Annotated in this window: 79 protein-coding genes and 1 pseudogene (1 of these 80 running past the window's edge); 38 read left to right on the top strand and 42 right to left on the bottom strand. The window is 33.7% G+C overall.

Going from position 1 to position 115343, the window contains the following annotated elements; genetic code table 11:
• From RB619_RS20755 to RB619_RS20730, 6 genes are all read left to right on the top strand, one after another.
• A protein-coding gene (locus RB619_RS20755) for a response regulator transcription factor (protein WP_308101017.1) crosses the window boundary here: on the top strand, nt 1-93 show its end. 588 nt of this gene lie to the left of the window's left edge; the window shows 93 of its 681 coding nt (coding positions 589-681); its start codon lies off the left edge, out of view; it ends in the stop codon at nt 91-93.
• Nucleotides 90-1448 carry a HAMP domain-containing sensor histidine kinase gene (locus tag RB619_RS20750; protein WP_308101016.1) on the top strand — a complete coding sequence of 453 codons (1359 nt, stop codon included), beginning with the start codon at nt 90-92 and terminating at the stop codon, nt 1446-1448. Before RB619_RS20755 ends, RB619_RS20750 begins: the two co-directional genes overlap by 4 nt.
• 87 nt (nt 1449-1535) lie before the next feature.
• Entirely contained in the window at nt 1536-2783 is a 1248-nt protein-coding gene (locus RB619_RS20745) for a TolC family protein (protein WP_308101015.1), read from the top strand.
• A gap of 12 nt (nt 2784-2795) precedes the next feature.
• A complete protein-coding gene (locus RB619_RS20740; protein ID WP_308101014.1) occupies nt 2796-3881 on the top strand; it encodes an efflux RND transporter periplasmic adaptor subunit in 1086 nt (361 codons plus the stop codon).
• 4 nt (nt 3882-3885) lie between these two features.
• On the top strand, nt 3886-6984 hold the full coding sequence (locus RB619_RS20735; RefSeq protein WP_308101013.1) for a CusA/CzcA family heavy metal efflux RND transporter: 3099 nt from the start codon (nt 3886-3888) through the stop codon (nt 6982-6984).
• A gap of 107 nt (nt 6985-7091) precedes the next feature.
• On the top strand, nt 7092-7694 hold the full coding sequence (locus RB619_RS20730; protein WP_308101012.1) for a DUF2238 domain-containing protein: 603 nt from the start codon (nt 7092-7094) through the stop codon (nt 7692-7694).
• A 90-nt stretch (nt 7695-7784) separates the two neighbouring features.
• Here RB619_RS20730 and RB619_RS20725 read toward each other — a convergent pair whose 3' ends face one another.
• Nucleotides 7785-8168 carry an ankyrin repeat domain-containing protein gene (locus tag RB619_RS20725; RefSeq protein WP_308101011.1) on the bottom strand — a complete coding sequence of 128 codons (384 nt, stop codon included), beginning with the start codon at nt 8166-8168 and terminating at the stop codon, nt 7785-7787.
• A 371-nt stretch (nt 8169-8539) separates the two neighbouring features.
• Between RB619_RS20725 and RB619_RS20720 the strand changes: the two genes are divergently transcribed.
• Nucleotides 8540-9076 (top strand): SRPBCC family protein, encoded by a 537-nt coding sequence (locus RB619_RS20720; protein WP_308101010.1) that lies wholly within the window; start codon nt 8540-8542, stop codon nt 9074-9076.
• A gap of 73 nt (nt 9077-9149) precedes the next feature.
• On the opposite strand, the gene RB619_RS20715 is transcribed toward RB619_RS20720, so the two are convergent.
• From RB619_RS20715 to RB619_RS20675, 9 genes are all read right to left on the bottom strand, one after another.
• Nucleotides 9150-9527 (bottom strand): ankyrin repeat domain-containing protein, encoded by a 378-nt coding sequence (locus RB619_RS20715; protein WP_308101009.1) that lies wholly within the window; start codon nt 9525-9527, stop codon nt 9150-9152.
• Between the two features lie 139 nt (nt 9528-9666).
• Entirely contained in the window at nt 9667-10800 is a 1134-nt protein-coding gene (locus tag RB619_RS20710) for a glycosyl hydrolase (RefSeq protein ID WP_308101008.1), read from the bottom strand.
• A gap of 32 nt (nt 10801-10832) precedes the next feature.
• The gene (locus RB619_RS20705) at nt 10833-11786 is read right to left on the bottom strand and encodes a phosphoribosylaminoimidazolesuccinocarboxamide synthase (protein ID WP_308101007.1); all 954 of its coding nucleotides are present in this window, start codon (nt 11784-11786) and stop codon (nt 10833-10835) included.
• A gap of 146 nt (nt 11787-11932) precedes the next feature.
• Entirely contained in the window at nt 11933-14278 is a 2346-nt protein-coding gene (locus RB619_RS20700) for a prolyl oligopeptidase family serine peptidase (protein WP_308101006.1), read from the bottom strand.
• A gap of 155 nt (nt 14279-14433) precedes the next feature.
• Nucleotides 14434-15021 (bottom strand): hypothetical protein, encoded by a 588-nt coding sequence (locus RB619_RS20695; protein ID WP_308101005.1) that lies wholly within the window; start codon nt 15019-15021, stop codon nt 14434-14436.
• A 113-nt stretch (nt 15022-15134) separates the two neighbouring features.
• Nucleotides 15135-15965, bottom strand: coding sequence for a Cof-type HAD-IIB family hydrolase (locus tag RB619_RS20690; protein WP_308101004.1), 831 nt, complete (start codon nt 15963-15965; stop codon nt 15135-15137).
• Between the two features lie 125 nt (nt 15966-16090).
• Nucleotides 16091-16453, bottom strand: a complete 363-nt coding sequence (locus tag RB619_RS20685) for a DUF1801 domain-containing protein (protein ID WP_308101003.1) — start codon at nt 16451-16453, stop codon at nt 16091-16093.
• Entirely contained in the window at nt 16450-16929 is a 480-nt protein-coding gene (locus tag RB619_RS20680; RefSeq protein ID WP_308101001.1) for a hypothetical protein, read from the bottom strand. The genes RB619_RS20685 and RB619_RS20680 overlap by 4 nt, the downstream gene beginning before the upstream one ends.
• 129 nt (nt 16930-17058) lie before the next feature.
• Entirely contained in the window at nt 17059-18009 is a 951-nt protein-coding gene (locus RB619_RS20675; protein ID WP_155104453.1) for a PhoH family protein, read from the bottom strand.
• A 183-nt stretch (nt 18010-18192) separates the two neighbouring features.
• Between RB619_RS20675 and RB619_RS20670 the strand changes: the two genes are divergently transcribed.
• From RB619_RS20670 to RB619_RS20635, 8 genes are all read left to right on the top strand, one after another.
• Nucleotides 18193-19020: an SAM-dependent chlorinase/fluorinase gene (locus RB619_RS20670; protein ID WP_308101021.1), complete on the top strand. Its 828-nt coding sequence runs from the start codon at nt 18193-18195 to the stop codon at nt 19018-19020.
• A gap of 316 nt (nt 19021-19336) precedes the next feature.
• Nucleotides 19337-19633, top strand: a complete 297-nt coding sequence (locus RB619_RS20665) for an antibiotic biosynthesis monooxygenase family protein (protein WP_308100999.1) — start codon at nt 19337-19339, stop codon at nt 19631-19633.
• 75 nt (nt 19634-19708) lie between these two features.
• A complete protein-coding gene (gene gldF, locus RB619_RS20660; RefSeq protein ID WP_308100998.1) occupies nt 19709-20434 on the top strand; it encodes a gliding motility-associated ABC transporter permease subunit GldF in 726 nt (241 codons plus the stop codon).
• Nucleotides 20434-22119: a gliding motility-associated ABC transporter substrate-binding protein GldG gene (gene gldG / locus RB619_RS20655; protein ID WP_308100997.1), complete on the top strand. Its 1686-nt coding sequence runs from the start codon at nt 20434-20436 to the stop codon at nt 22117-22119. Before gldF ends, gldG begins: the two co-directional genes overlap by 1 nt.
• A 106-nt stretch (nt 22120-22225) precedes the next feature.
• On the top strand, nt 22226-23344 hold the full coding sequence (dnaN, locus tag RB619_RS20650) for a DNA polymerase III subunit beta (protein ID WP_133526596.1): 1119 nt from the start codon (nt 22226-22228) through the stop codon (nt 23342-23344).
• 369 nt (nt 23345-23713) lie between these two features.
• The gene (locus RB619_RS20645) at nt 23714-24343 is read left to right on the top strand and encodes a DsbA family oxidoreductase (RefSeq protein ID WP_308100996.1); all 630 of its coding nucleotides are present in this window, start codon (nt 23714-23716) and stop codon (nt 24341-24343) included.
• 13 nt (nt 24344-24356) lie between these two features.
• On the top strand, nt 24357-25217 hold the full coding sequence (locus tag RB619_RS20640; protein ID WP_308100995.1) for a helix-turn-helix transcriptional regulator: 861 nt from the start codon (nt 24357-24359) through the stop codon (nt 25215-25217).
• 77 nt (nt 25218-25294) lie between these two features.
• The gene (locus RB619_RS20635) at nt 25295-26635 is read left to right on the top strand and encodes an amidohydrolase (RefSeq protein ID WP_308100994.1); all 1341 of its coding nucleotides are present in this window, start codon (nt 25295-25297) and stop codon (nt 26633-26635) included.
• 46 nt (nt 26636-26681) lie between these two features.
• On the opposite strand, the gene RB619_RS20630 is transcribed toward RB619_RS20635, so the two are convergent.
• Nucleotides 26682-28454, bottom strand: coding sequence for a DNA mismatch repair protein (locus RB619_RS20630; protein ID WP_308100993.1), 1773 nt, complete (start codon nt 28452-28454; stop codon nt 26682-26684).
• 70 nt (nt 28455-28524) lie between these two features.
• Complete coding sequence (locus RB619_RS20625) at nt 28525-29361, bottom strand: universal stress protein (protein WP_308100992.1); 837 nt, start codon at nt 29359-29361, stop codon at nt 28525-28527.
• A 183-nt stretch (nt 29362-29544) separates the two neighbouring features.
• On the opposite strand from RB619_RS20625, the gene mnmE reads away from it, so the two are divergent.
• From mnmE to ilvN, 10 genes are all read left to right on the top strand, one after another.
• Nucleotides 29545-30945, top strand: a complete 1401-nt coding sequence (gene mnmE / locus RB619_RS20620; RefSeq protein ID WP_308100990.1) for a tRNA uridine-5-carboxymethylaminomethyl(34) synthesis GTPase MnmE — start codon at nt 29545-29547, stop codon at nt 30943-30945.
• 258 nt (nt 30946-31203) lie between these two features.
• Nucleotides 31204-32325 carry an OmpA family protein gene (locus tag RB619_RS20615; protein WP_308100989.1) on the top strand — a complete coding sequence of 374 codons (1122 nt, stop codon included), beginning with the start codon at nt 31204-31206 and terminating at the stop codon, nt 32323-32325.
• A 1046-nt stretch (nt 32326-33371) separates the two neighbouring features.
• A complete protein-coding gene (locus tag RB619_RS20610; RefSeq protein WP_308100987.1) occupies nt 33372-36170 on the top strand; it encodes an outer membrane beta-barrel family protein in 2799 nt (932 codons plus the stop codon).
• A 4-nt stretch (nt 36171-36174) separates the two neighbouring features.
• Complete coding sequence (locus RB619_RS20605; protein ID WP_308100986.1) at nt 36175-36978, top strand: GLPGLI family protein; 804 nt, start codon at nt 36175-36177, stop codon at nt 36976-36978.
• An 871-nt stretch (nt 36979-37849) separates the two neighbouring features.
• Nucleotides 37850-38665 carry an alpha/beta hydrolase gene (locus tag RB619_RS20600; RefSeq protein ID WP_308100985.1) on the top strand — a complete coding sequence of 272 codons (816 nt, stop codon included), beginning with the start codon at nt 37850-37852 and terminating at the stop codon, nt 38663-38665.
• A gap of 259 nt (nt 38666-38924) precedes the next feature.
• Nucleotides 38925-39215, top strand: coding sequence for a GNAT family N-acetyltransferase (locus RB619_RS20595; RefSeq protein WP_308100984.1), 291 nt, complete (start codon nt 38925-38927; stop codon nt 39213-39215).
• Between the two features lie 28 nt (nt 39216-39243).
• Nucleotides 39244-39864, top strand: coding sequence for a dienelactone hydrolase family protein (locus RB619_RS20590; RefSeq protein ID WP_308100982.1), 621 nt, complete (start codon nt 39244-39246; stop codon nt 39862-39864).
• Nucleotides 39864-40214, top strand: a complete 351-nt coding sequence (locus RB619_RS20585; RefSeq protein ID WP_308100981.1) for a hypothetical protein — start codon at nt 39864-39866, stop codon at nt 40212-40214. Before RB619_RS20590 ends, RB619_RS20585 begins: the two co-directional genes overlap by 1 nt.
• 478 nt (nt 40215-40692) lie before the next feature.
• The gene (locus RB619_RS20580) at nt 40693-41631 is read left to right on the top strand and encodes a ring-cleaving dioxygenase (protein WP_308100980.1); all 939 of its coding nucleotides are present in this window, start codon (nt 40693-40695) and stop codon (nt 41629-41631) included.
• A gap of 408 nt (nt 41632-42039) precedes the next feature.
• On the top strand, nt 42040-42543 hold the full coding sequence (ilvN, locus tag RB619_RS20575; RefSeq protein WP_308100979.1) for an acetolactate synthase small subunit: 504 nt from the start codon (nt 42040-42042) through the stop codon (nt 42541-42543).
• A 158-nt stretch (nt 42544-42701) separates the two neighbouring features.
• On the opposite strand, the gene RB619_RS20570 is transcribed toward ilvN, so the two are convergent.
• The 3 genes from RB619_RS20570 to RB619_RS20560 all read right to left on the bottom strand — a co-directional run bounded on the left by RB619_RS20570 (nt 42702) and on the right by RB619_RS20560 (nt 44950).
• Nucleotides 42702-43658 carry an aldo/keto reductase gene (locus tag RB619_RS20570; protein ID WP_308100978.1) on the bottom strand — a complete coding sequence of 319 codons (957 nt, stop codon included), beginning with the start codon at nt 43656-43658 and terminating at the stop codon, nt 42702-42704.
• Between the two features lie 138 nt (nt 43659-43796).
• On the bottom strand, nt 43797-44255 hold the full coding sequence (locus RB619_RS20565; RefSeq protein ID WP_308101020.1) for an RNA methyltransferase: 459 nt from the start codon (nt 44253-44255) through the stop codon (nt 43797-43799).
• A 77-nt stretch (nt 44256-44332) separates the two neighbouring features.
• Nucleotides 44333-44950, bottom strand: coding sequence for a hypothetical protein (locus tag RB619_RS20560; RefSeq protein ID WP_308100977.1), 618 nt, complete (start codon nt 44948-44950; stop codon nt 44333-44335).
• Nucleotides 44951-45212: 262 nt separating this feature from the next.
• Between RB619_RS20560 and hmpA the strand changes: the two genes are divergently transcribed.
• Nucleotides 45213-46424, top strand: coding sequence for an NO-inducible flavohemoprotein (gene hmpA / locus RB619_RS20555; protein ID WP_308100976.1), 1212 nt, complete (start codon nt 45213-45215; stop codon nt 46422-46424).
• A gap of 311 nt (nt 46425-46735) precedes the next feature.
• On the opposite strand, the gene RB619_RS20550 is transcribed toward hmpA, so the two are convergent.
• Nucleotides 46736-50242, bottom strand: coding sequence for an N-acetylmuramoyl-L-alanine amidase (locus tag RB619_RS20550; RefSeq protein ID WP_308100975.1), 3507 nt, complete (start codon nt 50240-50242; stop codon nt 46736-46738).
• A gap of 131 nt (nt 50243-50373) precedes the next feature.
• Nucleotides 50374-54087: a family 10 glycosylhydrolase gene (locus RB619_RS20545; protein WP_308100974.1), complete on the bottom strand. Its 3714-nt coding sequence runs from the start codon at nt 54085-54087 to the stop codon at nt 50374-50376.
• 650 nt (nt 54088-54737) lie between these two features.
• On the opposite strand from RB619_RS20545, the gene RB619_RS20540 reads away from it, so the two are divergent.
• The 3 genes from RB619_RS20540 to RB619_RS20530 all read left to right on the top strand — a co-directional run bounded on the left by RB619_RS20540 (nt 54738) and on the right by RB619_RS20530 (nt 58049).
• Nucleotides 54738-55532: a polysaccharide lyase gene (locus RB619_RS20540; RefSeq protein ID WP_308100973.1), complete on the top strand. Its 795-nt coding sequence runs from the start codon at nt 54738-54740 to the stop codon at nt 55530-55532.
• A gap of 782 nt (nt 55533-56314) precedes the next feature.
• A complete protein-coding gene (locus RB619_RS20535) occupies nt 56315-56692 on the top strand; it encodes a hypothetical protein (RefSeq protein ID WP_308100972.1) in 378 nt (125 codons plus the stop codon).
• A gap of 76 nt (nt 56693-56768) precedes the next feature.
• On the top strand, nt 56769-58049 hold the full coding sequence (locus tag RB619_RS20530) for a hypothetical protein (RefSeq protein ID WP_308100971.1): 1281 nt from the start codon (nt 56769-56771) through the stop codon (nt 58047-58049).
• A gap of 170 nt (nt 58050-58219) precedes the next feature.
• Here the strand turns inward: RB619_RS20530 and RB619_RS20525 are convergent, their stop codons facing one another.
• The 3 genes and pseudogenes from RB619_RS20525 to RB619_RS20515 form a co-directional block, all read right to left on the bottom strand.
• Complete coding sequence (locus RB619_RS20525; protein ID WP_308100970.1) at nt 58220-59296, bottom strand: exopolyphosphatase; 1077 nt, start codon at nt 59294-59296, stop codon at nt 58220-58222.
• An 88-nt stretch (nt 59297-59384) separates the two neighbouring features.
• Entirely contained in the window at nt 59385-60656 is a 1272-nt protein-coding gene (locus tag RB619_RS20520; RefSeq protein ID WP_308100969.1) for an MFS transporter, read from the bottom strand.
• A 177-nt stretch (nt 60657-60833) separates the two neighbouring features.
• Nucleotides 60834-61814 (bottom strand): annotated as a pseudogene (locus tag RB619_RS20515) (BstXI family restriction endonuclease).
• A gap of 762 nt (nt 61815-62576) precedes the next feature.
• On the opposite strand from RB619_RS20515, the gene RB619_RS20510 reads away from it, so the two are divergent.
• Nucleotides 62577-63479 carry an AraC family transcriptional regulator gene (locus RB619_RS20510; RefSeq protein WP_308100968.1) on the top strand — a complete coding sequence of 301 codons (903 nt, stop codon included), beginning with the start codon at nt 62577-62579 and terminating at the stop codon, nt 63477-63479.
• A 774-nt stretch (nt 63480-64253) separates the two neighbouring features.
• Entirely contained in the window at nt 64254-65465 is a 1212-nt protein-coding gene (locus RB619_RS20505; RefSeq protein ID WP_308100967.1) for a porin, read from the top strand.
• 109 nt (nt 65466-65574) lie between these two features.
• On the opposite strand, the gene RB619_RS20500 is transcribed toward RB619_RS20505, so the two are convergent.
• The 14 genes from RB619_RS20500 to RB619_RS20435 form a co-directional block, all read right to left on the bottom strand.
• Complete coding sequence (locus RB619_RS20500) at nt 65575-65826, bottom strand: hypothetical protein (RefSeq protein WP_308100966.1); 252 nt, start codon at nt 65824-65826, stop codon at nt 65575-65577.
• Between the two features lie 264 nt (nt 65827-66090).
• The gene (locus RB619_RS20495; protein ID WP_308100965.1) at nt 66091-67122 is read right to left on the bottom strand and encodes an LLM class flavin-dependent oxidoreductase; all 1032 of its coding nucleotides are present in this window, start codon (nt 67120-67122) and stop codon (nt 66091-66093) included.
• A gap of 252 nt (nt 67123-67374) precedes the next feature.
• On the bottom strand, nt 67375-68529 hold the full coding sequence (locus RB619_RS20490; RefSeq protein WP_308100964.1) for a TlpA disulfide reductase family protein: 1155 nt from the start codon (nt 68527-68529) through the stop codon (nt 67375-67377).
• A gap of 189 nt (nt 68530-68718) precedes the next feature.
• Complete coding sequence (locus tag RB619_RS20485) at nt 68719-70731, bottom strand: RagB/SusD family nutrient uptake outer membrane protein (protein ID WP_308100963.1); 2013 nt, start codon at nt 70729-70731, stop codon at nt 68719-68721.
• 13 nt (nt 70732-70744) lie between these two features.
• Nucleotides 70745-74131 (bottom strand): SusC/RagA family TonB-linked outer membrane protein, encoded by a 3387-nt coding sequence (locus RB619_RS20480; RefSeq protein ID WP_308100962.1) that lies wholly within the window; start codon nt 74129-74131, stop codon nt 70745-70747.
• 476 nt (nt 74132-74607) lie between these two features.
• Nucleotides 74608-76038, bottom strand: a complete 1431-nt coding sequence (locus RB619_RS20475; protein ID WP_308100961.1) for a SusD/RagB family nutrient-binding outer membrane lipoprotein — start codon at nt 76036-76038, stop codon at nt 74608-74610.
• A 12-nt stretch (nt 76039-76050) separates the two neighbouring features.
• Complete coding sequence (locus RB619_RS20470) at nt 76051-79230, bottom strand: SusC/RagA family TonB-linked outer membrane protein (RefSeq protein ID WP_308100960.1); 3180 nt, start codon at nt 79228-79230, stop codon at nt 76051-76053.
• A 696-nt stretch (nt 79231-79926) separates the two neighbouring features.
• Nucleotides 79927-81048: a glycosyl hydrolase gene (locus RB619_RS20465; RefSeq protein WP_308100959.1), complete on the bottom strand. Its 1122-nt coding sequence runs from the start codon at nt 81046-81048 to the stop codon at nt 79927-79929.
• A gap of 17 nt (nt 81049-81065) precedes the next feature.
• Complete coding sequence (locus RB619_RS20460; protein WP_308100958.1) at nt 81066-82649, bottom strand: glycoside hydrolase family 43 protein; 1584 nt, start codon at nt 82647-82649, stop codon at nt 81066-81068.
• A 6-nt stretch (nt 82650-82655) separates the two neighbouring features.
• Nucleotides 82656-84194, bottom strand: coding sequence for a sugar porter family MFS transporter (locus RB619_RS20455; RefSeq protein ID WP_308100957.1), 1539 nt, complete (start codon nt 84192-84194; stop codon nt 82656-82658).
• A gap of 70 nt (nt 84195-84264) precedes the next feature.
• Nucleotides 84265-85248, bottom strand: coding sequence for a Gfo/Idh/MocA family oxidoreductase (locus tag RB619_RS20450; protein WP_308100956.1), 984 nt, complete (start codon nt 85246-85248; stop codon nt 84265-84267).
• 4 nt (nt 85249-85252) lie between these two features.
• Nucleotides 85253-85966 carry a phytanoyl-CoA dioxygenase family protein gene (locus RB619_RS20445; protein ID WP_308100954.1) on the bottom strand — a complete coding sequence of 238 codons (714 nt, stop codon included), beginning with the start codon at nt 85964-85966 and terminating at the stop codon, nt 85253-85255.
• Nucleotides 85967-86073: 107 nt separating this feature from the next.
• On the bottom strand, nt 86074-87687 hold the full coding sequence (locus RB619_RS20440) for a RagB/SusD family nutrient uptake outer membrane protein (protein ID WP_308100953.1): 1614 nt from the start codon (nt 87685-87687) through the stop codon (nt 86074-86076).
• A gap of 20 nt (nt 87688-87707) precedes the next feature.
• On the bottom strand, nt 87708-90728 hold the full coding sequence (locus RB619_RS20435) for a TonB-dependent receptor (RefSeq protein ID WP_308100952.1): 3021 nt from the start codon (nt 90726-90728) through the stop codon (nt 87708-87710).
• 393 nt (nt 90729-91121) lie between these two features.
• Here RB619_RS20435 and RB619_RS20430 point away from each other — a divergent pair, with 393 nt between their 5' ends.
• The gene (locus tag RB619_RS20430) at nt 91122-92153 is read left to right on the top strand and encodes a LacI family DNA-binding transcriptional regulator (RefSeq protein WP_308100951.1); all 1032 of its coding nucleotides are present in this window, start codon (nt 91122-91124) and stop codon (nt 92151-92153) included.
• A 122-nt stretch (nt 92154-92275) separates the two neighbouring features.
• Here the strand turns inward: RB619_RS20430 and RB619_RS20425 are convergent, their stop codons facing one another.
• From RB619_RS20425 to RB619_RS20390, 8 genes are all read right to left on the bottom strand, one after another.
• Nucleotides 92276-94300 carry an amylo-alpha-1,6-glucosidase gene (locus RB619_RS20425; RefSeq protein WP_308100950.1) on the bottom strand — a complete coding sequence of 675 codons (2025 nt, stop codon included), beginning with the start codon at nt 94298-94300 and terminating at the stop codon, nt 92276-92278.
• A gap of 520 nt (nt 94301-94820) precedes the next feature.
• Nucleotides 94821-96428, bottom strand: a complete 1608-nt coding sequence (locus RB619_RS20420) for a glycoside hydrolase family 43 protein (RefSeq protein WP_308100949.1) — start codon at nt 96426-96428, stop codon at nt 94821-94823.
• Between the two features lie 240 nt (nt 96429-96668).
• Nucleotides 96669-97631, bottom strand: coding sequence for a family 43 glycosylhydrolase (locus RB619_RS20415; protein ID WP_308100948.1), 963 nt, complete (start codon nt 97629-97631; stop codon nt 96669-96671).
• Nucleotides 97632-97644: 13 nt separating this feature from the next.
• The gene (locus tag RB619_RS20410) at nt 97645-100335 is read right to left on the bottom strand and encodes a glycoside hydrolase family 2 TIM barrel-domain containing protein (RefSeq protein ID WP_308100947.1); all 2691 of its coding nucleotides are present in this window, start codon (nt 100333-100335) and stop codon (nt 97645-97647) included.
• Nucleotides 100336-102663, bottom strand: coding sequence for a beta-L-arabinofuranosidase domain-containing protein (locus RB619_RS20405; RefSeq protein WP_308100946.1), 2328 nt, complete (start codon nt 102661-102663; stop codon nt 100336-100338).
• Between the two features lie 6 nt (nt 102664-102669).
• On the bottom strand, nt 102670-105111 hold the full coding sequence (locus RB619_RS20400) for a beta-L-arabinofuranosidase domain-containing protein (protein WP_308100945.1): 2442 nt from the start codon (nt 105109-105111) through the stop codon (nt 102670-102672).
• 430 nt (nt 105112-105541) lie between these two features.
• Nucleotides 105542-108988 (bottom strand): RICIN domain-containing protein, encoded by a 3447-nt coding sequence (locus tag RB619_RS20395; RefSeq protein ID WP_308100944.1) that lies wholly within the window; start codon nt 108986-108988, stop codon nt 105542-105544.
• 251 nt (nt 108989-109239) lie between these two features.
• Nucleotides 109240-110223 (bottom strand): hypothetical protein, encoded by a 984-nt coding sequence (locus RB619_RS20390; RefSeq protein ID WP_374119739.1) that lies wholly within the window; start codon nt 110221-110223, stop codon nt 109240-109242.
• A gap of 117 nt (nt 110224-110340) precedes the next feature.
• Between RB619_RS20390 and RB619_RS20385 the strand changes: the two genes are divergently transcribed.
• The 6 genes from RB619_RS20385 to RB619_RS20360 all read left to right on the top strand — a co-directional run bounded on the left by RB619_RS20385 (nt 110341) and on the right by RB619_RS20360 (nt 115139).
• The gene (locus RB619_RS20385; protein ID WP_308100942.1) at nt 110341-111654 is read left to right on the top strand and encodes a sensor histidine kinase; all 1314 of its coding nucleotides are present in this window, start codon (nt 110341-110343) and stop codon (nt 111652-111654) included.
• 184 nt (nt 111655-111838) lie between these two features.
• The gene (locus RB619_RS20380; protein WP_308100941.1) at nt 111839-112582 is read left to right on the top strand and encodes a hypothetical protein; all 744 of its coding nucleotides are present in this window, start codon (nt 111839-111841) and stop codon (nt 112580-112582) included.
• Nucleotides 112583-112605: 23 nt separating this feature from the next.
• Nucleotides 112606-113220 carry an isochorismatase family cysteine hydrolase gene (locus RB619_RS20375; protein WP_308100940.1) on the top strand — a complete coding sequence of 205 codons (615 nt, stop codon included), beginning with the start codon at nt 112606-112608 and terminating at the stop codon, nt 113218-113220.
• Nucleotides 113217-113747: a hypothetical protein gene (locus RB619_RS20370; protein WP_308100939.1), complete on the top strand. Its 531-nt coding sequence runs from the start codon at nt 113217-113219 to the stop codon at nt 113745-113747. The genes RB619_RS20375 and RB619_RS20370 overlap by 4 nt, the downstream gene beginning before the upstream one ends.
• An 80-nt stretch (nt 113748-113827) precedes the next feature.
• Nucleotides 113828-114367 (top strand): hydrolase, encoded by a 540-nt coding sequence (locus tag RB619_RS20365; protein WP_308100938.1) that lies wholly within the window; start codon nt 113828-113830, stop codon nt 114365-114367.
• 7 nt (nt 114368-114374) lie between these two features.
• The gene (locus RB619_RS20360) at nt 114375-115139 is read left to right on the top strand and encodes an alpha/beta hydrolase (protein WP_308100937.1); all 765 of its coding nucleotides are present in this window, start codon (nt 114375-114377) and stop codon (nt 115137-115139) included.
• Nucleotides 115140-115343 lie beyond the last annotated feature (204 nt).

The raw sequence follows: 115343 nt of genomic DNA, 5'->3' as shown, positions 1-115343 counted from the left end.
AACTTTCTTAGAAAAAAAATTGATAAAGATCACGAAACAAAATTAATACGAACTAAAGTTGGGTACGGCTATTATTTAAGCAATCAAGAATGACATTAAAAAACAGAATATCACTTTTAGTTAGTTTGCTGTTTACAATCCTTTTTGGGCTGGCTTCTACCGTGATATTTGTTTTGTATTCTAATTTTAGAAAAGAAGAATTTCGAGATCGTCTTGAAATAAAAGCACTTTCAAACATCAAACTACTTGTTAATGTAAAAGAAGTTGATGATCAACTTTTAAAAATTATTGATCAAAACTCTATTAATAAATTATATGATGAAAAGACTTTAGTTTTCGATTCTCATTATAAACTAATCTACAGCAGTATTGATGATGCCAAAATAAATTGGTCAATTGAAGATCTAAAGTATCTTAAAAAACATAAAACCTTTTTTAAACAGCAAGGTGATTATGAAGTTTATGGTGTTTTTTATGATACAAAAGACAAAGATTTTTACGCCTTAATATCGGCTACTGATGATTATGGAAAACGAAAACTGCTTTTCCTTCGCTACACATTAATTATATCGTATATCTTTTTTACCTGTCTTTGCTGGGTTTTAACTTCGTTTATGGTCAAGAAGGCGATGAATCCATTAAGTGTTTTTCATCAAAAAATAAAAAATATAAACGAGAATAATCTCGATACACGTGTAGCATCTAAAAGCAATAAAAACGAAATTGACTTGATTGCAAATGAGTTCAATTTTATGATGGATAGAATTGAGATTTCTTATCAAAAACAAAAAGAATTTACTGCACATGCGTCACACGAATTAAGAACTCCATTATCGCGAATTACTTCGCAAATTGAAAACGTCGTTACTGATCCTGCAACATCAGAAAAAGGAAAATCATTTTTAAAAGTTATTTTATCGGATGTAAATCAACTAACAGAATTAATTAATTCTTTATTAATTCTTTCAAAAATTGACAATAAAAACCACGAAAACAATGAAGTTCAAAGAATGGACGAAGTTCTATTTTCGGCCATAGAAAATATAAATAAAAGCTTTCCTGATTTCTTAATTCTTTTTGAAATGGAAGAAAGTGATAATCTTGATTCCGTTTTAGAAGTAAAAGGGAACAAAAATCTTCTAGAAATTGCACTTGGCAATGTTTTAAAAAATGCTTGTGTCTATTCTGATGATAAACAAGCCAAAGTAAAAATTAGTGCTCAGTATAATCATCTTGTAATCTCAATTTCTAATAACGGAAAAACCTTGAGCGAAGCGGAACAAAAGAATCTTTTTCAGCCCTTTATGCGAGGTAAAAACGCTAAAGGAACTTCTGGGTTCGGATTAGGATTGCGCATTGTGCAACGCATACTAACATTACATAATTCTACCATAACTTACAGTGTTCCAGAAGAAAAGGTGAATTTATTTCAACTATTTTTTCATTAATATTCTTTTTTAAGGTATTTTTAAGGTAGATTTTAAGGCTTCTTAAAGTCTGCCAATAGCATATTTGTACAACTTAAAATTGATACAATGAAAAATGTATATGCATTACTTCTGCTTGTGCTTCTAAATCAGGCAGTAATGGCTCAAAAAGCAATCACACTTCAAGATTGTGAGAGTCAGTTTCTTAAAAAAAATCTTTTTTTGCTTGCCTCTCAATACAACATTGATGCTTCAAAAGCGCTGACGATTCAAGCAAAAATTTGGGACAATCCGTCACTTACAGCAGAATTAAATGCTTATAATCCAGAAGCTAATCGCTATTTTGACATTGGAAAAGATGGACAAAAAGCATTTGGTATTGAACAGTTAATTTACTTAGGCGGAAAAAAACGCAACGAAGTCAAACTGGCTCAAACCAATGAGCAATTAGCTGAACTGCAGTTTAATGATCTTTTAAGAACATTGAAACTTCAATTGCGAAAAAGCTTCTATACAGTTTACTACAATACAAAAAGTTTGGAAACAACAGATCAACAGCTTGCGCATATCGAAGATCTGATCAACTCCTATTCTATTCAGGCACAAAAAGGAAATGTTCCTTTAAAAGATGTCGTTCGTTTGCAATCATTGTATCTTAATTTTAAAAATGAAAGAATGGAAGTTGTAAATGATAATATTGAGGAACAAGCCAATTTGAGATTACTGCTGAATTCAACAGAAAATATAGTTCCAGAAGTTTCAAAAGATGAATTCAGCAAATATCTAAAAACAATGCCTTTCGACTTAAAATCTTTAGAAGATCAAGCCATTGCTAACAGGCCCGATTATTTGTCCAAACAAAAAGAAATTGATGCAAATGAGCTGAATGTAAAATGGCAAAAATCACTTTCGGTTCCTGACCTTACTTTAGGAGCAAATTACGATCAACGAAGTGGCGCTTTTAATAAAGAAGCTAATTTGACGCTTGGAATTCCGCTTCCACTTTGGAACAAAAACAAAGGAAACATTAAATATGCTCAAACTATATTAGAACAGTCTAAAATTGAAAAACAAAACTTCGATTTGCAATTACAGACAGAAATTACTTCGGCTTGGAACAAATGGGATGAATCACGTAAAAATTATTCTGTAATAAAACCAACAGTAAATGCTGATTTTGAAGCCGTTTACAACGGAATGTTAACCAATTTTCAAAAACGAAACGTGAGTTTATTAGAATTTACTGATTTTATGGAAAGCTATAATCAGGCAACAATTTTAGTGAACGAATTAAAGAAAAAACTCGCGCTTTCTGGAGAAGAATTAAATAGCACAATCAATAAAGACTTATTCTAAAAATATACAAAAATGAAACATAAATTAATTATAGGAATTGCAATTGTAAGTTTATCTCTTGCAAGCTGTAAAAAAGAAGTCGAAAATCCGCAGACTAATACGTCTTTTGCATTAAGCGATTCAATGCTAAAAACTACTACAACAGCCGTTGCAAAAACACAGCCTGTAACAAACGAATTAAATTTTTACGGAAAAATTACAGCAGACAACAATAAAATGATTGATGTTTATCCGCTAGTTGGTGGAAATGTAATCAAAGTAAATGTTGAACTTGGAGATTATGTTCGTAAAGGACAAGTTTTAGCCACCATTAGAAGTACAGATATTGCCGATTTCGAAAAACAATCACTTGATGCTAAAAGTGATTTATTAGTCGCAAAAAACAATTTGAAAGTAGCTCAGGAATTATTTGACGGAAAATTAAACTCTGAAAGTGATGTTCTTCAGGCAAAAGCTGAAGTAAATAAAGCGCAATCTCAATTAAGCAAAATTCAGGAAACCTACAAAATTTACAATATTAAAGCAGGCTCTATATATGAAGTTACGGCACCAATAAGTGGCTTTATTATTCAAAAAAGTATTAATCAAGATATGCTTTTAAGAAACGATCGCTCTGAAAACATTTTTGATATTGCTGAAATAAGTGAAGTTTGGGCAATGGCCAATATCAACGAAATGGACATCAACAAAGTAAAATTAGGAATTGATGCCGATGTAACTACATTAAGTTATCCAGATAAAGTATTTAAAGGGAAAGTCGATAAAATTTTCAATGTAATTGATCCAGAAACTAAGGCCATGCAAGCCCGAATTAAACTGCAGAATTCAGATTATTTGTTGAAACCAGATATGAATGCGAACATAAAATTATCTCTAAAAGAAAATAATTCAATGATTGCAATTCCTAGCGACGCTATTGTTTTTGATAAAAGTAAAAACTTTGTCATGATTTTTAAAGATCGCCACAACATCGAAACCAGACAAGTTGATGTTTACAGAGTTGTTGGCAAAACTACATACATCTCAAATGGCTTAAAAGAGAACGAGAAAGTCATTACCAATAATCAGTTATTTATTTACCGCGCCTTAAACGAATAAAAAAATGAACAAATTCATTCGAAATATAATTGCTTTTTCGCTTAAGAATAAAGCTTTCACCTTTTTTTGGGTGGGAATACTGGCTGTTGCAGGATTTATTTCTTTCAAAAATATGCCAATTGATACATTCCCAGATGTGACAAATACACAGATTATCATCATCACGCAATGGAATGGAAAAAGTGCCGAAGAAGTTGAACGTTTTGTAACCTCACCCATTGAGATCTCAATGAACTCTGTTCAGAAAAAGACCAGTGTTCGTAGTATTACGATGTTTGGTTTGTCTGTAATTAAAATCATTTTTGATGATGGCGTCGATGATACTTTTGCACGTTTACAAGTAAATAATTTATTGAAAAATGTTTCACTACCAGATGATGTTGAGCCAGATGTTCAGCCTCCTTACGGTCCAACCGGAGAAATTTTTAGATATATTGTAAAAAGCAACAGCAGAGACAGTCGTGAATTATTGACTTATCAAAACTGGGTAATTGACAAACAATTACGTGCTGTTCCCGGTGTTGCTGATTTGAATGTTTTTGGAGGTCAAACTAAAACGTACGAAGTTGGAGTTGATCCAATTAAATTAGCAAAATATAACATTACACCTTTACAGGTTTACAATGCTGTAAATGCAGGAAACTTAAATGTTGGTGGTGATATTATTGAAAAAAACGGACAAGCTTTTGTGGTTCGAGGTGTCGGGCTTTTAAAGTCAATTCCTGATATTGAAAACATTATTGTTGATGATGCAGGCGGAAATCCAATCTTAGTAAAAAATGTAGCAAATGTTTATGAAAGTGCCATGCCAAGAGTCGGTCAAACCGGAATTGGCAAAAATGATGATGCAGTCGAAGGAATTGTTGTAATGAGAAAAGGCGAAAATGCCCAAGAAACATTAGCCTTGATTAAAGATAAAATCAAAGATTTAAATGAAAACATTCTCCCTAAAGACATAAAAATTGAAACGTTTTACGATCGTGATAATTTAATGAACTTCACGACCGAAACGGTAATGCATAATTTATTTGAAGGAATAATTTTGGTTACTGTTGTCGTTTTCTTATTCATGGCCGATTGGCGAACTACATTTACCGTCTCTATTGTAATTCCACTGTCATTATTATTTGCCTTTTTGTGTTTGAAAATGATGGGAATGAGCGCCAACTTGCTGAGTTTGGGAGCAGTCGATTTCGGGATTATTATTGATGGTGCCGTAGTTATGGTTGAAGGATTGTTTGTGGTTTTAGATCATCGGGCGCATCAACTTGGAATGACGGCTTACAACAAAATTGCGAAAGGAAGTTTGATTAAAAAAACAGGAACTGAAATGGGTAAAGCCATCTTCTTTTCTAAATTAATAATCATTACAGCCTTATTACCAATCTTTTCATTCCAGAAAGTAGAAGGAAAAATGTTCTCTCCTCTCGCCTACACGTTAGGTTTTGCTTTGATGGGAGCTTTGCTTTTCACTTTGACTTTGGTTCCGGTTTTATCTCACATTCTTTTAAATAAAAATGTAAAAGAAAAACATAATCCGTTTGTGAATTTCTGGGATCGTATTGTTGGAAAAGGTTTTGCTTGGACATTTAAACACAAAGTACAAACGTTAATTGCTTCTGTAGCTATTTTAGTTAGTGTTTTCTTTTCGGCTACTTTTTTAGGAACTGAATTTTTGCCGCAGTTAAACGAAGGTGCATTATGGGTAACCGCAGAATTACCGATGAGTTCCTCACTTCCTGAAAGTGTACAAACCGCTGCAATGATCAGAAAAGATCTTGAAAGTTTTCCAGAAGTAAAAAATGTGTTGTCGCAAACTGGTCGAAGCAACGATGGAACTGATCCAAATGGTTTTGGATTTATTCAACTTCAAGTTGATTTGAAACCAAAATCAGAATGGACACGCAAAATTTCCATGGATGATTTAATTAATGAAATGGATAAAAAACTAAAAGTTCATCAAGGTATAACTTATAATTATTCACAACCCGTTATCGATAACGTAGCCGAATCTGTTGCAGGATTTAAAGCTTCAAATGCAGTAAAAATTTATGGAGATGATTTAGATAAACTTGATGAATTGTCAAATGAAGTCTTAGATAAAATCAAAAATATTCCAGGAATTAAAGACGTTGGAATTTTACGAAATGTTGGACAGCCAGAAATCAGCGTAATTTTGGACAGAGAAAAAATGGCTGCTTATGGCGTGACTTTAAGCGATGCGCAGGCTGTTTTAGAATTGGCTTTTGGAGGAAAAACAGCCACTCAAAAATACGAAGATGAAAAGAAATTTGATGTAAGAGTCCGTTTTTCTAAAGAATACAGAAAAGATGAAGAAGATTTGGCCGAACTAAAAGTTCCGACAATAAGCGGTGTTAAGATTCCGCTGAAAGAAATTTGCGATATCAAAACGATAACTGGTCCCGCATTTATTTACAGAGATAATACCAAACGTTTTATTGGAGTAAAATTCTCTGTTCGTGACCGAGATTTAGGAAGCACAATTGCTGAAGCGCAGAAAAAAGTAGCCGAATTAAAAATGCCGAACGGTTATACAACGGGATGGACAGGAGAATTTGAAAATCAGGTTCGTGCGAGTGCGCGTCTGGCTCAAGTAGTACCAATCAGTTTAATTGGAATATTTGTGTTGCTGTTTATTTTATTTGGAAATATCAAAGACTCACTTCTAGTTTTAGCAAATGTTCCGTTTGCAGTTATTGGAGGAATTATGGCTTTGCACATTACAGGAATGAATTTTGGAATTTCGGCTGGTGTTGGATTTATTGCCTTGCTTGGAATTTGTATTCAAAATGGAGTTATTCTAATATCCGAATTTCATCATAATTTAAAGGCCAAGTTCAGTCTCGAAGAATCCATTTTTATGGGAGTAAAAGCAAGAACAAGAGCCGTAGTAATGACCGCTTTGATGGCTTCAATCGGTTTGATGCCAGCAGCAATTTCAACAGGAATTGGTTCTGAATCACAAAAACCACTTGCAATTGTAATTATTGGAGGCTTAGTAACAGCAACGATTTTGACTTTATTGGTTTTCCCAATTATTTTCTGGGTTTTCAATCGCAAGAAAAATGTTCCCATCGAATAATAAAAATTGTAATTTAAAGAAAAAGCATCATTAATTTTAATGGTGCTTTTTTTATTTTTATTACACTTTAGTTTAATATCTTGCAGTAAATCTAATAAAAACGATTTATGAAATACATCTATTTTCTAATAGCCATTTTTTCAATTTCTTTAGTAGCTTCAATAATAAATGCAAAAGAAGGCTTTACTTGTTTTCTTGAAATTATTCCAGCAATTATTGGGTTTCTGATTTTAGCGTTGACTTTTAAAAAGTTTCGTTTTACCAATTTTACTTATACTTTGATTCTCATACATTGTATAATTTTATTTATTGGCGGTCATTATACTTATGCCGAAGTTCCCTTCTTTGATTATATAAAAGAAATTTTTCACCAAAGCCGAAACAATTATGATAAAGTCGGCCATTTTGCGCAAGGCTTTGTTCCTGCTATGATTATTCGAGAATTATTTATTCGCAAAGAAGTCATCAACAATAAAAGCTTTTTCAATTTTATTATTGTAAGTATTTGCTTGGCAATAAGTGCCACATATGAATTTATAGAATGGTTTGTTTCCCTAGCAACTGGAGATGGCGGTGATGCATTTTTAGGAACGCAGGGCTATGTTTGGGATACACAATCGGATATGTTGTTTGCTACCATTGGCGCAATTACCGCTTTGATTGTATTTTCTAGACTTCAAGACAAGAAAATTCAAGAAATCAATTTTTAGAATTTCCTGATATATAAAAATAAAAAACGGCCCTCTGCTCAAGGAGGGCCGTTAAGTATACTAACTCTAACTCAAACTAGATTTAAACTGTTATTTTAAATCTTTTAAAATTGCAATTGCTTCAGTTGCATTTGATAATTGTGCATATTTTAATGCTGTAAATCCTTGCTCATTTTTGTCTTCTGGGCGTGCATCGTTTTCTAATAAAACTTTGATAATCTCAACTTTATTGTATCGTGCTGCGATCATCAAAGGTGTCATATCCTCTGATTGCTCATTAACATTGGCTCCATAAGCAATAAATTTTTTAACTATTTCAATATCTCCTTTGCTAACCGCTACGTGCAATGGCGCTGAGAAATTTCTTGAAACTTCAATTTTTGGATTTACCGCTGATGTTGTGTGATTTGCTGCCATTGAAACATTGGCAAAAGCTACTAAAGCTACTCCTAAAATAATTACTGACTTTTTCATGTTGATTGATTGTTAAATTGATTGATTATTGATGATTTTTAATTTCTATGTAAATGTAATTCAATTTTATGTATTATGTATTACAAAGTACCTTGTTTTAACTAATTCTTAACATTCAATTAATATAAGCGCTGATAATCAAACTGAACGTTAATAATTTGCTTTCTTAATAGACGCTGAAAAACTCAATATGTTACAGTTTAAATCAAAAAAAATGTAAAAAATCTTATGAAAATTTTTCGTTTTCACAAAAACCCCTTTAAACACAGGAGTTTTACTCGGCTCAAAATCAACAGAAAAGAATTATTATTTTGTGATTTTGTGTATATTTAGTAAACCAAAAAACAATAAAAACTTAAAAACAAAAAACTATGGGAATTATCAAGAAAATTTTGATTGCATTGATTTTAATCATTGCTATCGTATTAATTGCAGCTGCCATTATGCCAAAAGATTATGCTGTAGAAAGAGAAATAACCATTAATAAACCTGTTGATTCTGTATTTAATTATGTACGATCATTAAAAAACCAAAACGAATTTAGTGTTTGGGCAAACCTTGATCCTAAAATGAAATCAACTTACACCGGTACCGATGGAGCTGTTGGCTCAATTTCGGCTTGGGAAAGTGAAGTAAAAGATGTTGGAGTTGGCGAACAGGAAATTACCAAAATAACGGAAGGAAAGCGTATTGATTTTGCGCTTCGTTTTAAAGAACCTATGAATGACACTGCGGTAGGTTTTATGTCTACTGAAAGTGTTGCTGAAAATCAAACAAAAGTAAAATGGGGAATCAGCGGTGTGATGCCGTATCCTATGAATATTATGCTTCCAATGATGAAAATGGATCAAATGATTGGAAAGGATTTGCAGAAAGGTCTGGAAAATCTAAAAAATAAATTAGAATAATATTTCGTAAATAATAAAGTAAAAGTGCAATTCATTTTTAATTTGAATTGCACTTTTTTACACTTCTTCAAAATTATTTCAAGCCTTTCAAAATAACGATTGATTCAGTTGCTTTTGCATATTCCGCATAATTTAAAGCTGTAAAACCCTTTTCATTTTTATTAGAAGGATTTGCTCCATTTTTAAGCAGCATTTTTATGATTTCAAATTCATTAAATCGTGCGGCTATCATTAATGGTGTCATATCGTTCGCCACTTTATTGAGATCTGCACCATATTGAATAAATCTTCTAACACTTTCAATATCTCCTTTACTTATTGCAAGATGCAATGGCGATTTTGTCGTACTCGAAAATTCCTTCTGTTTTTCAATACTAAGTTTTAAAGTTGATGCATTTAATCCATTTCCGAATATCAAAATTGTTCCTAAAATAATTATTGCTTTTTTCATGATGATTGATTGATAAATGATTGATGATTTTCTATTTAGACGACTAAACAATCAATTAGGTTGCATCATTTATTAAAAAAAAGAAAAAGCGTAATCCATTTTTAACACAATTGCGCTTTTTAAATATTTAATAGAGAAGTTAAATTCTAAATTTACTGCTATAAATGTTTTTCAAATCTTTTTCAAACAACGTAAAAGGATCATCATAAAATTTAATAAAATCCGGTGCACTTACTTGTTCAGGAAAAGGTGCGTAATAATGTGTTGGACTTGTGCTGTCATTTCTCCAAACCAAAACATAAGCTAATTCTAGATTTTGAGATTTTAAAGTTTTCAATAAAGTCTCTGTCCACCATGTTTTATTTGGTATAGATTCCAGACCAGTCTCAGTAAAGGCAGCTAATTTTTGCTTTTTTATTGCCAAATCTGAAATTATTTTGAGTTTCTTCACTCCTGCTTCAAGATCGTATTTTCCGTCTCGGCCAAAATCAGCATAATCATCCATCCCAAACATATCGACAAAATCATCTCCTGGATAACGTTCCAAATATTCTTCTTCAGAATTAAATTTTACATCTGGAGAAAAAGCGTAAATAAAATTATGAACCCCTAAAGTATCTCTTAAATAAGAAACTGTAAACTGCCAGACCGCGATAAAATCTTCTCTAGAAGTATATTTTTTTCCCCACCAAAACCAGTCACCGTCAAATTCATGAAAAGGTCTGAAAATCATTGGTGCCAAAGTTCCGTCTTTCGCTTTTACTGAATTTGCAAAATCGGCAATTGTTTTTAAAATCTCTTTGTATTTTTTATGATGCGAACCGCCCGGTTTTATCAACGCCATTGCAGGTGAAGAAATAGAATCTTTCCAATAAAATCCATTTTCAGAAACCGGATTATTAAAATGCCAAGAAACAGTAGTAATACCGCCACGTTCATAAGTTGCGATTACATTTTTTCTAAGCGTTTCTTTCGTTTTTTCAATCACCTCTTTTGGGCGTCCTGAAAAATCACTGAAATCAATTCCGACAACTGCTGGATGCGAACCTGTAACCGATTTTACATCAGAACGATTGGGCTCATTTTTCCAGCCATGTCCGTATTCCAATGCGTGTTGATGTCCGAAAAGAATATGTTTTTTTGAAATTAATTTTAGATTTTGATATAAAACTTTGGTTTCTTTAGTGGCATTTTTATCAATCTGTCCAAAAAGAAAATGCCCACCTGTCAATAATAGAAACAGATAGGCATTTTTTATTGTGATGAATTTCATGGTTTAAATAATTAGTTTAAACCTGAAAATTACTATTTAGATGCTAAGTAATCTAATACGTTTTTATCAATACGTTTGTCAATATTGTCAATATCAGCTTTAACGAATTTTTCTCCTAAGATATTCTCGTACAACTCAATATATCTTTCAGAAACAGATTCAATATATTCATCTGACATATCTGGAATTTGCTGTCCGTCTTGACCTTGAAAACCGTTTTCGATCAACCAACGACGTACAAATTCTTTTGATAATTGTTTTTGCTCCTCACCTTTTGCTTGTCTTTCTGCATATCCATCAGCATAAAAATAACGAGATGAATCTGGTGTATGAATTTCGTCAATTAAAACGATAACGCCGTCTTTAGTTTTTCCAAATTCGTATTTTGTATCCACTAAAATTAAGCCACGCGAAGCTGCAATTTCAGTTCCTCTTTGAAATAAAGCACGCGTATATTTTTCTAATACCAAATAATCTTCTTCTGAAACAATTCCTTTTGACAAAATATCCTCACGAGAAATATCTTCGTCATGAGATCCATTATCTGCTTTTGTAGTTGGCGTAATAATTGGTTCTGGAAATTTGTCGTTTTCTTTTAATCCTTCAGCCATTGTTACACCGCAAATTTGTCTTTTTCCTGCTGCATATTCACGCGCTGCATGACCAGAAACATAACCGCGAATAACCATTTCAACTTTAAAAGGATCACATAAATGCCCAACAGCAACGTTTGGATCTGGAGTAGCAATCAACCAGTTTGGAACAATATCCTGAGTCAATTCCATAAATTTTGTCGCAATCTGATTCAAAATTTGTCCTTTGTACGGAATTCCCTTTGGTAAAACCACATCAAAAGCCGAAAGTCTGTCAGTTGCTACCATTACTAAAAGCTCGTCGTTGATATTATAAACTTCTCTAACTTTTCCGCGGTAAACTGATTTTTGGTTCGGAAAATTAAAATTTGTAGTTGTGATTGTATTGCTCATTATTTGTTGTGTTGTTTTTTTATGATTGCAAATTTAGATATTTTTTTTTAGTGTTCGGCTTTTTAGTCGTCAGTGTTCAGTTGTTTAGTGTTCAGTTATTTTTTGCAGTCTATAAATTGAATACTAAATAACTGAACACTGAACACTTACTTCAAAAGTGTCGAATTAAATAAATTCAGAATTCTGCCATATTCATCAATCCAAGAATACGTTTCTTTAAATCCGTGTGATTCAACTGGGAAAGAAGCCAGACTCCAATTCTTTTTCTCTAATTCAATAAAACGCTGTGATAAACGTACAATGTCTTTATATTCAACATTATCGTCAACCATTCCGTGTAACATTACTAAATTTCCTTTTAAATTATCTGCAAAATAAATTGGAGAACTTTTTTTGTATGCTTGCGGATCAGTTTCTGGGAAGTTTAAAATATTTCCAGTATATCCATGATTATAATGTGCCCAATCCGTAACCGAACGCAATGCAGCACCCGACGTAAACTCACCCGGAGTTGTCAGCATTCCCATTAAAGTAATGAAACCTCCGTATGAACCTCCGTAAATACCCACTCTATCAGCATCAATTCCGTATTTTTCAACCAATACTTTTTTACCATCTAAGTGATCAGACAAATCTTTTCCACCCATAAAACGATAAATTCCAGTTCTAAAATCACGTCCGTAACCGTCACTTCCTCTATAATCAATATCTAAAACAGTGTATCCTAAATCAGTCAACATATTGTGGAACATATATTCTCTATAATAATTGCTCCAGAAATTATGTGCATTTTGAAGGTATCCAGCTCCGTGAACAAAAATAATAGCTGCTTTATTTTTAGTTTCAGCAGTTGGCGTATAAATTCTCGCATTTACTGGAGTTCCGTCTTGCGCTTTAAACGTAATAACCTCAGGCGTTCTCCATTGGTATTTCTTGAAATCTTCAGTAACCGAAGACGAAATTTGCTGTAAAGATGCATTCTTTTTATTATCAGCAACATAAAAATCCCATGGAATATTTTTATACGAATAACGAACTAAAAGTGATTTTTCGTCAGGCGAAAGAACTACTTCATGCGCACCGTCTTTCGTTAAAATTGGTTGTAAAATTCCGTCAGCTGGAACTAATTTATAAAATTCTCTATTTCCAGGATGAGTCGTATTAGTACTTAAATAAAGTACTTTTTTATCCTTAGATAAAGTAACATCACGAACTTCCCAATTACCTTTTGTCAATTGTGTTTTCTTCTTCGTTTTTACATTATAAGTGTATAAATGTGAATATCCTGTAGCTTCAGACTGGAAATAAATGGTTTCATTATCTGCCAAAAATTCTAAATTTCCTGATGCAAATGAATATGATGGAATTCCAGGTCCGCCAATCCAAGCTTCATCATGCTGATATTCAATTTCTTCAAAAGTTCCTTTTTCCAAATTCAAATTTACAAGCCATCTGTCTTTATTGTCTTGACTTCTGATTTCAACAATTGCCAATGAACCGTTTTCATTATAAACAGGCGCTTGAGCTATAATCAGTTTGTCTTCTTTTGGTTTGTTTTTGAGATTATCATATTCTTGAAAGTATTTTGGTGTATCCTGAATATGACTTAAAGTCGAAAAATTCACAAAATAAACTGAATCTTTTGCAACAGAATAGATTCCGTATTTCGTTTTTACAAAATTATTAGTCGAAACTTTTTCCTTTGTTTCCGGGTTTTGGTTATAACCATCAGAAGTAATAAAAACTTCCATTTTTTCTTGCTTCACTTCATTCTCTTCAACCAATCTAAAAGTTGCAAAATTTCCGTTCGGATTTACTTTAAGGCTTGTAAATCTGTCTTTTCCGTAAAAATATTCTTTTGCAAAATCAGATTTTACTGCTTTTGATTTAGCCAGATTCCATTGTTTTTTAGCTTCCTTATCTCTAATAAATTGGAATAATTCCTTTTGCTGTGTATTTAAAAAAGTTTCCTTTTCTGGTTTTGTTTCTTTTTTAGTTCCTTTAACAAAATTGGTAATCTGCAAAACAGTTCCTTCTTTAGTATTGTATTTGAAAATATTATCATTTTGAGAAAAGAACAAAACTCCAGCTTCAGATCCTAACTGCAAATTCGAAATTGATGCTGATTGCTGAATCAATTTCTTGCTGCTTTTTGACTGAATCGAATACGAGTACAAGCTTCCTTTATCTACATAATACACAATATCAGAACCTGGTTTGCTTTTGAAATCCATCTGAGAAAAAACAGCTTCTTTTGGCTGAACAATCTCTGGTTTCGTCATTCCTTTTTGCCAATAATAAGTACTTGTCCCCAATTCATCCTTCGGATTCCATTCAAAATAAACCTTTTTTCCGTCTAAAGACCAGCGTCCGTTAGTGGGTTGATTTCCAATGAAAGATTCTCCTTTCATTATTTCTTCTAATTTTAATTTCTGAGAATTTCCTGTTATGGAAAGCAATAGAAAGGCAAGTATAAAACTCTTTTTTATCATGGTAGTAGTATTTGTGAAAACAAAAATACACTTTGAAAACTATTAAAAAAATTGTTTTTACCCCTTCAAATATACCGTACTAATATTCAATACATTATAAAACAAAATCCTCAAATATTTAATTTGAGGATTATAAATATAATTGAATAAAAAAGTTATCTAAAATCCAAAATTCCTTTTCCAAAAGATTGTATTGAATTATCCAAACTACCAAGTGTAGTTTCAGACAGCTTTTTAAAATCACTTGTTTTCACTATTAAAATTTGTCCTTGATCTTTAGCCGGCGCATTCGGAACAAAAACAACTGCATTTCCGTTTTGATCTTCTTCGATCAAATGTGCAGGTTGCCAATAATAGCCGTTTTTAAGTAAAATTGGCAAATCGGTACTTGGTTTTTTCTTTCTGCCATTCAGTTTTTCTTCGGCTTCTTTTTTATTTTTTTCATAGCCAGGTAAAAATATCATTAATTTATCATCAACCCATTTTGTGAATCTTCTTAATAGAGACAAACGCATCAAGTATCCGCTTAAATAAATCAAAATCAACAATATAACCCCACCAGCAATGTCTGTCGCGTATTTTCCTAATACAAGATCCAGTCGAAGAAAATGCGCAAACTTTTCACCATAATTCTGAAAAAACTTCCAGACTTTTTCTAGCAATATAAAAAAAACGAGAAGCGGTAATAATAACAATGCTCCAGAAATGCAATTTCTTTCAACTTGACCTAAAAATTCTTTCATCGCTAAATAAATTAAGGTTATAAAAAAAGAGCTGATTCTTAACGAATTAGCTCTTATAAAAATAATTATAATTTATCATTCAGCAATAAACTGAATATAAAAACATTTTGTAATTAGCTTACTGCAAACTCTTTATCTAGAATTTTAGAAGCAATATATCTTGCGACTCCATCTTCGGCATTTGTTTTAATAACCTCCAGTTCTGGCAAAGTTTCTTTTAATAAAGCGGGTGCATTTCCCATAATTAATCCTTTTCCAGCTGCAGCGAGCATTTGCACATCATTGAAACCATCTCCAAACGAAACTGCTTCTTGCAATGTAAAACCTTCTTTTTCAAGCACTCTTTCAATTGAAACCGCTTTATCGACAGATTTATCCATAAATTCTAGGCAAGTCGGCAAACTGAAAGCGTGATGTAAATGTTCTGAAGAATTGGCTAAAATGGCATCTTTCAATTTTACTAATTTTTCATGATTATCGCATGAAAAGAAAATCTTCATAGCACCAAAATCTTCTAAATTTTTATAATCTACTAATTCTGGACGGTATTTTAATTCGGCTTGAAACGCGTTTAATTTTTCGTTGATTCTGTTAGTCGTCCAAACATTTTCTTTGAATAGAACTACAGTAATTTCAGGATCAATTTCAACATTTAAGGCATTTTTAACCACTTCACTGTCTAAATTGAAAGAAAACAATTCTTCTTTATTTGGCGAGTGGATTCTAGCTCCGTTTGAACTTACTAGGTAAACCGGAACTCCAAGTGTATCTATAATAGCAAAAGCATCAAGATGATGACGGCCTGTAGCTACAACGATAAGATAATTTTGATTGTGAAGTTCCTGAAAAATAGATTTTGTGTATTCTGAAATTCTATGCTGTGTGTTGAGTAAAGTTCCGTCAAGGTCACTCACTACAACTTTTATATTTTTAAGTTTTGTCATATTAATTATCAACTATTTTGATGTGCAAATTTAAGGTTTTAAGACGGGAAGACCAAAGTTTAAAACCTTCAGCCGACTAAAATAGGGCAAGTTTATTATTTATTTAACTATTTCGTTAAATAAATTCAAATCTTTACTATTCCTGATTTATATAAATTCAACGCTTTTATTAAAACCGATTCAATTTGTTCCAAAGGCAAATCTTTATCTGCATCAAGCAACATTATTTTCATTCTTGAACGCGCTTCTTGCAACAAAAATGGTTCGTCAAAATATTTTCCCTCAACTATACTTAAATAAGGTTTTTTATATTTTTTATGAATCCATAAATAGCAGAACATTTTTCCTTTGTAGCAGAAAAAAGGCATTCCATATTTTAGAACGTGCGTAATATCTTTGTCTTGTTTTAGAATGATTTCTTTTAATGCAAGAAAAGTTCCTTTTATGGGCTCTTCTTGATTTTGGTAGAAATCATCTAGTTGTTTCATTTTCTGATTTTTTGAGTTTTGGCAAAAATAATTTTCAAGGTATCAGGACATTTAGAACTTCTTTTTAGTTTATAAACCAAAGAATCATTTTTTAAATAAAACCTTTCTTTTTCAAAAAATAAAAAATCTCTACGCCCGTCAGGATTACAATTTGCTATTGTTAATAAATCTTTTCTTCTTTCAAATGGATTACAATTAACAAATGGAAGCATTCGATAACACGTATCACTTTTTATACTGTTCAATTCTATAGAATCTCCAACCATTTTCCATTTACCTCGCGAAAAACCTTGCCAAGTACAAGCTCCGCTAATACATGAAAAAGTACTATCGGCCCTTATTTTTATTACCGTTAAACTTGGAATTATATATTCCGTATCATACCATGTACCAACAAATTTATTTTCTGGAATTTCTTTTTTTTGACATGAAATCAAACACATAAATAATAAGTAGCTAAATGCTTTAAGCTTCATTCAATAACTATTAAAAATTAAAAAAATATTCGTTTTGCACCTCTCAAAAAGAAATAAGCACAAAACGAATATTAATAAATGTTAAAACACATTTTACGATTTACATTTAACATTTCACTAAAATAAAACTTAGTCGTGGTTTTCTATTTGTTTGTAAGCGTCGATTACCTTTTTCACTAATCTGTGACGAACGATATCTTTATCATCAAGATAAATAATTCCAATTCCGTCAATGTCTTTCAGAACCAAAATCGCTTCTTTCAGACCAGAAATAGTTCTTCGTGGCAAATCGACCTGACCAGGATCTCCTGTAATCATAAACTTGGCGTTTTTTCCCATACGGGTTAAAAACATCTTCATTTGCGAATGCGTTGTGTTTTGTGCCTCATCCAGAATTACAAAGGCATTATCAAGTGTTCGCCCGCGCATAAATGCCAAAGGCGCAATCTGAATAATTCCTTTCAAAATGTAATCTTCGAGTTTTTCGTTAGGAAGCATGTCGCGCAAAGCGTCGTACAAAGGTTGCATATAAGGATCTAGTTTTTCTTTCATATCGCCGGGTAAAAATCCAAGGTTTTCCCCTGCTTCTACCGCTGGTCGCGTTAATATGATCCTTTTTACTTCTTTGTCTTTAAGCGCTTTAACCGCCATTGCAACACCAGTGTAGGTTTTTCCAGTTCCGGCAGGACCAATGGCAAAAACCATGTCATTTTTTTTGATCGTATCCACCAGCAATTGCTGATTAGGCGTCATGGCTTTAATTATTTTACCGCCAACTCCGTGAACTAAAATTTTGTCGTGATCGTAAGCCTTTTTTTCTTCTTGGCCATCACTCATAATTACACGTTCAATTACATTATCATCAATGTTGTTGTATCTGGTAAAATGAAGCATCAGCCTCTGAAATCTCTTTTCGAATTCATCTAAAACTTCTTTTTCGCCAAAGGCTTTCAAAGTGGTCCCTCGCGCTACGATTTTAAGCTTTGGGTAGTACTTTTTAATTATTTCAAGATGAGAATCCTGCGCGCCCCAAAAGTCTTTTGGAGCGATGTCTATTAGCTCGATAATTCTTTCGTTCAAATGAGATAAATTTAAATTAAAAATAAATTTGTTTTGTAAATCTATGGCTGTCGGGTATGTTCATATCTTTAAACGCAAATTGTCTTTTCTTTCTTTCAATTTGTATTTACTATTACTAGATTTGCATTTCTCAAATTTAATGAAAATTAGATTTAAATACTACCAATAGTTATAAACAAAATGATGTCAATAATTACCCTTACTACTGATTACGGCTTAAAAGACCACTTTGTTGGTTCGCTGAAGGGTAAAATCATTTCTGAACTTCCAGATGCAAAAATTATTGATATTTCACACGATATTGATCCATTCAACACAGCCGAAGCTAGTTACGTTGTTGGAGCATCATATTTGAGTTTCCCAAAAGGAACGGTTCATTTAATAGGAGTCGATATTGAACGCAATAAAGAAAATCAGCATATTGCCATGCAATGGAACGATCATTTCTTTGTTTGCGCCGATAACGGAATTTTGAGTATGCTTACGCAGAAAATCGTTCCGCAGAAAATCGTTGCCATTAATATTCACGATCGTTTTCCTGCAGAATACTCTGATTTGGATGTCTTTATACAAGTTGCCTGCCATATTGCAAAAGGTGGTTTATTGAATGTTATTGGCAAAGAAATTCCAGCCGTAAAAGAAGTCACAGAACTTCAGGCGGTTGTTGCTACCGATGGAAATTCACTAAAAGGATACGTTATTTATATTGATCATTTTGGAAACGTTGTAACGAATATTTCTAAAAAACAATTTTTAGAAGTTTCCCGCGGACGTCCTTATGAAATTGTAATGAAGCCAAAGAGCATCAAAACGATTCTTCCTAATTATTCGGCTATTGCGACTTCTGAGAAATATCCAATTAAAACTTACGAAGGAGAAAAATTGGCGATTTTTAATGAAGCGGGATTTCTTGAAATTGCTATTTTTAGAAGTAATCCTTCAAAAGTGGGTTCTGCCAATAGTTTGTTGGGATTGAATTATCGTGATGTCATTACAATTCAGTTTTCTTGATAATGGCCCGCAGATTTTACTGATTTAAACAGATTTACACTGATTTTTTGTCATTTCGATGAAGGGGACCCGAGCGACAGCGAATAGGCGAAGCAAATCTCCACCAGTAACTCGACAAAGCTTGGCAATTTTCATTGCGGAATTTCTAGTGTGATTTCTCCTTCGTCGAAATGACAATATTGTGAAAAAGTCATGACTTTAGATTATTCAAAATTTTTATAAAAACAACAATCAATTTTGGTATTTTTGCGCACCTGAAATGCTTTTAGACTTCAACAAATCTAAAATCAAAAATCTAAAATCTAAAATTGAATATATGTTCGTAAGAATAGTAAAAATGAGTTTTCACGAAGAAAAAATTCCTGATTTTCTGGAGAATTTCGAAACGGTGAAAGAGAAAATACGAAATGCCGACGGAAATCGTTTTTTAGAATTGTATCAGGACAAAAATGACAAATGTATTTTCTTTACTTATAGTTATTGGGAAACCGAAGCCGATTTAGAAAATTACAGACAATCTGAACTATTCAATACAGTTTGGGATTTTACAAAGAAGTTATTTAATGCTAAGCCTGAAGCTTGGAGTGTTGATAAAATAGTAAGTTTAAATTAGTTTCAGGTTTCAAGTTTCACGTTAAGTGAGCAACTTGAAACCTGAAACCTGAAACAATAAAAAACAAAACAACAAATGAAATCAATCATTTTACGAGAAATAAAATCCTTTTTTGGCTCTCCTATTGGCTATTTGGTCATTGCGATTTTCTTAATCAGCAACGGGCTATTTTTATGGGTATTTGAAGGAGATTACAATATTCTGAACACAGGCTATGCCGATTTAACTCCGTTTTTCACTTTGGCGCCTTGGATATTAATTTTCCTGATTCCGGCCGTAACCATGAGAAGTTTCTCTGACGAAAGAAAACAAGGAACTTTGGAATTACTTTTAACTAAACCTTTATCAGTTTGGGAAATTGTAAACGGAAAATTTTTCGGATCACTTTTGCTGATTATTTTGGCAATAATTCCAACATTTATATATGTATTTGTAATTTCAGATTTAGGAAATCCTGAAGGAAATATCGATATGGGAAGTACAATTGGTTCTTACTTCGGATTATTATTTCTGATTGGATCTTATTCTGCAATTGGCATTTTTACTTCTACACTATCAGAAAATCAAATCGTTGCCTTTATTATTGCGGTTTTTCTTTGCTTTATATTTTATTTTGGATTTGAAGGAATTACATCATTAATTCCGGGGCAATCCAATATCATTTCAGCATTTGGAATGCAAAATCATTTTAAAAGTATGAGTCGAGGCGTTATTGATACTCGAGATGTTATTTATTTCTTGAGTGTTACTGTACTGTTTTTATCTTTTACTGTTTATCAATTAAAATCTTTTAAAGCGTAATGAAAGCATCTAATAAATTAAATTTAAAGACATTAGGTATTACAATTTTCGTTTTAATTGTTTTAAATGTTCTTGGAAGCTTATTTTTCCACCGTTTTGATTTGACAAAAGACAAACGATATACTTTATCTGAAACTTCTTTGCAAATTATAAAGCAAGTTAAAAATCCGTTGTCGATAAAAATCTATATGCAAGGCGATCTTCCTGCAGATTTTAGACGTTTACAACAGGAAACCAAACAATTACTGGAAGAATTTCAAGCTTACAACGGTAATATTGTTTTTGAATTCGTTAACCCAATGGAAAACGAAGACGAAAGCATGGAAATGGTAAAATCACTTTATCAAAAAGGACTTACGCCAATAAACTTAACTGTTGACGACAGAGGAAAACAATCTCAGGCAATGGTTTTTCCTTGGGCAATTGCCGTTTATGACAATAAAGAAGTTAATATCCCGCTGTTGAAAAATATCATGGGAACTTCAACTACTCAAAAAGTAATTGGTTCTATTCAGCATTTGGAATATTCTATTGCTGATGCGATCAACAAAATCACCAAAGACAAACAAAAGAAAGTTGCCATTATAAAAGGAAATGGTGAATTACACGAAGTTCACATTGCCAAAATGCTAAAGCAAATTAAAGAAAGCTATTACATTGGACCTTTTACTTTGGATTCTGTTGCCAAAGATCCAAACGGAACTTTAGACGCGCTTAAAAAATATGATTTAGCCATTATTTCAAAACCAACTGAAACTTTTTCTGATGAAGAAAAACAGGTTTTAGACCAGTTTATCATGAATGGCGGCAAAACCATTTGGCTAATTGATCAAGTTGCTGCCGACATGGATAGTCTATACAATCAAGCCGGAGCGACTTTAGCGTATCCAAGAGATTTAAATTTGAACGATATGTTCTTTAAATACGGATTCAGAATTAATCCTGATTTGGTTAAAGATGAATATGGAAGTCCGATTAAATTAGCTACTGGCGAACAAGGAAGTGCAACACAATATCAAGAATTTAAATGGAAATTTGCGCCAGTTGTAAAACCTGAAAGTCAGCATCCGATTGTGAAAAATTTGGGCGAAATCAAATTTGATTTTGCCAACCCAATTGATACTTTGAAAAACGGAATCAAAAAAACGGTTTTATTACAATCGTCTCAATATTCTAAGAAAATTGGAACTCCATCAGAAATCAATCTGAATATTGTAACCGAACAAACTTCTCCTCAGGATTATTTAAACAAAGGAAATTTAAATCTTTCTGTTTTATTGGAAGGAAGTTTCCATTCGGCTTTCGAAAATCGCGTTTTGCCTTTCAAAGAAAATGGATTTCAGTCAAAAGGAAAACCAACCAAAATGATTGTCATTGCTGATGGTGATTTGGCCAGAAATCAATTAGACAAAAACATGATGCCGGTAGAATTAGGCTACGATCAGCGTACCGGAAACCTTTACGACAATAAAGATTTCATGATGAACTGTATCAATTATTTGCTTGATGACACCGGACTTATTAACATTAGAAGCAAAGATGTAGAATTGCCAATGCTGGACAGAAATAAGGTTTCCGAAAATTATACGATGACGCAATTCATAACTATCGGACTTCCAATTCTAATTTTATTGATTTTCGGACTTGTATTTACATTCCTTAGAAAAAGAAAATACAGCAAATAGATGTTAATAAAAAAATTGCGAAACTAAGATAGTTTACGATATATTTGTAATCCGTATGATCAGCGCCTAAATGCTGAAAAATACTTCAAAAAATAAAACAAAAGAGATGAAATTTATAGTATCGAGTTCGTACTTATTAAAACAATTACAAGTTTTAGGTAGTGTAATTAACAGTAACAACACGTTGCCTATTTTAGACAACTTTTTATTTGAACTAGACAATGATGCGTTGACAGTTTCGGCTTCAGATCTTGAAACTACGATGTCGGCTACATTATCAATCGATTCTAAAAGCAAAGGAAGTGTTGCTGTACCTGCAAAACTTTTGCTTGAAATTTTAAAAACGTTTCCAGAACAGCCTTTAACTTTCACAGTTGAAGACAACAATACAGTTGAAATTAGCTCTAACTCAGGAAAATATGCATTAGCATATGCTGCTGGAGAAGAATTCCCAAAATCAGTTCATCTTGAAGATCCATCTGTAACTCTTGTTCCTGCTGATGTTTTGGCAACTGCTGTAAGCAAAACTATTTTTGCTGCTGGAAATGATGATTTACGTCCGGTAATGTCTGGAGTTTTCTTCCAGTTCTCACCAGAAGGATTAACTTTTGTTGCTACAGATGCTCACAAATTGGTAAAATATGCACGTACAGATGTAAAAGCATCTCAAGTTGCTGATTTTATTATGCCAAAGAAACCTTTAAATATCTTAAAAAGTATTTTAGGAAGTTCTGATGCTGAAGTAAAAATTGAATACAACGATTCAAATGCGACTTTCTCATTTGATAATTATATCTTGATGTGTCGTTTAATCGACGGAAAATATCCAAATTACGAAGCGGTAATTCCAAAAGAAAATCCAAACAAATTAATGATCGACCGTTCTTTATTTTTAAGTTCTGTTCGACGTGTTGCGATTTTCTCAAACAAAACTACACACCAAATTCGTTTAAAAATCGCTGGAGCTGAATTAAATGTTTCTGCTGAAGATATTGATTACTCAAACAAAGCAGAAGAAAGATTGACTTGTGATTATCAAGGAGATGATCTTCAAATTGGTTTCAACTCAAGATTTTTAACTGAGATGCTTACTAATTTACAGTCTGACATGATTATGTTAGAAATGTCATTGCCAAACAGAGCTGGAATCCTTACTCCAGTTGATGGTTTAGAAGAAGGAGAAACTGTAACAATGCTGGTAATGCCTGTAATGTTAAATAGTTAACATCAAAACTTCTTTTTGTTACAGGGATTTTTTTTAGTTTCGAATTAAAGACATATCATTGTAAAAAAAAAATATCGCTATTAACCAACCATTTTTTATACCTAGAAACCGCAATTCTTTTTTTAAGATTTGCGGTTTTTTATTTGGAGTGAATTTTGTTGCAAGTTTCAGGCTTGAGAGTTTAACCGCAAAGGGCACTAAGGATTACACAATGTTCGCAAAGTTTTAGATAAAGCTTTGCGAACTTTGCGTTTGAAGCACAATCTTAATCAAAAAACTTTGCGTGCTTTGCGGTTAAACTCCACGCAAGCCATTCAACTTGAAACCTAAAACTTGAAACCTGAAACAAATTTTATTTAACTTTGTAATATGAAAATAGAAATTTGGTCGGACATAATGTGTCCGTTTTGTTATATCGGGAAGAGACAATTGGAATCGGCTTTAAAACAGTTTCCTGAAAATGATTTTGAAATTGAATGGAAAAGCTTTCAGCTTGATCCAAGTATTACACCACAATCAGGAAAAGATGTTTATACGTTTTTAGCCGAACGAAAAGACATGTCACTTGAACAATCTAAAGAAATGCACAAAGGCGTCACAGAACGCGCAAAAAGTGTTGGTTTGGATTATAATTTTGACAAAGCGATTATTTCAAATTCATTAGAAGCGCATAGAATTATTCATTTAGCCAAAAAGAATAATTTAGGCGATGAAATGGAAGAAATTTTCTTCAAAGCTTACTTTACGGAAGGAAGAGATTTAAATGATGGTCCAACATTAATTGAATTAGGAGAAAAAGCAGGTTTAAATAAAAACGAAATTTTGGAAGTACTTCAAGATGAGAATTTGTTTTTAAAAGATGTACAGCACGATATTACAGAAGCGCAGGAAATTGGCGTGCAAGGTGTACCATTTTTTGTTTTTGACCGCAAATATGCTGTTTCAGGAGCTCAACCTGTAGAAGCTTTTGTGAATACAATAAATGAAGTGCTGAAATAATTTAAGTCTTTTAATGTCAGCTAAAAAAACAGATCATAATATTCCGCTTCTTGGTCTCCAGGAGTTCAGAACAAATCAAGACAGCGATTCTGATCAGCTTATATTTAATGAACTGCATGGCGAACGCCACATTCACAAACCGCATCAGCACGATTTTTTTATAATCGTGCTTTTTGATGAGGCAAAAGGCGTTCATAATATTGACTTTATAGATTACAAAATTGGCAATAAGGAAATTCATTTACTTTTTCCAGGCCAAGTTCACAAATGGAATATTGAGCCAGGCACAACGGGCTATCAATTAATGATTGGCAGAGATTTTTTTGAAAGCTTCTCTTCAAGCTTCCGGTTTTCATTTGCCCAATATCACAATCATCCTGTCATACAACTCAGTCAGGAATCATACAACCTTTTGCAATACGAATTTTTGGCAATTAAAACCGAACTAGAAAGTGCAGACTGTCTTCAGGAATTAATAAGTTCTCGTACTGCAGTTCTAGCTTCAATTATTAGCAAAGAAGCTGCAAAAATCTTTATTGATCACGATATTTACCAGACAGAAACTCGTATTGCAAAATTTCATGAATTGATCGATGTTCATTTTAGAGAAGAAAAACTGGTTTCTTTTTATGCTTCAAAACTTCATATTTCAGCAAATTACCTAAACATTCTCTGCAAAAAACATTTAAAAATTTCGGCTACAGAATTAATTCAGCAACGAATTATTTTGGAATCTAAACGACATTTAAAAGCCACCACTCTTTCCGTCAAAGAAATTGCCTTCGAATTAGGTTTTGTAGATCATGCGTATTTTTCAAATTTCTTTAAAAACCAAACCGGAATTACACCAACTAATTTTCGCGAACAGTTATAAATCTTTCAAGCCTTGGAATAAATTTTTCACGTTTACTATTGCTATGAATTCTATTTTTGTAGAAATAATTAATTTGCATGAAAAACTCAAATATAACCCGAAAAGATTTTTTAAGAAATTCTGTGCTTGGAGTTGCTGGATTAACAGTTGGTTCAAGTTTTCTGAATACCGCGACGGCTTCAACAATTCTTGAAACTGATTCAGAAATAAAAACTGCAACCGGAAAAAACTATACTTTAAAAAATGTTAGGTTAGAAACTGGTTTTGAATACGAAGAAGACGAAGTTGTTCGTACTAAAACAGAATTATTCTGCATTGAAATAAGCGACGGGAAAATAAAATCCATTTCACCAAACAAACCCAATTCATCAGCGATTGATGCAAAAGGTTTTTTGATGCTTCCTGCATTTAGAGACATGCATATTCACTTAGACAAAACTTTTTATGATGACTGGCATGCGGTAAAAAAGAGAACTGGTGGCGTAAAAGGAATGATTGCGCTAGAACAGCAAATTTTACCTGAAATGCTTAAAACATCAACTCAAAAAGCTGAAAAATTAATTGAGTTGTTACAATCACACGGAACTTCATTTGCGCGCAGTCACGTAAACATTGAACCAACTTCAAAACTTCAGTCTTTAAAAAATCTTCAAAAGGCTTTAGAAAATAAGAAAAACACTTTTGGCGCAGAATTAGTTGCTTTTCCACAACATGGTGTTTTTTACACCGATTCTGTTCCGTATTTAAAAGAAGCTGCCAAAATGGATATTGATTTTATTGGTGGTCTTGATCCGTTTTCTATTGACGGCGCCATCGAAAAAACGATTGATTTTACAGTACAATTAGCATTGGACAACAATAAGGGAATTGATATTCATTTACATGAATCTGGAGAATCTGGAGTGAAAACTATAGACTATTTGATTGCAAAAGTAAACGAGAATACCGCTCTTAAAGGAAAAACTTTTTTAAGCCATTGTTTTGCTCTCGGAAAATTAGATAAAACCAAACAAGAAGAAATGGCAGAAAAATTAAGCAATGCACAAATAGGAATTGTTTCGACTGTGCCTTTTGGAAGCTTAGTTATGCCAATTCCAACTTTAATGAAATATGGTATAAACGTCATGACTGGAAACGACAGCATTATTGATCATTGGAACACGTTTGGCACAGGAAGTGTTTTGCAGAAAGCAAATCTTGCCGCTCAATTATACGGACAAGCAACTGAATTTGGATTATCGAGAATGTTGAAATTAGCAGCTGCAGGTCCAATTCCGTTAGACGACAAAGGAGTTCAGCAATGGCCAAAAACTGGCGACAAAGCTGATCTTGTTTTTTTGGACGCAAGTTGCTCTGCTGAAGCCGTTTCAAGAATGTCACCTGTACGAATGCTTATACACAACGGAAATATTGTTTAGCAAAAAAAAAGCCTAAAGAAATGTAATTGTTCTTTAGGCTTTTTTCTTAAATCACTCCCATTTTCTGCATTAAGAAAGTGGCGCTTTTATTTTTACAGATTCCACTTCTTAACTTATAATCAAAATGAAGTTCATTGTTTTGAATTTCGACTTCAAAACATTGATTCGTCAAAATATCAGGATATTCATTTGTTGTGAGACATACTTCAATATCATGCGTCGCAATTGCACCAATCGCGTTTTTAGCAATTACTTTCTTTACAACTTCAATAGTCCCGTTGCGTTTGTCATCAGAATTTGTTCCTCTTAAAATTTCATCTAACAAAACAAAAGCTGGTTTATCTTCTAATGCATCCATAATTTGTTTTAGACGCTTAATTTCGGCGAAAAAATACGATTCACTATCGGCTAAAGAATCAGATAATCGCATTGAAACTAAAACTGGAAGTGGATGAATGTTAGCTTTTGAAGCACAAACAACTGATCCAATTCCGCCTAAAACCATATTGATTCCTAAGCTTCTTAAAAAAGTACTTTTTCCTGACATATTAGAACCTGTTAAAATCATAAAGGATTCTGGATAAAAATGAGTGTCATTCCCTACTCTAGTCGCCGGATTTAATAGTGGATGGCTCAAATCTGAAAAGCCAATTTTATATTCAAAATTGATTTCAGGGAAAACAAAATCAGCATTATTATAGGCCAAATTTGCCAAACTGTTTAATGTCTCAAATTCTCCAATAATGCCAATCCATTTTTCAAGTTCTTCAGAATAATCTTCTTTCCATTTTAAAAGCGCTCTCAAAACGTGAAGATTAAACAAAAAAGTTCCATTAAATAATAAAGCAGTAACCAAATTACTGATAGTATCCATTCTCGAAAACAACTCCGAAAGCTGTTTTAAATGTACGCTCGCAGTTGCATTTTTAAAAATAAGCTGCTGTTGTAAATCAATTAATTTTTTAGAAGTAAAGTTTTCAGTTTCAATTTTCTGAACTAATAAACTGTACTGCTTTATTATTTTATCAATATTATCTGCTTTTGCAATTTCTGATTGAATTCGTTTAAATGACTTTCCTAAAACAATCATATTCGCAATAAAAATGTAAGTCAAATAGGAAAGTAAAATTGTTTTGGAAGTAATAAAATAAGCAATTAGAACTCCAAAAAACAAAGCAGGAATTACAAACGAAAGCGAAACTAAAACTTTAGGTAATGAATTATTTTTAAATGAATTCCAATGAATTATAGAATCATACGAAGACTTACTGTCAGAACTGACAGTTGCCAATGCTAAAAAATCCTGACGCCAATCGATTTTGGTTTTAAGTTCGTCAACTGCTTTTTGATTTTGTAAAATAACATCGTTTGGAAAAAGATGCAACAATTGATTTGCTAATGTTTTTTTTCCAATAAAAGTAGCGGTTCTATTCAAATTTTGGAATAAAGAATGATCTCCAAAAATATCCAAATCATAGGCATATGGATGGTGAAAATCGTTAAATTCTATTCCATTTTCAAAAGGAAGTTTTTCTCTTTTTAAATACGAAATTTCATTTTCGTTGATTTTTAAAAGTGCAGTTGTAAGTTGTTTTTGAAAAGATAATTTAGTGTGGATTTTCATCAAAAAAATAAAACCAACAAAAGATAAAAAAGCCAGCGCTACAAACAGAATATCATTAATTTTGATGTAATAATACAACATAAACAAACAAAGAAAAACTGCTAAAAGACGTAAAATACTGATGCTGTTGTATCTTTTATTGATTTTATTATAGACATTAGAAAAGTGTGCGACTTTATTGTGATATACTTCCATTTTTAAACTTTATTGAAGTACAAATATAGATTTTACACTTTCAAAACTGCTATTTAAATAATTTATCTTTTTATTCTTTTTCATGCATTACTAAAACAGGCACAGAAACTTCTTTGGTAATTTTTTTTGAGAAACTTGACTCAAAAATACTTTCAAAGAAAGATCTTTTATGCGTTATAGTTGTCAAAATATCAATGTCTTTATATAAAATAAAATCAAGAATAGTTTCTTTCACTTCGTCGCTTGGCAGCACCAAGAATTCGACATTTTCATGCGCAAATTCTTGCTCCCATTCTTTAATTGTCATTTCTGAAACATCAGAATTTGAAGTTTTTACATATAAACTTTTGACTTTTGCATCTGTCTTTTTTGCAATTTTTAGAATTCTTTGAAGTACTTTTTTATCTTTCTCGCGATATCTTGTTGTAAAACCAATGATTTTGACCTTTTTATACTTGGCGTCAACAGGAACGCATAATACCGGCACTTTAACTTCAGAAATAACCGAATTTGTATTAGATCCAGTAAAAAATTTCGTCCAGTCAGAAACTCCAGTAGTTCCCATAATCACAAAATCAATCTGATCTTCTTCTACAGCATTTTTCAGATTAAAAATCAAATCGCCATCCATCAATCTATGCTTGATAACAATATCTTCTAATTTACGTTCTGCCGCAATAGTTCTTAATTTCGGAATTTCATCCTTAAACATCTCAAATTTAGCCAATTCAATAGAACTGTAAATTGAGGCATAATTCTCTGGGAAAAATTGGCTGTCATACACCGGAATCTCAAAAGTATGAAGTAAAATAAGCTCGGCGTTGACAATTTTAGCAAATTCTAATGCATGAACAAACGCATTTGTAGCTGCTTCAGAAAAATCTGTGGGAAATAATATCTTTTTCATTTTGTTTAGGATTAGTGTATTGTTCTCTCAAATTTAATCATTATAAAAACAAAACAACCTGATAATTATCAGTATTTTAACAATTAAAAGTTTCTTAAAACGAAAATAAAATGGAGAATCGATTTCAAATTTCCGCTTAAGTTGGGCTTCGCAATTTTATTGCATTTTTTATACCTTTGCATTATGATAAATCAAGATTCTATAGTTGCATTAGCCACTCCGTCTGGAGCTGGAGCTATTGCTGTCATTCGTATTTCTGGTACTGAGGCAATTACAATTGGAAATTCTGTTTTTAGATCCATAAAAAACAAAGATTTAACGAAACAGAAAACACATACACTGCATTTAGGTCATATTATTGACAACGAAAAAACACTTGATGAAGTTTTGGTTTCGATTTTCAAAGGTCCAAACTCCTATACGGGCGAAAATACTATTGAAATTTCTTGTCACGGTTCAACTTATATTCAGCAACAAATTATTCAGTTATTGTTGAGAAAAGGATGCCGAATGGCTGATGCTGGAGAATTTACTTTACGTGCTTTCCTTAACGGAAAACTGGATTTATCTCAGGCTGAAGCGGTTGCCGATTTGATTTCGTCAGATAATGAAGCTTCACATCAAATTGCAATGCAGCAAATGCGAGGCGGTTTTAGTAACGAAATTGCAAAATTGCGTGAAGAGCTTTTAAATTTTGCTTCTTTAATTGAATTAGAATTAGATTTTGCAGAAGAAGATGTAGAATTTGCAGATAGAACGCAATTTCATGAATTACTAAATCGAATTGAGTTTGTTTTAAAGCGCCTTATCGATTCATTTGCTGTTGGAAATGTGATTAAAAATGGTATTCCTGTTGCTATTGTTGGTGAACCAAATGTTGGGAAATCGACTTTATTAAATGCGCTTTTAAACGAAGAACGCGCTATTGTTTCTGATATTGCTGGAACAACTCGCGATACAATTGAAGATGAATTGGTTATTGGCGGAATTGGTTTCCGATTTATCGATACGGCGGGAATCCGTGAAACTAAAGATGTTGTAGAAAGCATCGGAATCAAAAAAACTTTTGAAAAAATCGATCAAGCACAGGTTGTCATTTATTTGTTTGATGGTTTAAAATTTCAGGTTTCAAGTTCTGAGTTTGTTTCTGAGATTGAACAAATAAAAAATAAATATCCGCTAAAACCTTTAGTGATTGTTGTCAATAAAAAAGATATTTTGTCTGCTGATGAAGTTTCAAACATTACATCGAAGCTTGAAAATCTTAATGCAAAATTGCTATTGATTTCTGCGAAAGAGAAAATTGGTGTTGATGACTTAAAGAATGAATTACTTTCTTTCGTTAATACAGGAGCACTTCGAAATAATGAAACAATCGTAACCAATACAAGGCATTATGATTCACTATTAAAAGCTTTGGATGAAATTCAGAAAGTAAAATTCGGTCTTGAAACCAATCTTTCAAGTGACTTAATGGCACTGGATATCCGCGAAGCTTTATATCAATTTGGGTTGATCACTGGTCAGGTTAGCAATGACGAGCTGTTGGGGAATATTTTTGCTAATTTCTGCATCGGAAAATAGCACGACAAAAAAATATAAAACGAATTCCACACTATAAACGCAAGATTTTCAGATTTCACCGAAAATCTTGCGTTTAGTTTTACTTTTTGATTGATTTTGTTTTTGCAAGAACACATTTGGCAACGACATGGATTGCTGTTTCACTTAAGCAAAAAATTGATTTATTTGTGTATCACAATATAAGAATTTACCTTCCGTTTAAATTAAAAAACTTAATCAACAAAAATGACTAAATCGTTTAAATTAACTACAGTTTTTATGATTGTATCTTTAAAATTAATTTCTCAGAATTTAATTTTAAATCCAAGTTTTGAAGAAACTCGATACACACCTGATTCAATTAGTGCATTTAATGAAAATGTAAAATACTGGTCAACTCCTAATGAGGGCACAACAGATTTATTTGATATTAATACAAAAAATCTAATGGTTTCCATTCCGGAAAATTACAATGGACACCAAACAGCTAAATTTGGTGAAAAATATGCCGGATGTTACTTTTACGCTGAGAATAACTATAGAGAATACATACAAGGATTCCTAAAAAGTCCTTTAGAAAAGGACAAAGATTATAAAGTGTCATTTTATGTTTGTCTAGCAGAAAAATCCAAGTATGCACTAAGTGACATAAGTTTTATTCTTTCAAATCCGAAATTAAACCTTCCGAGTTCAGATTATTTATCCGACAATTCACTATCAAAAATTTGGTTAAATAGCTCTTCTAAACACTCTATTGAAAATGAAAACTATTATACGGATTCAGATAATTGGACCTTAGTTTCAAAAGTAATTAAAGCAAAAGGGGGAGAAAACTATATTGTAATTGGAAATTTTAATAATGATTCAAAAACTAAAAAGAAAAAAATCAATAGCAACGCAACTCATAACAATTCATACTACTTTATAGATATGGTTTCAATTGAGCCATTAAATAAGGTTGTTACTTTGATAAAACCCAATTCGGACAATATTGTTGAGATTAAAATAAATAAAGATATTGAGGAAGAAACTTTAGTACTTGAAAAGACGTATGTTTTAGAAAACATCAACTTTAAATCAAATAGTATTGACTTAAATGAAGATACCATAGATGAACTCGAAAGAATATTCAATTTTTTAAAGAAAAATAACAGTACTGAAATATTGATTTCTGGTCACACCGATGACGTTGGAAGTGATGAGTATAATCAAAGACTATCAGATGATAGAGCCCAAGCAATAGCAGAATATTTAAGTAATAAAGGTATAAGTTTGACTAGAATAAAAACGATTGGATACGGAAATCGCAAGCCAATAGAATCAAATAAAACAGAAGAAGGTCGAAATAAAAATAGACGAGTAGAATTTAAAATAACTAAAAACAACAATGTCTATGAGTAATTCTTGTTCTCATCTACTTATAAAAATTCGATGAGATTTTGAGTTTAGGGTTCTGTCGTATCTGCCATGTAAATTAGAGATAAATCAGTTCACTAAAAATTATGTGGTCAATTTACAAAATGATTTGAACATACTTGTTTCTGGCTTAAGCATCTGGATATGCAACTGATGCGACAGAATTGTTTTATTCCCCTAGATAATTTTTATTGTATCTTTTTGTATATGATGAGAACTTCTAATATCCTCGTCAACAATAAAAATGGGCAAATAAATAAATATTCCTAATAATGAAAACAGCAGTCCTCCGATTGATCCAGCAGCAAATGGAAACCAAAAAGATTCGTTCTGTCCTCCCCATACAAAAAAAAACGATTTAGAGTATTAATACTTTAAACCGTTTTTTTATTGCTTTTACTTTGGACATTGGCGAAGCTTTACTTTCTATATTATAAGTCTAAGAAGCTATAAAAGACATCATTTTTAATATATTATGCTTCAAATTTAATATTATCGTTATTAATGCAAAAGCTAAATTCACAAGAATTATAGAATAGCACTAAATCATTTATTCCAATTATAATTAGTGATTTATATAAAATACTAATAGAAAAAAAGACTAATTAATGAAAAAAAAGCTCTGATTGTTTTTGTGATAATAGCGGTGATGTTTAAAATAGAAAAACAAGATTGTTAATAACTAATTATGTTAAAAAAAAGTAAAGTCCTTTCTTACATTGTATTATTTTTACTTAGATTTGAACCACATTAACATTTAACTATTACACTAACGATTACTAATTAAAATCGTTAAAATTAAAACCATCAACAATCAAAACCTCGAAAAAAAATTATGAATTTCATAAAATTAAATTACTACTCTTCAGCAAACCTTTATCAAAAAGTGCTATTTCAATTTCTATTATAGAACCTACAATCTTCTAACTTCATAACCAAAACAAATCACACAACAAGTGCATTTTATTTCTATTTCTCAAAAAATAGAATAGAATTATTATGCCTCTTTTCTAAAAAACCATAACCAATTAATGAGACAAACAATACTATTATTATGTTGCTTTCTTTTTTTATCAACTACCTTAAAAGCACAAACATCAGGCACAGTTAAAGGATATGTAACCGATACCATAAACCATTCTGCTTTAACAAAAGCATCAATCTCTTTGTTAAGAGCAAAAGATTCCATTTTAGTAAAATTTACTCGAGCCAAAGAAAATGGGTATTTTGAGTTAAATAATATTAAAACTGGTAAATTTATTTTACTGGTTTCTTATCCTAAATATGCTGATTTTGTAGATCAATTTTCTATTGATTCCACAAAGTTAATCAAGGATTATGGTAAAATTAATTTAGAAGATAGAGGAAAAATACTATCCGAAATAATTATCAAAGGCAATAGAGCCGCCATGAAAATCAAAGGAGATACATTAGAATTTGATCCAAAAGCATTTAAAATAGAGCCTAATGCAAAAGTAGAAGATCTGATAAAACAATTCCCAGGAATACAAATTGATAAGGATGGAAAAATTACCGCTCAAGGTGAAACTGTAACCAAAGTTTTGGTTGATGGTGAAGAATTTTTTGGTGATGATCCCACTTTAGTTACAAAAAACCTACGTGCAGACATGGTTGATAAAGTACAATTGTACGACAAAAAAAGTGATCAAGCTGCTTTTACAGGAATTGATGATGGTCAGAAAACCAAAACGCTGAATGTTAAACTTAAAGAAGACAAAAAAAATGGCCATTTTGGGAAAGTAGAACTCGGAGGAGGAACTGATAATTTTTACAAAGGTCAAGCCATGTTTAATAAGTTTTGGGACAAGAAAAAATTAGCCGCTTATGGTATTTTTGGCAACACAGGACAAGTAGGATTAGGATGGGGAGATAAAGATAAATATGGACAAAACAGTTATCAGGTAACTGATGATGGTGGTATTTATTTTACAAACAATGGAAATGATGAATTTGACAGTTGGGATGGACAATTTAATGGTGAAGGAATTCCGGTAACTCAAACCGGCGGAATACATTTTGACAATAAATGGAACAACGATAAGGAATCTATCAATGTAAACTATAAAATTGGCGATATCAAGCTTTCAGGAAATCGTAATGATATTAACCAGCAAAATTTAAGTACTAGTAGTATTTATAATACTTCAGACAAGAATTTTGAGAAAAACATGACTAAGAACAAACTTGATCTTACTTATGAAATTAAAATTGATACTACTTTAACTTTAAAATTAAATGTAGACGGATTATTTAAAAAGAGTAATTCAAGTGAAGCAGAAACGCGAAAAGGTACTGACGAACAAGGTAACCAATTGAATAATTTAAAACAGACAACTACAAACGATGTTGATGATAAAACATTCAATGTAAATGCTTTAATAACCAAAAGATTAAAGAAAACGGGCCGAACATTATCTCTTAATTTAAGCCAATCAAGCACAGATAGCAAAAGTGATGGTTATTTAAATTCTAGAGCTGAATTTTTTACACCAGCCGTAATTAGTCCAGATAGCACCAAAGTAGTCGATCAAAACAAAGTCAATAATATTAGCAATACCGCTTTTAAATCAAATTTAATCTACACCGAGCCGTTATCTAAGAGTCTGTCTTTGATTCTTAACTATGGATTCAACATTAGTAACGGTAAAGCTGATCGTAAATCTTTTAATCAATCTGCAAATGGCGATTATAATGTTTTGGATTCCATCTTTAGTAATAATTATGAATTAGACCAAACGATAAACCAACTTGGAGCCATTTTTAATTACAAAAAAAATAAAACTGTTTTTTCTGTTGGTTCTAAATTTAGTGGTGTAAAATTTAAACAATATGATGTTTATAGAGATAGTTCTTTTGATCGAAAATTTGTCAACTACATGCCTCAGATAAGCTATCAATATAATTTCAAACAAAGAGAATCGTTGCGTTTGTCATATAACGGAAACAATGAGCAGCCAACGTTAGAACAAATACAACCGATACCAAATAATCAAAACCCATTAAATACGATTTTGGGTAATCCAAATTTAGATCCTTCTTTTAAAAATAATTTTAGAGGAAATTATTATTCCTATAAAGTACTTAGCAATCAATATTTTTCGGTTAATGGATCGTATAATTTTACACTAAACCCAATAATAAGCAATGTGGTTACAAATGATAGAGGACAAAGTATTTCTCAATTTGTAAACCTAAAAAACAAAGCGGCAACAAGTTATTATTTGAATACTAATTTTGGCAAAACGATCAAAGCCATAGACATGTCGGCAGGAATTGGTTTAAGTGCTAGCAAAAATTTAAACTATAATTACATCAATACACAACTGAATCAAACTAAAAATTCAACTTATTCCTTTAATCTAAACTTATCAAAGAATAAAGAAAAAAAATATAATTTTAATGCCAGCTTCGGACCTACTTACAACGTTGCTGATGCAAGTATCAACGAAAATAGTGATAGTAATGGCTGGGGGTTTAATGGAAATTTCTGGTCCAGTGTACAATTGCCTTTCAAACTAGAAATTAGCACAGATGGTAATTATCAATACAATGGAAAAACGCAAGTGATTCAAGAAAGTTTTGAACGTTTTATTTGGAATGCATCTGTCACCAAAAAATTCTTAAAATCAGATAATTTAAGAGTTTCTATAACAGGAAGAGATCTTTTGAACCAAAACGTAGGATTTAACCGTTCTGCATTCAATGGAAATATCAACCAAAGTACTTACACAACTATCCAAAGATACTTTATGTTCTCTGTAAGCTGGGATTTCAGCAAAATGGGCGGAGGAGAAATTAAACAAAATTAAAATCATGAAAACACTAATAAATCGCATCTTACTTTTAATAATTGTATTGACTAGCTGCAATACTTTTGCACAAAATGATCACGTTGCACAAAATGATCACTTTGTACAAAGTGGCGTTATCGAATTTGAGAAAAAATCGAATATGTATGCTTTGATTACAAAAAAAATTAAAGGAGAAACTGAAAGCTATTATAAATTAGCTTTTGAAAGTTATAAAAAAAACAATCCACAATTTAAAACTGTAAAAAGTACACTCACTTTTTCAAAAAACAAAAGTTTATATAAATGGAATGAAACTAATGAAACACCAAACAACAGCAGTTGGATCGCAGATGATGCAATGGCTAATTTAAAAAATATTATCGCAACAGATTTAGATACTCAAACCAGTACTACCCAAAAAAACGTTTACGATGATTTATACTTAGTCAAAGATAGTTTACGCAAAATTGACTGGAAAATTACCGATGAAACTAGGGAAATTGCGGGTTATGAATGCCGCAGAGCAAATGCTATAATTATCGATTCTGTTTATGTTGTTGCCTATTATACCATTCAAATTCCGTTCTCGGGCGGTCCTGAATCTTTTACAGGCTTACCCGGAACAATTTTAGGCTTGGCAATGCCTCATGAAAATATGACATGGTTTGCCACAAAAGTTACTGAAATTCCAGTTACTGACAAAGATTTAGCTCCACCAATTAAAGGCAAACCTACTGACAATAAAGGACTAAATAAAATACTTTTGGATGCTTTGAAAGACTGGGGAAAATGGGCAAGAAAGACATTACAAGCTTACTCCATGTAATAAGCTACTAAAACTTATTTCTTACACATAAAAATAATCTAACTGGTTCCTGAGATTTCTTGAATACATCAATGGAGCCAGTAATAGAATAGAAATCAAAGAATTGCATTTATCAGAATAAATATAAATGGAAAGGATACCTTTTTTGCCACAAAAAGTTAAGACTGTTTATTTTATATTTTTGTAAATATGCTTTTGTACTAACCCTTGGGTTTCTTTACTAACTTTTTTAAAGACGCCTTTGCATTGGCATATCACTTCATTAAAACAATAAAATCTATAAAACCGTTTTTTCCCACAAACTACATTTTATTTGATTTTAAAAATTGCTTTTTTCTTCTTCAATAGATAATACTGTTGCTTTTTTACCTTATTTAAAAATCACAATCATAATTTTACGATATATCGTTAAAAAAAATAGCTTAATAAAACGATAACTCTTTGATTTTTGGGTCTTTCTGCTTTCGGCATACTCATTGGTTTATTTCTGGCATCCTATTATTAATTAAAAAGATGCAAACATGAATATAACAGATAAGTATACACCTAAAAAAATGTTTTTCTTACCAGTCCTCCAATCTTGGCACACACAAAAACAGTGCAATCAGTCTGAATATGAATTATTTACTGTTTTATCTACAGAAGATGATTCATTAAATATTACAACTCAAAAAAAGTAGCTACCTTTAAAATAGAAATAGATAAAATAGAAAATTAACATTTTTCTTAATCTACATTAATCAACAAACTTTCGCACCTACTGTAAGTTTGTAAAAGAAATTCGCTACAGCTTTTAAGTCAAAAACGATTTAATCACTATACGATTTTTCACATTTACCTCTAAGAATTTATTAATCTAAAACTATAAAAAATGAGTACATTTAAAACACAAGACGGAACAGAAATTTTTTACAAAGATTGGGGAACAGGTCAACCGATAGTTTTTCACCACGGATGGCCATTATCTAGTGATGATTGGGATGCACAAATGATGTTTTTTCTTCAGAAAGGTTACAGAGTTATTGCACATGATCGTCGCGGACACGGTAGATCCAGCCAAACTTCTGAAGGCAACAACATGGAAACTTACGCATCTGATATTGCGCAATTGGTTGAGGCATTAGATTTAAAAAATGCCATTCATGTGGGGCACTCAACAGGAGGCGGTGAAGTAATTCGTTATGCTGCAAAATACGGAAAAGGACGTATCTCAAAAGCAGTAATCATTAGCGCTGTACCTCCAATTATGGTTCAAAGCGAATCAAATCCTGAAGGAGTGCCTTTGTCTATTTTTGACGAAATCAGAAAAGGAACAGCCTTTACGAGATCGCAATATTTTTATGATTTTCCAATTCCTTTTTATGGATGGAACCGCGAAGGACAAACCGTTCAGGAAGGAATTAAACAAAATTGGTGGCGTCAGGGAATGATGGGTTCTGTTTTAGCACATTACGAAGGAATCAAAGCATTCTCTGAGACAGATTTTAGAGAAGATCTTAAAAGCTTAGACATTCCGGTTCTTGTATTACACGGAGAAGATGACCAAATCGTTCCTTATCATCAAGCACCAAAATCCGCTGAATTGCTGAAAAACGGAAAATTAATTTCTTATCCAGGCTTTCCACACGGAATGCCAACTACTGAGGCAGAAACAATCAACAATGATATTTTGGCTTTTATAAAATAAATCAATCAAAACTGTCTGCAAAGACTCGTTTTTACAGACAGTTTAATCTTTTCAAATTATACGTTTTCTACAACAACCCTCTTTCAACACCGTTACTGAAGCTTGCAATGGCTGAATACATATGGTAATACTTCTACAAACTTTGTATTCAAAAATGAAAAAACTAGATATAAATCAAGATTATAATTAATCTACATTAAGTTGACTTAACTACTAGTTTAACGAACTTTGTGGTTCTAAACCAAGATAAAAAATAAATATGGAAACAATAAAATTAGAATTAGACGAAAAAAAACACGGTGCTTTCAATCTTTATGTTGAAGATAAAAAATTAGGTGAAATGACAGTAAGCATAAAAGATGATTTACTAACCGTTTACCATACAGGAGTTGAGCCAGAAGGTGAAGGAAAAGGTTATGCGAAGAAACTTCTTGAAGAAATGGTATCGTATGTTCGTGCCAATAAAATGATGGTTTTACCACTTTGTCCTTACGTTCATGCACAATTCAAAAGACATCCGGATGAATATCAGGATATTTGGAAAAAGTAATTGATTAAGAATTAAAAAAACAAAACGTATGAGTTTAGAAATTTTAACAGACGGTGTGCCATTAAACGAAGCAAAAAAAGCCTTAATCATGATTCACGGACGTGGTGCGGGTGCCCATGATATTCTTTCAATTGCAAAACATCTTAGAGTTAATGATTTTGCATTGGTCGCACCTCAGGCAGAAAACAGAACGTGGTATCCTTATTCATTTTTAGTTCCAATTGAGGAAAATGAACCTTCTTTTTCGAAATCATTAGATGCCATTCATCAGGTTGTTGTCGCAATTCAACAAAACGGAATCGAGAAAGAGAATATCTATTTTCTTGGGTTTTCGCAAGGCGCTTGTCTGGCTTTAGAATTTACTGCCAGAAATGCTGCAAAATATGGAGGTGTTGTTGCTTTTACAGGCGGTCTTATTGGCGATAAAGTCTATGAAAATCATTACGCCGGAAATTTTGAAAACACACCAATTTTCATCGGAACAAGCGATCCTGATTTTCACGTTCCGGTTGAAAGAGTAAATGAAACTGAAGCGCTTCTTGAAAAAATGGGTGCAGACGTTACAAAGAAAATCTATCCAAATATGGGACATACCATTAGTCAAGACGAAGTAGATTCTGCTAATGCATTAGTATTTAATAAAAAATAATGATTACGATAACACGAGTATACAGCGATGCCAATGGCGAAAGTCATTTTGAAGACTTCGAAGTTCCGTTGAAAAACAATGGCGATATCGGTTTTTTATCTGATGATGAACCTGTAAAATCGATTGTTTTCAGAGAAGTTAGTCCGTCTTATGATTATGATTTTCATAATGCTCCAGATCGACAATATATTGTTTTATTAGAAGGAGGTGTAGAAATCGAAACTTCATTGGGAGAAAAAAGAACTTTTAAAACAGGATCTATATTACTTGTTGAAGACACCACAGGAAAAGGTCACAAAACAAAAAATTTGGAACCAAAACTGCGAAAATCAATATTTATAAAATTATGATTTTTAAACACTATATTCTTTATCAAGAAAAAATTTAACCGCAAAGCACGCAAAAGTTTTTCCATAGTGTTTATCGCGTTTGTAAATATAAAGTTCGCAAAGCTTTGTCAAAAAAATTCTCTTTCCTGCAATCGATTAATTAAAATTGCAATTTGATCTATAGGCTTTTCCATAAATAACAATTCGTGTGGTGTTTTCGTAAATTTAAGAAATAGCCCCACAATTAAATTACAATAGATTTTCTAAATACAGAAGCTTCAATTCATAAAATTACGATATATCGTAGAACTGCAAACCAAAAACAGCAGACAAATACTTGACTAATAACAAATTATCATAATTGGAATACTATTTGGCTATTAACTGATGAATGAAAACGAAACGGTTTATTATTTCTTAATCTAGGTTAATCGATGCAGAACCATAACGGAAGTAAATTTGTATAAGAAAATCAATAATAACTAAATAAAAAAATACCATGGAAAATACAATTTTAGGCTTACACCATATTACTGCAATTGCAGGTGATGCTAAACGCAACTTTAATTTTTATTCTAATATACTAGGATTACGTTTTATTAAAAAAACGGTAAATTTTGATGATCCGGGAACTTACCATTTTTACTTTGGCGATGAAGTTGGAAGTGCAGGAACAATCTTAACATTTTTCCCTTGGGGAGAAGGAATTCAGCAAGGCCGAAAAGGTTCTGGAATGGCAACCGAAATTGGTTATTCTGTTCCAAAAGGAAGTCTTGATTTCTGGCAAAAACGTTTTGAAAAATACAATGTCATTTACAATAAACCAGCTGAGAAATTCGGCGAAAAATACCTTACTTTTTTAGATCCCGATGGATTAAAATTAGAATTAATTGAATCTAAAACAGACGACAACAGAAAACCTTGGGAAACAGACGAAGTAAAAGCAGACGTGGCTACAAGAGGATTTCATAACATCACTTTAACGCTAAATAGCATTAAAGCAACTGCGGCCGTTTTAACTGAAATATTTGGTTACAAATTAATTGACCAAGATGTTAACCGTTACCGTTATGCAACCGATGCCGTACAAAATGCAGCAATTGTTGACTTGGTAGAATTGCCAGAAGAAAAGCGTGGTTTAGGTGCAAACGGAACAGTTCATCATGTGGCTTTTAGAGTGCAAAACGACGAAATTTTAATGCATTTCCGTGAAAAAATAGAAGCTTACGGATTGTCTATTACACCACAAATTGACAGAAATTATTTCCACTCTCTTTATTTTAGAGAACCAGGAGGCGTTTTGTTTGAAATTGCTACCGAAAATCCTGGATTTATGGTTGATGAAAGTTTAGAAGAATTAGGGAAAAACTTAAAACTTCCTGCACAATATGAATCTGATAGAGCGGCTATTGAGGCACATTTGGTAAAAATCAACTAATTTTGAAAGGAAAACTAAAGATCTGAAATCATAGAATTGAGAAAAAACTTTTTTAAAGAATATAAAAATCAATACATTTGTCGCAGATCAAAATATAAAATGAAAAACTTAATTAACATCACTATTATTATCAGCATTATTATCATTAGATAATGAGCAGGGATGTTATATAAATAAGTACATAGATACAATTTAAAACCTCCCTCTTTGGGAGGTTTTTTTATTTAAAAAATACATGAAGAATTCGGTACAAATTATTATTAGCACAATTATCATTATTCGTCTATTATAACGAGGTGGGATTCTATTGCATAATAAAAACCTTTCTCAGTCCCTAATGAGAAAGGTTTTTTTTTATTTCTAAAAAACACTAATTACTAATCATTCACATACATAAACACTTTTTAAATGAAACAAGAATATACTTTAACTGCCTACACAGAAGATCAAATGGGATTGCTTAATAAAATAACTGTTATACTTTCGCGACGAAAAATCAATTTAGAAAGCATCAATATCTCTGCTTGTGAAATTGAAAAAATGTACAGATGCACGCTCGTTATAAACGAAACATTTGAAATCGCAAGAAATATTGCACTTCAAATCGAAAAAATCATCGAGGTTTATAGCTGTTACTGCAACACAAATGAAGATATCGTATGGAAACAAATGGGATTATTTAAAGTAAGGACTTCTAGTTTCATAAATGACGAAAATAGGAGTCAGTTACTTAGAAAATATGATACTCGATCTATAATAATTGAAAAAGATTTTACTGTATTTGAGGTATCGGGACAAGAAGATGACATCAATAATTTGGCTACCGAATTAAAGAAATATGGATTAATTGAATTTGTAAAAACGGCCAGAATTGCTATCACAAGAAATAGTGAAGCTTTCGATGTTTATTAGTGTATAAATAATTGTAAATCGGGTAATTATAAACAGTCGCAAAAAGCAAACTATCACCATGTATAAAATATAATTTTATTTTTACATTAAACTAAGCTACAAAAAAAAAGCCTCCAATTAAAGAGGCTTTATTATAATAGGATCAGAACAATATAGTTTTAGGTCCATTCTGGAAACTGGGTTTTATTTAAGTCCAGCTTTTCAATTGCAATCATATCTTCATGACTCAATTTGAAATCAAATATATTTAGATTTTCTAAAATATGAGCTTTTTGAGAAGATCTTGGAATAGCTACAATTCCGCGTTGATAATGCCATCTCAAATTTACCTGAGCAACGGTCTTGCCATATTTTTTGGCAATTTTGGTCACTACCTCATCTGTAAAAAGTCCGTTGCGACCTTCGGCAAAAGGTGCCCAAGCTTCCATCTGGATATTATGTTTCTTTAGCAAATTATATGCATTGCCCTGTTGGTAATAAGCATGTGTTTCGATCTGATTCACAACCGGTTTTACCTCAGCATAAGACAAGAGATCTGCCAATTGGTCTGTATCAAAGTTGCTTATTCCTATAGCTCTGATTTTTCCAGCTTTGTAAAGTTCTTCCATTGCCTTCCAAGATCCTTTTACATCACCACGCGGACGGTGTATAAGGTACAAATCCAGATAATCCAGTTCTAATTTTCTTAGTGTCTCTTCAAAACCTTTCTTAGCATTTTCATAACCAGCATCATCAACCCATAATTTTGAGGTAACAAAAAGTTCCTTTCTATTTACTCCACTCTGTTTTATTCCTCTGCCAACGGCTTCTTCATTTCCATACACTTTTGCGGTATCAATAAGACGATATCCTGATGATATCGCTTCGGCTACAGATCGCTGGCATACTTCACCACTTAGTCCATAAGTACCAAACCCAAGCATAGGAATTCTTAAACCGTTATTCAGCTTAACATCTGGAATGCTTGAAGCATTTATATCCATATCCAATATGGTATTGCCGAATAATTTAGGCATACCAAACATGCTCATATAAATTCCGGCAGCGGCAAGTTTTGCAGTATTTTGTAAAAATCTGCGTCGGTTTATTTCGTTTTTTTGGTTTTCAGAATTCATATCGTTTGTGTGTTAGTCCATTCGTATCAGTTAATAAAAGTATATATTATATTTTAAACTGAATATTAATTTTTCAATACAAACAATAGTTAGAAGAAATCTTAAAAAAATAACATATTTTGAAGAAAGTCAATTTTCTTAAGATCGTGGTTTCGACAAATTTCTGTCGTACATAATAATACTTCCGGCTACAGCCACATTTAAACTTTTTTCTGATTTAAATTTTACCAAATGATGGCATTTATCCATTGCTTTTTTAGACAATCCGTGATCTTCTGCACCCAATAAATAAACACAGCGTCTTGGATGTTCAAAGGTTTCTAAATCGGAGGCATTTTCAGATAATTCAACACCAACCAAACGCGCTCCCTTTGGTAAATTTTCGAAAAAAGCTTCAAAAGTTTCGTAATGGAAATAAGGAATTGCTTTTACCGCATCATGAGTATCACATGCTTGTTTGGCATAACGATTACCAATGGTAAATATAAAAGTAGCGCCTAAATTTTGGGCCGATCTCCACAAAACTCCCAAGTTTTCAGGTGTTTTACCATTTTGAATTCCTATGCCAAAATATTCATTTATAAAATTATCATTCATAGGGACAAAAGTACAAACTGTTAGTACAAAAATCAATTTTTTGTTGAGATGCATTAACCGCTTCAAAAGCCTTGAAATTAACTCAATAAATCGTTCAGTTTTATTTTTAAATTTTCCTCATTTTGATGGCCAAAGTACTGTTCTAATATAGTGTAATTATCATCGAAAATAATAAATGACGGAGTACCTCTTAATTGATTCATAGTAAATGTTTCCGCTATTAAAGGTATCTGAGAATAATGTGATCTTACTTTTTGAAATATTGTCTCTTTTTCATTTTCAGAAAAATTATCAAAATTAGGAATGACATCACAAAGTGTTTCAATCTTATCTGAATTGATGAATTCTTCGGAAGAAACAATTTCATCAAAAGCTACAGGAAAATTGAGCGTCTCAGGATAATTAGAAAGCCCGTAATTTGTATTGTAATATTTTTGAGTTTCCCCAACTAATGTACCACTGTCTAAAAGTAGTTTTAAACTTGCTTCGTTATTATATTCGAAATCTTCAAAAGCAGTAGCAACTCCAATAAAACCAACTTTACTGCTAAATGCTCTGTAAAGTTCATTCATAATAGGAATTCCGTATATAAAACAACCCGGACAATTTACTTGAAATACAAATGCAATATTTACTCTTTGTTTTTTGAATTCTCCTTGAACTAAATTTTTAATATTGAGATGAAATTTTGACATGACTATTTTTTTATGATAAACATTTCTACGATTAAAATTATAGTTCAAAATTAATAATGAATAGTAACTTATTGATAGTCCAGTTCTTGTAATAATTAATTAGTTCTGGTTTTCCATCTTTTTCACTAAAGATATCTGATCAAATATTCAATTATGATTTCAATCATAAACTTGTGCTTTGGGTGCAATCTAAATTTGCATTACTGAAATAAAAACAAGACAATTTCAGCAAATCAAATATTTAATCCAAAATATCAAAAGAATGAATGCAGATCAAAAAGAGCTTATAAAAGCCACGATTCCAATTTTAAGATCAAACGGCGAAGACCTAACAAATTACTTTTATGCCCGAATGTTTAAACATCATCCTGAACTTCGAAATATGTTTAACATGGGAAATCAGGCCAATGGTAAACAAAAATCAGCCTTAGCAAATGCAGTACTTGCTTATGCCGAAAATATTGATAATCCTGGTGTCCTTTTGGGAGTGCTTAAAGGAATCGGAACCAAACACAGAAGTCTTAATATTCAGCCCGATCAATACAAAATTGTGGGAACGCATTTAATTGCTTCTATTGGAGAAGTTGTCGGCGAGGCTGCAACACCCGAAATTCTAGAAGCTTGGACAGTTGCCTTTTACCAACTTGCACAAATTATGATTGATCTTGAAAAAGAATTGTATCAAGAAAATGAAGCTAAACCGGGAAGCTGGAATGGCTGGAGAAAATTCGTAATTAAAAAAATAGTCGAAGAATCAACTGAGATAAAATCTTTCTATTTATATCCTGAAGATGGTAAAGCAATTGCCGATTTTCATCCCGGTCAATTTATAAGCGTGCAAGTGTTTGTAGAAGAATTAAATCTATTGCAACCGAGACAATATAGTTTATCAAGCGCTTTTAACAGTGAATATTACAGAATTTCGGTAAAAAGAGAAAATGGTATTGATTCAAATCCGTCAGGAATGGTTTCTAATACGCTTCATTCTAAATTGGAAGGAGATGTTGTTTCTATTTCTTCTCCTGCGGGAATATTTCATTTAGAAAAAGATTCCCAAAATCCATTAGTATTAATAAGTGGCGGAGTTGGTTTTACACCAATGTTGAGCATGCTTGAAACTAATTTAAATGCACTTCAAAATAAAAAAACGGTTTGGATTCATGGTTGCAGAAATGAATCTGTTCATGCATTTAAAAATCAGATTTCAAGTTTAAAGCAAGAAGCAAAATGGCTCGATACTTTTACATTTTATGATACACTTGAAAATCTGGATAATTCATCTGATCAAATTTTTAAAGGCCGTGTTGATCTTTATAAATGTAAAGAAGCAATATTATTGGATGAGGCTAAATTTTATATTTGCGGTCCAGAAATGTTTATTAAATCACAATACGAAACATTGCTTAATTTGAATGTTAAAACCGAGAACATTTTCTACGAAGAATTTGGTCCTCAATTAATCAATTTAAATTAAGGTGAAAACAAGCATATTCTCTATTAAGAAATCTTGGCTTTTAGTTTTTAGAAATTTAATCACAACTTTATTTATCACGCTGACTCTTGCCTGTTTAAACTGTACAGATCGATCAAATTTTCTCTTTTTTTGGATGCGTTCTTGGGTTGTTGCGGGTTTGATTTCTAATTTCTTTTCCTTTATTATATTTTCAAATAGAAAATAAGAAGAAAAGGCTGTCTCAGTTTTGAGACAGCCTTTTTTGTACTTGAAAATCTAAAAAAGTATAAGCATTCAAACATCGTTTAACGAGTTCGAGTAATACTAAAATTCTATTTATTTAAAATGATTTTCTTTGTTGATGTTTTTCCATCGGTTATGACCTGAAGGAGATAAATTCCTTGATCCAAATTGTTTAAATCAAGTTCTTTTTCATTTCCTTCAAAAGTTGTGTTCAACAATTGCTGACCTAAAATGTTATACAAATAAACATCTGATTTTGTGTTGTTTTCTAAACTCAAATTCAAAATTCCGTTTGTTGGATTTGGATATACCACCAATCCTTCAGCAATTTTTATGTCTTCAACATCAGCAACATCCAACATTTTTCTAGTTCCAGAACATCCAGAAATATAATTGTGCTGAATATCATCAATCCAAACCGTCATTGTAGAAGCTGTATTGTTTTGTTTGATGACAATTGCATCCAGAGTTACAGAAGCGCCACCTACAATTCCGTTTCCAGTTGTAATCGTTGTTCCCACTGCCGTTGGCAAAAACCATTCGTAGTAATTCCAAGTTCCATTATTTATGATCGCAATTGGAGGCAATTCTTCAAGTCCGTCAGCGTCATCAATCCAAGCCGTTACAACCGCTCCAGCGTTTGCCGTACTTGTTTTCAGCCAGAAACCAAAAGATCCTTGATTACCAACAAACGCCTGATTGCTTGCAGGAGTTCCTCCGCCAGAAAGCAAACGCACTAACCAGTTTGTTGTTACCGAAGTATTGTCATTTAAAACTGCTTTTAAACTAGCGGCACCGTTTTTGAAACCATCTGTAGCTCGTGCTAAAGTTGAAGTTGTTGCAATACCAACTGTAGAACCTGAAGTTGTTGGACTTTGTGTAAATCTTCCTGCAGAAGCTTCAAAAGTTTCTAATGTAGTAGTTGTGCTTGTACCCACACAAATCGTCATTGTATAAGTAGTACTTCCGCAAGCGTTAGAAGCTACCAAAGTAATCGTTTTTGTACCTGAAGTCGTAAAACTTACTGATGGGTTTACAGCTGTACTCGTTGCAGGAGATCCGTTAGGGAAAGTCCAAGCATAAGTAGTTGCTCCTGTAGATGTGTTTGTTAATGTCATGCTCTCTCCTATTGCTAATTCTGCTAAAGGAGCTGTGAAACCTGCCACAATAGTCGCTGCAGGATTTACTGTTACTAATCCGGTTACTGTTTTAGTATCAGAACCGACATTATTTACAGCCGTTAAACTTGCATCATAAGTTCCTGCAGTGTTATAAGTAATTACCGGACTTGCCGCAGTACTTATGCTTGGTGTTCCTCCGGGAAATGACCAGCTATAAGAAGTTGCATTTGTAGAAGTACTGGTATATGTTACCGTTTGTCCTTCACAAACTGCAGCAGTTGCAGGCGTAAAATTAGCTATTGGAGCAGTATTTTCAGGCAAACAATCAATAAAAGTAAATTTAAAAGCATCTGCTATAACTACTCCAGTTGTACCTGTCGTGCGAATCACAGCTTTGTTAGCAGAACCTGCGCTGAAATCGTATCTTCCTAATGAAACCCAAGTTGCATTGTTGATTTGCTGATTTACGGTAACGGTCGATGTACCATTTTCATGAACAATATCTACAGGAACATTTGTTGGACGATTTGTACCTGCGGTAAAGTTGATGAATACTTCATATTTACCTCTTTGAGCAATTGAAGGAGTAAAAGTCGCCGATTTGGTTCCTTTTCCAGTATCGCCATCATGAATGTAATCTGTTCCAATATATCCCACTGTTGCAGCAGTAGAAGTCCAAGCTCCAACCAAAGTTGCTGCCAAATTGTCTACTGTAATCGAAGTTGAACCTGGCAAAGTACAGCCAGCACTTTTTGGCGTAAAACTTACTGGAGTTGAATATTTTGAAGTTCCTGTTGCAGCACTATAACTTCTAATTGTATAGTAGTATACAGTTCCGCCAATTGGAGATTCTGCAACTGCAGCATTTGTTGTATTCCAAGAATACGTTTTTACAGTATTTACGACATCATTCACAACTACCGTACTATTTGGTGAAGTTGAGGTTGTAAATCCATCTGTATCATTCCAACCTGTATTCGATTTAGAAACCTGAATACGATAATCTGCTGTTGCAATTGTAGAATCCCATGTAAAGTTTACCGGAGTACTTACATATACTTGACCAGCAGTTGGTGCTGTAGGAGTTGGAGCATTTGTTACTCCTCCTGCAGCAATTTTTCCTAATAAAACATTCCAACGAGCGGTTGTCAGATTAGGACAATCTGTTGATAATTTTACGTCATTATGCCCGTAGATAGCACGATTTCCGTTACTAACTCTTCTGGTTTTAGAAATCCCATAACGGTCGCAAACATTAATTGCCAAATCTGCAGCCGCATTCAACATGGGCTGACTGTCCCACATTGCCAAGTTAGTAGACAAAACCTCGTGTTCTGTACTAACTCCAGCTCCATTCCATTGCGGTTCCCCCGTTACACCTTGTGCATATGCACGATCTGCCTCACGCACAACCTGAGAAATTTGCCCATCAGAATTACGAATACAATAATGAGCTGAAGACGGAGTCGTTCTACTACAATCACTAAACCAAGAAATTGCGCCTTCATAAGTTCCTGTTGCCATATAGTGTACAAAATAATAATCAACACCATAACCGCTGCGGCCTGAACCATAATTACAAGTTGTAATTCTTGATAAAGCACCTGGATAATCTACAGCCATAACTGCTTCAGTCGCGCTTCCTTTTGCTGTATTGCTTTTTGAAGTTTTAGCTGATGAAATTGTTACTCCATTTCCTTTTATATCAATGATTTCTTTCCAAAGTGTTACAGTTTTTGATCCCTCTTTAATTACTTTAAAAAAACGTTCTGCTAATGAAGTCTTCATTGCTTCATCTTTCAAACCAGTTAATTCACGAGTGGCATCAAACCAATCTTCCAAACCTTTTGGATTTGCATTTTTTTGATAACTCTTAAGTAAAGCGGCCGCTGCTCTAATATTGGTTTTCGCATCTGTTTTTATAGCTTCTGGAGTAGATTTGATTAATTTTGCGGCTACAGCAATTTGGTTGTTATAGTCGCTTTCAATCAATCCCATTACGCCCCAAGAACCGTAGAAAGAAGAAGATACCTGTACCCAGTTACTTTGTACTTGTCCTGCAGCCATCAAAATTTCTACGGGAACTCCAAATTCCTTGCTTGCATCGGCAAAATATTTAGCCATTGTTGCAACAGAAGGTTGTGGTCTATTTAAGTATTCTTTTAAAAGTTCTCCGTTGTGATCACAATCCAATTCATCATGCTTTTGCGCAGCATTTGGTTTTTGAGTCGAAACATTTTTTTTGTTTGTTAAAGCCAAATAATCATCCATATCTCTTTGCAGAAATACTTCTCCATTTGGCTTAACTTCTTTTTTGATAGAAGATTTTAAATACTTGTCGGCCAAAGAATACAGCTGTGCGTCACTTGCTTTTTTTGAGTCCGGCGTTGTCTGCGCCAAACCAATTGCAACACTAAATAAAACCAGAATTGAGGCAATTTGGTTTCGTAAATTAGTAGGTTTGTTTTTCTTCATACTTTTGTCTTTTGTTAATAAATAGTTTACATTGGTTAGGGTTAATAATAAGAAATTACATAAAAAAGTAAATTTTTAAACATAAAAAGAACCGCCAATTCACTGGCGGTCTTTTAATCCAAAAACAACAATTACTTATTTAAAATGATTTTTTTAGTTGTGATTTTCCCATCGGTTGTAACCTGAAGAAGATAAATTCCTTGTCCAAAATTATTTAGATCAAGTTGCTGTTCTGTACCTTCAAAAGTGGCATTTAACATTTGTTGTCCTGAAACATTAAATAATCGAACATCCGATTTTATATTGGTATCCAATTTCAAATTCAATATTCCATTGGTTGGATTTGGATACACGATTAACTCATCAGAAACTTTAATATCTTCAGTCTCTTCAATCGTTGCAACATCCTCTTCTTTCGACATTTTTCTAGTTCCAGAACAAGCTGAAATATAATTGTGTTGAATATCATCAATCCAAACCGTCATTGTCGTTGCAGTATTGTTTTGTTTGATGACAATAGCATCCAATGTTACCGAAGCGCCACCAACAACTCCATTTCCTGTTGTAATTGTTGTTCCTACTGCCGTTGGTAAAAACCATTCATAGTAATTCCAAGTTCCGTTGTTGATAATGGCAAGAGGAGGCAATTCTTCTAAGCCATCAACATCATCAATCCAAGCTGTTACAGTTGCTCCTGCATTTGCCGTACTTGTTTTCAGCCAAAATCCGAATGATCCTTGATTCCCCACAAAAGCTTGATTATTTGCAGGAGTTCCTCCGCCAGAAAGCAAACGCACTAACCAGTTAGTTGTTACCGTTGTATTATCATTCAAAACTGCTTTTAAACTTGCTGTTCCATTTTTGAAACTATCAGTTGCTCTTGCCAATGTTGATGTTGTCGCAATTCCTGTAGTCGAACCTGATGCCGTTGGAATACTAGTAAATCTTCCCGCCGAACTTTCAAAAGTTTCCAGTGTAGTTTTTGTATTTGTTCCCACACAAATTGTCATTGTATAAGTAGTACTTCCGCAAGAATTTGAGGCTACCAACGTAATAGTTTTAGTTCCTGTCGTTGTAAAATTCACTGTCGGATTTGCTGCGGTGCTTGTTGCTGGAGAACCATTAGGAAAAGTCCACGCATAAGTTGTAGCGCCTGTAGAAGTATTTGTCAATGTCATATTTTCGCCCGTTGCCACTTCTGAATAAGGAGCGGTAAACCCAGCGGTAACTGTTCCAGACGGATTTACGGTAATAACATTCGTTAAATTTTTCGTATTCGATCCTGCCCCATTTGTCGCCGTTAAAGCAACATTATAAGTTCCGGCGGTATTATAAGTTACAACCGGATTTGCAGCAGTACTCGTACTTGGCGTTCCACCCGGAAATGACCAGCTGTAAGAAGTCGCATTAGTTGAAGCATTAGTATAAGTAACCGTTTGTCCTGCGCATAGTGTTGCCGAAGCTGGTGTAAAATCTGCTACGGGTGGTGTCGCATCTGGCAAACAATCTATAAAATAGAATCGAACGGCATCTGCAATAACTACGCCCGAAGTACCTGTCGTACGAATTACAACTTTATTAGTAGTACCCGCACTTAAATTATAGGTTCCTAAAGAAATCCAAGTACCATTATTAATTTGCTGATTTACAGGAACGGTTGTTGTACCACTTTCGTGAATGATATCCACAGGAACATTATTCGCACGATTGGTTCCAGCTGTATGATTTATGAAAACTTCGTACTTCCCTCTTTGCGCAATTGTTGGGGTAAAAGTTGCTGTTTTTGTACCTTTCGCGGTATCGCCATCGTGAATATAATTTGTCCCAACAAAACCGGATGTTGCAGCTGTTGCTGTCCAAGATCCAACAAGTGTTGCATCAAGATTATCAACGGTAATAACGGTCGTTCCCGGTACTGTACAATTAGCACTTTTTGGAGTAAAGCTTATAGGAAGTGAATATTTTGAAGTTCCCGTTGCCGCACTATAACTTCTTATCGTATAATAATAAGTTGTTCCTCCTATCGGAGCTTCATAAACTGCAGCGTTGGTTTGGTTCCAAACATAACTCATAGTTGTATTCATAACATCATTTACAACAACGGTTGAATTTGGAGTTGTAGCACTTGTAAATCCGTTTGCTTCTGTCCATCCTGTTGCAGATTTCGAAACCTGAATACGATAATCTCCATTTGTAACCGTAGAACTCCATGAAAAATTTACTGGAGAATTCACATACAATTGTCCTTCCGTTGGGCTTACAGCTACTGGTGCAGCAGGCAAAGTGCTATAGGAAACACCAGTAATATTGGCGCTTTCGTTGTTGTTCTTATCCAAAGCTGTTACCAAGAAATAATTATTTGGAGCTGTCAACTGAGCTGTCGTCAAGGTAATTTGAGTTGGATTTACAATATCCAAAACTTTGGTTCCGTCTTGTTTAAAATTCGGAATATCGGCCTGTGTGGCAAATGCATACACGACATATTTTATTGCCAAATCACCATCACTTGCGGCAACTGGAGCATCCCATTTCAGAATATTTCCTTCAAATCTGATGTTTGTTGGCTCCAACGGACACACATTATCTTTCCATGGCATTGATGGCGGAAAAGATTTAAACTTATATTGATTATTTTGTAACGTTGTTGCGATTCCTTTTTCATTGCTCATTATAAATTGAGTCGAATAAGAAGTCTGTCCAAAAGTATTGGTCATGCCTGGAATTCTATTTTGATCAATTTGATTTTGAATTTCCGAAGCTGGCCAATTTTGAGAGGAAGTACTTGGCAATCGATCGTAACCTTGACTAACATATAAATGTCTGCCATAAGTTGCTGCTTGATCGTTCCACCATTGCGAAAGTTTAATATAATCCTGAGAGCCTCCTATTTTCCAATATAACTGAGGCGAAATAAAATCGACTTTTCCGTTTTGCAACCAATTTATTGGATCACAATATAAGGCACTATAGGAAGGATTTCCAACAATTCCAGCAGGAACACCACTTTTCCAGATACCAAACGGAGCAACACCAAAAACAATATTTTTATTATTAGTAGCATTAATAACTTGCAAAGCGTCATAAACACCGGCAATCATTTTATTCACGTTATCACGGCGCCAATCATCAATATTGCTTATTCCTGTCGGGTTATTATTTGCATAAGTTGCTGCATCTTGATTGTTTGCCATCCCTTGATCTGGATAAAAATAATCGTCAAAAACAATTCCGTCAATATCATAACGCGACGCAATATCTTGTACAATACTTATAATGTAGTTTTTTACAGCAGGCAAACCTGGATTCAAAATTTTAAGATTAGCATTGTTTGAAGCTGTAAAAACCCAAGAAGGATTTAATTTAGAAACGTGATTATTAGCCAAAGTATAACCTCCAACACTTGCACGATAAGGGTTTAGCCATGCATGTAAATCCAATCCTCGTTTTCTACATTCAGTAATAGCAAAACTCAGAGGATCCCATAAAGGATTTGGCGCTACACCTTGAGTCCCCGTTAGCCAATACGACCAAGGTTCTATTGATGAATTATAAAGAGCATCACATTCTGGTCGAACTTGAAAATAAACGGTATTGATTCCGGTAAGAACCAATTTATCCAGAATGGTGATCAACTCTGCTTGTTGAACTGCAGGAGTTGCAGTTCTATTGCTTGGCCAATCTAAGTTGTAAACTGAGGTTAAATAGGTACCTCTTAAATCGACTTTAGGACTTGCACTTATTTCTGCACCACTATTAGAACAGCCCGGCAGAATATTGGTTCCTTGGCCTAACATGAGACCATTAACAACTATTAAAAAGAATAAATTGAGTAATTTTTGCTTCATAGATTTGGTTGTTTTAAGTTTAATTAAAGTAAATATATCACAAAAAACACGCAAAAAAACTAGGTTTAATTCAACTTTTTAAGTTAAAACATGCAAAATAACGCAAATATTAACTTCAATAATGCACAAAACCTGATAAATACTAGGATGAATTTTTCTAACTATTATCCACAATTGTTAATAAAATATTTTAAAAATTTAGAGATTTTTAATTTTTAAAGAAAAATACTACACATAAGAAACGTTTTGAAACAAAAAAAGAAGTTAGTTCCGTAATTTTTAGAAACTTAGTGTTTTATTGATAATTAATGTTTTCGATTTGAAAATTAGAGCTAATTGAAATAACTCTTAGTGTCACTGTTTACTACATATCACATCAAATTCTTAATTATTTAAATAGTCCACATTTTTTTAGCATTATTTTTAATAATATCATTTTACAAATCTTCAAAATTTGCTTAAAATTCATGAGTGGATTTTTATGTACCCAAAATCGTACTTTTCTCCTCCCTTTGTAAGTTGTTATTAATCAACTTTGTAGTACAATTACTAATCGCATTGGAACCAATTTTGAGAAATAGAAAATATTTCTGCCTCATTATCAATGAAGTAATTACTATCTATCATTTACTAACCTTAAAAAATTTAAAATGAAAAAACTATTGAAAGTTACTAGTTTGCTGTTTATTGCAGTATTAGTGTTTAATTCATGTGAAAAGGAACAAGATTTAAATGCGCCACAAAGCAGTATTAAAGACGAAACACAAATCGTTGAGAAAAACGTGTCACAAAACACTAAAAAAGAAGCCGTCGCGGCAGCCGCGGCATTAGCTGGAAGCGCTGGAGCCAGAACAATTACTTTGTCAACCAACACATTATCCTGTCCTGGTGGTTTGTGCACATCGTATGGCGTTTGGTCAACGGGCGTTTACACCGTTTGGTTCCAAATGAAATTTAACTCTGGATTTTATTGGAGCAGAGGTGGTAAATGTGGATACGGCATCTTAATTGGCGATCAAAATACTGGCGGTGATCCAGGATGGGATGGAAATGGCGGTAGTGCACGATTTATGTGGTATTGTCCAAATGGATCAAATACTGCAAAAGGAAGTGGCGCTTATTTGCAACCATACGTATATTATAGAGACCAGCCTGGACAATATGGAAACGACTTTGGAAAAAAATACTATATACAAGAAGGAGTTACCTATAACTGTCAAATATCTGTTAAGTTAAATACGGGATCTAATACCGATGGATATGTGAAATATTATGTAAATGGTACGGAAATATTGAATCAAAAAATTCGCTGGGTGACTAACGATTCTAAACGAAACGTAAATGCTGTAAGTCTGCATACCTTCCGTGGAGGCAGTCAAGAGTACTGGAAAGCACCGGTAACAAGTTCTATATATTATCCTAGTGCATCTTGGGACGCTCTTTAAAACGTCTTAATCATACCGAATAAAATCAGCTCCAATGTTGTTTATTATAACTAATAACAACATTGGAGTTTTTATTTATACCTATTAATAGGTTCCAAATTTGCCATAGACATGATTGCAATCGAAAGTTAATCCAAAATATTTCTTAATTAATTTTCGGAGAATTTGAATAAAATAAAATCAAACTAAAAGGAATTCATCATTTTTAGACACCAATTTTCCATCAAAAATTTTAGCTTTTTTTCTTCTGATTTCAAAAAACGACTAAAATGAATAAAACCCCACACTACTCCCCTACGTAAAAATACTTGTTTCTCAAACTCATTTTTTAATTCTTCTTACAAAATCAATTTCTAAAAAAGTTTTTTTATAAAACCAACACCACTAAAAGGCTTAAAAAATGCCAAATAAAACACAAATGATTCAAAAACAAATACTTACAAAAACAAACGTAAATAAAAAGAAAATTCTCACACCATTGAGTGGTTAAAAAAATAAAACTCAATTACCTCATTATCAAATAATTAAACCTAGAAATCAAAAAAATTGAATATTTTGAAAATTACCCACTAAATGGATTGAAAAAAATAATTTGTAAGCTTATTATTATCAAGCTTTTATATGAAAAATCTGAAATAAAAAGTTGCAACTCAAAAAAAAGTAAGAAAAAAAGGAGAATTCAATTTCGCAAAAAAAGACCGCCACAAACTTTTCAAAATATATTTGTGAAGTCAACAATGAAGTTGAAAAACAAATTATAAACTAATTAAATATACCCAATTATGTCAGACTTTTTAAAACAATTCGGAAGTGATCTAGAAAAAAATGTACCAGGTTTCATCGCAGTTTCAATTGCAGAAATTCAAACAGGAATGTCCTACTTTTCACTTTCAGCAGTAGCCGATTTTGATCCTGAATTAGCTTCTGCTTTCAACCTTGAAGTTGTAAAAGCAAAAATGAATGCTGTAAGTGCATTAGGATTGAAAAATCAGGTAGTTTCGGATATCATGATTACTTTATCTTCTCAAATTCATATTATAGATATTTCTGAGAATAACCTATATATGATTTATCTAGCAGTTGATTCAACCAAAGCAAATTTAGGAATGACAAAAGCAACTCTTAACAAATACAAAAAAGAGATCGCTTCTAAATTATAATCGATTTGAAATTGTGAAATGGCCGACTTTTTTGAAGGTTGTCCTTTTTTTTAAACTAATTTAAAAAAAGAAAATTATGAAAAAGAAATTAATGTTACTCGTATTTTTTACTTTCACAATCCTAATTAAAGCACAAAACACTAAAGGTATTTCCGGCGATACCAATTGGCTGAATATGTGGACAAATTTTAATCCCAAAACCGCCAATTATAATGAAGCCGACATAATTATAAACGGTGTGATTACGGCAAACATGACATTAAAAAAAGAAAATGTCTACCTATTGGTCGGTACCGTTTATGTTGCCCCCAATGCAACTTTAACCATTCAGCCCGGCACCGTCATAAGGTGTGATACTAAGACCTTAACTACATTAGTAATTACAAAAGGAGCCAAAATTATAGCCGAAGGCACTGAAACAGATCCAATTATTTTTACCTCTAACAAGAACTCAGGAGACAGAAACCCGGGTGATTGGGGAGGCATTATCATTTTAGGAGATGCCCCAATTAACAAAACTGGAGGAATTGCTACTTTAGACTTCGAACTTGATCCACATCAGGCCCTTTATGGCGGTGATAACAAAGAAAGCGATTCTGGAATTTTAAAATATGTTAGAATTGAGTTTTCAGGCAAAAGAACATCTGCCAACAAACCTATAAACGGCTTATCGTTAGCTGGGGTTGGAAGCAAAACAAAATTAGAATATATCCAGGTTACGTCATCTGATGAGGATTCTTTTCAATTCTACGGAGGATATGTAAATGCCAGCAATTTAGTATCTATGCGCTCCGCAGATGATGATTTTGATTTTACCCAAGGCGTTCAATGCAATCTCTCAAACAGTATCGCAATTAGAAGTCCATTCTTATCAGACAGTTACGGATCTCGATGTTTTGAGATGGAAACAGTCGACACTAGAAAAGGCGAAGTTTTAGACAGCAAAAAAGAAATGACCCGAGTAAATGCAACAAATATTACAATGATGCATACCGAGGATATTAATTCTGATACTGATGGACTTAAACACGAAGCAATATTAATTCGTGAAAATACTTTTTTGACATTGACCAATTCAGTAATTTCAGGATTTAGCCACCTCATCATATTTTCAGATACCGTTACAATTTCTGATGAATATTTGGAGAAAATAACTTTAAAAGAGTTGCTTATCAATGATACCAAGATTATTGGAACAACTCAAAACACTGCTACCAATTCTTTCATAAGTAATTGGTATCAAGGAAAACAATTTGGAATCGATTTTGTAAAGGTTAAAAATGATGAATTATTTGCCAATTCATCCATAAGAAAAAAGCCTGATTTTAGAATTAAAAGCCAAAACTTAACTAACTAAAAAATAAATAAAAAAACCAGTAATCGATTAGACTACTGGTTTTTTTTATATCATTTCATTTTCTCTTCACACGTGCATTAAGCTACTATTTGGACTTTATATCACAATGTCAAAAACAATAGCTTAAAATCATTCTTTTTCTACTTAAAGAAGATTATTAATTGGTCTTCTTAATGGATGTTTTTTGCTCTTTTTGCCGAATCAGCAATATAAGAAAGCAACCATGCCATTTGTCCTTGTTTTGTAAAATAGATGTTTTTAGATTTGACATCAGGCATTTTTTCTAATAAAGTAAGCAATAGTGAATTTGCAGCGATTAAATATTTTTGAGAATAGGTTTTCAATACCTTTTCGACATCCTTATTTTGCAATGCTAATGCTTCAAATTTTGCATAATCTGTTTTTATCATAGTATTGTAATCTGCAACATCCTTAATCTCAAACGGACTAAAATTTTCGATTGCACTTTTTCCTTTATACAGCGTGTAAAAAGCCCAAACGGCGCCTCCAGACATATATACATTTTTTTTATTAAAAGCTTTTGGACTTTTCTTATACAAGTTATCTGTTTGCTCTCTTAATTCTGGTAATGAACTAACCAGCAAGTCATTAAATTCAGCAATTGAATTGGCTTTTCCATTTTTGCTTATTTTCTCGGTAAAAGTTACAGTTCCTAAATCTAATGTAAGAGGATAAAACAACAGAATATCCTCTTCACTAAATTCTTCGACATATCCTCCTTTAGTATTTCCGCCTCCAATATCCAGAATCAAAGAATTCTCATACTCTTTTGGCGGAATACATCCTTTCAATAATAATTTTGCCTCTGTTTCTGCAGTAATTATCCCAACATTAATATTGGTAAAAACATATAATTTTTGAAGCAGGATATCGACATTTTCAGCCATTCCTACACCAGAAGATACAACTATGAAAATATTTTTTTCTTCAATTTTGTATTCTTTAATTAGCTTGGTATAATTTTTCACCGCTACATTAAAGGCATTTTCAATATCAGTTTCTGCTAATTTTTTGTCTATCGCGATTCCTTTCGCAATAGCAACATTTTCTGTCCAAAAATCAACAACTTCGTATTTTCCTCTTTTAATGTTTTGGACATTTATTACCGACATTTTTACTCCCTTGCTTCCTATTTCAATTCCTGCAAAAAGTTCTTGTGAAATCAAACTCGACGGAAGCAAAAAAACAAAAATGATTATGGCTATGAACGCAATATTTTTTTTCATCGTAAATGGGTGTTTTTTAATAATAGCAACTCATTTTATTCAAACCATTGAAAAGGAATTATAAGTCCATTTTCATATCAAAAACAGCTTAGAGCTTTTTGTTTTTGTCGACAAAAATAGATTGCACTATTTTTATTTTAGTTTCTATCGATTCTTTCTCAACCGTTTTTACCAGCCAGTAACAAAGCGAAATAGCCAATACACCAATTAAACACATAAAGATAAAATCTGCTCTATAACTTGCATATGCGACAATTTCCATACCTGTCTTGGCACTTAAGATGTGCGCAAGACTAAAACTCATTGTAAAAACAGACATGTACTTTCCTTCTTGGTTATTGTGTGATCTCGTCATGGCAAATGAATTGGCAAAAGGAAAAGTCAACATTACCCCAAGAGTCATAAAAAACATCATAATATACAATATTCCGTACCATTTGTCATTCATTAATAAAAGACTGTAACTAAGCACCATAAAAGCTAGACCAACCATTATAACGTTCAGCTTGTTAATTCTGTTTCTTTCAACATAGTTAACAATCGGCAATTCAAACAGTAATGTCAATATACCACTAAAGCTTAAAATCAAACCGCTGTTTACTTCTGATAAATTAAATTGTTCTCGGTGGTACAAGGTCAAAGTCGTGAATACTTGAAAATACATAATTCCTGTTATCAGCGAAATGAACATATGCGTTAAAAAAGCTTTGTCTTTCAATATTGCATATTTGTCCAATCCAATATTGTTTTTTTTGAGTTTAAAAGGCAGTTTTCTTTCTTTAACTAAAAGAACAAAAACTAAAACCGCAAGTATACAAGTAGCAGAATCAACATAAAAAAGATATTTATAACCTATCAGCATAATGATAACACCTCCTAAAGGAGGGCCAAATAAGAAACCAAGACTTGTTGCCGATCTTACCAAAGCAAGTGCTCTGGTTTTATTTTCTTTTCTAGTATAGGTGTTCAAGGACACAAGCATTGCTGGCCTAAACATATCGGCAATAGTTGTTAAAAGCAGAATTGATAAACAAAACCCTTCAAACGACTCGATATACTGAAGCATGAAAAAGATTAATCCGCTGCCAAAAAGGCTTCCTATCATAACCTTGTAAAATCCAATTTTATCCGATAATACGCCACTCAGCCAAGTACCTATAAAGGATCCTACTCCAAAACAAACCATAACCCACCCTATCTGATTGTATTCAAAATGAAGGTTCTCTCGCATGTATTTTGAGAGAAACGGAATTACCATTGTCCCGGTTCTGTTTATAAAGGTTATTAATGTCAAAATCCAAATTTCTTTTGGAAAACCGCTATAATTTTCGATGTATTTTTTTCTTAAGTCGCTGATCATTTTTTTATTTTTTTGGTGAAGTTATTTTTTTGGTGCCATCGCAAATGGGCAGAACTTGCCCTTATATACAAATCGCTTTTAATTTAAATAGTGAATTTAATCTTGTATAGACCTATGACATTTTAGGGCGTATATTTTATTTAAAATATGCACCTCAACACAGTCTATTTGGTAATCTTAATTAGATGAATCCTTGTTGAAAATAATGGTATTTACGACCACTTCTTTCATCCATTTAATCGTTTCGATTACACCAGTCTCTTTACAAATCATGTTGCAGTTTTGATGTCCCCACGCCAAATTATAAGGGGAATGATTGAATTCTCCTGTTTTTAGCTGATTGATATAAAAAAGGTTTATCTGGCTAATATCTTTTTCAGCATCTGACTTCTCGCCAGATTCAAAAAAGTTGATTAGAAAAGCCTCTGCACTTAACTTTTTCAAACAAAGAGGGCAAATAGTGTTTTGAACATTATCAATAATTCGCGTCTTATAAAGTCGGTCATTATTTGATAATTTTTGATTATTGCAGGCTGTAGTTATAGCCGTCATACGATGTTCAATCTCACTTTCCGTCATTCCTGCGCCTAATGCAATTTCCTTAGAATCATAGCAGAGTCAGAATAAATATTCTAATTGCAAGTGGCAGGATTTGATTGTAAAAAGAGGAGCATATTCAGCAACCCTGATTCCGGCACCTTTACAGTTGCTGGTATTAAAACCTAGAATAATTTTTTCTTCGTCTTTTGAAGATGACGATAATATTCTTGCAACAAAATGACCATCAATAGGCGCTGTTCTCTTTTCAGCTACAGACAACTTATTTTTGTAGGGATTAAACTTGTTCCATTGCGCTCTTGTCTCGTAATGCAAAATAGCATTAACACCAAGTTTTAACTTCTTGGCTTTCATTACAATTAACACATCAGGATTTGTGTAATAGTCGTCAGGACTTATGACAACGATGAAGCCACTTTCGAATTTTGACGTCAAAATAGAAATATCGAATAAATCAATGGATTCAAAAGGAATCAAAACGGTGCCGTTTCTATTGGCTCTATTTTGAAAAATCACATCATCATTCGCACTTCTTGTTTGTCCGGTCTTGTAAATTTTACTTTGCAGTAAAGGAGGTAGTTTAGGTAGTCTTTTTGCCATAGGTTAAGTTAGTTGGTTGTTAATTTTATTATAGATTTGGCAGCAATATCTTCTTTACATTCTTTAATTTAATTTTAAATATTCATAGTAAACACGGGGTTTTTTGATTAACTTTTAAGGATAATTTTCTAATTCACAGTTCTTTTTAAAAATTTGATATAATAATTCATTAATTTTATAAAAAACTAGCTATCAGTATTTTAACAAAAAGTCATTTTTTAAAAAGTAATAAATTTCAAGCAAACGTTTAAAATTTCATTGATTAACCAAACTTAAACATTTGTTAAATAAAAACAAAACTATTTTATTCACATCTTAAAATAAATGGATAATATTACTATTATGATGGACAATCTTATTATTATCTCGATCACTTACTTTAAGAAAATACTTTTACAAGCCCATAAAATTACTAGGAAGAATTTATTAAATCTTTGTAATGGATTATCTTATTATTAAACCAACATTAAAAAAGAAAACCATAAATATTCACACAAAAATTATTGGCTAAAATCTAAAGGCAAAAACTTTTTATATCTGCTGAATTCAATAGTACAGAATAATCAAAACCAACATCATAATCAACTAAAAAACAATATTATAAAACCTAATTTTCATAAAAAACATCTACTCCTAAAAAATAGTCAAGACGATTTTATTTATAATTTATAGATCATTCAAAAATCATTTTCTAATTAAAACAGAAGAAAAATAAAAATGTACTTTAGTAATAAATGCTTTTTATGTTCACATTAAATTATCATGGAAAGTTCAAAACAACACGATGAATTTCGGAAGGAAAAATTAATATCGCTGCCTAATAATGTTTGGCAAAAAGCAATTAAAGAAAATCCTGTATTAAGTCATTTATATATAACTCATATTGGATATTTCCCTAAAGCCACTTATTATTACAGAGAGCAAAAAAAAGGATGCACAGATAATATTCTAATTTACTGCGTACGTGGAAAAGGCTGGCATAGTGTGAATAACAAGCGTTTTGAAATTAGTCCAAATCAATTTTTTATAATTCCTGCAACAAATGAGCACATAATTTACGGAGCTGATGAACATGATCCTTGGACAATATACTGGGTTCATTTTAGCAGTCGTGAAATAGATGTTTTTAATAAAAGTTTCAATATTGGTTTGTTCGACGGCCCACGACAAATTGCCTGTAACGAAAAAGGAATAGAACTATGGCATACCATGTACCAAAGTCTTGAAATGGGTTATGGAAAGGAAAACATTACCAAAGCTAATTTATGTCTGTACCATTTTATTTCCTCCTTTTTATATCCTGATGTCAATGTAAATGAAAAAAAGCAGGACGAAAAAGACTTTATAAGCAACACCATTACTTATATGAGGAACAACTTTGCCGGAAAACTTACTTTAGAAGATTTGGCTTTAATAAACAATTTGTCACCTTCGCATTTTTCATTGCTTTTCAAAAAAAGCACTGGTATGGCTCCATTGGACTATTTTATTCACTTAAAATTGCAACACGCATGTTTATTATTAATAACCTCAGAGGTTAAAGTAAAAATTATCGCTGCTGATTTGGGGTATGATGATCCTTATTATTTTTCACGTCTCTTTAAAAAACACATGAAAGTATCCCCATTGCAGTATCGTTTTTCTCCTCAATCGAAATCATTGTAGCATTGTATCGGAAATACAAAAACAATAATGCTAAATTAAGTTAGCTATAAACTTTTTTCTTTTTGTTTTGATTATTGGGTTCTATTTTGGTTATACTACAACCTCGTTTACATCTATGAAGGTGTAAACTTATCATAAACTAGTAAATTATTTACTTTTAAAATTAACTAACAATCAAGAGCGCGTGTCTTTTTTTTTAACATAAACAACTGTAACAGCGTAAATTATATTTAATTTTACAATTAAATTATTAAAAAAAGTAGTACTTTTATCAGTAATTATATTCACTGCCTCAAATTCAAATTTTTATTAGGTAATAGCATCTCGGTAATTATTCTGTTTCTTAAAACTTAATAATATGGTTATAACTATACTTTGCAGGCATTCTGGTCAAACTGTTTTTCTATCTTATTTTTTAAGATATCCAGCACTATGCATTGAACTTATTAGTTTTATAATCTACTGTTTTAGAGATAAATTTAATCAATTCCACATTGTTCAGCATAAACTTCTTAAGTTAAAAAACTCATTTACAAGAAAACACATTTTTACTCTTTTAAGTAATCAATTTAGCATTGCTCCTATTTCCTCAATATCAGCACTAATTTCCTATACCTTGAAAATCAATTTTACAAACTATTCTTTTAGGAACAACTACTGTTTAGTTTATCAGATTTAAAAATCAGCAGAAAAAACCCATTACAACTCTTAAATAAAATCTCAAAATGAACCCTCAAGATAAAATCCTATTTATTCTAATCAAAAAATGTAACCATGAAAAAAATTATGAAAAAATTGTATTTACATCTGTTAATACTGTTTTTTCCAATCATAGTATTGGGACAAGCAGATCTTATGGAAAAACAAACCAATGAAGGAAATCATCTTACTGATTCTATTGAACCGATCATTCCTATCTCAAAACAATCGTTGTTAAGAGATATTGATGTGATTTTTAATTCTAGAATGGCCTACAACAGTTACTTCACTGATGGAAACCATGATATATCACATTTTAACGTTGATCAGCTTCGATTTGAAATCAAAGGAAAGATTCATGATAAAGTATATTTCAGATTTAGAAATCGCTACACTCGTGAGCCAGTTCCAGGAAATCTTGACAATATAAGCCGTGCGGTCGATCTTGCTTTTTTACGAATTGACTTATCGAAAAGAACCAATATCTCTATTGGAAAACTTTGCGCAGACTGGGGCGGATACGAATTTGATTTTAATCCCATTGACATCTTGACTTATAATGATGTTATCGAATATGCCGACAACTTCTTGGTAGGTGTCGGAGTATCGCATACCTTAGAAAACGGAAACCATTCCTTTTCATTTCAGGTCCTAAATTCAAGAACCAAAACGTATGAGGAACAATATGGAGCGAGTGCTCCTCCCAATATCGAAGCTTCAGAATTTCCTTTGGCTGCAGTAGCAAACTGGCGAGGGAAATTTTTTGGAGGAAAATTTGAAACAACCTACAGTTACAGTTTTTTTAATGAAGCACAAGGGGCTCACATGAACTACATTGCGCTGGGAAATAAATTTACGGCAAATAAATTAGTCGTTTATTATGATTTTCAATATCGTAACGAAGGCCTAGACCGTTTGGGTATTGTATCGAGCATCATTAGCAGCCAGTATCCTTATGCAGCACAAAAAGTAGTTTATCATGAAAACTGGCTAAGAGCTGAATATCTGGTTACACCTAAAATCAACTTGCTATTAACCGTTATGAACAGCAATCATTTATGGAAAGACAACCCTGATCCCAATGCAAATGATAAATTATCTACAAGCTGGGGTTTAATTCCAACTGTACAATATATGCCATTTAAAGACTTAAATCTAAAATTCTATTTGGCTTATACGGCCAGAAAATACAACTATACCAGCTATGCTGAATCGGCTTTTGGTGTAAAAGATTATACAACAGGTCTTTTGGCAGTTGGATTCATTGCTCCACTATTAGTATTATAACGTAATAGATATAAATAAAAAAATAAACCACTCTGATAGTAAAGCAGAGTGGTTTATTTTTTTTTACTTACATAAAATCAAAAGAAAGAAGTTTTTAACTGATAGAAATTTAGCCCTTTAAAAAGCTAACAGTATCTACTAAATTCTCTTTACTGATAAATGATGTTATATAATCATGAACTTCATTTTTTATTTCATCTCGAGTTGCAAATGAGTTTATATGAAACTCGTCGTCCTGATCAAGAATATGAATTATTTCAGTGTAGCCTTTAGTTATTAAACTTCCTTTTAATTTAATAATATTAAGTTGCTGATTTCCGTTTACATCCTTTCGGATTTTTAGTTTAATAGCTTGTTCCATGGTAATATTTTTATTTCATTATTACTATAGCTTGGGTTCTCTAAAAGTAATACTATTTATTAATAGAACATCATATTGCAAACACAAAATAAGGGTCCTTAACACTCAATTATCAATAAAACAATTTTTAAACTTCTACGCGAAGGTTTTAATTATAATTATTAAAATTTTAATAAAATTATCATCGATATTCTTTTGGCGAAATAAACAAACTTCAAAAAATCTATAGAACTCGCTTCATTATTTAGTGCATTTCTAAAAATTTTACCGCCATCCCATCTCTGGAGCTATATATTTTAATATAGAAGAAAGTATATGTACATTGTAATCAACACCTAATGTATTAGGAATTGTAAGCAACAATGTATCAGCTTCTTGAATCGCCTCATCTTTTTTTAACTCTTCAATAAGTTTATCTGGTTCTGCCGCATAACTCTTTCCGAAAATTGCTCGTTTATCACTTTCAATATTACCAAAACTATCAGATCCTCTGCCTTGATCGCCAAAGTAGTACTTGTCCTGATCTGTGACCAATGCAAAAATAGAACGGCTAACTGAAACTCTTGGTTCGCGATCATGTCCAGCTTTTTTCCACGCTTCCTTATACAATCTGATCTGCTCGGCTTGTTGAATATGGAAAGGTTTCCCGTTTTCATCATATTTCAGGGTAGAACTTTGCAGATGCATTCCGTTTTCTGCCGCCCAGACTGCAGTAGCATTAGATGCGGCGCCCCACCAGATTCTTTCGCGTAATCCTTCAGAATGTGGTTCCAAACGCAACAAGCCTGGCGGATTTGGAAACATAGGAAATGGGTTTGGCTCTGCAAATCCTTCTCCATTAAGCTTCTCTAAAAATTCTAGAGCTTTTTTGCGTCCCATATCTGCATCTGTTTCACCTTGCTCGGGTTCATATCCAAAAGCGCGCCAACCGTCAATAACCTGTTCTGGCGATCCTCTACTTATTCCTAATTGCAATCGTCCTTCTGAAATTAAATCAGCTGCACTGGCATCTTCAACCATATATAATGGGTTCTCATATCGCATGTCGATTACTCCTGTTCCAATTTCAATTTTACTAGTTTTAGCACCAATAGCAGAAAGTAAAGGAAATGGTGATGCGAGCTGTCGCGCAAAATGATGCACTCGGAAATAGGCGCCATCCAAACCAATTTCCTCTGCTGCAACAGCCAAATCAATTGACTGAAGCAATGTATCGCTTGCTGTCCTAGCTTTATAAGAAGGATGATTGGCCCAATGCCCAAACGACAAAAATCCAATTTTTTTCATTGATAGCATTATTTTTAGTTCTACTATCAAATATACGCATCATTATTAAGTGCGTATGCAAACTTTTTACAAAAAGTAATCATCAAATTACTCTAATGCTTTTTTATTACAAGTTCTAAGGCAGAAAACCATTCATCATACAGTGTGTCAAAATTCTCCTTTTCCCAACCATCATATTAAGTGAAATCTATTTTTGTTGTAGAATCATATTCAAATGAAATTCTTATTTAGACAATTCTAGTTGCTTAATTTTTACAGTCTTTACTGCAACTGGCTTTCCAACAGTTTCTGCAACATAGTCAGATCCTCATCGTCATTTAATTGTTCATTTTGATAAACAAGTTTGCCCGTAGCATCAATTAAAAAATACTGTGGAAAACTTACTACATTTAAGAGACTTTGTATTCTATCGCCTTGAACATAAGCAGGAAGATCGCATGTCTGCAACCAAGGCATTTGGTATTTATTCAAAGAATCAAACCAAATATCAGACTTCGCATCTGTTGAAATAGAAATTAACTGCAGGCCTTTCGATTTATATTTTTCATTAATCACTTTTAAAGTTGGGATCTTTCTGATACATGGCGCACAACCTTTTGACCAAAAACAAAGAAGTATAAGTTTTTTATTTTTAAAAGAAGATGGCAATTCAAAATGCTCTCCTTTGTCGGTTGAAAAAGAGAAATTTGGTAAAACATGGCCAACTGTAAGCGATAGCCTTTTATTAATGTATTGCCCAACTGATTTTCCTAAATCGCTTTCTTTCAAATTATTGCTCAACTTATTATAAGTAGCGTCAAGCCTTTCAGCAGAAACTGGATGATTACCATTTACTATTTCCTTATTGAAAAGATATAATGAAATGTAGGCATCAGGGTGTGATTCAACAAACTTTATCCTTTGAATCAGTAATTTTTCTCTCCAGTCTGAAATAATATTCCATAAGGAATCTTGCTTAGCTAGTTCTAAATGTTTACTTCTCGCATCGTAGTAAATATCAAAAGTCGCTTTGGCGCTATCTGCACTTGGTCTTGTCAAACGTCTGTATTCTTTTTGTTCTTCATTAAAGGGAATATTGAAAGATTGAAAATCGTTTAAGAAATCTTTCATATTTAGTTTCACGATATTAATTTTCATATCCTGCGCACCTATAAGTATAAAAAAATTTCCCACATATTTATTATCCTTCTGCACACTAAAATTAGCGGGTTCATAATCTTGCTTAATTTCACCAGATAAATAAAATTTGCCGTTTTTCTCTTTTACACTTATTGGGCTAAAAGATGAATTATTTGAAGAAAGCATAATTTCCGCTCCTTTATATTGAGCTGGAATAGTACCCGAAATCGAAAATTTATGCTGCGCGACCAATGGCACACAAAAAAATATCAAAAGGATTGATGTTGTTAATCTCATAATTGTAAATTTATTTAATGTCCCTTTATAGTTTTTTTTTTACGAAAGATGACCAAAATGTATTATAAAAAACAAAACGAGTTAAAATACATTAACTCGTTTTTGCTTTAGCTTCTTTAAAATGATGAAGCCATTTATTCTATTGCTTTATTTCTTAAACTTAAATTTAGGGGCAAAATAAAACAGAATTTAGATTTTACTCTCATCATCAACAGCATCCTGCCATTTATCCCAAACCTTAGTTGCAGCATTATAGCCATCATAACCATAATTCTGACTTAATTGACCTTTGATGTTAGGTTCAATAGCAAGTTTGAAAGGAATTGGCCAATAATTATTACGCTTGTCCATAGTATAGAATTTTACACCTGGTTTAAGCGCAATTCCATTTGGATATTTGTTGTAAAGTGTGTAATGAACAATACGCTGCCACCAATAACTTCCTCCAGTTGCATCTTTCCCTGATTGTTTGTCCCAAGTTGCTTTATTATAGGTGTTACCCCACTCATCTGGTTTTCCGCTCATCGCCAAGCAGTGCGAAATACGTTTTAACTCTACATTTCTCCATTCTTCCATATAAAGCTCTCTTCCTCTTTCTGCACAAATATCACCAATAGTTACAGTTGTATACATTTGTGAAGCTTTAGCTCTTGCTCTTACAACATTCACATCCTGGGCCGCTCCTGTAGCATTACCTTGGTAAAAACGAGCTTCTGCACGTAATAAATAAGTTTCTGCTAGACGATAAATGTACAAATGTGCACTTGCTCCTGCCGTAGCTCCCTGAAAATCATTTGCTGCTGGATTAGCTTCCGCTACAACATCATGATAATAGATTTTATAATGAGGAAAATCATACCAATCACGAATAGAATCTGTTGCTAACAATTTACCAGCTGCATCTTTCATTCTGAAATTTTGTCCCGCCCATGTAGCACTTCCACCTGCTCCAGGAGCGTATTTAAGGTCTTCCATATTCACCCAGTTACCAACAGTACTGTTGTGTCTAAGATCTTGCTTGTCCTCAACACCGTTTACAACCCACATAGGATGTTGCGAATAATAAGAACCACTTATTGTACCAATACCACGTCCTAAAGCTCTTTGGTAATCATACTTTGCATTATAATTTGTTTTGTCAGTCAATGGAAAACGCGGTGCTGCAGTTTTACCATCAGGAGTAATCAAATTGGCATCGTTCCAGTTTGGCCCAAAAATTCTCATTGAGGCAAATGCTAAAAATGATTGTGCTCCTCCGTTTGGTGCCACTAAAATTGCTTCAGTATTAGCAACAATTACTTTGTTCTCAGGTCTATGCAAATCCCAAATTACATTTCTCGTAATAGGCCATGCAGTAGGATTTCCCCCTGGATCAAAAATTCCTAAATTCCCTTGTACCAAAGAGTAACCTGATCCATTAATCAAAAGGTTAGCTTGTGCCTCAGCATCAGCAAATCTTCCAGAAGCCAAATAACACTTAATTAACAATTGACGACAAGCGCCTTTGCTCACCATACCAACATATCCTATTTTTGACTGCTCTGGAACCCATTGTACAGCTTTCTCCATATCAGCCGTAATCATTTCAATGATAGCTTCTTTTTTTGTAGAATAATAGCTCTGTTTTGGTACTTCCAAGATTTTAGTGATCAACGGAATATCACCAAACTGATACACTAGATTAAGATAACGGTATGATCTGTGAAAATAAGCTTGTCCGATATATTTATTTTTAACCTCTTCAGATAAAGTTTTTATATTACCAATGTAAGTTAATACTGTATTCGCATTCTTGATACCGGTATATGCTTCAGTCCAAAGGAATCCAAGATAAATTGATTCACCTCCGGCATCTCTTCTATATATATCTGTACCAGCTGAAGGAACTATATTCGCAGCATAATCAGCGATGTTACTGCCTGTATCTGTTTTTCCATATTGCGCCATGTCAGAGAAAAGATATTCCGTACCAATAGGCACGCTCACACCCGAAAAGTTGTAGTGAACGTAATTATTACGAAGCTGTTTATCACACTGTGCTAATGTAGCCTGCAAACCAGCTTCTGTTGTAAACGTAGTCTCTGGGTCATAAAATGAAAGCGGATCCGCATCAAGGAAATCTTTTGAACAAGAACTGGACAATACAGCCAATAGTACAAAAGGCACCAGTCTTGAAATTTTATTATTTATATATTTTTTCATTGTTGAATAATTTTTAAAGTTGGAAATTAAAACCTAAATTAAACTGTCTTGTAGCCAATCCTCCTGTTTCTGGATCTCCAAAATATTTCCATTCTTTAGAAGCAGACCATGTTGCCGCATTTTGAACAGAAGCATAAATTTTAATATTTTTAATATGCGCGCGATCTAAAAGATCTCTAGGAAGCGTATAAGCTATCGAAATGTTATCTAAACGCACAAAACTGCGATCATACAATCTTCCTGGTGCAACTGGAGCACCGGCAGGTCCTTTAGCGTCTAGACGAGCCCATTCGTTTGTTGGGTTGTCAAGTGTCCAATACGGATTTACATATGGATTAAAGTTAAATTTATACAAACTGCTATCGTTGAAAGTGTTCATATAAATTGAACTAAGTGATTTTCCTCCTGCATAAGAATACATACTGATTCCTAAATCCCAGTTTTTGTAAATCTTAAAATCATTGCGTAAGGTCCATTGTACTGGAGGCGTTGAATTTCCAATAAACTGTTTGTCTTTTTCATTATAAACTGCTTTTTTATAAGCAACACCATCTGAATCAACTGCATCTACATCATCTGCTGTATAGCTGTTTTGAACTTTTGGATCTCCAGGACGCTGTCCATATCTTTGAGCTTCTTTCCACTCATCTTTTTGCCAAATTCCTGTTACTTTATAATCCCAAATTTGAGAGATCGGTCTTCCTATAAACCATCCATTAGTTGAATCATCACCTTCTTTTTTCCCAATAACATTACCAGCAGCATCCTTAATATCAACCATATTGCCATATAATGACACAATTTTATTTTCGTTATAAGAAATACCGAATGTAGTACGCCACTCAAAGTTTGGTTTTTTCATATTAAGTGTGTTAATACTAAACTCAAAACCTTTATTTTGAACTTCTCCAAGATTGGTTGCAATAGATGAGAATCCAGTGAAACCAGGCAACGATTGACTCATAATCATATCATGAGTAGCCGTTTTGTAAAGATCTAAAGTAGCTGTAATGCGATCATGTAAGAAACCTAAATCAAGACCAATATTTGTTGATGTTGTTTTTTCCCATTGCAAATTTGGATTTGCCATACGGTCAAGTGATAAATACCTCATCTCAAGCGCTTTTCCTGAAGCATCTAAATACCCCATTGTACCATTATTTACTAAGTTTGCCAAAGAAATGTACGGATCTGCAAGCGATCTGTTACCATTTTTACCCCAAGACAAACGCAATTTACCAGTGCTCATCGCATCCCATTTAAACCAATTTTCATTCTTGAAGGTCCATGCAACACCAAAAGAAGGGAAAACTGCATAAGGATCTGAAGCTCCAAATGCTGAATATCCATCACGACGAACAGTCGCCGTAAACATATAACGATTATCAAATGAATAGAAAAGTCTTGCCATCAATGCATCTGCCGTTTCATGTGTATCGTTTGATCTAAGTACGCTATTTGCCAATGTTGCAGTATTAACATTGTGAAATCCTAAAGCATCTGAAGGTTGAATATTATTGGCATCCATTCCATCTGACCAAAAGCGACGTTCCTCAGCTTCTTGAACAAAAGTTGCAATGATGTGGTGCTTTTCTGCAATCGTATAATCCCATGCTAATGTATTGTTCAAGTTATAATCAAACCTCATTTCATTATTTCTAACTGCTCCAGTAGTCGCTGGTGCCCAGTTTGGATTTTGTGTCGATCTGAAATCACGTCTGTGAAAAAACTGATAACGAGGCGCGATATTAAATGAATATGTAATACCTAAAGGCAATGTAACTTTTGTATTGAAAACCGAATTCAATGTAACATAACCTCTCTCCTGCTCAATAAATTGGCGGTCGTAGTAATAATTATAATTCTGTCCTGAAACGTTTTTCCCCATTGGCTGCCTCTCATACTTGCCGTTTGCATCTATAAAAGTTCCGTACGGGCTGGTTCTCATCATATTATTTTGACCAGACGCTGTTCCAAGTTCTGGAGTAATATCTCCATCTGTTCTATCTTGAAAATTAACGTTTGCACTAAAGTCAAGCCAATCTGTAATTTTAGCGTCAACTTTCATATTTGAACGAGCTGATTTATAATCATTTCCAACAATAGCACCTTCTGAAGTTAAATAACCAAAAGACATGTAATAGTTAACCTTGTCGCTTGCCCCAGAAATACTTAAATTATTGTCATGATTAATTCCTGTTCTGAATGAGCTATTGCTCCAATCATGTGTTTTATCAGCAAGGAAATTTGCCATTAACGAAGGATCAAAATTCAATCCTAAACGTGTTCCCCATACTTCTTTACTGCTTTTTCCAGCTGTTTGAGTAGCTGGCTGATACGCTAACCATTGCGCTTCAGTAATACCCCATTTTGCCAAATCATTTGGACTTGAAAAATATCCAGGCTTACCATTAGCAACAGTTCCTGCTATCCATGCTTCGTATTGCTTCGTTGTTGGGTTAACACCATAAGTTTGAGCAGTTTCCCAATCTTCACGATATTTTAAATATCCTTCTGGAGAATACACACCACGATAAGCGCTCTTGTTGCTAATTGTTGTGTTTGTAGTAAAACTTACAATAGGTTTACCTGTTTTTCCTTTTTTAGTTGAAATAAGAATTACCCCCGCAGCCGCTCTCGATCCATATACAGATGCAGCCGAAGCATCTTTTAGGATATCAAGTTGCTGAATATCATCAGGATTTATTTCTGATAACTCACCATAAAACTGCATTCCGTCTAAAATAATAAGCGGTGAATTATGAGGACCACCTGATTTTTGATCATTCCCTGTATACACAGAAGTCTGTCCACGAATCTGGATGCTTCCACCTCCTTTTGCCGAAGGATCATAACCAACTCTTACACCTGGAGTACCTCTTAAGATGTCCTGAACTGTCTGCGGGTTTTGGTTTGCAAGTTTATCTGGCGTTACTTGAACAATTGCTCCAGTTAAATCCTTTTTCTTCATTTTACCGTAACCTACTACTACAACCTCATCTAATGAAGTAGTAGCTTTTTTCATTTTTACAGTAATTGAAGCTTCGCCTTTTGCGCTAACTTCGGCAGTTACATACCCTAAATAAGATACCACTATTACTGCATTGTCATTATCTACCTTTAAAGTAAATTTTCCGTCGAAATCTGTTGAAGTACCATTTTTACTTCCTTTTTCTAAAACTGAAACTCCTGGCATCGGCATGCCGCTTTCATCAACTACTAGTCCCTTGATGTTTTTTTGAAAGTCTGCATTTTGATGTTCTTTTGCACTTTTAGAACTAATTGCGTATCCATCAATCTGAGTTAAAGAAAGCAATGCACAGAGCATTATCATTTTCTTTTTCAAACTAAATACCGATACACAATCAGGACCATTTTTAATCCTAATAAAATTTGTCATTTTTGGTTCTACTTTTTGGTTAATTAATTAGTTAGTGTGAATCACTGCGACTAAGGTGGAATCGATTAGTGATCTGCTGTGCAAAATTGGATAATAATGGTTCTGAGGAGGGGTAATAAAATACATTTTTGGGGATACTATAGTCTTGCAGATGCAATTCAACTCGTTTTTTGCCTTAAAAAAATGGCATCAATAAAAAAAAGCAGGAAAAATTACATAATATTCAAACGAATTAAAATCAAGGCTAAAAAGGGATATCAAATCAGGTTTATTTTCAAAAAACAAAAAGCATTATTCGGTAGCCCGATTTTATCAAAAATATAAATCATCAAAATTGGTGCATAGCGTCTTTCAAACAGCAACACTGTGTAACTATCACACTTATAATGAATACTGTTTTGACAACAAATAGTCTAAAAACAAAAAAAGCTAAATCTTTCGATTTAGCTTTTTACTATTTAATGGATGGCAATTACTTATTTCACATCAAACCAAAGTTTGGTAGTAAGAAGGTCTTTTCCTTGAGCCGCAACTGCTGCCTGATAACTAACTCCGTTTAAAGATTGTTCTGTACCTGGATAGAAGAAACGCGAAGGCAATTGTCCATCTAGAACCGTAGCAGGCCCAGCTTTTAATACTGGAAAATCAAGTCTTCTCCATTCTGTAAATGCATCAAGGCCTTGCCCGTAGAATGCAATCCATTTTTGAGTACCAATTGATTTTGCATAATTAGAAGCATCATATTTTACAGTTGCTTGATTTAAATAATTAGCAATAACTGTAGCATCTGTAATTCCGAATTGATTGAAAGATGCTGTGATAGCACTTTTATAAAGCTGTTCTGCATTTCCAGAAATATAACCTCTAGCCACTGCCTCAGCAAGATTAAACAATGTTTCTGAATAAGAAGCAATTACAGCCGGTGATGTTGAAGTCAGGAAATAAGTTCCTGGTTTTGATGTTTTTGCAAAACCTTGGCTATTTGCATCACTATTTGACAATCCGTTTGCTCCTCCAACATATTTCCCTACACTTGCATCTGATGGCAATTGTGCATATACAGGTAAACGTGGGTCAACTAACTCATTTAATTTATCAACCATAGTTTTTGAAATACGATAATCATCTCGAGTTTCAAACCATGCCGAAGCTGGATTTTGCTGAGGCGAACTGATGTATGTAAACTTAAAAGTATCATTATTACTGCTAAGTACTCCAGCTGCATCGCTTGTCGCATCAATTGCTGCCTGTTTTGCTAAAGCAGGTTCTCTATCTGAAATTCTTAATGCAATACGCAAACGAAGTGAATTTACCAGTTTTTTCCATTTTTGAATGTCTCCTTTATACACTAAATCTCCTGTAACTGCTCCATTTGATGCATTTAATAAAGACTGAGCTTGTTTTAAATCTTCAAGCAATCCTGTATAAACCTCTTTTTGAGTATTATATGCTGGCGTTACTTTTTGACCTGCTTCTTTATACGGAATACTTCCGTAAGCATCCGTCAGCAATAAAAATATCCAAGAACGCAATGTTAATGCAATTCCTTTATAGTTTGAATTTGCCTGTTCCGCCGGAAAATTAATAATCGTGTTCAAATCTGTAACCAAAGTTGCATATCCTGTATTCCATAAAGAGGTGAAAGAAGTATTAGATACATCATATCGATCTGGTTCAGTATACTGGATTTTAGCCCAATGCTGTACAAACAATAAAGACGAGTCAAAATTATTTGTTGACCCCCAATATAAATCGGCGCCCTGTTTTAACGTTCCTGTCAACAGATAAGGTGCCAACGGTGTTTCGGTTGCATTTGGATTTTTATTAATTTCATCCAAAGTATCGCTGCAAGAAACCGAAGCTAGCGATAGTGCAAACAGCGTTATATATGATAGTTTTTTTAACATGATTCTGTGTTTTTAAAATTTAAGATTAACATTAAGACTGTAATTTCTCGTCGTTGGTAAAGCTAAACTCTCCAACCCTTGAGCATTTCCAGTATTGAAAGCTGTTTCAGGATCAATATTTGGTGCGTCTTTATAGATAAAGAACAGGTTACGACCAACAGCAGTAATACTTGCTCCTTGTAATCCAAGTTTTTTAGCAAATGCTTTATTGAAATTATATGCCAGTTTTATCTCTCTCATTTTTACAAAAGTTGAGCTGTAAATGTAGGCCTCGCTAATGTTGTATGATGCTTTGTAATACTCCTGCGCACTAAGCACTGAAGTGTTTTTTGTTCCATCGGCATAAACTCCGTTAAAGATCATACCGTCATCATATACTGTTGCACCACCCGGAGCAGCTGCACCTGCTGGCAATAACGTTTTTGTAGTACCAGAAATATAGTAGTTTAATCCACCATTCGCAGCATCACGACCTGGCATTGTTTGAGCTAAAACTCCTGTATAATTTCCTGTTCTATTTGTTCCAGAAAAAAGTTCTCCACCTACACTTGCATCTACAAGGAATGACAATTCAATATTTTTATACGTCAAAGTATTGGTTACACCTGCTAAATAATCTGGAGTATAATGTCCTAAAACTTTCTTTGCTGGATCAGCTTTTGGCAATCCATTTGCTCCAACTACAATATTTCCGTTTGCATCACGCTGATAAGCTGTTCCGTAAAGTGCTCCATAAGCTTGCCCGACAGATGCTAACACATCAACTCCTCCAGATGTACCAATTGTGTAGTTCTGAATTTGTTTGTCATAATCCAGAATTTTTACTTCACTGATATTTCTTGAATAATTTACACCAATATTCCATTTGAAGTTTTCAGTTTGAACCGGAGTTCCATCTAACTGAATTTCAATACCTTGATTATTAATTTTTCCTGCATTGATCAATTGTGAATTATAACCACTTGAAGCTGTAGTTTTTATCTCTAAAATTTGATCAAAACTATTTGTATTATAGTAAGCAGCATCAAAATGCAATCTGTTTTTCCAGAAAGAAGCTTCTAAACCAACTTCAGATGAACGAGTCGTTTCTGGCTTCAAGTTCTCATTCAATTTCTTTTGAGAAGAAGTTTGAATCGGATTTCCGTCGAATGCTGTCTGAAAATTATAAACTGTTGATAATTGATAAGGATCAGCATCATTTCCTACTTCAGACCAACCACCACGCACTTTTAAGAAATCAAGCGTATTGCTTTTAATATCCAAAGCATCAGTTAAAACTAAACTTCCATTAATAGAAGGATAAAAATAAGAACGATTACTACTTGGCAAAGTTGACGACCAATCGTTACGAGCCGTTAAGTTTAAAAACGCATAATTTCTGAAACCTAATTGTGCCGAAGCATATGCACTGTAAACTCTCAATCTAGATAATGTGTTTGATGACGTTAACGGATCTCTTGAATTTGTCAAAGTGTATAAATCTGGTACAGCTAAACGCGGCGCTTTTTGATAGTTGTTTGCATCACTGTGGTTACGAATATTGAATCCACCAAGAGCATCTAAACTAAAATCATTATTCAGTTTTTTAGTGTATTGCAGAATTCCTTCTGTATTTTGTTCATTTACAGTATAAGCATCTTCTGCATAAGACCCAAACGGAGTTCCGTTTGTACCGTATTTAATTGTGTATTTTCTACGATCGTTATAATAATCAACTCCTGTACGGAATCTAAAATTAAGTCCGTCGATAATTTTTACATCTAAATGAACATCACCAATTATACGATTACGTTGCTGGCTTGTAGTATTATAATAAGCATTCCAATATGGATTGCTATAGTAGCTGTTATTCCAGTTTTGGTTCCAATTTTTATCTAATTGATCAATATCAACCTGACGCCCGAACCAAAGAAACTGAAGCATTACTCCCGCTGCACGTCCACCTGATGGGCCTCCTGGCAATGCTGGAGCATTTGTAGTAATATAATTTGCAGTAACACCAACTTTAATATTTGGAGATATTTGGTAATTCGTGTTCACACTGAAGTTTGTTTTATTTACTTCACTATTTGGCACTGTACCTAATTGTTTTTGGTTGTTTACTCCTAAACGAAAATCTGATTTGTCATCTGATTTAGCAATAGAAACGCTATTATCATAAGTAAGACCTGTATTAAAAAAGTCTTTCACATTATTAGGATGCGCCACAAAAGGCACTGCAACACCATTAGAGTAAAATTGCGGAATCAAGCGTCCATCCATTTTAGGTCCCCAGCTTTCGTCAACTCCGTCGTTAACACCGCCTCCTTTTCCATCAATATAACTGAATTTTCCGTTTGAACCTTGACCAAATGTATTTTGATAACTCGGCAAAGTACTAACTTCAGAAACTGTTATTCCAGAGTTAACAGTAATCCCAAGTCCTTTTTGACCTTTTCCAGATTTTGTTGTAATAAGAACAACACCATGTGCTGCACGCGATCCGTAAAGTGCTGCCGCGTTAGGACCTTTTAATACCGTTAATGTTTCAATATCTTGCGGATTTAAATCGGAAATTGCGTTTTTGAAATCTCTCGTTGCGCCTCCAGCATTCAACTGTGAATTGTCTACAGGAATTCCGTCAACAACAAATAACGGCTGATTATTTCCTGCAATAGAAGTTTCTCCACGAATAATAATACGTGAAGATCCCATATCTCCTTGAGAATTAGTAATACGAACACCAGCTAATTTACCACTAAGACTGTTTAAAAAGTTCGTCTCTTTAGTATCTGATAATTCCTTTCCTTTAACTGCCTGAGTAGTATATCCTAATGATTTCTTTTCTTTTGTAATACCTAGCGCAGTAACTACAACTTCTGAAAGCACATTCTGTTCTGCAGTAAGATCAATAACCACAGCATTTTGATTCACAACAACCTCGGCTTTTTTATAACCTAAATAACTTACGATAAGTGTGTACGGAAATTTTTGTCCTGTCTGGAAAAAGAATTTTCCATCTAAATCTGTTACTACTCCGTGTGTAGTGCCTTTAATGTTTACCGAAGCACCAATTACAGGCTCCTTTGTAACAGCATCTACTACTGTTCCTTCAAGTTTTGACTGGATTAAAGGTTTAGTCTCTTGAGCCCTAAGCCCTATGGAAATCAATAAAATGCATAACCATGCATATGTATTTAATTTTTTTTTCATTACTTTGTTTTAGTTTAATAAATAAGGTGACCCGAAAACGGATTTTCCGTCCTCGCTGTCCTTATAGAGATGAACAATTTCTTTTAAGCTTCACCATTTCTGCTGCAACAGAAATGGTTTTTTATTTACTGCACATTCGTTTTTTCATTTTCTTTTTTTCTTTTTTGATTATTACTATTTGACTTGGATTTTTGCAAGATTTCATTCTGCGATTACGAATTTATCTTGTGCTATATTTTGTGATTTTGAGATTCAAGAATTCTTAAAAAACGTCAACTTCAAAAAGAAAATGGTTTAAAGACGTTCTTGTCTACTCAAAATAAAATGTATTAAATGCCTATTTTACTGGGTTATTTTTAAACTCTACTAATTTGATAGAACAAAAGTAAATTAAAATTTCTAATTCAAAAATTTTAAAGGTTTTTTTTGAGAAAAAATTGTTAACTATATTGATTTCGGAATTTTAATCAACTAAAAACAAGGCGGTTAGTAATTTGCCTCTTTTTTAACATTTTATAAGAATTTTACTAATTTAACAAAATGAAAATCTAAAATTGAGAAGTTCATTAAAATCTTTTAAAGATAAAAAACAACAACTACAAAGCATTTTAAAAACAAAAAACAGCTAAGAATTCAGGTGAACTCTTGGCTGTTTTTGTTAATTTTAAAGGAACAAATAAGGGTAAATATTGTCTTCTAATTGTATAATTTATCGAATAAATCTGGTGAAGCTTTTAAGTATTTATCCTTCCCTACTTCTTCATTCCATTTTTTTGAAATAAACTCGCTTAATTGCAATCTGGAATCAATTCCTTTAAACGTCGGATTCACTTTCCATCTCGGTTTGTCTTTCCAGTTAGCATTAATATAACTTATCGCTTTCACCGTTTTCGGATTATCATTTATGGTTTTAAAAAAAGGAACAAACCATTCTTCCCAAGCTAATTTTGCCTGTTCAGGATTTGAAAGTTTCATTTCTTTGGTTAATCCTGTATTTCCTTTTGGATCTTTTTCCCAGTCGGTTACTGTCGGTGCAGCTTCGCAAATAAAAACTGGCTTGCCTTTTAATTTTGCGAAAGCGATCATATTTTCCTGTTTGTAATTATTGAAGAAAGAGAAACCGCACCAATCGACATAATCATCACCTGGATACCAATTTTCTAAATCTTGTAAGCTGCTTTCAAAACCTTTTGACTGCCAGACATAAGCAACATTTGTAACGCCTTGTTGGTCTAATTTATCTTTAATATGCCTAAATGCATTGATATAAGCCACTCTTTCATAACGATTCCACGGACCGTCAAATTCAAAACCAATACGCAGAAAAACAGGGCGTTTTCCTAAACTTTTGAAAAACTTTCCCATTTTGAGAATGTACGAATCTAACTCACCGCTAGCAATTTTTTCTTCATTATCAATAATTGCCAAACCAATTGCTAAAGCCGAGTTTTTAAAATCTTCGTCTCCCAACACAATCGACATATTTTCTGGGCCATCGCCCCAATCTGCCGTTTCAAAAATTCCATTTAAACCCGAATAAGTAAAGGAATGTCCATCAAATTCTTCTGTTAATCCAGGCATAATATCAGTATACATGGTAAATCCGCCCGGTGCTGGAAAATGATCTAGATAACCATTTTTATCTTTTTCTGTTCCGCCTAATGCATCATTTTCCTGACCAATAAAAAGAATAACTTCTCCATCCTCAGGCTCAAATTTAGCATGTTTTTCTTCTTTTAAATCTGCAGTTTTGGACGCATTTTGCTTACATCCAAACATTAAAAAAGAAAGTCCAATAAAAAAATATCTTAATTTCATAAATCTAAAATCTAAAATCAACAATCTGAAATTTTGTACTCAAACCAATCAAAATCGGCATATCTAGAATTGGTTGCCAAATCCTGACAGCACAATCCCACTAAACAACCCGTAAAAGCCGGTCGATAACGTTCACTTTCATCACGAACATAATCATCAGATAAAATACTCATATCGAGTTTTTCTCCAATTTTTTCAAAATTACTTCCATCCTTACTAAATCGAAATTGCAATCTATCATAATTAATTGTCGCTCTGAGAAAAACTTCTTCAATTCCGGAAACGGTGATAATCTCTTTTTGTTCAATCATTTTATAATTACAGCAACTGACTATAGATAGCACTTTTTGACCACCACTTTTTGTAATATGAAGATAATGATAGTGCCCTGTATTATAATACAAAATCAAACCTGCCAAATGCTGAAACTTGAGGGGTTCAAAACGCACTGATGTTGTAATTTCAGCCTTAAAATGTTCTAAACGTCTTGCTACTAAAGCTTGAGTGTGTGTTGAAGTAAGCGATTCTTTTCCTTTTAGTCTCAAGAAACCAGGATTTTCTGTTAACGAAATCCAATCTTCTGTAAGCGGAATTCGTAAAGTTTGAAAATCTATCGGCAGTATTTCCGAATCAAAATCTTCTCTTTCGCTATTTTCTTGAAATGAAACTTCGATCAAATTAGGAAGCGGAATTTCTAAACGAGGCAAACTCGAACCGGAATTCAGGTACGGCCAATCTTCTTTCCAAATAATTTCTTCAATTGCAGTTTCTCTTCCCAAAATACATCTTCCTTGAACTGAAAGCGGACGACTGACTAAAAATACAACATACCAATCTCCGTTTTGAGTTTCTACAAGCGATGCATGCCCCGCTTTTTGCAATTCATATTCCGGTGAATTCCGAGCCGTTAATATGGGGTTTTGTGGATGTGCTTCATAAGGTCCTGTAATATTTTTAGAACGCATAACAGTTTCTGCGTGGCCATATTCGGTTCCACCTTCAGCCAGAATCAAATAATAATATCCGTTTTTTTTATATAAATGAGGCCCTTCTGTAAATCCTAAATTTGTCCCTGAAGTTAAATAGAAGATTTCTCCAACTAATTTCTTTTCGTCTGTATCATACTTTTGAAGTTCGATGCCTCCAAAAAATTTCCCGTTTCTATGATCGACCAGCATATTGGTGTACCAAGTCGAATTGTCATCATCATGAAAAAAAGACCCGTCAAAACCAGCTGATGTCAAATAAATTGGATCGCTCCATTCGCCTAAAATATCATTAGTCGTAACTACGTAATTTGGTGTGTCTTTCCACACGCCATCAAATGATTTTACATTGGTGTAAACCAGATAAAAAATTCCGTTTTTATACGATAAACATGGCGCCCAAACACCACAGGAATCTGGAACTCCTTTCATATCCAATTGCGAAATCCGATTGAGCGGATGCGCAATAACTTTCCAGTTTTTCAAATCTTTTGAATGGTGAATCTGGACGCCCGGAAACCATTCAAATGTTGAGGTTGCTATGTAGTAATCGTCTCCAACTCGGCAAATAGAAGGATCTGGATTAAAACCTTTTAAAATTGGGTTCTGAATCATATTTTTCTATTTTACAAAATCGGTTTCTATTTGTTCCAATGATTTTCCTTTGGTTTCAGGCAGAATTTTTAATAAAATAATGAAGCCAATTAACGCAATAGTTCCAAAAATTAAAAAGGTTAAAGCATTTCCTAAATTTGATAATTCCCAAGGAAAAACCTGCTGTACCACCCAACTTGCAAAGCTATTGACGAAACCAATTACGCCAATTGCCAAACCTCTATAACGATTTGGAAATAATTCTGACAATAAAACCCACATTACAGGCCCTAATGAAAAGGCAAAACAGCCAATAAATCCCATGACACCAATTAATACCAAAACGGCATTCATTTCGGTCGCATTTTCGAGAATTATACCCTCATTTTTTGCGTAAGTCTGATCTCCTAAAAGGGTTTTCATTTCATTTTTGAACGCAATATCATTTTCGTAAACTTTATCTGCAATTGGTATTAATTTATTTTGAATTGAAATATCAAACTTTGAAATTTCCTGTTTTGTTAATTGATATTTAGCCTCTTTAAATCCGTAAGCGCATAAAGCCATACTAATTGCAATTCCGGCAACGCCAATTAACAACAAAGGTCTTCGTCCCATTTTATCAATTAAAAACATGGCGACAATCGTAAAAACAACGGTTATAAAACTCAATAAAACGCCGGAAGAAAACGAAGCGTTATTGCCAATACCTGTTTGTTTAAAAATGGATGTTGCATAAAAATAAATGGCGTTGATTCCTGTAATTTGCTGTAAAACACCAATTACCAATCCTACGGTAAAAACAAATTTTAATGCAGGTTTAAAAAGATCTTTTAATTGTACTTTTTCAGTGCTCTGTTTTTCTTCACTTAAACTTTCTAGAATATTCTTAGTTTCAATTCCCGCTTTTTCACTTCCGTGCATCGCAACAAGTACTTTTTGTGCTTCGAAATCCCTCTTTTGAGTAAATAACCAACGCGGACTTTCGGGCACAAAAAATAAAAGAATATAATAAACAATCGAAGGAATAAGCACAATACCAAGCATCCAGCGCCATACATTTTCTTCAGTTAAAAAACTGGTTTGGCCAGAAGTATGCAAATAATTGAAATAATAATTACTCAAAAAAGCAGCAAAAAAACCAAGAACAATATTTAATTGCTGAATAGAAACGAGTTTGCCTCTGCTTTCTGCGAGTGAAATTTCGGCAATATAGGTCGGTGCAATTACTAAAGCGATTCCAAATGCAATTCCGCCAATCATTCTAGCGATATACAGCATTTCATAATTTATAGTAAAAGCCGATAAAATAATAGATAAGACATATAAAAATGCAGCAAGAATCAGTAATTTTTTTCTGCCAATAATGTCGCTCAAACGCCCAGAAATCAACATAGCAAACATGGCGGTAAAAGACGGCGAGCTTACTACCCAGCCCGTTTGAAAATCATTCAAATTAAATTCGGGACCAGCGTATGACATTACTCCGGAAATAATTCCGGCATCAAAACCAAACAAAAATCCTCCTAAAGAAACTATAAAGGCTACAAATATTGATTTTTTCATTTAAAAGTATGGTTGTTTTTAATTTATAAATACACTTGAAAAAGCGTTTCTATATCATTTTTTTAATTATTTATTCTTTGTCTGAAGGATATATCAATCCGATTTCTTTTCGAACCGAATCTACTATTGCCATCAAATCTAAACTATTTTGATGCGACCATAATTTGCTTTCGATCTGCTTTTTTTTCAAACAAAAATGGCATTCTTCAATTTCATATGTAAAACCCTTCCCTTTTGTTGGAAGCGCATAATCTACTTTATGATTGTTTCGTACTACAGAATAAGATTGCGCTTCATGCCAAATCGAATTTATAGTAATTCTGCCTTCTAACCCGCTAATAGTCGCTTCCATGTTAGAAGGCGATACAAAACTGCTGTGCAAAATTGCCTGAGCCGTTTTATATTGCAAAATCATTGAAGTCTGTGCATCTGCTCCCGAATCAAAAAAAGATGCAAGAGCCATTATTTTATCAGGTCTTCCTAAAATCGCGTACACTAGAAATAAAGGATAAATTCCCATATCCAACAAAGAACCTCCTGCTAAATTTAAGTCGGTCATTCTTTCATTTAGTTTTTGTACCGAAAAGGCAAAATCAGCATTGATGTATTTTATATCGCCAATTTCTCCTTGCTTTATTTTTAGAAGAACTTCTCTAATCGACGGATTAAATCGCGTCCATAAAGCTTCCATAAAAAAGCAATTGTTGTCTTTTGAAGCCTGAACCATCCGAAAAGCCTGAGCGTAATTTACAGCAATTGGTTTTTCGCACAAAACGGCTTTTTTTGACTGTAATGCTTTTATAGTCAAACTAGCATGTAAATCGTGTGTGGTAGCAATATAGACAATTTCTACTTTTGCATCGTCAAACAGCGCATTGTAATCATCGTAAAAAAATAATGCGTTATACGTTGCCGCAAAAGTTTTTGCTTTATGCAAATCTCTGGAAGCCACAGCATACAGTTCAGCCTCTTCAACCAAAGCCAAATCTTTTACAAACTGATGGGCAATATTTCCTAAACCTATAATTCCCCACTTTATACGACTATCACTCATTTTGCTATTCTTTCAGTATTCGCTCTTCGACAACTTCCGAAGTTGAAAATTTATAACGCATATTTCGATACACGCAGATGTCTGTAATATCTTCTGGCGTTCCTTTTGGAATCGCTCTGAAATTAGTAGATATTCTATCTTTTTTAACTGGCATGACTCTATGAAAACAATGTCCGTGCAAAAAGATTACGGTTCCTTTTTTAGGTTTATATACAAATTGCCCTTCCAAATCTTCATCGGGTAATCCTATTGGCAAAACTCCTTTTTGATGTGCTTTTGGCATAATAACAATTTCACCGCCAGTTTCTTCAGAAATATCATGCGTATAAACCAGTCTGTTTAAATTGAATTTGGTTTTATCCTCGGGAGGACAATCCTGATGCCAGGCCTGGCCTTTGCTTCCCGCTTTAGAAAACATCATCATGCAATATAAATTTGCCCATTTTTCTCCAAGCAGAACATCTGTAATGGCATTAAACCTTTTGTCCTGATCTACTTCATCAAAAAAAGGCTTGTTTTCATGGTAAGGAAACCACGGAATTACTTCGACAGCGGCTTTAGAAATAAATTCATTTGTATGTTCCCAATCTGGATTTATACCGTAGTGCTGTTGAATAATTTTATTGTAGCGGTCCATTAATTCATGGTCGAAAAAATTCTCTATGATAACAAAACCGTTTTCCCAAAAAGCCTCTTTTATTTTATTTAAATCCTCCATTGCATTTCAATATTGAGTTACGTTTAAGTTATTCAAGTAATTGAACTGCTTTTACACAGTTCAATACTTAAATAAACATGCACTAAAATAAACTAACTTTAAACTAACTAATATCCTGGATTCTGGATTAAAATTGAAGCTCCAACTTGCTGAATTTCCGATGCTGGAATTGGAAGCAATTCGTCTCTTCCAACAGTGAATACTTTTCCAACCGCTTCAAGAGCTTTTTTGGCATCTCCCCAACGCACTAAATCAGTATATCTGTCCCAACCTTCTGTTGCTAATTCTCTTCTTCTTTCGTCTTTAACACCTTGTAAAGTGTAAGCTGGTATTTTTGGGTTTCCTGCTCCGTAGGCTCTTTCTGTAACTAATTTAAACGAACTTGCTCCGTCTAAAGTTCCTGTTCCTCCCATTAATCTCGCTTCTGCATGCATCAAAAGAACGTCAGCATAACGAATGATTTTTTCATTTAATGGAGAATCGGCGTAATTTGGCAATGCATCTTGAACTGCTGGCGGAATCCAATATTTATACATACTCGCTTTCGATTTAAATGCTGCAGTACCAGTTGGCCAGAAATAATTATACGTATCAGTTCCAAAAACCCATTGTCCTTCTGTACTCCAATTAATTGAACCATCTGGATTCGTACTGCAATTACATGAAATAGCGCCTCTTCCGCCTCTTACAATTGTCTGCGGTGTTATGAAAGTATATTCTTTTCTGCGGTCTGAATTATCATAAAAATCAATCAATTCCTGTCTTGGAACGCTATTCCCGAAAGCACTGTTTCCAACCGAACTATTGAACAAAAACCCAAACATTTGATGTGAAGACGAACCTTGATTAGAATAACTCTGCCCGCCTTCAAAATTATTGTATAAAGAACCACTGATGTAGCCAATTTCAAAAACTGACTCTTTTCCGTATTCATTATTTAAATCCCAGTTGTCTTCAAATTTTTCTTCTAAGGAATAGCCAAGACTCATTACTTGCTCGCAATATTTTACGGTTTCATTATAATCTTTCTGATATAAATTTGCTTTCGCCAAAACCGCGTATGCCGCACCTTTCGTAGCTCTTCCTTTTTTTGTTGGAACTGTTGGCAAAGCTTGTGCAGCTTCTAATAAATCTTTTTCAATCTGAACATAAACTTCTGCGGCAGTAGCTTTTGGCTTTTTAAAATTATACGACGCATCTTTAATATATTCTGTAATCAAAGGCACGCCACCAAAATGTTTTACCAATTCAAAATAAGCAAAGCCACGTAGAAACTTTGCCTGCGCAATTAGTTGTGTTTTGATTTTTTCATCAGAGATTTTATTGGTTTCAGTTATAATTCCAATAGCGGTATTGGCTCTTGAAATCATGGTGTACCATTTTTTCCACATTCCTTCTACACTCGGATTATTTGGCGCAATTGGGTTTTTATCAAATGCCTGACCTGCAATCCAAAACGTCGCCCATTGCGAAACTACGTTATCTGCTCTCATATCCTGAAACATTACCGGATACATATGTCGCGTTGCAGCTCCGTCAACCTGCCAGCGAAGTGGATCGTAAGTTGCGTTTACTAACGCTTCAAAATCAGCATCAGTTTGAATGGCATCTGCGGTTAACTGTGTGGTTGGCTCTATTGTCAAAAAATCTTCAGAGCAACTATTGAGCATCAATACCATTGTAAATGCCAATAGACTTCTTTTTATATATTGAATTTTCATAACGAAATTTTTATTTTAGATTAAAACTTAACTTGTACACCCATCAAAATTGTTCTCGGTTGTGGATAAAATCCTCTGTCGATTCCCATGTCTAATGAATTGTTTGCACCAGATTCCCCAATTTCAGGATCTGTTCCATCATATTTTGTACTTACCCATAAATTTTGACCTGTAACATAAATTCTGAATTTGTCCATTTTCAGCTTCTCAGTTAAACTTTGTGGCAAACTGTAACCTAAAGTCACTGTTTTTAATTTCAGGAACGAACCATCTTTTACATAGAAATCAGAAACCTGAGAATCGGTTAAACCAAAACCTAAATTATTTTTAATTCCATTTGAAGAATAAGATGATTTTCTGTTTGAGTAACCAGCATCAGTTCTGATAGTTGCATCATAAATATCATTTCCTTCTGAACCGTATAAAAAGGCATTGAAATCAAAGTTTTTAAAAGCTGCACCTAAATTAACACCGTACGTAAAATCAGGAAGCGCACTGCCTATATACGTTTTATCAGCCGTTGTAATTCCTGCAACACCGTCATTATCTTTGTAAACCAAATTTCCCGAAGCATCAATAGATTCTACTTGGTAACCATAAAATCCTGCAATTGAATGTCCTACTGTAGTTAATGTAATTGGATCGTTGAAAACAAAAGTTCCTGTTCCGCCCGTTAATGGCTGTCCGTTGTTTCCTAGACTTGTCACTTTATTTTTGTTTTGAGCCAGATTTGCCGAAATGTCCCAAGAGAATCCGTTTTCGTATTTTTTTCTGTACGAAAGCAATAACTCAAAACCTTTGTTTTCCATATCGGCAATATTGGTTGCTGGCGCCGGATATCCAGAAAATAATGGAACTCCAATTGGAATCAACATATCGCTTGTTTTTTTGATGTAATAATCGAAAGTCAAACCAAATGAATTATTGAAAGCGTTGATATCCAAACCAAAGTTGGTCTGCGAAACTTCTTCCCATTTTACATCAGGATTTGGCAGAAATGCCGGCGTTAAACCCGAAACATTTTCTCCTCCAAAATTGGTTCCTGAACCTGAATTCAGCACAGCAGAATATTGAAACGGATTGATATTATCGCTTCCGTTGATACCCCAGCTTGCACGCAGTTTTAAAAGATTGATCAATTTTGAATTGTTTAGAAAACTTTCTTCAGAAATTACCCAACCTCCTGAAACAGAAGGAAAAATTCCTGTTCTATTATTCGATCCAAAGTTGGAAGAAGAATCGGCTCTTAAAGTTCCTGACAATAAATATTTATGCGCATAATCGTAATTTACTTTTCCGTAATACCCAACCAAAGCCGTATCAAATGCATAAGGAACTGCCGAAGTTATTCCCGACGGGTTTCTAATTGTTGCAAAATTGGTCGACGCAAAATCATTAGTGAAAAAGCCAACTCCATTTCTTGAACTCGTTTCAAAAGTCGTTTGGTAAACCGACATTCCCGCTAAAACATCTAAATTATGATTTCCGAGATTGGAGAATTTATAAGCGCCATTAGCATCAAACTGAGACATTTTATTGGAATAAACGGTTTCTTTTAATGTCGCATTCGTATTTACATAACCTTGATCGGAGAAATCGAAAGTAGGTGTAAATTGTTTATCGAATGTATTGTCTTTATAGTGAAAGTACGTTCCGGTGATTTTAAAATCGTTGGTTACTTTCCACGTTCCTTTGATATTGGCCGTTGTAATATCTGAAACCGATTTATTATTGGTAATAATCAAAGCCAAAAACGGATTAGCAACGGCTCCAACTGTTGGTAGTGAAACTCCGTTTACCACAACTCCCTGCTGATTTCCCATTCCGAAAGGAACTGATGAATTATTATCTGCAAAAGCAGGATAAATTGCCGGAATTGAATTTACGAAGTTCATAATTGAAATTCCCGTTCCTGATTGATTTTCAAAAAGATAATCTCTTTCAACATCAACCAAATTCAATCCTACGTTAATATTGAATTTTGAAGTAATATCAGTTTCAAAATTCATCTTTACATCTTTTCTAGTGTATTGTGATTTCCCTTCGTTACCGCCAACCATACCTTTTTGGTCAAAAAGTCCGCCTGAAATGTTATACGAATAATTTTCGCCTCCGCCAGAAACTGAAGCACTCAAACTTGAAACTGGAGTGGTTTCAAACAATTCTCCATACCAGTCTGTATTTGGCAATTTTGCGATTTCGGCTGGCGTTAGCGGATTTCCATTACCTGTATTTTTAGTTCTAAAATCGTTCAAATAAGACACATATTCATTTTTATCCATCAACTCAGGTTTGTTTCCTAAAGACTGAAAACCAGTGTAAGTATCGATTGTAATTGATGGTTTAGCAGCACCACGTCTGCCTGTTTTGGTTTCCACCAAAATAACTCCATTTCCACCACGCGCACCATAAATCGACGCCGAAGCTGCATCTTTTAAAATGTTCATGCTTTTGATGTCGTCTGGATTAACAAAATTCAAATTCGGAACCTGTTGGCCATCAACTAAATATAAAGGCGCTGAAGCTCCAACAGAAGCAGCTCCTCTCAATCGTACGGTTAACGGTGCACCGGGAGATCCTGAAGTCTGAACAACAGTAACTCCTGGCGAAGTTCCCTGTAAAGCAGCTTCTGGACGACTCACAGCCAATTCTGCAATTTGTGCCGCATTTACAACTCCAACCGCTGTCGAAACTGCTTTTTTATTCTGCGTTTGTCCGTATCCTACAACAACAACTTGATCTAAAGTATTCATGCTTTCGGTTAAAGTAATCGTCACTGATTGATTTTTCTTAACTGTAACTTCCTGCGTTTCATATCCTAAATAATTCACTACTAAAGTTCCTGTTTCAGAGTTCATAGAAATGGAAAACTTTCCGTCAAAATCTGAAGTAGTAGCAATATTACTTCCTTTAATTTTCAATTCAACACCCGGCAAAGGACCTGTACTGGATGTCACAATTCCTGTCACATTTTGAGAAAATGCATTTCCGCCTATCAAAAGGAAAACGGAGAATACCATTTTAAATAAATAATTTTTCATAAAAGCTGGTTTTTTAAATTTGGATTTTTTTGGCTATTTTTTTGTTAATAGTTCAAATATATAGACGTGAAATAGGAATATCTTAATTTTTAACGACAGAGGATTACTTCGCTTAAAATCTTCATTTGAAAAAATTGAACTGTGAAAATTGGAAAAAAGCAGTAAAATCAAGGCATAAAAAGTGATCACGTATTTTGCTGAAAGTTTACTTAAAGGTTTAAGTAAATTTTTATCAAAAAATTAAATATTAAAGAAATTAACTACATATTTACCAAGTCAAAATATTTTTAAGAAAACCAAAATACAATTGATAAAACAACTTAAATTATATTGTATATTAGTCAAAGAAAAACAAAAATTGCTGTTGATTTCTATTGCCAAAGAACCTCAAAAATGAACAAAAAAATTACCCTTAAACAAATTGCAAAAGAGTTCAATACTTCTATTGCAACGGTATCTAAAGCCTTGAATGACAGCCATGATATAAGTACTGCAACAAAAAACAAAATCAAAAACTACGCACAGCTTCATAATTACAAACCCAATAGTATTGCGCTAAGTTTACTCAACAAAAAAACCAAAACTATTGGCGTCATCATGCCAACTATTCTCAATCATTTTTTTGTTCAGATTTTCAACGGAATGGAACAAAAAGCAAATGAAAAAGGCTATAATTTGATTACGATTATTTCGAATGGCAAACTCGAAAAAGAAATCACTTCGATAAGTCTTTTAGAAAACGGCATAATCGACGGTTTGCTCATTTCGCTTTGCGAAGAAGCGCAATCAAAACAGCATGTTTCTCATATCGAAAATTTCATTAAAAATGCAGGTCCTGTCGTGATGTTTGATCGTGTTTTTGATTCTTTGGATACCGATAAAATCATTGTAGACGATTTTAATTGCTCCTATAAAGCAACCGAACATTTGATCAAAACGGGCTGTAAAAGCATTGCTATTGTAACAGTTTTAGATTATCTTGGAATTGTAAAACTCCGAATTGACGGTTATTTGAAAGCCCACGAAGACTATAATATTCCGGTAAATAAAAAACTGATTTCGCTAATAAAAAAAGAATATGATTTTGAAACCGAAATCAAAACGATGCTCGACTATCAGAAAGTTGACGCTATTATTGGTTTGGAAGAATATTCGACAGTCGAATCGATGACAATTGCCCAAAACCGAGGTTATAAGATTCCAGAAGATATTTCGATCATTGGTTTTACAAACAGTGAAATGTTCAAATATTGCAAACCTTCCATTTCCTGCATTAGCCAGCACGGCGTTTTTATGGGCCAAATAGCGGTACAGAAAGTAATCGAACGAATTGAAAACGAAGACCAAAATCAACCTGAATTTGAAACTAAAATCATAAAAGCCAGTCTGATTGAGCGTGATTCTACTAAGAAGATTACGGCTTAAGTTTACTGGCGAAAATTGCTCGCAATCCCGATAGCTATCGGGAGCGAAGTCGCAAAGTTTTATTTAAAAAGACTTAAAAAAAGAAAAACTTTGCGACTTCGCGACTTTGCGAGATTAAAAACTCAATACACTTCCACTTCCCCAATTTTCACAACAGATTCTACGACTTTACCTTCAAAAAACAATCTGATTTTATTCGATTTTACCTTATCAAAAACAATTTCATTAACAGTATTAACTTTTAATTTTTCAGGATTTGAAACCACTTTCCATTTCCCGTTTTCATCCAAAAATGAAATAATACATTTTTCACCCAAAAGCTTTTTATTTTCCGAATCTTTAAAAGACAAAACCATTTTATGAAACTCTTTTTCAGCTCCAAAATCAACTTCAATCCAATTCTCTCTTCCCGATAAAACTTTCATTTCATAATAATTCCTGACATTATCAAAGTACCATATTCTACCATCGTTAAGCGTATTCAAATCTTTTAAATCTGGATTTGAAGAAGTAACTTTCGGAAAATCTTTTCCTTTAATATTCACCGCTAAATTGAGTTCTCGTTTTGAAGGTTCATCAATTAAAACCGAATTAGAAAGTTTGATCGTTTTCTTTCCCAAAGACGAAGGGTTCAGAACCATTTTTCCATCTAAATAAACCGACAAACCTTTTCCTTTTTTATACTGATTTCCTGTTTTATCATATAAAATAGTGATATTTTGATTGTGATAACGAACATTTTCCAAACAGAAATACTGCACCGCATTCGGATCATTTTCATCAACAAGCGGATTAATTTCCAACTGATTAGCAGCAGATGGACGAATTCCGCACAATCCCGTTATAATCAAATCATTGAATTCGGAATGATTGTAGTGTTCGCTTCTTTGGTCAAAATCGGCAATAGCGCCTTGTTGATCTGGATAATAGTTTTCGAGAATATTCAATTCTCCGTTTTTATAATGCTGATTGGCATATTGTTTTAAAATCGCCCAATAATCATTCTTAGAAATTTCCTTTTGATTGTAATTGTTCAGCAGATTTGCCATTCCTAACAAAACCTGAGTGGTTTGATACGGCCAGCTAGGACCGTTCCATTGGCATTCTTTTGCTCCATTTGGACCAAAGCGATATTGTTTCATATAATATTGATAAGAAGGCTCAACCGTTCTCAAACCAAACTTTCCTCCAAAATTTTCCGGATTTCTCAATCGGCTCCAAGCCGAATTGTATTTTTCAATATCATCCGGAAGATTGTAAACCCATGGCACAAATCCGACTAATTCTCTTCCACGGATAAAATCCCAATATTTTACAAATTCATTATTTACTTTAAATCGGTCTGTAAAATGTCCTAAATTGGGATTCCATAAATTATCCTGAAAGTTTTTCTTTTGTTCCAAAGCTTTCTGCTGATATGTTTTGGCTAAAGCCAAATCTCCTTTCAATAAAGCAATTTTCGAAATCGCCAAAGCATTGGCATACATATAACTATTGATCGACGGTCTGAAACCATCTCCACCTGTAAATCCGTCTGTTCCTCCGCTGGCATCGATTGATGAAATGGTGTTTTCAGTAGCATCCATAACGGGTTCTACAAAATATAGTTTTTTCGATTCGTCGTAATGATCTTTCCAATCGCTGTCAATTTTCATCATTGATGGTAATTGTTTTACAACAAAATCTTTATCGCGATTAATTAAATAATTGGCATAAGTCGCGTCAGCAATCGATTCGGTGTAACGTCTGTTATTGCCACCGTGCTGATACATGAAATCGATATAATTATTCATATACAGACGGTCCTTGAGCCATCTTCCTTCATAAATATGAAAAACCGTTGCTGCGTTCAACGTATTATACGGTTTATGATCCCAGCTCATCGCGTTTAGAAATTCTGTTACAACGTAACCGTATTCACCTATGTTTCGCAAATGCGCTTTGTACATTTTCCAGCGGTAGTAGTAAACGTCTTCAATTTCTTTATCTGAAGTTTCAAAAAACGGAATATTTTTCACATACCATTCGTTGTCATTTCCGTAGTGCGAAATGCTTTTTTTGTTCGAATCTATAAAATGAGTTTTATTTTTTTGAGCCCAAATTGGCAAAATAATCAGTAAGGAAAACAGCAGAAAATAATGTCGCATAAATTAAAATCTTTCTTTATTAAATCGTTTATATAACAGCAAATAAAGAGATTATAATTTTTTAGCGTCAAACAAAAAATCCCATTCTTTCTCGAATTAGTCTCAATTGTTTTGTTTTTGGATTCTAATTAATTTTTCTGACAAGATTTTGAAGATTTCCATAAAAAAAGCCGTTTCATTTTGATTGAAATGGCTCTCCTTTACGTGTAATTTTTAAACACATAGAAACATAGATTTTTTTATTTTTTTATAGAGATTGTAAAAAGAAACTAGTTTCTAACACATAGTTCTCAAAGTTTGTCATTTCGACGAAGGAGAAATCTTCGTGAGAAACTCGACAAAGATTGGGTTTTCATTGCGGAGCTACTTGTGGAGATTTGCTTCGCCTGTTCGCTATCGCTCGAGTCTCGTTCCTCGGAATGACAAACTGTTCGTATTATGTGTTTAAACAACTTCAAAACTTTGATAACGTGTGAAAAACTAATTACTAATCACTTTTTACTTTTCACTTAAAAAAAACTTAGTTATTCCTCACTTCAAATGAATTGAAGCTTCCAAAATCATTATCGCCTTTTGCCGTAATTCCAACTCGGTAGCCCATTCCCCACGGCGCATATTTATCCGCATCAAAAGGAAGCGTTTCCATTTTTATCCAATCTGAATTTTTCTCTTTATAATAGAATTCCAAAGTTCTTGCTTGATTTAAAACATTCATTTTCAACTCAATTTCGCCAGACAGAACTTTATCAATTTGTTTTACAATTTGATATTGGTTTTCATAATTCGTAAAAATCTTAAAACCATTTTTTGAAGCCGAAATTCCGATTCCGCCCAATTCTCCCGGCCAAGTACTTTTGTAAATTGCACCGCCAAGCGCCATTCCTACATCAGCACTTGTAATTTGAATAGAACTTTTAACCGTAAAATCAGTCGATTTAATATATTGTCCAATAAATGTTCCCAGATTATGATTTTCGTTTGAAGCTTTTAACTGTAAACCATTTTTTAAATTCAATTCTGGTCTTTCCTTTTTCGAAGGCCATTGCCAAACTAAATTCAAACTTTTATCATTTTTGAAATTATCCGTAAAATCCAAATCTGATTTTGGTCGATTTGCGGTGATATTGTTTTTTAAAATTGGCCAACCATCTTCTCCAGCTACCAATTCTTCGATAACGCCTTCCCTGCCTACAAACACATCATATTGCATATTAAAAGCATGATAAAGCATCAAAAGTCGTCCATCTTCAGTAGTAACAACCGTTCCGTGACCTGGACAGCGCCATTTTTCATTGCTTACCATAATTGGGTTTTGCGGATATTTCTCCCAAACGCCACTTTCCAGACTTTTGGTTCTTGCAATTCCCGTTTTGTAATTGCATCGTGCATCACAACAGCCACCAACGGCATACAAACTATAAATATAATCTCCGAATTTAAAAAAGCACGCGCCTTCAACCAAAGCCGTTTCCCAAGGCTGACTATTCGTATACACTTTTCGTTTTGTTCCTAATAATTTTGTGCGAGTATCATTGATTTCCTGCATCCAAATCCAAGATTCTTTGCCGCAACCATTTCCGTCATTTTTCCAGAAAGCGTAGATTTTGCCGTTGTCTTCCATTTCAAAAGCATCAATCGCACCGCAATCGTCTTCAATAATTACGGGCCCATTGTCTTTAAATTTTCCTGTTTCAATTTTATCGGCATCGATCCAAGCAGTTCCACATTGCAAACCCGGATTACCTTTTGTATTGCGATTGTGCGCTGTGTAGTATGCATAAATTTTATGCTGTTTTTTATCATACGCCAATTCCGAAGCCCAAAAGTTATTTTCGCCCCATTGGTCTTTCATGTCTTTAAATCCGTTAGGAAAAACATGATTTATCAAGGTCCAATTTTTTAAATCAGTCGATTTATAGATCGTAAAATAAGGCGCCCATTCGTTTGTTGTTGATGTCGCATAATAGGTATTTCCAACTCTAATCATCGACGGATCAGGATTGTCGCCAGGAAGAGCCGGATTTACTAATTCTAAAGGTTTAGTATTGGTTGCAACTGTTGAGATTTGCTTTTTAGTACTGCATGAAAATAAAATCAGCGTAGTAAAAAGGTAGAGTATGTTTTTCATTTTATTAATAGTTTGATTGTGTGTATTTTTAAACACATAGAGACATAGATATACTTTGTCTATAAAAGTCGTTTCACTTGTTTTAAATGCACATAGTATGCGCAATCTTGTCATTCCGAGGAATGACAAACTTTGAGAGCTATGTGTTAGAAACTAGTTTCTTTTATTACCTTTTCCAATAAGTAAAAAACCTATGTCTCTATGAGTTTAAAAAACTACGCTCAACAGATTCTTAGTTTATTATTGTCTAATACTCGGCCAGTCGTCGCTTTTCCAATTCAATTTCAGATTTGACAAATACCAAGACTTTCCATCTTTAGTATTATTTCCTTGAAAAAACAGCCAATATTGTCCTTTTTGATCTTTAAAAATATCTGGATGACCCGATTCTGCAGAATTCCAAGTTCCCGTTTTTCCATTTTCTACAAAAGGTTTTACGCCATTTCTTTCCCAATGAATTCCGTCTGTGCTTCTCGCAACGCCAATTTGCTGTGGTTCGTTGTTATATGCTCCGGCATAAAACATATATAAATATTTTCCTTTTTTGATGCAGGACGCACCTTCTACACAGTTTTTTTCCCAATCTAAAGTGGGTTCCATAACTGATGTGTTCGTCAACTGTTTCCAGTCACTTTTCTTAAAATTAGTTTTAATTGGTGCCGATGCAACGCCTTGTTTCTGAATTTTATAAGAGGCATCACGTGTCGCAAAATACAGCAGATATTCTCCTTTAAATTCTACAACCTCAGCGTCAATCGCGCGTCCACAAGTCCATTCGCCAGTTGGACTAAAAATTGGATTGGTTTCGTTTCTTTTAAAATTAATTCCATCTGTTGAATAGGCGTGGCAAATCGCGTCTTTTAAACCGTTTCCGTAAGTTTGGTAAAACAAATGAATCGTGTCATTCCGAACCAAAGCACCCGGCGCACAAAGTCCGTTTTTTTCATAATCAGCGCCTGAGTTGATTTCACCAGCTTTCTTCCAATCTTTTAAATTATCACTTTTCGCAATCCCAATATGCCAACCCGACATATCTTTTCCCGGAATCGAATAATACATCCAATAACTTTTTTTGAAAAAGACAATTTTAGGATCTTTAGCAACCGGATTTCCAGACGATAAATCTGTAAAATACATTTGTGGTTTTTCTTGTGCTAGCCCTACATTTAGGGCTAGAAACAAGAAAACTATTATTTTTTTCATTGGTTAATTTCGTTTAAAAAATTCTTTTTAATTCAATTCCGTTTAGAATTGTTTTGCCTGTTTTGGCTTTAAAATCAACACGAATTCCTTTTCCATCTTTCACAAAAACAGTAGTTTTCATATCGACTGCTTTTTCAGGTTCAAGATAATTTTGGTTACCAAAGTTTTCTAAGAACAATTCGCCGTTCACCAAAACATCAAAAACTCTAAAAGCTTTTTCTTCCTTCACACTTTTCTCGGCCAAATTATAAGCCAATGCTTCTCGTGTATTTCCAGAAACAAGCTCAGCAAAATAAAGTGTTACTTCGTATTTTCCATCTGGAACATCAAAATTAAACGCTTCAATTCCTTCTCTTTGTGTTTGATAAATTGGATCGTTTTCAGTTCCTTTTATCAATTTATTTGTTCCGTATGGAATCTGTGGATTTCCAGGCATTTTATAAACCTGACCGCCTACATAACCCCAGCTTCCCACTTTATATTCCTGTTCTGGAAGCCAGTTTTGTTGCGTCAATTCGTCTGTATATTGACGTTTATCACCTAAACTGATTCGGATATTTTCAAAAGGATATTTTTTGCTGTTTAAATTCGGAGCGTAAAGCGTGTAATCAATTGAAACAAAATCTTTCACATTTTCATTTGAAGCCGAATAAGCTTCAATCAAATTGGCTCCGTTTTTAAAAGGAACTTTAAAAATAACTGAGCCTTCTTTTGTTTTTTGGCTTCCTAAAGTTTGTCCGTTTACTTTTAAAGTGATTTCCTTTTCATTCGAAAAAACTTCCAGATTCTCAGCATAAAAATCGTCATTTTCAGAAGCTAAAACTCCCGAACGATGTGTCCAAGCTTTAGAACCAATGCTTACAACAGGTTTTTTAGATAATCTTGCCTGATAAAAATAATACGCATCTTTCGGAATTCTGTCCCAAGAAATAATGCCTTTATTGTTCATGTGAGGCCAACTTTCGGCTCTTCCTTCGGAATTAAATTCAACTAAATTCCAAATTGTTCCTCCGGCTACATAATCAAGATTTTCAATCGCATTCAAATAATGTTTATGATACAACATGGCATACTCCATTGTTTTATCAAATTTCTGCGGATTCTGTGAACGCATTCTTCTGTCAGCATCGGCACCAAATTCTGTGATTACTACAGGTTTATCAGGCAAAACTTGATGGTGTCTTTCTAAATATTTCTCTAAACCACCAAACTCGCCACTGTACCATCCTTGGTATAAATTCCACCCCACAACCATCGGAATTTTGGTTAATCCAACTGAATTGTACAAATCAAAAGCACCATGATTTGGAATCATTGTATATCTTGATGGATCTTCTTCTCTGGTCAAATTTTCAAGTTTTTGCGCCAATGCCGCAACGTTTTTGTAATACGCTTGTCTTTCAGCCAATTTTTCATCATATCTCGGGCGAAGCAAAATTTCGTTCATATACGCCCACACAATAACGCTGGGGTGATTAAAACTTTGGCGAATCATTTCTCGTTGCATTTCAAGACTGTTGTCTTCAAACTCTTTTGTTTCTGTAATTCGGTTCACTTCTGGAGTTTCCACCATTGCTAAAAGTCCGATTCTGTCACAAGTTTCTAAAACCGTAGGATCTTGCGGATAATGCGCCACGCGAACAAAATTTCCGCCCATGTCTTTGATCAACTGCATATCTTTATCTGCCAAAGCATCTGGCAAAGCATTCGCCAAATCTTTATAATCCTGATGACGATTGGCCCCAATTAATTTGGTTGGTTTTCCGTTTAGAAAAAATCCTTTATCAGCAGTAAATTCAAACCATCTGAAACCAACTGGAGCAGAAAATAAATCCAATTGCTGTTTTGTTTTTTTATCTAAAATAACCGAAACCGCTTTATACAAAGTTGGCTGATCCGGCGACCATAATTTCGGATTCGGAATCGCTTTTGAAAGCTTTTTGAATTCCGTTTTTGAATTTGGTTTTAGTTTTAAATCGGAAGTAATATTGGCAACTTCAACATTATTTTCGTCAAATAATTTTGTCGTAATTTTTATGTCTTTTGAAACTTTAGAAGCATTTTCAACAATTCCTTTCAACTGAAAATTTGCTGAAGATGCAGAAACCGAAGGCGTTGTAACGAAAACTCCGTCGGAAGCTTTGTTGCTCATGTCAAAATGAATTTCATTAGTTGCAACTAAATACACATCGCGATAAATTCCGCCATAAAAAGTAAAATCGGCATCAAGAGGCGGAATATTTTCGTTGTAGCTATTGTCTACTTTCACCACAATCTGATTTCCTTTTTCAGGATTATCAAACTGAAGAAAATCATTGATCGGAAAACTAAAAAAGTTATAGCCGCCAATGTGCGAACCTACTTTTTTTCCGTTAATATAAACTTCAGCCGTCTGGCTTGCCCCTTCAAAATAAAGATAAACCGACTTATTTTTCCAACTTGGGTTTACAAAAACTGTTTTCTTATACCATCCTTCACCTCTGTAATAGCCCCATTGATCGTCCATGACATCAAACTTATTCCAGCTATGAGGCAGATTTACATCTTCCCAATCTATATTTTTTCCATTCTCAATCTCGGTGGTTACGGCTTTTCCTTTATAAAATTGCCAGTTTGAATTGATGGATTGTTTTATTTTTTCCTGACTAAATCCTGTGACAACAGCAAGCATTGTCCATAGGAATATAATTTTTCTATGAATCATTTAATTTTTATTTTCTGGTTTTACCAATCTGCAGTCAAACAGCCCACCCGCTGTGTTTCCTTGATCGGCTAAAAATTTAATTGTAATTTTAGTTTTATTGCTCACTAACTCTTTCGGAATTACATAAGTTTCATCATAAAACGAATTCGGCTTTTTCGATTTTAAAACTTCCTTTGCAATTACAATTCCGTCCACTAAAATACTAAAAGATCTCTTGCCACCGTCACTTCCAAAATAAGTACAAATCAAATTGGCCTGCGGACTGTTTTTAGTTTCCATAGTAAAACTGAAATAACCGCCATCACGCGCATCTCTCCAGCGCATATTTTGAAATTCTCCAGTAAACGTGTTTTTCCCTTCAAATTCGTGATCTCTTTCGGGTTGCATTTCGCCGATTCGCAAATGATCTAATGTTCTGGCTTCCAAAGCTTCTTCTTCCAGACGCTGTTTCTCAAAAACGGCTTTCTGAACCTTCCATTCGTCTGTAGAAAACTTGTTCCAATACACCATATAACGATTATCAATTACCGAATACAGAGGCACTAAACTTGTTTTTTGCGTATTTTCGATAGTAAATTTCAGCTTGTTTTCATCGCTGATTTTTAACCAATTATTAATGTCATTATCATTTGTCACTAAAACCGGAATTTCTCTTGCTTTAATTGTATTTGTTCCCAATTCTCCAGCCAATACAACTGGTCTGTAAAGCATCGCAACCTTGTTCTGATCGTCTGGCATGGCTTGCTGATGAAGGTTCATTGGCATAGTATATTCAATAATATCACCTTTTTTCAAATTACCTGAAATCACAAAATAGCTTCCTGAAGTTAGATTTTCAACAGCTTTTTTCCCATTAATTTTTACAGATGCGTTTATTGCCCAATCTGGAACACGCAAATAAATTTTGTTTTTAAAACTGCCTTCTTCAATTGTAAAAGTGACTTTATTGCTTTCAGGAAAATTTCCAGTTTGCTTGATTTTTAATCCTTTTTCTTTCCAATTTAAAGTTGACGGAATAAACAAATTGATGTACAAATCGCCTTGATTTCCTTTTGCATAAATTGCTTCTCCGTATTTGGCGTGGTTTTCCATTCCGGTTCCGGTGCAACACCAAAACGAATCATCTGGCGTTCCAAAAATCTTTTTCTCACCTGATTTTAACGGAAAATAATATAAAACCATTCCGTTCTCCGGATTTTGAGATGGCAAAATATGATTGTAAATCACACGCTCGTAAAAATCCATATAAGCCGAAGACGGATCAAGTTTGTATAAATGCTCCGTCAGTTTGAGCATATTATACGAATTGCAAGTTTCAGTTGTATTTGGACTTAATTGATCGGCCAATTTATCTCTCGCACCGAAATGTTCATAATTACTGTTTCCGCCAATAACATACGAATGATGATTCACGACTTCTTTCCAGAAAAAATCAGAAACCGTATGCATTTTTGGATTTCCGGTTAATTCATAATCTCTTGCCGTCCCAATCACTTTCGGAATCTGCGTATTTGCATGCAATCCCGCCAATTCATCTTTTTGATTTTCCAACGGATTTAATACTTTTTCGTGATAAAATCGTTGCGATAATTCCAAGTATTTTTTATTTCCCGTGATTGCATAAACATTTGCCAAAGCTTCGTTCATACCGCCGTGTTCACAATCCAACATTTTCTGAAATTGTTCTTTGGTCAAGTTTTTGAATGTGACATCAATCCAGTCTGAAAAGGCAACAGCAATTTCTTTGGCATTTTTGTTTCCCGTGTACATATAAGCATCAACCAAACCAGCCAAAACTTTGTGTTGCGTGTACCAAGGAACCCAGCCACCGTTCAAATCAAATCCTTGCGATTTTATATTTCCAGCTGCAACTTCATTAAAAATTTTATCTCCATCGGGAATTGCGCCAATATATCCCGTTCCCTTCTTTTTCTGGCATTCCAATAATTCACTAACGATATAATCAGCTCGATCTTTAAAACGCTGATCTCCCGTTGCCGCATACATCAGCGAAACGGCAGTTAAATAATGTCCAAGCGAATGTCCGGAAATTCCTCTCGCTTCCCAGCCTCCGTAAATTTTGCCTTTCGGCGAAAGCCCAGCATATTCTCTAAATCTCGAAAGCAAACGATCAGGCTCTAAAGCCAAAAGATAAGCCGCATCTTTATCCATCGCGTTTTTAAACTTGCTGTCGAGAAGTCTGACTTCATTCAATTGAAAGAAATCAGTTTTATATTTTACTTTATCCGAAACTACAAAACCTTGCTGTGCCTGAATTCCAGAGCAAAACAATATGATTCCGAATGTTTTAAAAAAGATGTTTTTCATAGCTTTTTAATAAAATAAATATCCTTTGAATTTCGAAATATCCGAAGATAATTTAAGTCCGTAAATCGCTCCAGCATTATAGTTTTCTGGAACTTTGAACGTAATTTTGACATTCTTTTTTCCTTTTAAACTTTCAGGAAGTTCGAAGCTTTTTTCATAATAAGATAAAGGCAACTTTTCGCCCAAATCTTCTGTGCTCAAAAGCTGATCATCGGCATAAATTGAAATTCCGTTTCCGTCTGAAGCGCTTCCCCAAAAGGTTACCGTCAAAAATTGTTTTGATGCTTTTTCGTTGGCTTTTACTTCGTATGAAAAAGAATCATTTTTTAAAGCGTTTCTTCCGTAGCGATTGTTTTCCCAAAAATGGCGTCCGTCTTTTTCTAATATTCTTGCTGAATTGTTAGCAGTTAATTTATGCTTTTTTTCATCGCTTTCTGAAGAAATATCAATTTCATCGCTCACAATCTGCTGACGTTCTTTTAGTTCTTCTTTCGAAAACATTTTTAAATAAACGGAATAACGCTGATGATGCATTTGGTAAAACGGAATCAAAGTAATTTCATTCGCTTTTCCGTTTAAAAATCCAGCGCCTTTCGTTTTAAATTCTAATTTCTTTCCTTCAACCGGCAAAATCCATTTATTGATATCCGATTCTGAAGCGATTATCGACGGAATATCATTTTGAGGCGTAACCCAATTATTATAGTGCATGGCGTAATTTACCAAATCGCTTCCTGGCATTTTGTCTTTTCCCAATGACGCGCCCATTACCAAAGGTCCGCGCATGATTGTTATGAGATTTTTTTCATCCTTAGATTTTTCAATCCAGAAATTCTGAGGCATTTCAATTTTGATTTTGTCGTCTTTTTTCCAGTTGTTTGTCAACTCAAAAGTACCGCCCGCTTTTCCGTTAACCGAAACTTCTTTGTCATTGATCCAAACTTTTACCTTTCCTGCCCAAGACGGGTAACGAACAACTAATTTATTTGAAAAAGACTTGTTTTCATTGATTTCTAAATTGATGATGTCTTCTTCAGGAAAATTAGTTTTTAAACTGATTTCCAAACCTTTTTCTTCCCATTTTAAAGTGGTCGGAATAAACAAATTCAGAAATAAATCATCGTTATTATGAAAAAAAACCGATTCGCCGTATTTCGCATGATTTTCCATTCCAGTTCCCACGCAACACCAAACTTTCTCTAAATTATAACCATCACTATATGATTTAAAACCGCCCGGCATCAAGGAAGTATAATAGGTCACACCACCCGAATCTGGATCTTGCGAAGCCAAAATATGATTGTATAAAGCTCTTTCAAAATAATCCAAATGTTTTAAATCGCCCGAAACTTCAAAAGCCGTTCTGGCCGTTTTGAGCATATTATAAGTCGCGCAAGTTTCATCTGAAGTAAATCCTAAACCTTTTGTTTCGTCGCCCGGTTTTACGTAACGTTCATAACGCCCGCTTCCCCCAATAACGTGATTGTGCTGCGTGTACATTTGGTCTAAGAAATTGAAAGTCGCTTCTTTACTGATTTTATTTCCGTCCAATTGATATTGTCGCGCCGTCCCTGCAAAAGTGGGAACCTGCATGTTGACGTGGCGTCCGTATAAAACATCGTTTCCTAAAGCGGTATTTAAAATCACTTTTTGGTGATTGAATTTCATTGAGGTTTCCATGTATTTTTTTTCTCCCGTCAATGCATATAAATCGGCGAAAACTTCGTTCATACCACCGTGTTCAATGTCAAGCATGTCGTCAAATAAATCGGGATTGGCTTTTAGCGCAAAATCAGCAATTCGGGAACCTTCATTCTTTAATAGTTCAAAAGCAATTTCGCTATTACAATAAATATAACAATCGCGATACGCGGCTAAATCTTTGTGCACAACGTACCAAAAATTCCCCATTCCGCCCCACGGATAATTGGTTTCGTCGCCACCGTCTAAAGTGATTTTTCCTTTTGACAATTCGTGAAGAGGATTGTCCCAATTTTTTCTTCCGAGAATATAATTCTGATCGGGATTATTTTTATTGATGATGTCGATTGATTCTTTTAAAGAAGCCATCATATAATCGACTCTCTTTTTGTATTCCAAATCTCCAGTCTGCGCATACATTAATGCGATTCCTGAAATATAATGTGGCATTTCGCCTGGTCTAGTATTTTCTGGCTGATTCGAACCTGGATAATTTCCTAACAAAGGAAGATTTGCTCTTTTGCGGTAACCGTTCAACATGCGGTTGACATCCATTCCTAAAAGATATTTTTGGTCAAGCTTCATCGCATGATAAAATGGACTGTTTTCTAATAATCGAGTATCATTTAACGGGAAATCCATCCAGACATTTGGACCAGTTTCTTTTACTATATATTTGTTTTTTTGTTGTGCCGAAATGGTAAAAGCACTCGATAACAAAAGTGCCTTAATAAGTTTATTTTTCATCAAAATGTAAATTATATTTCTTAGGATTTCGAAATGTTTTCTGCGTTCTTAGAAAGTCAAATAACTTAAAATTAGCCTCAAATTGACGGTCTTATTTTCCCATTTTTTAGTCCTTTTGTTTCAAAACGGCTTCTTTTAAAGCTATTCTTCCTTTTTGGGACTATACTGCACTTTTTCTATTAAATATGAGGTTTTACAAAGGATTTTAAACAGAAATTGCTACAGTTTCCTATTCAAAAAAGGGCATCAAAATGTTTCATTTGCCATATTTCAACGAGTTTTTAAAAAATCAGATTCAAACGATGTTAAAAAAGAAAAATCCGCAGATTGAAACCTGCGGATTTTGGATGAAAAAATGGTTTTAACACATGGAAACATCTCGATAACTTTGTCAAAGTTCGAAACTTTGACAAAGTTTAATGAGCGTTTATTAATTCAAAACAATTTTTTGAGTCGAAATTGTCTTTCCTGATTTAACTTTCATAATATAAATTCCTTTTGACAAATCATTTAAATCTAAGTTCACCGAATTCTGAATTCCGAATGATTTATTGTAAATGATTTTACCATTAATTCCATAAACCTGAATCGTTACTTCCTCCTCTGCATTTGGAATCGAAACATTTACCAAACCTTTTGTTGGGTTTGGATAAACAATTACTTTGATATCAGAATTTTGAATTTCAGATTCGTTAATGCTTAACACTTCTTCTGTTTTTCCTGGTTTAGCCAAAACGCCTTGACCATTATCCAGTTTTACAAAAGTCCATTGTTGATTGTTTGCAGTACCCGAATCTAATTGCGCTAATTGTGTTCCGTTTGTCGTACTTGAACCCGGAACTTCAAGCGCTTTTCCACTTAAACGATTAATAATTTTGAAATAGTTTCCAGTAACAGGAACAATGCTCCATTGCTGATTATTTCCGTAAATATATTCTCGTTGCGTAGCAACACCACCATTTGCAGTTGATGAAGCAGCAATTCCGATTACTTTATTCGAATGCAAAGCGGTAATTTTATAATAACCGCCAGAAGTCAATTCGATTTGGAATTTTTGGTTTGTTCCTCCCAAATCATCCCACTGTGAAACGGCGGCATCATTGTTTTGAGAAACGCCTGCAATATCAATTACTTTTCCGCTGTTTCGGTTTACGATTTTGTAAATTCCTTTTGAAACCGGAGCAGTCGCATCGCCTATTTTTTCAAAATTCCACTGCTGATTATTCGCTCCCGAATAATCCTTTTGTGTTACTAAACTTCCGTTTGTAGTTCCTGCGCCTGTAACTTCCAGACATTTTCCGCTATGGTTGTTCATCAATTTATAATAACCATTGTTCAAGCTGATGATTCCCCATTGCTGATTCCCACCATGCACATAATCCCATTGCCCAACCGAGGCATCATTTGCAGTTGAAGAGCCTAAAACATCGACCGCTTTGTTGCTGTGAACGGCATAAATAGCATAAGATCCGTTGCCAAGTGCTTCAACTCTAAACTTTTGATTGGCTCCTCCAACATAATCCCATTGGCTGAATAAAGCGCCATTATCATTTGATACACCATTAACATTCAAAGCTTTACCTGTGTGACGAACGGTTATTTTGTAAATTCCTCCCGAAATAATATCTGAGTCGTCTCCCGGTTTTGTTCCGTTGTACGAATTCAACACTTCAATTTTATCGATGTTTACGCCATTTGTCGCTCCTACAATTTTAATCGTGTTTGCTCCATTATTTAAATCTAACGGTGCTTCGATATAATTTTGCGAAAAAGCAGTTGCAACTCCCGTATCCATAAATTCAACATTCCCAATATTGATACCGTTGACTTCAAGCGCTTGCAAAATTTTATTTCCCGAATTCGCATAATAAATACGAACTACTTTTTCGCCTTTATAATCAGAAGTAATATTAAAAGTCACCGATGCACTTGCTGATGATAAGCCAGTTATATAACTTGTTCCGCTTGCACTTGCCGATGTTGCCGTAGAAGCGCCACCCGCTAAAGTTGCACTTTCTGCCTCGTAAGTCGTGATTGGAATTGTTGGCACTTCAGTAATGATAATGTCATCAATATTACACCATTTACTGGCATTTGTTGTTGGAACGGCGTGAAGTCCAACATTTACAGAAGTATTTGATGCTCCAGTTTTGATGTAAAGATATTTATACGGAAACGCTGTAAGTCCGTTTAGCATGGAAGCATAAACGTAATTTCCACCATAATTCTCTGCATAAAAACGCGCTTCTCTTCCTGCAGCGCTATTGATTCTACCTTCGATTTTATAAGTTGTATTTGGTTTTAAGCCCGTAATCGTTTGATATAATTTGGCTTCTGAAGTATTTGAATCTGTAATAACAGTTCCTTTATACAAACCTGTTGCGGCAAAACTTGCTTTTGTAGTGGCATTATATTGTTTTTCTGCCCAAATGGTATTACTGCTTCCTGTCGAATTCCAAGTATTCCAATTCGTTAAATCACCTTTTTCAAAATCATAATTTACAGATGAAATTTTAGCAATACTAGTTTCATTTTTAATGATATAAGAACTTCCTGTAACTGTTCCGTCGTTAGCACGCAAAATACGTTCTGCATTTTTTTGAAACTGAGAAGCCAAATCAGTGAATTTACTGTCTCTCGGGAAATCTTTGTGCATGTGCAATCCGTGCGCTGTATCGTTGATCCACACACCCGTTCCGTTTTTATAAATATGATCAATAAAAGCCTGAGGCGTTCCAGCCATTCCTTTGATAATTCCCATCATACCGCAAACATTTGCTGCCGTACAATCGCCGTCACCGCCAGCCAAAGAACAGATTTTCAAGGTTTCCATATAATCATTTTGTCCATACAAAATGGCTAGAAAACCTGTTCCGTGATTTGGATCGCTTAAAAGCATGACTTTATCATAACCAAAAGCATAGAAATTTCGATATTTTTCAGTCCATAATTCACGAACTGCGGCGCGCCAGTCATTTGGATATTTTTGATGAAGCGCGACAGCAACGTCATACATACCGCGAATCCAACTGTTTCCTGGAACAACTTCCATCGACTTCTGAAGCACTACTCTGGCATCGGTTTCAAAATAAGCGATTGCATGTGCGGCTGCCCAATATTGTCCCCAAGTCAAAGCTTCGCCTTGGCCTGACATACTCGAAAATTTCTCTACATAATCGGCTGCTTTGTATGGCATTCCAGGGAAAGTGGCACCCATCATTTCGTGTTCGATATAACATTCTGGAAGCCAATGCCCGTTATTGCCATTTTCTCTTTTTCCGAATAGTGGCGCAATTAAATTCTTGCTGTTCATTAATCCTAAAGCATCAGAAGTCCCTCCAAAATCTCTCAAATCATGGTCAACCCATTCTTTTCGAATATCCTGATATGAAACAGAAGGTCCGAATTTTTCAAAAATATGCTGATTAAAAACTTCAACATGCTGATCATCATCAGAATAAATTTTTCCGTCTTCGTAATTAGAGAAATAATTAAATTCATCTCTAGTAGTTCCGCCAAGTGTTCCGTTTAATAAAACAAACCAGCTGTCTGGCAATCCCAAAAGCGGTTCAACAGGTTCTTTTACGGTTGCTCCGGCTTGGTAATATCCATCTGGCGTATTGTATACTTTTAAGTATTCATAACCAGTTACAACGCCGCCACAGCTTCCTATAAGCATGGCTAAAGTTTTGTCATAATATTGATCTTTGGTAATCGTTTTGGTCTGCGCCAAAATCGAATTTACAGTCAACAACAAAGTGAAAATCATGGCAAATTGAAATTTCCAACTTTGCTGTTTTCTGTTGTTTTGAGTTAAAAAAATACTGCTTTTCTTTTGGTAAAGAAAATGCAGATAACCGAGTAATCGTCTTCTCATAATTTTTGGTTTATTTGGGTTAATAGATTAGTAAATAGACTTCTAAGGTAATTTTTAGGTCTAAAAACTTCTATTCGAATTGTCTCATATTAGCAACTTTTCGTACCAAAACCTATTAATTACTGATTCATCAACGTTTTATTTAATTATCAAAAAAAAATCGTAGCATTTGATTCAAAAAATAAAAAACCCGCAAACGAATTTGCGGGTCATAAAAAATAAAAAAAAGGCAAATTAAATTTATAGCGTTCTTATTTTACCAACGGAAATGCAACAACTCTAAGTTTTGTAAAACCAATTGGAACCAACGTTATCGTTTCCAAATTAGCATCAACATTTCCTTTGTAAACGCCGTCTCTTCCTGAAACTGGCAAATAAGCCAAGCCGTTTACCGCTTTCCAATCCGGAATTTGTTTTGATTTTATAGTCAGTTCAATTGGAGCATTTTCTAAATTCCATTTGAAATTTTCCTTTAAACCAATTTGTTTTACTTGAACATTCTTATCCAAATCTTTTACTGATTCTTCCCATAAACCGTAATTCCATTTTGAGGAAGAATTTAATATGAAATATTCGCCTTCATTTTCCTGATTGGCTTTATCCCACTTTTCTTCCATTTTTAAAGCGTAAACTAATGGCCCTCTTTCAATAGTTTTCGAATTATCTGCCCAAGATGACGCTTGAACTTTCATCGGAAGTTTTAAAGTGATCTTATCTTTATTATTCCATTTTTGATCCAACGTTACAATTCCGTTTTTCGTTTCAAAACTTACTTTTTGATTGTTTACGTAAATTTCAGCATTTGTACACCAAGTCGGAATACGAAGCTGAAACTGGAATTGAACTGATTTTTTCATTTCCATCTGAAAATCAATATTATCGTTGAATGGATATTGTGTATTTTCAGTAATTGCAATTTTCTGCTTTTCTGCTCCAACGGTTGTAGAAAGCACATTTGGACTGTAAATTAAAGCTGCAATTCCGTTGCTTTTATTTTTGTACCACAAATGCTGCGCGAACTTTGTCCAACCCTGATGCATATTGGCATAACAACAGGTATAACCGCTTCTTGCACCCAAAACATTATTCATTTGTCTGTCAAAAGGAAGTGAAAATGCATAAACGCCACGCTGAATCTCGATTTGATTTGCCATCTGAAAATATTGTTTTTCGTTGTAATTTTCAGTTGTTTGCGAAGGCATCGCGTTAAAAGTTGCTCTTTCTAGAGCATCCATATAGGAAGTGTCACCTATGGCCAAACCACATATAATAGCGGAAGTTGGTACAAAAGTTTTATTACGGCTACAGCTGCTTTGTCGATGAAAGGAAAGAATAAAGAGGCTATTGAATACATGAATTCGATAACAAGCAAATATCCGCCTCCAAATAAGTTTGACAATATGCTTATGAATTTTGGCTACGCAAATTGCTATGCGCGAATTAAAAATTATGGCACGGCAGAACAGTATTTTATAAAAGCCGGAGAAGCTGCTGATGGTTTGGACTCACCACAAACCTATCGAGATGTATGCAACACCTATTCTTCTATTGCTTTGTTTTATGCGAATCGAAAAAACCTGCAAAAAACGAAATTGTATATCGATAAGATTGATGCAGTTTCAAAAAAATACCGACAGAACTACAATTCAGAAGCATTACAAATGTCTTTATATAAATTAGATTCGTTGAGTGGCGATTTTAAATCGGCTTTAGAACATCATAAATTATATAAAAAAATGAGTGATTCTCTCTTAGATTATACTAAAAACAAGCAGATTGAAGAGCTTCGAATTCAATATGAAACTGAAAATAAAGAACAGAAAATCAAATTACTAGATAAAGAAACTGATTTGCAGGAAACGGCATTAAAAAAATCAAAATTATTAAATACACTTTCTATTTGGAGTTTGATTTTATTGGTTCTTTTTATTGCCTTATTGTACAATCGATACCGTCTAAAACAAAGAACTAATGCCGAATTAGAATTAAAAGAAAAAGAAATCAATCAGAAAAACATTAATCTGAGGCATTTGCTTGATGAAAAAGAATGGCTTTTAAAAGAAATTCATCATCGTGTAAAAAATAATCTTCAAACAGTAATTAGTCTGCTTAATTCACAATCTGCTTATCTGGAAAATGATATGGCGCTATCTGCCATTAAAAACAGCCAGCATCGTATTCATTCCATGTCTTTAATTCATCAGAAATTATATAATTCTGAGAATATTTCGACGATTAATATGCCCAATTACATTAAGGAATTGGTTGAATATTTAAAAGAATCTTTTTCACTTGGCCAGCGAATTCGCTTTGATTTAAAAATTGATCCATTGGAATTAGATGTTGCTCAGGCGGTGCCGATTGGACTTATTTTAAATGAATCCATAACAAATTCTATTAAATACGCTTTCCCAACTGATCGAACAGGAATGATTCATATTACACTTGAGGCAACTTCTGAAAACAGATATTTACTTACTATTTCCGACAACGGAATTGGCTTTGATACCAATATGAATGCTAAAAAAATCAATTCTTTTGGATTGAGTCTTATCAAAGGTTTAAGCGACGATTTAGATGCCGAATTTTCTTTAGAGAATCAAAACGGAACAATTCTTAAAATCGAATTTTCAAAAGATTTCCCAATAAATCAAAAGGTAAAGTAATTAAAAAACAACGTTTTATATTATGCTTTTTATGATAGCGAAATCTCACGAATCTAAATCTGTTTAGCGAAATATAGTGCTTTTTAAGCAATAAAAAGTTGTTAGAACGACTGTAAACAGGCTTTTTCTGGCATGGCATGTAAATTGGTTTCTTAAGAATAATTAATCCTTAAAACCACTTATCATGAAAAAGTCAATATTGCTATTATTAATTCTCTTTTTGAGTTATAGTGCTGCAAAAGCTTGCGACAAATGCAGTACTTACAACAACAGTGATTTTAAAATAAAGTCGGCAGTAATTACGCATAAAGCAGATTTAGGTCTTACCATTTGGGACATCAAAGTAGAAGGAACTGCTGGAAAAACGATGCCCAAGCCAGTCGGACAATTAAATGGCGCTCCAGTTTTAGCCTACGTTTTCCCAACTACTTTAAAATCATCTGATATAGGTTTCGGTCAGGCCGAAGGAATTGTGGCACTCGCCCTTACCTCACACCCCGATTTTGAAGATACACCACTTTGGGATGAAAATCTCGACGGAAATTATTTAAATGATGGTCTAATCTGGCACGCACATTGGGTTCTGTTGGTTGAAGACAAGCGCGTTGGCGGAGGACTTTCAGTGAAAGAATTTACAAAGGGAGACCCAAATGTGGTTTTGCCTCCAACAAATCCTGGAATGGCAATGTATATGGACAGCCCTGGTTTCAATATAGTTGCAAAAGGAAATTCCATAAAAGTCATTGTACCAGACTTTAGAATAAACAACAAAACCAATTTCAAATTTGATGCAGTAAGCTGTTATATGGAAGTAAGCACAGGAGCCGGAGGCTCACATGAAGGCGAAGGAACCAAACCAATGCTGGGTGTTTACAAAGTGTATACGGTTGCAAGTGGTAATCTTTCATTGCCATATTCTGTCAAATAAAATCATTCTTAAACCTAAATCAAATGAAAACAAATCAATTTGGTAAAACGGCTTTGATTTTAATAGATCCTTACAATGATTTCCTTTCAGAAGGTGGCAAATTGTGGGATGCAGTAAAACAAACCGTGATAGAAAACAATGTAATCCCTAATTTAATAAAACTGGTTGACGAATGCAGGAAAAATAAAATTAAGATTATTTATGCACCGCATAGAAAAACTCAAAAAGGTGACTATTTAAATTGGAATTTTTTATCCCCCTCGCACATGGGAAGCTTAAAACTGACACTCTTTGAAAAGGGAAGCTGGGGTGGTGAATTTCATCCTGATCTGCAACCAAAACCAGAAGACCTGATTGCTCAAAATCACTGGACAGCCAGCGGATTTGCCAACACTGATCTTGACTTTCTTTTAAAGCAACACAGTATAACACATATTGTGTTAGCCGGAATGAGAGCCAATACATGCATTGATTCTACTGCAAGATATGGAGTCGAATTAGGTTATCATGTAACTTTAATAAAAGATGGAATCGGTGCTATTAATTGGGACGAAATTAAAGCAACTGTCGAAACCAACTTTCCTAACTACGGACATAGTCTGTTGACTGCTGATGAATTTATATCCAATTTGAAATGAAATTATTAGCCGAAAGTACTTGCAAAGCAATTATAAATGCTCCTTTTGAAAGTATTGATATCACAGAATGGCTTTTTACTTTAAAAGATTCTGAATATAAGGCCTGCTCAGTAGATCATCTAGCAGCTGGAAATTCGATATCTGATAAAGGAAAGAGAATGTCAATAAATGTAGAACAAATAGCAGGCAATCTACTCATTCAACATTATGTCGAAAATATAAGCTTTAGAGACCATTGTCGCGTGCAATCTATATCTGACTCGATTGCTTCAACTGGAAAAACTAAGCTTCATATTATCTGGGAATTAAGAATAAAAAAACATGATTCGTCGAGCTGTGAACTTTTTAATCATGTTGTGGTAAACTCGACTCCAGATTTTATAACTTTACTAGATTCATTAAAAATAACTGATTATAAATTAGTTACAGATGAAATGCTTCAGAATTTAATTAAACACAACAACGAAGAAACACCACTTTTTGCCAAAGATATAGAAGCAAAAGCAAGCAAAGGAATATGGTTTTAGAAAGATCAGAAGAAAAATAGCATTTAATTAAATCCTTAACGAAAAGGAAATTTAAAGATTAAATTTAATAATTAAGATTCATGCTGTCAAACGAAAACACAGGATTAATTCTAATAGATGTCCAAGGAAAACTTGCTCGTATTGTGAACGAAAGTGAAAAATTAGTATCAAACCTTGAAAAACTAATCCGTGGTTGTCAAATACTCTCGATTCCGATAATTTGGGCTGAACAAAATCCGAAAGGGCTTGGTTCAACTATAGCAGAACTTGAAATATTATTGTCAAATCAAAAACCAATAGAAAAATATACTTTCAATGCTTTTGAAAATACCGATTTCAAGCAGTCAATTATAAATTCGAACAAAAAACAATGGTTAATCTGTGGCATAGAAGCACATATTTGCGTCTATCAAACTGCTATAGGATTACTATCAAATAATTTTGAAGTTGAAATTGTGATAGACTGTGTTTCTTCTCGATCAAAAGAAAGTATTGATTTGGCTTTAAAAAAATTACAAAACAAAGGAGCAAGCTTGACAAATATTGAAATGTGTCTTTATGAACTTGTTAAGGACTCTAGAAAAGAAATCTTCAAAAAAATTTTAACATTAATCAAATAAAATAATCATGTCAAAATCAAAAACAATTGTACTCATTCACGGAAATTTTGTAAACGACAACACTTGGACCGAATGGAAAGAGCACTACGAAAAAAAAGGATATAAAGTTTATACACCTGCAAATCCAGGACACGACGGAAATCCAGCCGATCTTAGAACAAACGTCCATCCAGACTTAGTTCAAACCGGTTTTATAGATGTTGTAAACAATATAATCAAATTGATTAATACTTTACCTGAAAAACCTTTAGTAATAGGACATTCGATGGCTGGTATGGCCGCACTGAAATTAGTCGAGTTAGGAAAAGCCACAGCCGGAGTAAGTATCGACGGAGCTCCTCCAAAAAATGTTTTTCCGCCATTCCAGACCTTAAAAACCGTATTACCAGCCTTTGGTTTCTTTTCTTCAGGCAAATATTTCATGGGAAGCCGAGAATGGTATGATTATGCATTTTTTAATACGATTCCACAAGCTGAAAAGCAAAAGGCGTTTGAGAAATTTGCAGTACCAGAAAGCTATAAAGTTAGTCGAGAATTAGTTTTAAATTCCTTTTCGAATATCGATTTCAAAAAGTCACATGAACCAATTTTATTTATCGGCGGTGGCAGTGATCATATCTTCCCACCAAGTCTTACCGAAACAATTGCGCAAAAATATAAAAACGGTCGTGTAGACATCAAAATATTCGACGGTAAAAGTCATTTCATTTGTGGAGAACCAGGCTGGGAAATTGTAGCGGATCATATTTTAAATTGGTACGAAGCACTTTAATAAATTAATTATAGCTAAAAATTAAACTACAAATTAGAAAGTAAAGTTATTTATGGCGTTTCCCTCCGGGCCGGGCTGTCCGCTTTATCTTTTGCGGGAGAAGTTTCGTATAAAAGAGACCTTCATGTTCCCGCAAAAGGATGCCGCTCCCATCCCTAACGCATTCAAGGATATAAACAAGCATTCATTTCAAGTAAGAAAACA

The organism is Flavobacterium sp. LHD-80 (assembly GCF_030929605.1).
GTDB lineage: Bacteria > Bacteroidota > Bacteroidia > Flavobacteriales > Flavobacteriaceae > Flavobacterium.
Note: the sequence above shows the minus strand (reverse complement) of the source record. Positions and strands in the feature narration are given on the sequence as shown.

Bases quoted from the DNA above. Each gene is read 5' to 3' on its own strand.
- gldG (WP_308100997.1), top strand. From the start codon at position 20,434: ATGAAAGCATCTAATAAATTAAATTTAAAGACATTAGGTATTACAATT.
- RB619_RS20370 (WP_308100939.1), top strand. From the start codon at position 113,217: ATGAAATTATTAGCCGAAAGTACTTGCAAAGCAATTATAAATGCTCCT.
- ilvN (WP_308100979.1), top strand. From the start codon at position 42,040: ATGAAACAAGAATATACTTTAACTGCCTACACAGAAGATCAAATGGGA.
- hmpA (WP_308100976.1), top strand. From the start codon at position 45,213: ATGAATGCAGATCAAAAAGAGCTTATAAAAGCCACGATTCCAATTTTA.
- RB619_RS20540 (WP_308100973.1), top strand. From the start codon at position 54,738: ATGAAAAAACTATTGAAAGTTACTAGTTTGCTGTTTATTGCAGTATTA.
- RB619_RS20435 (WP_308100952.1), bottom strand. From the start codon at position 90,728: ATGAAAAATTATTTATTTAAAATGGTATTCTCCGTTTTCCTTTTGATA.
- RB619_RS20640 (WP_308100995.1), top strand. From the start codon at position 24,357: ATGTCAGCTAAAAAAACAGATCATAATATTCCGCTTCTTGGTCTCCAG.
- RB619_RS20695 (WP_308101005.1), bottom strand. From the start codon at position 15,021: ATGAAAGAATTTTTAGGTCAAGTTGAAAGAAATTGCATTTCTGGAGCA.
- RB619_RS20365 (WP_308100938.1), top strand. From the start codon at position 113,828: ATGCTGTCAAACGAAAACACAGGATTAATTCTAATAGATGTCCAAGGA.
- RB619_RS20465 (WP_308100959.1), bottom strand. From the start codon at position 81,048: ATGAAATTAAGATATTTTTTTATTGGACTTTCTTTTTTAATGTTTGGA.
- RB619_RS20645 (WP_308100996.1), top strand. From the start codon at position 23,714: ATGAAAATAGAAATTTGGTCGGACATAATGTGTCCGTTTTGTTATATC.
- RB619_RS20725 (WP_308101011.1), bottom strand. From the start codon at position 8,168: ATGAAAAAGTCAGTAATTATTTTAGGAGTAGCTTTAGTAGCTTTTGCC.
- RB619_RS20440 (WP_308100953.1), bottom strand. From the start codon at position 87,687: ATGAAAATTCAATATATAAAAAGAAGTCTATTGGCATTTACAATGGTA.
- RB619_RS20490 (WP_308100964.1), bottom strand. From the start codon at position 68,529: ATGAGATTAACAACATCAATCCTTTTGATATTTTTTTGTGTGCCATTG.
- RB619_RS20635 (WP_308100994.1), top strand. From the start codon at position 25,295: ATGAAAAACTCAAATATAACCCGAAAAGATTTTTTAAGAAATTCTGTG.
- RB619_RS20510 (WP_308100968.1), top strand. From the start codon at position 62,577: ATGGAAAGTTCAAAACAACACGATGAATTTCGGAAGGAAAAATTAATA.
- RB619_RS20360 (WP_308100937.1), top strand. From the start codon at position 114,375: ATGTCAAAATCAAAAACAATTGTACTCATTCACGGAAATTTTGTAAAC.
- RB619_RS20570 (WP_308100978.1), bottom strand. From the start codon at position 43,658: ATGAATTCTGAAAACCAAAAAAACGAAATAAACCGACGCAGATTTTTA.
- RB619_RS20500 (WP_308100966.1), bottom strand. From the start codon at position 65,826: ATGGAACAAGCTATTAAACTAAAAATCCGAAAGGATGTAAACGGAAAT.
- RB619_RS20710 (WP_308101008.1), bottom strand. From the start codon at position 10,800: ATGAAATTCATCACAATAAAAAATGCCTATCTGTTTCTATTATTGACA.
- RB619_RS20630 (WP_308100993.1), bottom strand. From the start codon at position 28,454: ATGGAAGTATATCACAATAAAGTCGCACACTTTTCTAATGTCTATAAT.
- RB619_RS20740 (WP_308101014.1), top strand. From the start codon at position 2,796: ATGAAACATAAATTAATTATAGGAATTGCAATTGTAAGTTTATCTCTT.
- RB619_RS20505 (WP_308100967.1), top strand. From the start codon at position 64,254: ATGAAAAAAATTATGAAAAAATTGTATTTACATCTGTTAATACTGTTT.
- RB619_RS20715 (WP_308101009.1), bottom strand. From the start codon at position 9,527: ATGAAAAAAGCAATAATTATTTTAGGAACAATTTTGATATTCGGAAAT.
- RB619_RS20495 (WP_308100965.1), bottom strand. From the start codon at position 67,122: ATGCTATCAATGAAAAAAATTGGATTTTTGTCGTTTGGGCATTGGGCC.
- RB619_RS20590 (WP_308100982.1), top strand. From the start codon at position 39,244: ATGAGTTTAGAAATTTTAACAGACGGTGTGCCATTAAACGAAGCAAAA.
- RB619_RS20680 (WP_308101001.1), bottom strand. From the start codon at position 16,929: ATGAAGCTTAAAGCATTTAGCTACTTATTATTTATGTGTTTGATTTCA.
- RB619_RS20415 (WP_308100948.1), bottom strand. From the start codon at position 97,631: ATGAAAAAAATAATAGTTTTCTTGTTTCTAGCCCTAAATGTAGGGCTA.
- RB619_RS20380 (WP_308100941.1), top strand. From the start codon at position 111,839: ATGAAAAAGTCAATATTGCTATTATTAATTCTCTTTTTGAGTTATAGT.
- RB619_RS20750 (WP_308101016.1), top strand. From the start codon at position 90: ATGACATTAAAAAACAGAATATCACTTTTAGTTAGTTTGCTGTTTACA.
- RB619_RS20700 (WP_308101006.1), bottom strand. From the start codon at position 14,278: ATGATAAAAAAGAGTTTTATACTTGCCTTTCTATTGCTTTCCATAACA.
- RB619_RS20605 (WP_308100986.1), top strand. From the start codon at position 36,175: ATGAAAACACTAATAAATCGCATCTTACTTTTAATAATTGTATTGACT.
- RB619_RS20520 (WP_308100969.1), bottom strand. From the start codon at position 60,656: ATGATCAGCGACTTAAGAAAAAAATACATCGAAAATTATAGCGGTTTT.
- RB619_RS20485 (WP_308100963.1), bottom strand. From the start codon at position 70,731: ATGAAAAAATATATAAATAATAAAATTTCAAGACTGGTGCCTTTTGTA.
- RB619_RS20685 (WP_308101003.1), bottom strand. From the start codon at position 16,453: ATGAAACAACTAGATGATTTCTACCAAAATCAAGAAGAGCCCATAAAA.
- RB619_RS20550 (WP_308100975.1), bottom strand. From the start codon at position 50,242: ATGAAGAAAAACAAACCTACTAATTTACGAAACCAAATTGCCTCAATT.
- RB619_RS20560 (WP_308100977.1), bottom strand. From the start codon at position 44,950: ATGTCAAAATTTCATCTCAATATTAAAAATTTAGTTCAAGGAGAATTC.
- RB619_RS20745 (WP_308101015.1), top strand. From the start codon at position 1,536: ATGAAAAATGTATATGCATTACTTCTGCTTGTGCTTCTAAATCAGGCA.
- RB619_RS20545 (WP_308100974.1), bottom strand. From the start codon at position 54,087: ATGAAGCAAAAATTACTCAATTTATTCTTTTTAATAGTTGTTAATGGT.
- RB619_RS20625 (WP_308100992.1), bottom strand. From the start codon at position 29,361: ATGAAAAAGATATTATTTCCCACAGATTTTTCTGAAGCAGCTACAAAT.
- RB619_RS20480 (WP_308100962.1), bottom strand. From the start codon at position 74,131: ATGACAAATTTTATTAGGATTAAAAATGGTCCTGATTGTGTATCGGTA.
- RB619_RS20600 (WP_308100985.1), top strand. From the start codon at position 37,850: ATGAGTACATTTAAAACACAAGACGGAACAGAAATTTTTTACAAAGAT.
- RB619_RS20690 (WP_308101004.1), bottom strand. From the start codon at position 15,965: ATGACAAAACTTAAAAATATAAAAGTTGTAGTGAGTGACCTTGACGGA.
- RB619_RS20525 (WP_308100970.1), bottom strand. From the start codon at position 59,296: ATGAAAAAAAATATTGCGTTCATAGCCATAATCATTTTTGTTTTTTTG.
- RB619_RS20610 (WP_308100987.1), top strand. From the start codon at position 33,372: ATGAGACAAACAATACTATTATTATGTTGCTTTCTTTTTTTATCAACT.
- RB619_RS20390 (WP_374119739.1), bottom strand. From the start codon at position 110,223: ATGGATGCTCTAGAAAGAGCAACTTTTAACGCGATGCCTTCGCAAACA.
- RB619_RS20430 (WP_308100951.1), top strand. From the start codon at position 91,122: ATGAACAAAAAAATTACCCTTAAACAAATTGCAAAAGAGTTCAATACT.
- RB619_RS20470 (WP_308100960.1), bottom strand. From the start codon at position 79,230: ATGAAAAAAAAATTAAATACATATGCATGGTTATGCATTTTATTGATT.
- RB619_RS20595 (WP_308100984.1), top strand. From the start codon at position 38,925: ATGGAAACAATAAAATTAGAATTAGACGAAAAAAAACACGGTGCTTTC.
- RB619_RS20410 (WP_308100947.1), bottom strand. From the start codon at position 100,335: ATGATTCATAGAAAAATTATATTCCTATGGACAATGCTTGCTGTTGTC.
- RB619_RS20375 (WP_308100940.1), top strand. From the start codon at position 112,606: ATGAAAACAAATCAATTTGGTAAAACGGCTTTGATTTTAATAGATCCT.
- dnaN (WP_133526596.1), top strand. From the start codon at position 22,226: ATGAAATTTATAGTATCGAGTTCGTACTTATTAAAACAATTACAAGTT.
- RB619_RS20400 (WP_308100945.1), bottom strand. From the start codon at position 105,111: ATGAAAAATAAACTTATTAAGGCACTTTTGTTATCGAGTGCTTTTACC.
- RB619_RS20720 (WP_308101010.1), top strand. From the start codon at position 8,540: ATGGGAATTATCAAGAAAATTTTGATTGCATTGATTTTAATCATTGCT.
- RB619_RS20445 (WP_308100954.1), bottom strand. From the start codon at position 85,966: ATGGAGGATTTAAATAAAATAAAAGAGGCTTTTTGGGAAAACGGTTTT.
- RB619_RS20475 (WP_308100961.1), bottom strand. From the start codon at position 76,038: ATGTTAAAAAAACTATCATATATAACGCTGTTTGCACTATCGCTAGCT.
- RB619_RS20735 (WP_308101013.1), top strand. From the start codon at position 3,886: ATGAACAAATTCATTCGAAATATAATTGCTTTTTCGCTTAAGAATAAA.
- RB619_RS20395 (WP_308100944.1), bottom strand. From the start codon at position 108,988: ATGAGAAGACGATTACTCGGTTATCTGCATTTTCTTTACCAAAAGAAA.
- RB619_RS20425 (WP_308100950.1), bottom strand. From the start codon at position 94,300: ATGCGACATTATTTTCTGCTGTTTTCCTTACTGATTATTTTGCCAATT.
- RB619_RS20450 (WP_308100956.1), bottom strand. From the start codon at position 85,248: ATGAGTGATAGTCGTATAAAGTGGGGAATTATAGGTTTAGGAAATATT.
- RB619_RS20385 (WP_308100942.1), top strand. From the start codon at position 110,341: ATGAATTCGATAACAAGCAAATATCCGCCTCCAAATAAGTTTGACAAT.
- RB619_RS20420 (WP_308100949.1), bottom strand. From the start codon at position 96,428: ATGAAAAACATACTCTACCTTTTTACTACGCTGATTTTATTTTCATGC.
- RB619_RS20665 (WP_308100999.1), top strand. From the start codon at position 19,337: ATGTTCGTAAGAATAGTAAAAATGAGTTTTCACGAAGAAAAAATTCCT.
- RB619_RS20585 (WP_308100981.1), top strand. From the start codon at position 39,864: ATGATTACGATAACACGAGTATACAGCGATGCCAATGGCGAAAGTCAT.
- RB619_RS20580 (WP_308100980.1), top strand. From the start codon at position 40,693: ATGGAAAATACAATTTTAGGCTTACACCATATTACTGCAATTGCAGGT.
- mnmE (WP_308100990.1), top strand. From the start codon at position 29,545: ATGATAAATCAAGATTCTATAGTTGCATTAGCCACTCCGTCTGGAGCT.
- RB619_RS20455 (WP_308100957.1), bottom strand. From the start codon at position 84,194: ATGAAAAAATCAATATTTGTAGCCTTTATAGTTTCTTTAGGAGGATTT.
- RB619_RS20460 (WP_308100958.1), bottom strand. From the start codon at position 82,649: ATGATTCAGAACCCAATTTTAAAAGGTTTTAATCCAGATCCTTCTATT.
- RB619_RS20730 (WP_308101012.1), top strand. From the start codon at position 7,092: ATGAAATACATCTATTTTCTAATAGCCATTTTTTCAATTTCTTTAGTA.
- RB619_RS20565 (WP_308101020.1), bottom strand. From the start codon at position 44,255: ATGAATGATAATTTTATAAATGAATATTTTGGCATAGGAATTCAAAAT.
- gldF (WP_308100998.1), top strand. From the start codon at position 19,709: ATGAAATCAATCATTTTACGAGAAATAAAATCCTTTTTTGGCTCTCCT.
- RB619_RS20705 (WP_308101007.1), bottom strand. From the start codon at position 11,786: ATGAGCAATACAATCACAACTACAAATTTTAATTTTCCGAACCAAAAA.
- RB619_RS20670 (WP_308101021.1), top strand. From the start codon at position 18,193: ATGTCAATAATTACCCTTACTACTGATTACGGCTTAAAAGACCACTTT.
- RB619_RS20615 (WP_308100989.1), top strand. From the start codon at position 31,204: ATGATTGTATCTTTAAAATTAATTTCTCAGAATTTAATTTTAAATCCA.
- RB619_RS20530 (WP_308100971.1), top strand. From the start codon at position 56,769: ATGAAAAAGAAATTAATGTTACTCGTATTTTTTACTTTCACAATCCTA.
- RB619_RS20405 (WP_308100946.1), bottom strand. From the start codon at position 102,663: ATGAAAAACATCTTTTTTAAAACATTCGGAATCATATTGTTTTGCTCT.
- RB619_RS20535 (WP_308100972.1), top strand. From the start codon at position 56,315: ATGTCAGACTTTTTAAAACAATTCGGAAGTGATCTAGAAAAAAATGTA.